78 protein-coding genes, 12 pseudogenes and 1 riboswitch are annotated in these 87,673 nt (G+C 34.3%); of the genes and pseudogenes, 31 read left to right on the top strand and 59 right to left on the bottom strand.

The genetic code is table 11. From position 1 onward, the window contains the following. The first annotated feature begins 342 nt into the window (after positions 1-342). Both AC1M36_RS23630 and AC1M36_RS23635 read left to right on the top strand, forming a co-directional pair. Positions 343-642: a DUF2089 family protein gene (locus AC1M36_RS23630; RefSeq protein WP_336454426.1), complete on the top strand. Its 300-nt coding sequence runs from the start codon at positions 343-345 to the stop codon at positions 640-642. After that, positions 642-929 (top strand): hypothetical protein, encoded by a 288-nt coding sequence (locus AC1M36_RS23635; RefSeq protein WP_336454425.1) that lies wholly within the window; start codon positions 642-644, stop codon positions 927-929. Before AC1M36_RS23630 ends, AC1M36_RS23635 begins: the two co-directional genes overlap by 1 nt. A gap of 453 nt (positions 930-1,382) precedes the next feature. Here the strand turns inward: AC1M36_RS23635 and AC1M36_RS23640 are convergent, their stop codons facing one another. Further along, a complete protein-coding gene (locus AC1M36_RS23640; protein WP_336454424.1) occupies positions 1,383-1,757 on the bottom strand; it encodes a MerR family transcriptional regulator in 375 nt (124 codons plus the stop codon). Between the two features lie 158 nt (positions 1,758-1,915). Between AC1M36_RS23640 and AC1M36_RS23645 the strand changes: the two genes are divergently transcribed. The 4 genes and pseudogenes from AC1M36_RS23645 (at position 1,916) to AC1M36_RS23660 (ending at position 4,204) form a co-directional block, all read left to right on the top strand. Next, positions 1,916-2,302: a carboxymuconolactone decarboxylase family protein gene (locus AC1M36_RS23645; RefSeq protein ID WP_336454423.1), complete on the top strand. Its 387-nt coding sequence runs from the start codon at positions 1,916-1,918 to the stop codon at positions 2,300-2,302. 158 nt (positions 2,303-2,460) lie between these two features. Beyond that, a pseudogene (locus tag AC1M36_RS23650) lies at positions 2,461-3,117 on the top strand (IS4 family transposase); the annotation flags it as partial. Then, positions 3,110-3,484, top strand: coding sequence for a hypothetical protein (locus tag AC1M36_RS23655; protein ID WP_336454422.1), 375 nt, complete (start codon positions 3,110-3,112; stop codon positions 3,482-3,484). The pseudogene AC1M36_RS23650 and the gene AC1M36_RS23655, both read left to right, overlap by 8 nt. Positions 3,485-3,517: 33 nt before the next feature. After that, positions 3,518-4,204: an IS6 family transposase gene (locus AC1M36_RS23660; protein ID WP_336454421.1), complete on the top strand. Its 687-nt coding sequence runs from the start codon at positions 3,518-3,520 to the stop codon at positions 4,202-4,204. A gap of 57 nt (positions 4,205-4,261) precedes the next feature. Here the strand turns inward: AC1M36_RS23660 and AC1M36_RS23665 are convergent, their stop codons facing one another. Then, positions 4,262-4,861, bottom strand: a complete 600-nt coding sequence (locus AC1M36_RS23665) for an undecaprenyl-diphosphatase (RefSeq protein ID WP_336454420.1) — start codon at positions 4,859-4,861, stop codon at positions 4,262-4,264. Positions 4,862-5,216: 355 nt separating this feature from the next. Here AC1M36_RS23665 and AC1M36_RS23670 point away from each other — a divergent pair. Continuing rightward, positions 5,217-5,788, top strand: a pseudogene (locus tag AC1M36_RS23670) (IS6 family transposase). A gap of 155 nt (positions 5,789-5,943) precedes the next feature. On the opposite strand, the gene AC1M36_RS23675 reads toward AC1M36_RS23670, so the two are convergent. The 31 genes and pseudogenes from AC1M36_RS23675 to AC1M36_RS23825 form a co-directional block, all read right to left on the bottom strand. Next, entirely contained in the window at positions 5,944-7,197 is a 1,254-nt protein-coding gene (locus AC1M36_RS23675; RefSeq protein WP_336454419.1) for a flavin monoamine oxidase family protein, read from the bottom strand. Between the two features lie 138 nt (positions 7,198-7,335). Further along, positions 7,336-8,580, bottom strand: a complete 1,245-nt coding sequence (locus AC1M36_RS23680; protein WP_479846244.1) for an ATP-grasp domain-containing protein — start codon at positions 8,578-8,580, stop codon at positions 7,336-7,338. Positions 8,581-8,652: 72 nt separating this feature from the next. Continuing rightward, entirely contained in the window at positions 8,653-9,429 is a 777-nt protein-coding gene (locus AC1M36_RS23685; protein WP_479846245.1) for a dimethylarginine dimethylaminohydrolase family protein, read from the bottom strand. Next, complete coding sequence (locus AC1M36_RS23690) at positions 9,396-9,590, bottom strand: hypothetical protein (protein WP_336454416.1); 195 nt, start codon at positions 9,588-9,590, stop codon at positions 9,396-9,398. Before AC1M36_RS23690 ends, AC1M36_RS23685 begins: the two co-directional genes overlap by 34 nt. Before the next feature lie 157 nt (positions 9,591-9,747). Further along, the gene (locus AC1M36_RS23695) at positions 9,748-10,434 is read right to left on the bottom strand and encodes an IS6 family transposase (protein WP_479846246.1); all 687 of its coding nucleotides are present in this window, start codon (positions 10,432-10,434) and stop codon (positions 9,748-9,750) included. Between the two features lie 207 nt (positions 10,435-10,641). Beyond that, complete coding sequence (locus tag AC1M36_RS23700; protein ID WP_336454414.1) at positions 10,642-11,973, bottom strand: erythromycin esterase family protein; 1,332 nt, start codon at positions 11,971-11,973, stop codon at positions 10,642-10,644. Positions 11,974-12,578: 605 nt separating this feature from the next. Next, entirely contained in the window at positions 12,579-13,736 is a 1,158-nt protein-coding gene (locus tag AC1M36_RS23705) for a serine hydrolase domain-containing protein (RefSeq protein WP_479846247.1), read from the bottom strand. 958 nt (positions 13,737-14,694) lie between these two features. Beyond that, positions 14,695-15,795, bottom strand: a complete 1,101-nt coding sequence (locus AC1M36_RS23710; RefSeq protein ID WP_479846248.1) for a C45 family autoproteolytic acyltransferase/hydolase — start codon at positions 15,793-15,795, stop codon at positions 14,695-14,697. 99 nt (positions 15,796-15,894) lie between these two features. Beyond that, positions 15,895-16,851 carry a MerR family transcriptional regulator gene (locus AC1M36_RS23715; RefSeq protein WP_479846249.1) on the bottom strand — a complete coding sequence of 319 codons (957 nt, stop codon included), beginning with the start codon at positions 16,849-16,851 and terminating at the stop codon, positions 15,895-15,897. 307 nt (positions 16,852-17,158) lie between these two features. Then, complete coding sequence (locus tag AC1M36_RS23720; RefSeq protein ID WP_336454103.1) at positions 17,159-17,437, bottom strand: AbrB/MazE/SpoVT family DNA-binding domain-containing protein; 279 nt, start codon at positions 17,435-17,437, stop codon at positions 17,159-17,161. A 429-nt stretch (positions 17,438-17,866) separates the two neighbouring features. Continuing rightward, entirely contained in the window at positions 17,867-18,529 is a 663-nt protein-coding gene (locus AC1M36_RS23725) for a restriction endonuclease (protein ID WP_479846250.1), read from the bottom strand. Then, positions 18,522-19,514: a DUF3991 domain-containing protein gene (locus AC1M36_RS23730; protein WP_479846251.1), complete on the bottom strand. Its 993-nt coding sequence runs from the start codon at positions 19,512-19,514 to the stop codon at positions 18,522-18,524. The genes AC1M36_RS23725 and AC1M36_RS23730 overlap by 8 nt, the downstream gene beginning before the upstream one ends. 91 nt (positions 19,515-19,605) lie before the next feature. Beyond that, complete coding sequence (locus AC1M36_RS23735; RefSeq protein ID WP_479846252.1) at positions 19,606-22,263, bottom strand: type IA DNA topoisomerase; 2,658 nt, start codon at positions 22,261-22,263, stop codon at positions 19,606-19,608. A gap of 146 nt (positions 22,264-22,409) precedes the next feature. Further along, the gene (locus tag AC1M36_RS23740; RefSeq protein WP_479846253.1) at positions 22,410-22,598 is read right to left on the bottom strand and encodes a hypothetical protein; all 189 of its coding nucleotides are present in this window, start codon (positions 22,596-22,598) and stop codon (positions 22,410-22,412) included. Between the two features lie 141 nt (positions 22,599-22,739). Beyond that, on the bottom strand, positions 22,740-24,641 hold the full coding sequence (locus AC1M36_RS23745) for an ArdC-like ssDNA-binding domain-containing protein (protein ID WP_479846254.1): 1,902 nt from the start codon (positions 24,639-24,641) through the stop codon (positions 22,740-22,742). Next, positions 24,634-24,909, bottom strand: coding sequence for a hypothetical protein (locus AC1M36_RS23750; RefSeq protein ID WP_097850191.1), 276 nt, complete (start codon positions 24,907-24,909; stop codon positions 24,634-24,636). Before AC1M36_RS23750 ends, AC1M36_RS23745 begins: the two co-directional genes overlap by 8 nt. A 42-nt stretch (positions 24,910-24,951) precedes the next feature. Then, positions 24,952-25,389 (bottom strand): hypothetical protein, encoded by a 438-nt coding sequence (locus AC1M36_RS23755; RefSeq protein ID WP_479846255.1) that lies wholly within the window; start codon positions 25,387-25,389, stop codon positions 24,952-24,954. Between the two features lie 3 nt (positions 25,390-25,392). Beyond that, the gene (mobP2, locus tag AC1M36_RS23760; protein ID WP_479846280.1) at positions 25,393-26,583 is read right to left on the bottom strand and encodes a MobP2 family relaxase; all 1,191 of its coding nucleotides are present in this window, start codon (positions 26,581-26,583) and stop codon (positions 25,393-25,395) included. Continuing rightward, complete coding sequence (locus tag AC1M36_RS23765; protein ID WP_479846256.1) at positions 26,576-26,836, bottom strand: hypothetical protein; 261 nt, start codon at positions 26,834-26,836, stop codon at positions 26,576-26,578. The genes mobP2 and AC1M36_RS23765 overlap by 8 nt, the downstream gene beginning before the upstream one ends. Positions 26,837-27,095: 259 nt before the next feature. Next, positions 27,096-27,992, bottom strand: a pseudogene (locus AC1M36_RS23770) (coiled-coil domain-containing protein). 33 nt (positions 27,993-28,025) lie between these two features. After that, positions 28,026-28,604 (bottom strand): MerR family transcriptional regulator, encoded by a 579-nt coding sequence (locus AC1M36_RS23775; RefSeq protein ID WP_479846257.1) that lies wholly within the window; start codon positions 28,602-28,604, stop codon positions 28,026-28,028. A gap of 27 nt (positions 28,605-28,631) precedes the next feature. Beyond that, positions 28,632-29,426: pseudogene (locus AC1M36_RS23780) on the bottom strand (C40 family peptidase); the annotation flags it as partial. A gap of 90 nt (positions 29,427-29,516) precedes the next feature. Beyond that, on the bottom strand, positions 29,517-31,331 hold the full coding sequence (ltrA, locus tag AC1M36_RS23785; RefSeq protein ID WP_479846258.1) for a group II intron reverse transcriptase/maturase: 1,815 nt from the start codon (positions 31,329-31,331) through the stop codon (positions 29,517-29,519). Positions 31,332-31,983: 652 nt separating this feature from the next. Further along, complete coding sequence (locus AC1M36_RS23790) at positions 31,984-32,358, bottom strand: lysozyme family protein (protein ID WP_336454085.1); 375 nt, start codon at positions 32,356-32,358, stop codon at positions 31,984-31,986. A gap of 4 nt (positions 32,359-32,362) precedes the next feature. Beyond that, positions 32,363-32,746: pseudogene (locus tag AC1M36_RS23795) on the bottom strand (VirB4 family type IV secretion system protein); the annotation flags it as partial. A 111-nt stretch (positions 32,747-32,857) separates the two neighbouring features. Next, positions 32,858-34,678 carry a reverse transcriptase/maturase family protein gene (locus AC1M36_RS23800; RefSeq protein ID WP_336454113.1) on the bottom strand — a complete coding sequence of 607 codons (1,821 nt, stop codon included), beginning with the start codon at positions 34,676-34,678 and terminating at the stop codon, positions 32,858-32,860. A 575-nt stretch (positions 34,679-35,253) separates the two neighbouring features. Next, complete coding sequence (locus tag AC1M36_RS23805; protein WP_479846259.1) at positions 35,254-36,831, bottom strand: VirB4 family type IV secretion system protein; 1,578 nt, start codon at positions 36,829-36,831, stop codon at positions 35,254-35,256. Between the two features lie 19 nt (positions 36,832-36,850). Continuing rightward, entirely contained in the window at positions 36,851-37,663 is an 813-nt protein-coding gene (locus AC1M36_RS23810; protein WP_336454084.1) for a hypothetical protein, read from the bottom strand. 14 nt (positions 37,664-37,677) lie between these two features. Then, the gene (locus AC1M36_RS23815) at positions 37,678-37,965 is read right to left on the bottom strand and encodes a DUF5592 family protein (protein ID WP_016133029.1); all 288 of its coding nucleotides are present in this window, start codon (positions 37,963-37,965) and stop codon (positions 37,678-37,680) included. 49 nt (positions 37,966-38,014) lie between these two features. Next, a complete protein-coding gene (locus AC1M36_RS23820; protein WP_336454083.1) occupies positions 38,015-39,787 on the bottom strand; it encodes a DUF8208 domain-containing protein in 1,773 nt (590 codons plus the stop codon). A 538-nt stretch (positions 39,788-40,325) separates the two neighbouring features. Further along, positions 40,326-40,904 carry a DUF3967 domain-containing protein gene (locus tag AC1M36_RS23825; RefSeq protein ID WP_336454082.1) on the bottom strand — a complete coding sequence of 193 codons (579 nt, stop codon included), beginning with the start codon at positions 40,902-40,904 and terminating at the stop codon, positions 40,326-40,328. On the opposite strand from AC1M36_RS23825, the gene AC1M36_RS23830 reads away from it, so the two are divergent. From AC1M36_RS23830 to AC1M36_RS23840, 3 genes are all read left to right on the top strand, one after another. Continuing rightward, a complete protein-coding gene (locus AC1M36_RS23830) occupies positions 40,874-41,089 on the top strand; it encodes a hypothetical protein (protein WP_479846260.1) in 216 nt (71 codons plus the stop codon). The genes AC1M36_RS23825 and AC1M36_RS23830 overlap by 31 nt on opposite strands. Before the next feature lie 199 nt (positions 41,090-41,288). Next, entirely contained in the window at positions 41,289-42,512 is a 1,224-nt protein-coding gene (locus AC1M36_RS23835) for a ParM/StbA family protein (protein ID WP_336454081.1), read from the top strand. A gap of 20 nt (positions 42,513-42,532) precedes the next feature. Beyond that, the gene (locus AC1M36_RS23840) at positions 42,533-42,889 is read left to right on the top strand and encodes a hypothetical protein (RefSeq protein ID WP_479846261.1); all 357 of its coding nucleotides are present in this window, start codon (positions 42,533-42,535) and stop codon (positions 42,887-42,889) included. Between the two features lie 191 nt (positions 42,890-43,080). Here AC1M36_RS23840 and AC1M36_RS23845 read toward each other — a convergent pair whose 3' ends face one another. Continuing rightward, on the bottom strand, positions 43,081-43,659 hold the full coding sequence (locus AC1M36_RS23845) for a dienelactone hydrolase family protein (protein ID WP_479846262.1): 579 nt from the start codon (positions 43,657-43,659) through the stop codon (positions 43,081-43,083). An 898-nt stretch (positions 43,660-44,557) separates the two neighbouring features. Between AC1M36_RS23845 and AC1M36_RS23850 the strand changes: the two genes are divergently transcribed. After that, positions 44,558-45,263 (top strand): IS6 family transposase gene (locus AC1M36_RS23850; protein ID WP_420792381.1). Its coding sequence is split into 2 segments (ribosomal slippage): positions 44,558-45,069 and positions 45,068-45,263, totalling 708 coding nucleotides; the frame shifts between segments, so codons are not numbered across the junction. Positions 45,264-46,243: 980 nt separating this feature from the next. Continuing rightward, complete coding sequence (tnpB, locus tag AC1M36_RS23855; protein ID WP_479846263.1) at positions 46,244-47,371, top strand: IS200/IS605 family element RNA-guided endonuclease TnpB; 1,128 nt, start codon at positions 46,244-46,246, stop codon at positions 47,369-47,371. A gap of 130 nt (positions 47,372-47,501) precedes the next feature. Here the strand turns inward: tnpB and AC1M36_RS23860 are convergent. After that, positions 47,502-48,205, bottom strand: a pseudogene (locus AC1M36_RS23860) (alpha/beta hydrolase). A 971-nt stretch (positions 48,206-49,176) separates the two neighbouring features. Between AC1M36_RS23860 and AC1M36_RS23865 the strand changes: the two are divergent. The 4 genes and pseudogenes from AC1M36_RS23865 (at position 49,177) to AC1M36_RS23880 (ending at position 51,448) form a co-directional block, all read left to right on the top strand. Then, on the top strand, positions 49,177-49,998 hold the full coding sequence (locus AC1M36_RS23865) for a ParA family protein (RefSeq protein WP_241819251.1): 822 nt from the start codon (positions 49,177-49,179) through the stop codon (positions 49,996-49,998). A gap of 1 nt (position 49,999) precedes the next feature. Next, a complete protein-coding gene (locus AC1M36_RS23870; RefSeq protein WP_336454301.1) occupies positions 50,000-50,347 on the top strand; it encodes a hypothetical protein in 348 nt (115 codons plus the stop codon). A gap of 201 nt (positions 50,348-50,548) precedes the next feature. Then, a pseudogene (locus AC1M36_RS23875) lies at positions 50,549-50,776 on the top strand (DUF6241 domain-containing protein); the annotation flags it as partial. Positions 50,777-51,133: 357 nt separating this feature from the next. Next, a pseudogene (locus AC1M36_RS23880) lies at positions 51,134-51,448 on the top strand (hypothetical protein). 112 nt (positions 51,449-51,560) lie between these two features. Here AC1M36_RS23880 and AC1M36_RS23885 read toward each other — a convergent pair. Further along, positions 51,561-53,285, bottom strand: a complete 1,725-nt coding sequence (locus AC1M36_RS23885; protein WP_336454302.1) for a helix-turn-helix domain-containing protein — start codon at positions 53,283-53,285, stop codon at positions 51,561-51,563. 1,381 nt (positions 53,286-54,666) lie between these two features. Between AC1M36_RS23885 and AC1M36_RS23890 the strand changes: the two genes are divergently transcribed. Continuing rightward, positions 54,667-56,367 carry a hypothetical protein gene (locus AC1M36_RS23890; protein ID WP_336454303.1) on the top strand — a complete coding sequence of 567 codons (1,701 nt, stop codon included), beginning with the start codon at positions 54,667-54,669 and terminating at the stop codon, positions 56,365-56,367. Between the two features lie 867 nt (positions 56,368-57,234). Here AC1M36_RS23890 and AC1M36_RS23895 read toward each other — a convergent pair. The 5 genes from AC1M36_RS23895 to AC1M36_RS23915 form a co-directional block, all read right to left on the bottom strand. Next, positions 57,235-58,263 carry an endonuclease/exonuclease/phosphatase family protein gene (locus tag AC1M36_RS23895; protein ID WP_336454304.1) on the bottom strand — a complete coding sequence of 343 codons (1,029 nt, stop codon included), beginning with the start codon at positions 58,261-58,263 and terminating at the stop codon, positions 57,235-57,237. 390 nt (positions 58,264-58,653) lie between these two features. Next, positions 58,654-60,720 (bottom strand): lanthionine synthetase LanC family protein, encoded by a 2,067-nt coding sequence (locus AC1M36_RS23900; protein WP_336454305.1) that lies wholly within the window; start codon positions 60,718-60,720, stop codon positions 58,654-58,656. Between the two features lie 341 nt (positions 60,721-61,061). Beyond that, positions 61,062-62,258, bottom strand: a complete 1,197-nt coding sequence (locus tag AC1M36_RS23905; protein WP_479846264.1) for a hypothetical protein — start codon at positions 62,256-62,258, stop codon at positions 61,062-61,064. Between the two features lie 2 nt (positions 62,259-62,260). Beyond that, positions 62,261-62,728 carry a hypothetical protein gene (locus AC1M36_RS23910; protein WP_336454307.1) on the bottom strand — a complete coding sequence of 156 codons (468 nt, stop codon included), beginning with the start codon at positions 62,726-62,728 and terminating at the stop codon, positions 62,261-62,263. A gap of 240 nt (positions 62,729-62,968) precedes the next feature. Then, positions 62,969-63,454, bottom strand: coding sequence for a hypothetical protein (locus AC1M36_RS23915; RefSeq protein WP_336454308.1), 486 nt, complete (start codon positions 63,452-63,454; stop codon positions 62,969-62,971). Between the two features lie 356 nt (positions 63,455-63,810). Between AC1M36_RS23915 and AC1M36_RS23920 the strand changes: the two are divergent. The 3 genes and pseudogenes from AC1M36_RS23920 to AC1M36_RS23930 form a co-directional block, all read left to right on the top strand. Next, positions 63,811-64,495, top strand: a pseudogene (locus AC1M36_RS23920) (transposase); the annotation flags it as partial. A 126-nt stretch (positions 64,496-64,621) separates the two neighbouring features. Next, entirely contained in the window at positions 64,622-65,119 is a 498-nt protein-coding gene (locus tag AC1M36_RS23925) for a hypothetical protein (RefSeq protein ID WP_336454309.1), read from the top strand. Between the two features lie 134 nt (positions 65,120-65,253). Beyond that, on the top strand, positions 65,254-65,916 hold the full coding sequence (locus AC1M36_RS23930; RefSeq protein WP_479846265.1) for a hypothetical protein: 663 nt from the start codon (positions 65,254-65,256) through the stop codon (positions 65,914-65,916). A 282-nt stretch (positions 65,917-66,198) separates the two neighbouring features. Here the strand turns inward: AC1M36_RS23930 and AC1M36_RS23935 are convergent, their stop codons facing one another. Both AC1M36_RS23935 and AC1M36_RS23940 read right to left on the bottom strand, forming a co-directional pair. Further along, on the bottom strand, positions 66,199-66,357 hold the full coding sequence (locus tag AC1M36_RS23935) for a hypothetical protein (RefSeq protein ID WP_336454311.1): 159 nt from the start codon (positions 66,355-66,357) through the stop codon (positions 66,199-66,201). 121 nt (positions 66,358-66,478) lie between these two features. Further along, positions 66,479-66,853, bottom strand: a complete 375-nt coding sequence (locus tag AC1M36_RS23940; RefSeq protein ID WP_336454312.1) for a hypothetical protein — start codon at positions 66,851-66,853, stop codon at positions 66,479-66,481. A 163-nt stretch (positions 66,854-67,016) separates the two neighbouring features. On the opposite strand from AC1M36_RS23940, the gene AC1M36_RS23945 reads away from it, so the two are divergent. From AC1M36_RS23945 to AC1M36_RS23960, 4 genes are all read left to right on the top strand, one after another. Continuing rightward, entirely contained in the window at positions 67,017-67,313 is a 297-nt protein-coding gene (locus AC1M36_RS23945; RefSeq protein WP_336454313.1) for a hypothetical protein, read from the top strand. Between the two features lies 1 nt (position 67,314). Then, the gene (locus tag AC1M36_RS23950) at positions 67,315-67,500 is read left to right on the top strand and encodes a hypothetical protein (RefSeq protein WP_336454314.1); all 186 of its coding nucleotides are present in this window, start codon (positions 67,315-67,317) and stop codon (positions 67,498-67,500) included. A 100-nt stretch (positions 67,501-67,600) separates the two neighbouring features. After that, positions 67,601-68,782: an FtsK/SpoIIIE domain-containing protein gene (locus tag AC1M36_RS23955; RefSeq protein ID WP_479846266.1), complete on the top strand. Its 1,182-nt coding sequence runs from the start codon at positions 67,601-67,603 to the stop codon at positions 68,780-68,782. Next, the gene (locus tag AC1M36_RS23960; RefSeq protein WP_479846267.1) at positions 68,721-69,335 is read left to right on the top strand and encodes a replication-relaxation family protein; all 615 of its coding nucleotides are present in this window, start codon (positions 68,721-68,723) and stop codon (positions 69,333-69,335) included. The genes AC1M36_RS23955 and AC1M36_RS23960 overlap by 62 nt, the downstream gene beginning before the upstream one ends. Here the strand turns inward: AC1M36_RS23960 and AC1M36_RS23965 are convergent, their stop codons facing one another. The 4 genes and pseudogenes from AC1M36_RS23965 to AC1M36_RS23980 form a co-directional block, all read right to left on the bottom strand. Beyond that, entirely contained in the window at positions 69,336-69,566 is a 231-nt protein-coding gene (locus AC1M36_RS23965; protein ID WP_479846268.1) for a helix-turn-helix transcriptional regulator, read from the bottom strand. Between the two features lie 472 nt (positions 69,567-70,038). Then, a complete protein-coding gene (locus AC1M36_RS23970) occupies positions 70,039-71,043 on the bottom strand; it encodes a DUF4046 domain-containing protein (RefSeq protein ID WP_336454318.1) in 1,005 nt (334 codons plus the stop codon). Positions 71,044-71,153: 110 nt separating this feature from the next. Then, a pseudogene (locus AC1M36_RS23975) lies at positions 71,154-71,448 on the bottom strand (hypothetical protein). 16 nt (positions 71,449-71,464) lie between these two features. After that, positions 71,465-71,677, bottom strand: coding sequence for a hypothetical protein (locus tag AC1M36_RS23980; RefSeq protein ID WP_479846269.1), 213 nt, complete (start codon positions 71,675-71,677; stop codon positions 71,465-71,467). A 605-nt stretch (positions 71,678-72,282) separates the two neighbouring features. Between AC1M36_RS23980 and AC1M36_RS23985 the strand changes: the two genes are divergently transcribed. Next, positions 72,283-73,182: an alpha/beta hydrolase gene (locus AC1M36_RS23985; protein ID WP_479846281.1), complete on the top strand. Its 900-nt coding sequence runs from the start codon at positions 72,283-72,285 to the stop codon at positions 73,180-73,182. A 107-nt stretch (positions 73,183-73,289) separates the two neighbouring features. Next, positions 73,290-73,461 (top strand): annotated as a pseudogene (locus AC1M36_RS23990) (IS6 family transposase); the annotation flags it as partial. A gap of 124 nt (positions 73,462-73,585) precedes the next feature. Here AC1M36_RS23990 and AC1M36_RS23995 read toward each other — a convergent pair. Further along, on the bottom strand, positions 73,586-74,209 hold the full coding sequence (locus tag AC1M36_RS23995; RefSeq protein ID WP_336454618.1) for a hypothetical protein: 624 nt from the start codon (positions 74,207-74,209) through the stop codon (positions 73,586-73,588). A 356-nt stretch (positions 74,210-74,565) separates the two neighbouring features. On the opposite strand from AC1M36_RS23995, the gene AC1M36_RS24000 reads away from it, so the two are divergent. Continuing rightward, positions 74,566-75,252, top strand: a complete 687-nt coding sequence (locus AC1M36_RS24000; protein WP_479846270.1) for an IS6 family transposase — start codon at positions 74,566-74,568, stop codon at positions 75,250-75,252. A 430-nt stretch (positions 75,253-75,682) separates the two neighbouring features. Here the strand turns inward: AC1M36_RS24000 and AC1M36_RS24005 are convergent, their stop codons facing one another. The 3 genes from AC1M36_RS24005 to AC1M36_RS24015 all read right to left on the bottom strand — a co-directional run bounded on the left by AC1M36_RS24005 (position 75,683) and on the right by AC1M36_RS24015 (position 78,254). Beyond that, positions 75,683-76,000 (bottom strand): hypothetical protein, encoded by a 318-nt coding sequence (locus AC1M36_RS24005; RefSeq protein ID WP_479846271.1) that lies wholly within the window; start codon positions 75,998-76,000, stop codon positions 75,683-75,685. A gap of 162 nt (positions 76,001-76,162) precedes the next feature. After that, positions 76,163-77,257, bottom strand: coding sequence for a hypothetical protein (locus AC1M36_RS24010; protein WP_479846272.1), 1,095 nt, complete (start codon positions 77,255-77,257; stop codon positions 76,163-76,165). 163 nt (positions 77,258-77,420) lie between these two features. Further along, entirely contained in the window at positions 77,421-78,254 is an 834-nt protein-coding gene (locus AC1M36_RS24015; protein WP_479846273.1) for a YiiX/YebB-like N1pC/P60 family cysteine hydrolase, read from the bottom strand. 237 nt (positions 78,255-78,491) lie between these two features. Here AC1M36_RS24015 and AC1M36_RS24020 point away from each other — a divergent pair. After that, a pseudogene (locus tag AC1M36_RS24020) lies at positions 78,492-78,724 on the top strand (IS6 family transposase); the annotation flags it as partial. Between the two features lie 35 nt (positions 78,725-78,759). Here the strand turns inward: AC1M36_RS24020 and AC1M36_RS24025 are convergent. From AC1M36_RS24025 to AC1M36_RS24050, 6 genes are all read right to left on the bottom strand, one after another. Then, a complete protein-coding gene (locus tag AC1M36_RS24025) occupies positions 78,760-79,428 on the bottom strand; it encodes a recombinase family protein (protein WP_479846282.1) in 669 nt (222 codons plus the stop codon). 300 nt (positions 79,429-79,728) lie between these two features. Continuing rightward, on the bottom strand, positions 79,729-80,994 hold the full coding sequence (locus AC1M36_RS24030) for an FtsW/RodA/SpoVE family cell cycle protein (protein WP_479846274.1): 1,266 nt from the start codon (positions 80,992-80,994) through the stop codon (positions 79,729-79,731). 7 nt (positions 80,995-81,001) lie between these two features. Further along, a complete protein-coding gene (locus AC1M36_RS24035; RefSeq protein WP_479846275.1) occupies positions 81,002-81,409 on the bottom strand; it encodes a PadR family transcriptional regulator in 408 nt (135 codons plus the stop codon). 4 nt (positions 81,410-81,413) lie between these two features. Then, entirely contained in the window at positions 81,414-81,947 is a 534-nt protein-coding gene (locus tag AC1M36_RS24040) for a sigma-70 family RNA polymerase sigma factor (RefSeq protein ID WP_016113564.1), read from the bottom strand. 496 nt (positions 81,948-82,443) lie between these two features. Then, a complete protein-coding gene (locus AC1M36_RS24045; RefSeq protein ID WP_431613445.1) occupies positions 82,444-83,130 on the bottom strand; it encodes an IS6 family transposase in 687 nt (228 codons plus the stop codon). 289 nt (positions 83,131-83,419) lie between these two features. Beyond that, positions 83,420-84,586 (bottom strand): phosphoribosylaminoimidazolecarboxamide formyltransferase, encoded by a 1,167-nt coding sequence (locus tag AC1M36_RS24050; protein WP_336454625.1) that lies wholly within the window; start codon positions 84,584-84,586, stop codon positions 83,420-83,422. A gap of 51 nt (positions 84,587-84,637) precedes the next feature. Further along, a riboswitch (ZMP/ZTP riboswitch) is annotated at positions 84,638-84,716 on the bottom strand. Between the two features lie 222 nt (positions 84,717-84,938). Between AC1M36_RS24050 and AC1M36_RS24055 the strand changes: the two genes are divergently transcribed. Both AC1M36_RS24055 and AC1M36_RS24060 read left to right on the top strand, forming a co-directional pair. Then, positions 84,939-85,130 (top strand): hypothetical protein, encoded by a 192-nt coding sequence (locus tag AC1M36_RS24055; RefSeq protein WP_336454626.1) that lies wholly within the window; start codon positions 84,939-84,941, stop codon positions 85,128-85,130. 69 nt (positions 85,131-85,199) lie between these two features. Further along, on the top strand, positions 85,200-85,595 hold the full coding sequence (locus tag AC1M36_RS24060; protein WP_479846276.1) for a group-specific protein: 396 nt from the start codon (positions 85,200-85,202) through the stop codon (positions 85,593-85,595). A gap of 164 nt (positions 85,596-85,759) precedes the next feature. Here the strand turns inward: AC1M36_RS24060 and AC1M36_RS24065 are convergent, their stop codons facing one another. Further along, entirely contained in the window at positions 85,760-86,359 is a 600-nt protein-coding gene (locus AC1M36_RS24065) for an HD domain-containing protein (protein ID WP_479846277.1), read from the bottom strand. A gap of 227 nt (positions 86,360-86,586) precedes the next feature. On the opposite strand from AC1M36_RS24065, the gene AC1M36_RS24070 reads away from it, so the two are divergent. After that, positions 86,587-87,177: a TetR/AcrR family transcriptional regulator gene (locus AC1M36_RS24070; RefSeq protein ID WP_479846278.1), complete on the top strand. Its 591-nt coding sequence runs from the start codon at positions 86,587-86,589 to the stop codon at positions 87,175-87,177. A gap of 309 nt (positions 87,178-87,486) precedes the next feature. Here the strand turns inward: AC1M36_RS24070 and AC1M36_RS24075 are convergent. Further along, a partial coding sequence (locus tag AC1M36_RS24075) for a hypothetical protein (protein WP_479846279.1) occupies positions 87,487-87,673 on the bottom strand: 187 nt, incomplete at its 5' end.

Genomic DNA, 87,673 nt, shown 5'->3' on the forward strand with positions numbered 1-87,673 from the left:
TAGTAGCCGACAGCTACTAAAATAATATCTTTCTTGAACTGTTTCCCTTTAAAATATCGCATTTGTGATTCTCCTGGCTTCTTTTTTCTAGAGTGTATCCTCATTTAGAAAACTTTGCAACAGAACCGTGTGAAAACTTAGCTTGATGGCGATGTGACGCTATCCCTAATTTAGCTTGTTTAGAAAGGATAACGTTTTTTGGTATTTGAGGGTATTAAAATCTCCTGAGTTGATGATTATGTATGGTGATCCCTATATGGAAGTACAGGTTTATTAATATTATTTAAAAAAGATTGAATAATATTAATAAATATTTTAATATTATTAATAAGGAGGTGTGTTATGGAAAGAAATGAAATTCCATCTTGGCTTTTGGCATTAGATAAAAACAACGTAGAATTTATAAGGAAATTCATTTTGAACTCTGGTTCTTTAAAGGATATGGCTAAAGAATATGGTGTATCCTATCCAACGGTTCGAACAAAGCTAGATAATTTAATCAAAAAAATTGAACTCCATAGTAAAGAGGATGATGTTGAGTTTGTGAATATGGTAAAGAATCTAGTCATTGATGAACGTATAAGCTTAGATGTAGCAAAAATAATAATTGATAAATATAAAAAAGAAAGAGATGACGTCTAATGAGCAATCTGACTCAACTTATAGTAGCAATTGTAATTTTAGTAGCCCAACATTTTCTTTCGAGAAGAGAACAAGTATATTTTGGAGCAATTTTACCAACATTTTATATTTTGTTTTTGATATATGGAAACATGACAAACTTATTTAAAGATGGTAATGGTAAGGAGTTAATTTTTTTAGGTGTATTTGGGACAGTAATTTTAATGGGAATTTGGGTATCAGGCCGTGTGCATGTTTCAAAGAAAAGAGAGAAAGAAATGGAGAAAATTGAAGTTCAGAATATGTAATGTTTTGTTATAGAATTAACTATCAAGTTTGATCTGACTTTTTCATAACAATGTTAGTCTTATCTAGAAAACAAGAGCCTATTTTTGATTAAAATTTTTTCAAAATGGGCTTTTGTTTTTACTTTGCACTTCTCGGCACGATTGCTTCTTCTACTCCTAATAAACCTATTTTTAGGGGTTCAGCCCATACCCATCAAGCTAGTATTTTGAAACGAAAATTTTATTACTTTCCAGTTATCTATGAGAATTTAGTTCATTTTTTTCGTTTTGGGGTAGTTTATTTTTGTTAGGTTGATGGATGTGGGGTACCGCCACATCGCTATCAAGCTAAGGTTTTGAAATACCCCCTAAATGAAAATTTTCTTTCTCTACAGATAGTTATTCTGAGAAGTCAGCTCATTTTTTCAGTAGATCCTTCCCTAAAATTTTGACATAAATGATAATGTAAAATGGTTATTCCCTATGTTCTTCCATCTTCTTATAGTAATCAATCTTTTCTTCAATTTTCACCAGATTATCCTTCAACTCTTTAATTTCTTTAAGGACTTTGTTTTGATGTATTTCTAACAATTTTCGTCTAGCGCTTATTGTAGGTTCACCTTGACTTCGTAAATCAGAAAAAAGTTTCATATCTGTGACTGACATTCCTGTTACTCTTAAACGGATTAAGAAATTGATCCAAGAAATATCAGCTTCTGAATATTGACGATAACCATTGATATCTCGGCTCACCTCATGAAGTAACCCAATTTTTTCGTAGTAACGTAAAGTGTGCACAGTAAGTCCCGTTATTTTTGAAATTTGTTTAATAGTAAATATCTTTTCCATAAAATTCATTATAACACAAAGAAAAGGGGTTGCTTTAGAGTGCACTCTAAGGTGTAACGTTTAATCAAGAGTTACTTTTTAATCAATTGATACTATGCAACATAGACGTACTAAATGATTAAAAATTTAAATTGATAAATTTTTAGGAGGCAAATGCAATGAGTAATGAACGTTATCAGCGTGGCTGGCAAAAACTAATGGAAGTAGATGGAGAAGGTGGACAACGTGTTATAGATTCACTAAAAGATATTGCTCCTGATCTTGGTAAATATGTTGTTGAATTTGTTTTTGGTGATATCTATCCTCGAGAAGGATTAGACCTTAAACAACGTCAATTGGTTACAATCGCATCACTAATTACACAGGGTGGCTGTGAACCACAACTTAATGTCCACATTAACGCGGCACTTAATGTTGGTCTCTCACCAGATGAGATAGTAGAAGCAATCATGCACTGCATCCCTTACACGGGCTTTCCACGAGTCCTTAATGCAATCTTTGTGGCAAAACAAATTTTTGAAGAACGTAAGCTGAACTTAGGATAAGATACTATTAATGAATAAGCTCAGTCGAATCAATTACCTTATTTTTTATAATAGGGGGCACTATACAATTACTATCAACCTAAGATGAATTTATACCCATAATTCATAGAAAGCGTTATTCTCTTTGTAGAAATATACAGAAAGGATGGCGTTTTTGTATGAATCTTTCGATTCAAAATAAGTTTCATTTGTTTGCTGAAGAGCTACAGCGATATCTATCTCCACATATTCTTCAACAACTCGCACAGGAGACAGGTTTTGTAAAACGTAAAAGTAAGTATGGCGCGCGAGATTTGGCTGCTTTATGTATTTGGATTAGTCAACACGTAGCAAGTAGTTCCCTTACTCGATTATGTAGTCAGCTTTATGCAAATACAGCTACACTTATGAGTCCAGAAGGACTTAATCAACGTTTTAACCGATGTGCTGCTTTATTTCTACAGCTTGTATTTTCCCTTTTAATCAAAAGCAAACTAAACGATTCGTCTCAAATCTCAAACCAATACACCGCTTATTTTCAACGTATACGTATTTTAGATGCTACTATTTTTCAAGTACCCAATCATTTGGCCCCTATTTACCCTGGTTCAGGAGGATGTGCACAAACAGCTGGTATTAAGATTCAGCTAGAGTACGATTTACATAGTGGAAAATTCCTCAATTTTCAAATGGAACCAGGTAAAAACAATGATAAAACCTTTGGTACAGAGTGTTTGGATACCTTACGCCCAGGAGATTTATGTATTCGAGATTTAGGATACTTTTCTCTAAAAGATTTAGATCAGATGGATCAACGGGGAGTATTCTATGTTAACTCATAGTATTACAACTCTTAATCCGAAGAAACATAAAAAAATTTATGGAATTGAATTAAAAAATGAAGCTTTAGATGCTGTAGGTATATATGAGGGACTAGAAAGATATCAAGTGAACTGTCCAGTTACAAAACTAAATGTAGATGAATTAGATGAGATTATTGATTTTGCACATTCTAAAGGAGCATATGTACATCTGATGGAGCTTATTGGTCATGAAGATAACAAAAATTTTTATAAGGAAAATTTCATTTCACTTGAACCTATAAAAGCTAAATTATATGAAAAGTGTTATCAATACTTTTATTCAAGGGTAGACATATGTCATTATTATGGTTCTGTTGCAAAGATTTCTAAACTAAGATAACCTGTAGAAAAAGTGTGAGCAGGAGAATGATATATGGGGTATTTTAAAGGAAAACAGTTTAAAAAGGATATTATTTTGGTAGCCGTCGGCTACTATTGTCGTTTTTCTTTAAGTTATCGTGATGTATCTGAAATCTTGAAAGAGCATGGTGTTTCGGCTCACCCAACAACCATCATGCGATGGGTTCATGAATATGGAAATCTTATCTATCAAATTTGGAAGAAGAAAAATAAAAACGTTCCATTATCTTGGAAACTAGATGAAACCTATATAAAAGTCAAAGGAAAATGGTGTTATTTATATCGTGCAATTGATAAAGACGGGCACACATTGGATATTCAACTTCGTAAAAAACGGGATCATCAGGCTGCCTATGCCTTTATGAAAAGATTGGTCAAAACGTTTAGAGAACCAACGGTTCTCACTACAGACAAAGCACCAGCATTACTTTGCGCATTTAACAAATTAAAAGAACAAGGCTTTTATATAAATACAACTCATTGTACAATCAAGCATTTGAACAATCTCATTGAACAGGACCATAGGCATGTGAAGCGAAGATTTTCCAAATCCGCAGGATTTCAAAATCTTCGCCACGCTTCCCGTACCTTGAAAGGCATCGAAACCATTCATGCTTTATATAAACGAAACCAAAGTCTTGGCTCAGACTCCGGTTTTTCGACATACAATGAATTACAGGAGCTACTAATAATCGCATAAAATGTACAACTTTTTGTTGGCATCACTTAGCCTTAACAAAACTTCGCAACAGAACCCTTAAAAGTCTTTCGATTTGTTTTTGGATGGTAAGACATTTCGCTCCATTTTTTCATAAAGTTTAAGTAATTCTTTGATAAATGTAATTTTAGGTGTTAACCAATACGAAAATAATGCTGAAATACTTCCTAATAAAGCTCCCGTTACGACATCGAAAGGATAATGAACGCCTACCCAGATACGAGAGATAGCTACACAGAATGCAAGCACAAGCCATAACCATCCAACCTTTTTACGAACAAGCCAAAATGAAAAGCAAATTGAAAAAAATAGAATCGTATGGTCACTAGGAAATGAATTATCTACTGCATGATCGACAAGTTTATTAACATCAGGTAATACTGCAAATGGTTGATAATTCAAATGAAATTCCCCTGCGAGTTTTCCAATTATCTTAGCAGTCACAAAAGCAATCATCGCTTGAACAACCATCATTCTATTTTGATTAGATCGAGTAAACCAATACACTACAATAATTAAAGCTAAGAAATACTCCATATATTCTGCCAAAAATATCATGGTTGAGTTTAGAAACGAATATTGTTTACCTAAATCATTGATAGCTCGAAAAGCATCAATATTTAATTGAGAAAAAGACATTTTCAAATCTCTCCTTAAGTGCGTATATTTCTATAATTTTTTGTTGTTTTTCAAACCTTAGGTAGCTTCAAATGTTACATTTATCGGACGAGGAATTAAGAAGCACAATTCAAGCGGCTACAAATAAAAGCGAATCTTTTAATCGGGTACGGCAACGATTACTTCTTTTTGAAGCCACTCGTCAGTTTTAAAGTTTTTGAAGTATTTTACTATACCGAATATGACTTCTGTATAGTTGTTGAATGAAAAATTATTATTTTTCTTTACCGAAAACGTAATAGCCCGTAAGGGGTTCTGTTGCAAAGTTTTCTACATGAAGATACACTCTAGAAAACAAGATCTAGGAGAATCAGACATGAGGTATTTTAAAGGAAAACAATTCAAGAAAGATATTATTTTAGTAGCTGTCGGCTACTACTGCCGTTTTTCTTTAAGTTATCGCGATGTATCTGAAATCCTGAAAGAACGTGGTATTTCAGTTCACCCAACAACCATCATGCGATGGGTTCATGAATATGGCAATCTCATCTATCAAATTTGGAAAGTGAAAAATAAATCTGCACGCTTATCTTGGCATTTGGATGAGACTTATATCAAAGTTAAGGGAGTGAACTTCAACAATTACTAGCTATTTCCTAAACATTGTTCCTCATTTACCAACCTGTTTATGCTTTTTTCAAACTTTGCAACAGAACCCAAAAGAAATATTTAAACAATATCGTGGAACAGGATCATCGTTTTATAAAGAAGCGAGCTCGTTCTATGTTAGGATTGAAATCATTTCGTACAGCCACTTACATACTGAGTGGTATAGAAGCGATGCATATGATTAAAAAGAAGCAGGTTCATCAAGGGGTGAAATCTGTCCAAAATCGAAAAGAATTCATTGATAAGCTGTTCGGTATCGTATCAAAATCCGTAAGTTAGCAGAAAATTCATATCCTACGTTTTTTATAGATTATCTTTGCACCAGAACCTTTTATAACATATAAAGCCCGGCAAACTATATTTTGCCTGAGCTTTATATAAATTTAGTATAAAATTAAATACTATATATTTATAATGAGGATTATTTTTAATATTTATACAACTTTAGAGACCCTTATTGCTGCGTCTACACCAGATAGAAATGCACCATGGCAACTTGATATATATTTGTTATTACAAGCTTCACCAGTAAAGAATAATTTTTGGTCAATTGGAAGACATAAACTTTTTCGGTAATGATGACTTCCTGGCTTCGCCATTGAATATGAACCAAAACTCCACGGATCCTGCCCCCAACTAGTAGTTACTCCTTTGGTGTAATCTTGAAGCACCTTTGTTCCTAAAAGCGATTCTATCTTACTTAAAGCAAACTCAATAGATCGTTCCTTTCTGTCTTCCTCTAGGTAAGATGCTAACTTTCCACCAACCCATACTAAAACCATGCTAGTATTTGAAATGTTGCTTGTAATTCCTATCCTATAATCATCTTCTAATAAAATTGCTTGATCGCTTCCTAAATCGAAGATATCTTTTTCAAACTTTAGAGCAATATGATTACATTTAATCATAGGAAGTTCTTCTATAGCACGAGTCTTCCAAGACGGTAAAGGAGGATCAAAGATAATATTTTCAGATGCTAAAACGCCAGTAGATACAGTTATAATAATTGTCTTTGCTTTAATTGTACCTGAATCTGTTTTTAGAGTAACTCCATGGTCCCCCCATTGGATACGTTTTACAGGAGTATTTAATCTAACAGGAATATTTTGACCATAATGACTAATAACGTTACCATATCCTTGGCGACAAAACCAATCTTGTCCATGACCTGTTGCCTGATAAAAATCAAGGGTAGACAACATGTTAGTCTCTATACCGAATGTCCATAGACCTAACATATTAGCAACATATTTTTCCCATTTGTCTTCTGTACTTAATATGGAACTAACAGATATGTCCTTTCCTACCTTTCCTTTATCTAAAATTAAACGAATTCCATTATTAAATCTATGTTCAAAATCACCAATCTCCTCTGCGGATAAAGGAGTACCTCCAGCTTTTAAAAAATGAAGATGCTCAGACTCTGGATATAATTCAAATTTATTATCTTTAGCATATTCAACCCATGGATTTACTGGTCCGTCATGTAGATAACGACATCCAAGGTCAAATGGAATCCCAAATATTGATGTATCTGTCCAAGCTCGTCCTCCTATTCTGTCCCTCGCTTCTAGAGTAAGAACTGTTTTACCGCAATTTAGAAGAGTCCGAGTTGCTGCTAATCCAGAAGCACCAGCACCGATTACAACTACATCTACATCTGTAGTTGTATGATTAGAATATTTCAAAGTTACCAGTCCTTGCGACGTTTTCCATATATTTAGCATGAAATAAATATCAAACCATAAATACCAAATGTATGTCAACTAGTACTATTTATTCAGTAAACATATACTTTTCGTTTAGTAGCTTTAAAGAATAACTTATTAAACATTAACGTTTGTATAAGATTTAAATACTTTTAAGACATTCTTTATACGCGTATCAACCTCTTGATAACTTTCACCTAAAACTAGTACCATACCTGTTCGCTGTGTGGTATCTACCTTTGTATCAGGAACTGCTTGCCCTGGATTCCAACTGTATTCAACATGATCTACACCAGGTAAGTTCATTAGTACAGAACGATCAGGTAATGACTTTAAATCCGGAGATACAGAAGGTAAATATACCCAACCAGTGCAATGATTAGCCTCTAAACGAGGTACTGTAACTTTTTCACCTAATGATAATTTTATCAATACCTCATACAAATCTATGTTAAACATAGATTTAAACGCAGAGTAAATAAGACCACCGCCAACACGGGCTCCACATTCACTAAATATAAACTCATCATTTTTAGAACAATAGAACATCTCTAAATGGAATACACCATTACTTAGTCCTAGTGCATGTAAAGATTTGGTGATGAATAAACTTATTTTCTTGTAAAGTTCTTTATTTGTATTAGGATGTAATGTAATACTTTGTACAATTCCTCCATCCTTTATACCAATTAACGGAAAAGCATATTTTGAAACTGTAAATAACTGAATTTCACCGTCTGAGATCCAGCCATCAACGTGCCACTCTTCTCCGCTTACAAATCGTTCGATTACTAAACTACGTGGTGATTCAGGGTCATTATGATTCTTATGTCGGTTACCTAAATGGTCTATGAACTCCTGTAACTCTTTTGCATTGTGAGCCACTTGTGTATCAGCAGTTCCTGCTCCAGTTACTGGCTTAACTACTACTGGGTATGGATGATCTTCTGAAATTTTATAATCTTTTACATCATCAATTATCCAAGAATCCGTCACGGGAACAATACCTCGTAGCAAGCTCTTTTGATAATACTTATCTCTAAATGCTACAGCAATTTTTGAATCCATATATGGAGTGGAAAGTGCCTGACTCAGAAGAGCAGCATTAACCACAAAATACTCATCATATGTACATACAGCATCAAATTTAAGCTTCCTAGCTCTAGCTAAGGAGCACAGTATAGTTTCGTCTTTTGAAAGATTCTCCACAAAAATCCTATCTTCATTCTCTTTTAAAGGAGGGAGGTTTTCTATTGGCTCCCAAGGATCAATCAAAGTTGTTACCTCTATACCTAATCTTTGACAAACTTCCACTAACTCCTGACGGTAACCTAGTAACAGAATGGAACGTTGTTCACCCATATAATTCTCCTATCGATATTTAATTTTATGACATTCTAATATGAGATTATTTTTTCCAGTTTAAATGCATTACTAAACAAGAGAGGCATGCCCCAGACTTTTCAAATTCAGACATATGAACCAAAGTCGGATTAAGATTTGCGAGTGAGCTATTCTTTCAACAGCTTTAACTTTAGATAACTCTCGCTCATATCTTTGGTTATCTTTAGAAAGAGAATCAATAATTGAGTCATTATATAGTTTATTACCTAACACAACGCTATTTAACGCTCCAGTTTTTGCATCAACTTGTGCTACAGGTATAATCTCAGCAAATTTTTCAATTTCTTTGATTGTTTTATTGTCTACAAGATCCACACATACAGCCACCTTTTCTTCTGTTAATGGGAGTACACATCCATCTAGGTGGTAGCACAACGGATCATTCATCTCAAAAGGAATGACATGTGCGTCAAAGGTTTCCTCAAACCATTGTAAGAATTTACGGGATGTTCTCATACCATGAGCACCTACGTAAACATTGTCGCGTATATGCTTAAAGTCTGCTTCTCCCTCAAAGAAATAAGGTGCTCTAACTACTCGGTAGCCAAGTTGTGAAAGGAAATTAGCTCCTACAATATCTTCACCACGACGTGGTGTAGATTTAAAGTTTGATAAAACTACAGTGTTTGGGACATGGGCTGGGACTAGACCTAAATTTGCAACATAAACAAGATCTTGTAAACCAGGGTAAGGTGGAAGCTGAAAGACTAATGCGTCTTCACTTAATTTATGAACAAAACCATGAAACTCTTCTACAGCACGCGGAAGGTTTACTAATCGCCTTCTGGGCTCATTCTCTCCATCCAAGCATTATTCGGAATCTCTGCTGAGAGGCCAAATGGTGGTGATAGTAGCAAAGCAGGACGGTTCATTTCATGAATTGAAAGCCAAGGTGAAGATCCCTCGCTTTCTTCCAAAGTTGATGGAGTAAACTCTAATAGGTCTAACGTTTTCATAATTGTAGTCAATCCAATCACTCACTTTATTTTTAAATTTGTAAATAAATGTATTTCTCAGAAAATTATAAAACTATAAATTCGAAAGGTCAAACATTTTTTGAAGATGAACGGTTCTGTTGCAAAGTTTGAAAAAAGCATAAACAGGTTGGTAAATGAGGAACAATGTTTAGGAAATAGCTAGTAATTGTTGAAGTTCATTGTACGTTGAAAAGGCGGAGTCTCTTTGAAGACTTCGCCTTTGTTTATATAGGGCATGAATGGTCTCGATACCTTTTATCGTACGTGAAGCATGACGAAGATTTTGAAATCCTGCGGATTTGACAAAACGTCTCTTTACATGCCTATGATCCTGTTCAATAAGATTGTTTAAATGTTTGATTGTACGATGGATTGTAGTTTGATAAAATCCTTGTTTTCTTAATTTGTTAAATGCGCAAAGTAATGCCGGCGCTTTGTCTGTAGTGAGAACCGTTGGTTCTCCAAAATATTTTACTAATCTTTTCATGAAGGCATAGGCAGCCTGATGATCCCATTTTTTACGAAGTTGAATATCCAATGTGTGTCCATCTTTATCAATTGCACGATAGAGATAACGCCATTCTCCCTTAACTTTGATATAAGTCTCATCCAAATGCCAAGATAAGCGTGCAGATTTATTTTTCACTTTCCAAATTTGATAGATGAGATTGCCATATTCATGAACCCATCGCATGATGGTTGTTGGGTGAACTGAAATACCACGTTCTTTCAGGATTTCAGATACATCGCGATAACTTAAAGAAAAACGGCAGTAGTAGCCGACAGCTACTAAAATAATATCTTTCTTGAATTGTTTTCCTTTAAAATACCTCATGTCTGATTCTCCTAGATCTTGTTTTCTAGAGTGTATCTTCATGTAGAAAACTTTGCAACAGAACCTGTGCTTCTATCCCACATCGTCCCTAATTTGAAAACATTTATTTCATTTAATAATCCTTTAATGAAAATAACCTAACTGACATTTTCAAATAACTCTATTGACACTTAACACTACACTTCATTAAGGCACATTATTCTAAATTTATTGATGTAGTTGAGATGGACTCACTTTTTGAATTTGAACAAGTATATCAAACGCTTTACCTAATGATATATCAACAGTTTTTGGGATATCAGGCCCTTCGATAGTTATTCCAGCGAAAATTGGATGTTGTTCGTTTAACCAAGTTTTTGTCACGCCGTTTGCCTTACGTAAATCAATAAAAAATTGATCTTTTTTGACTTGTCCAAAGATGTAGTTATAACTGTTTGGATCATCCGATTTTAATATTCCATATGGGCCAAATTCACCATCGCTATTCTTGACATTATATTGTCCTTCATAAACTGACGTTCCAATAGATACGTACCGTTTTCCATAATATTCTGCTAAATGCTGCCCAGCTACTTTAGGGTATATAAAAGGAAGCATATTTGTTTTCGAAACGTGTCCATTATGTCCCCATACAATGGTTTTTCCTAAATGTTCTTCAGTCCACTTCGCATTTTCATACATTGCAATATCATGTTTCAAATAAAAATCCGATGGTTTATCAGGAGGTGACGCTAACATTGTAGTAAACTGTTCAATAATACGAGCATTTTGTTTTATCCATGCGAACTCTTTAGATTTCCCATTTAAATAACTTTTATTTTCCTCTAATAAAGCACTAATTTGTTTAGCATCTGAAATATACTTTTCTTTTTCTTCTTTCGTAAGGCTTTCAAAAGTATCCATATCCTTTGTTACAGGAATAAGACCTTTTATCTTCTCTTCTACTCTAGGTACAAGATCTGAATTGTTTCTTTTTATATATTCTATTATATTATTATATACATTCTCGTTTACTGATTGAATGTCCATCCCAATGATACGCACTTTAGATTTATGTTTTGGATTAGCGTTATATTGTTGAATCCAACTAAGTAGATCTAACATTTCTTTTGTGTTAAATACAGGTGATAGATGTTGGCTTGGGTTTCCCTTACCAGTAAGAACATATCGATCAAGCTCCAAAGCTCTGTCCCATCCCTCTTCTAAAACTAAGTTGATAAATCCCTTTTCAGATACTAAATAATTAACAATGCGTTGTTTCATTGTAAAAACTTCATGAGCCCCATGCGTAGCTTCACCTAAACCTACAATTGAAGCTGAACCTACCATATTCTTAAGTGGTTTTAAATCATTAAAAGATGCAGTTGGATTAGTTGTTTTTAAAGGCTTTGCATGCATTTCTAACCATTCCGCTATTTGATTTGTATTGTAGGGAGCTGTAACAGAAACTCCTGTTTTCGAGTCTGCATAAGTACTTCCTACAAAATTAGTCAGTATTATAGCAGAAACACCAAGTGCAATAATCATTTTCTTTTTCATAAAACCCTCCTGAAATACTTACTTGTTAGTTTTTTGACATGCTCTAAGGACCCCAATTTAAACTATTAATTCTCTTATTACTGTTAAGATACATTTATTCTAGTTCCTAAAAATAACTTATTTCTTAATAGGTTCTTAAGAAATTCTTAATTCATTCATACCAATATAAAACCAAATAACCTTCAATCCAAAAATAAAGGGAGCAGGTTATTTGGTTATTCATTCCGTAAGCTTAATGCTCAAGTTAGTCATTTTTCAAACGGTTAAACTAGATTAGAAAGGATAACGTTTTTTGGTACTTGATTACGAGTATTAAAATCTCTTAAGTTGATAGCGATGGGTGCTCCCCCACACTCATCAATTAAAGAAAAAAAAGAAAAAAATGAACTGACATCCCCAAGTGACTACCTGTAGAGAAACAAAATTTCGTTTAGGGGATACTCCAAAACCCTAGTCTGATGGCGACGTGGCGGGACCTCATGCCTATCAACTTAAGAACTTGCTTTATTCTAAAAAAAATTTTTAGAGTAAGTTGTTTTTGAACCAGAAAGGCATATTTTTAACTATAAAAACTATGACAAAATTTATCCGGTTTTCCTTTTTACCTACTTGCTAAATTCAGCAAGTAAAATATTTTTAAATGGATCAGGACTATCAGCTTTAAGACTGTTCAAATTGACGGCCAATGTATGCTTGCCTCCAAGTGTGCCACCAGCAAAAGTGGTAAACCCTAGAACTTTACCCTGGTGTCCCCATATCGAGACACCGTTTGGAAGCTTAGTTTCATAGATCCCAAGACCATATCCGGTTCCTTCTCTATCTGTAGGAACTGTAGTAAGCATTTGTTTTAGTTGCTGTTCCTTCAGTAATTTGCCACTGAGTAAGTAAGAGAAGAATTTGTTTAAATCGTCAGCATTAGAAATCATATCTCCATCCGAGCTACCTGGGTTAATATAAGTAACGTCTTTTAGCTCACTTGCTCCGTCTAGTTGGAAATAGCCACGGGCATGCTTGGTGCCTGGAATCACACTTGAATTGCCAGGTAGGAATGTATTTGACAAATCAAGCGGTTCAATAATCCGATTTTCAACCTCTTCCGCATAGCTGTTTCCAGTTACTTTTTCAATAAGGATCCCCAGTACTACGTATCCTGTGTTTGAATAAGACCAGCCCTTTCCTGGGGCAAAGTCTGGGGGAAGAGAAACCCCCATCTTTACGAATTCTTCAGCCGTATACGATTTTTTTGTATCCATCATATCAAAGTCTTTTGACCTTGTGTATTCAGCGATACCACTTGTATGATTCAATATCTGCCGGATAGTAATCTGGTTACCATCATATCCGTTTCCTTGAATGACACCAGGCAACCATTTTTCAATGGAGTCGTCTAGATTCAAACGGTTCTCTCCAGATAATTGAAGTAGAACTGTTGCAATGAACGTCTTCGTTACACTACCAATGCGAAAGCGAAAATCTGTTTTCATTGGTTTCTTGGTGCTCAGGTCCGCTAACCCAGCGGCATAACTCCATGTTTTTCCACCCCGAGAAGTTTTAGCAAGTATCCCAGGATATCCAAGTTGCAATGTATCCCGCATTGCCTCTTTGACGGAATTACGTTCTCTTTGAGTGCTTGTTTGTAACGAACTAGATACATTTTGAATGGACTCCGCTTTTACAATTGAGGTTGGTGTTGTGTATAACAAGGAACCTCCTGTTATTAAAAGGACTAAACCTCTAAATGTAATTTGAAATTGCTTTTTCATAATGGTATTCTACTCCTCTATTCACATTATTGTATAGATGGTTATTTGCTGTCTCATACTAACCATACAGCTTACCTCTTAGCCAAAGACAAAAGGATAACTTTGAATTTGCAATCATCTGTGTACCAATTATTTCTACAAACAACTTTCTGACCTAATAAATGATTAATCCCTCTTTTTCAGATGAATGTTAACCTCTGTAATTTCTTCTTTTCTTCCATAGAGTTTTGTTAATGAATTTGTTTTTATATAAATATATAGTATCTATTCCTCCTCTCGTTCTTCTCTACATTTTGATCATACACAATGAAAATCTCTTTTTTCTTACTCCTTCCTTACAAATTCCTTACGTTCAAAACCACTTCTATAATTCGGTGGTTTTTATTTTAAGAAAACTCAGTTCTATTAACTTGATAGGCATAGGGTCTCGCCACATCGCTATCAAGCTAAGCTCATACAACGTCAATTATGGTAGAGGTTATTTCTTTTTTCTAAAGGCTACGTGTAGGGAATTTAAAGATTTGCATACGAAATAAACCCTAATGGGTTTCATTTTTTTGATTTAAGCCGCTTGATTATCAGACATGGTACAATTGTAAACGACACCTTCAGACCAATTATTTTTTTCATGGGGGCATAAAATTTTTTTGAACTTTTTAGTGTTAAATGGCAATAAAGTTGTTTAATCTTAATAATCTAAATACATAAAACACCGTTCGGAAATAGAACGGTGTTTTAAAATAATTATTTAATTTTTTTCATTGAATATTATTTTTCTCAAAACAAACAACAATAAAGTCATTTAAGAAGTAAGTGTTCTTCCGCAATTGCGCCCTTTTCTTGAATAAGTACATACTTGTATTAGCTAGTACTTAACTTAGGGCATATCGAACTAAAACTGCCTTTAGCAACAAGATACAGCACTTCACTTTAAACACTATCTATAATTTTATATTTATTATCTTAATATTCTCCAAAAATCTGGTCCATAGTTCTTATTCCTAAATTCAACAGGAACTCGTGTTTTTGAAAAATTATGACCAACGTTTATTTTATATAATTTATTCTGTAAAGGAGAACCAAAAGAAAATTCAAGTTGGCAATCAGTAAGATTAAATAAAATTGAATGAACCGTTCCAAAGTTTTCTTTGTAATTATGAATGGATACCCCTTTTGGAAACTCAGTTGAAAGAAGTTCTTTCATTTCATAAGCAGTTCTTTTACCTTTGTCACTAAATTTATTCTCTAAAATATTATATCGTAGTTGAGATTGTTCTAGCTTGCCTGGTTCAAGATTTTCAATTTCAGGAAATAGCCCATGATTTGTGGCAATTAAATAGTGTAGTTCTGCTTTTTTAACTACTTTAACTCCTTCATATGTTCCAACTAAAGCCGCCTGACCATTTGCATCCGCTAAAAGTAAATTCATATTTGTTCCTACAGGCATGTTTTTCACAGCATAGACGGCTTCTTCAATATTTTTACACGTCTCTAGTATAGTTCTAACAACCACCATAAACTGCAACCCAGTGACTACGGGTTCTCTCATACCTGGATATTTACCTATTGGCATGCCACACGAAGCAAACGCTACACATAGACCTTTTTCATTTAATCCTTCACTTCGACCAAATGTAGAAACAGAAAAGCCCGTATGTGTGTATCTTCCATCTACTTTAGTTGTACAAAGGCGCATGTCCGAAATATCAGGGGAGAGGTCGTAGTTTCGTATTAAATATGTTTTACCATCGGCCGTTTTCTTTGGCAAAATTGCACCTAGACTACACCCTCCAGGTATTAACCAGGCATCGTTATAAAACTTTAATTGGTTTGGTTTATAACCAAATCCTTCCGCAAAACCCTCCAATTCCTCATTTAATCCTGGGCAAAACTCCTCGATTTGAGATCTCATTTCTAGATATGCTTTGTCAGAATCAGATTGTTCCCTAAAAAAAATTTCCTTAGCGTGTGCACTCTCATAGTATTCTAATGCTTGTTGTTTTCCAATTGCATACGAACTTCCTTTAAGATAAGTAAATTTCCCTGTATGTGTATTCATTTCAAGCTCCCCATTCTGCATTTAATAGCAGGACCTATATACCTTGCTATAAACAGAATAAACTCTCCAGTAACTGGAGAGTTAACCTCAATTCTTTATTCAATTATTCTGCGTTGTTACCTTTACAAACACTTTTGTCAAAAAATCATTTGGATGTATCTCATTGTTCGGTTTAATATTTATTGGATTCACCACTTTGGATGGGATGAGTCCCTTTATGTACTGTTCCATATACATTCCTTCAACATGAAGTGATTGTTCTGCCACCCATGCCTTTAAACGATTGTAACCATGGTGAAGTTCTGAATAAGGTCCTTTTACATCGACACATGCATACAATCCACCAGTCAATATCGTAAGGTACTCCTCGTTTTTATCGACTTTTACGGGTAAAAGTAATTCAACATCTGCTTTCTTTTGTCTCCAGTCTTTTTGATGAAAAATAGCTAGTAGCTCCCCATCCATACTAAACTGATATGCATATATCCTTTCAAACAACATTTTAACGAGTGTGTCCATTTCAACCATGTTTATTGTTTTGCGAATAGACACAACCTGTATATCTTTTCGCTCCTCTATGTAACAACTTGACAGAATTGGCTCAGGAATGAATGCTTTATCATTCTTTATGAACTTCTTTATTAGCTGGATGTTGTTAATTTGCTTGATAATTTGTTCTTGTTCATACTTTAACTCTTCTGTTTTTTTCTTTAATCTTACATCCAGATCTTTCATATCTTTACTCTTTAAAACCTGTTCAATTTCGTTTAACGAAAACTGGCAGTCTTTAAGCACGAGGATAGTCTTTAGCTCTTTCATCTTATCGTAGTCATAGTAACGATAGCTCGTCTCAGGATCCACATAAGAAGGTTCGAGTAAACCAATGTCACTATAGTAACGAATTGTTTTCACAGGTACATCGCACAGATTTGAAAATCTTCCGATGGTATACATAGCAAAGCCTCTTTTCCAACCGACATTTATTTCTAAAAAACCCGCTCCAATAAAACCTATTATAAACCAAAAATAAATCAATCTGACAATTCGACTTTCCACTTGAGATTCTTCTTGATTTTCGATGAAATAGGATTTCAATGGAATAACATGACTGACTTTTTTAACAACTTTATTATGTTTTAAACGATTTTATTGTAAATTAAACAACTTTATTGTACGTCAACATTTAGGTGTATTTTTCCAAACTCCTATTACTGTCAAAACGAGAATATAGACATATATTAGTCCATTGACTTCAGAAGAGGGCAAGAATCCCTTGGTGAAAATTTTTATTTTGTTTGTTAATAATTATGGTACGTGAAATTATTTGTATGCATCTTGAAAAAGCTCCTCTGAAAGGAGCCAATTATTTTACAAGATTCTTCTGTAATTCCTCTATTATAAGCTCTGCACCTGTCGGGCTTAGCGTAATCTTTCCGTCTGCTAAAGCAATATTTTTATCAGATACTTCACCTGTTATTGCACAAGCACCATTAGCTTCATATTTTTTCAAGATAATCTTTTCATCTTCTACATAAATCTCTAATGGTGCCTTATCTTCAATTTCCAGCGTGCGTCTTAACTCCATTGGTATAACGATACGTCCTAAATTATCTAATTTTCGAGTTACTCCTGTTGATTTCATGAAATCTCTCCCTAATATATTCTATAGCTCTATATTTCTCATACCCTATGCCATTTTTTTATTGTAACAGGATTTCTCCGTACATGAAAAACATTATGATCCAAAAACTTACGACCAGAAACAAGATGTTTTTACATTTTTGCTTAAAGGAAATAAACCTATCTTCCATTCACATGCCCCTTTCTTTTTAAAATTTATCCACCTAACAAATAACGACTAGCCTTTTCTATTTCCTCCTAAAATCATCAAATCACTTTTAAAGCCTTTAATAGGCACTATAATGCATTTCATTCCATTCAAGACATATTACTTTATCAAACTAACAAAAACACTATACAATCAAATCTGAAAGGTCGTTTTTTATAAAGAGGATCTATTTTTGATAATAAATTCCTAAAATTAGAAATTGAGCTGGATTTTCATCACAGCTTAATTATGAATGGGTTCTGTATGTGTACATTTCGGATATTGGGAACATCCAAAAAACTTATTTCCCGTATGATTTGAATTTCGAGCAACTAATTGATGTTTACAGACCGGACATTTTCGTTCTGCCGGATTTACATCTTGATATACATCTTCAGCCGAATGTTCTGGATTGACTTTATTTATCAATTTTTGAAGTCCCACACGATCTATTAATTTTACATGACACATTTCCGCTAATTCTTTCGCTTGTTTTGTATATACGCTGTTCGTAACAACCCACGCTTCCTGAGCCTTGTAATAAGCTTGTGCTGCATAAATCTCCTGTACAGCACGAATGCCAACTCGATTTTTCATGCCATATCGTTTGGCTTGGATGACAATGCGATTTTTTCCTTTCAATACAAGATCCGCTCCAAAATCATTGGATTGTTTTGTGACTTCTGGACGATATCCAAGTTCTCGAAAGAGAGCTTTTAAATACACTTCAAACTGGTGACCATCCATTCTATCTATATAGTGAATACCTGACTTTGCCATTCGCTTCAGTACTCTTCGCTCCTGGATCTTCCGATACACAAATTTACAAATATGAAATAGAACATAAAGGATAAAACCACAAATCAAAATGTGTAGTATGTCGGGCATAGCTGGTAAATTAGACACTTCGTTCCACCTCTCTGACTGGATTCAATTTCTTTGGCTGTTTTGGTTGAACTGATTCTTTTGATTGCAGATTTTGTTGGGAAACCTGTTTTTTTCGGACATCGTTCCAATCTTTCTCATGTGTCGGGATTTCTTCTTTTAGATCTACTAAACACTTCATCGTTTGAATAAACTCTTTCCCACCTTTATCATTATCAACCGCCATGATGACCTCTTTGATATCATGTCCTTCCTTTTTTGCATCAATTAAAGATTGAGTGACGGTTTTTGGTTTTAATCCATGCATAGATACGAGGCGAGCATTTTGTATTTGATTTTGCTTGATACTCCAATGCGATAACATATCAATGGGATCCTCATAAAAATAGATCTTATCCGGTTTTCCTACATCAACTGTAAAACCTGTATGAATCCTTTCGTAATTCGGGACAATTTGTTTAAAACTCCCTCGTTTATTCTCCATTTTGACAGTACCTTGGCGATTCATTCCGATTATCTTTCCCTTACCACCTTCTTCTCTCCATTTGAACACGACATTATTTCGTTTATCCTGGGCAATGAGATCCTTTTTAATCAGCCAATTTACCAGACGAGGATCTATTTTCCTTTCGCCAATTAAGTACTCTTTGATTTCTGTTTGCTTCTTTACTTCTAGGTTCTTGGGATAAATAAAAGGCTGCTGTCCTTTTTTACGTTCTTCTTCCGCTTTTGAACGATCAAACTCTTTATAATCGCCCTTATTGATATCCATTACAGCTTGTGGAAATGTCATTTCATAGTACATCATCGCAAAGCTAATTGCTCCATACCCCTTTTCACCTCGGCTATTCCAGGCATACTGATTCCCTTTAATAATAAGACTGTCATGTTCTGTATGACGATAATAGTTCCCTTCTTTCTTAAACTTTTCTCCCTTGGCTTCCAGATACGAAATCAAGTCTACATTTCTTGCCTTCATTGAATCCTCCGTACTGACATGTGCCATTACGGAATCCCCCCTTTATTCTATAAAATGAAATAAAAAAGAGGACTATTCCGTTTATAGTCCTCTTTTCACACAAGTATTCCGTTCATGGTTATTTACCAAATAAGAATTTAAGTCGCTTTTCTTGTACACTGTACGATAAACGAGCATCAAATTTTTTACCGCTTTTGTTTGATACAAACCCTTTGATCTGATCTGTCACATTCTTTTCTAACAGTTTTTTCACATGGTTACTGCTTAAATTTTTACCGGAAAATGTACCAAAAATAATAAAATCACATCCCTTTTTGTAATGCTCACAAAGATAGTTACTCTTGCCTATAAGCACCCTTCCCTTACATAGTGGGCATTTGCCTATCGTGCGATCTTCTGTTGTTGGGAATCGAAATTTAAGAGCAAAATTCTCATCCATGATAATAGCTACCGTAAATTCTCCTTTTTCTCCTTGAAATCCATTTATAAAGTCTGTTGTTTTATATTGAAGCAGCTTCTTCATTTGCGTACCAGGAATGGCTTTTCCTTTTATTTTTGCTGGTAACATGAAATCACAGCCATTTTTATGCTCTGTGCATCCATAGAATGTATTACGATGAAGCATTTCACCTTTCTTACACTTTGGACATTTTCCAAATGACAGTTCCTCTTGTGTTGGGAACTGGAATTTAATTTGGCCTTCATGAAGTACCAGGTAGGCGGTAAACTCTTTCTCATTTGATTTAAAGCCCTTTATGAGATCCGTTTTCTTAGTTTCAAACAGCTTCTTTACTTGTGCTTCTGGAATCACTTTTCCCTTAATCGTCTTCGGTAAAGAGACCTCACATTCTGGATAATTACTGCACCCGTAAAAATTACCTTTATGAAGAATCATCCCTTTTCTACAAGAACACTTACATACCTCAATTTGTTGATTCCAAGTACTTATAATGTCATCTGATACTTTCTCATCCATTGCTCCTAATTGCTCAACTGCACCTTTTACAAACGTATTTGTTTTCTCTACAAACTCATCATAATTCATCTCTTTCTTTTCAATCATGTAGATCATCCCTTCCATTTCAGCCGTATAAGCTGGATTTTTAATTTCCTCCACCGGAAAAGCATCTATAAACGCACGACCAATATTAGTTGTTCGAATTTGACTGTTTGTAATAGAGATATAGCTTCGCTCTAAAAGCTTTGGAATAAAGGTTTCTTCTGTTGCAACCGTTCCAATCCGTTTCCCTTTCATGAGTTCTTTCAAATGTTCATCGTCTAGTTTCCGTCCAGCTGTTTCCATAAAGGTTAAAATGGAACTTTCCGTATGAAATGCTGGCTTTTTTGTCCTGGACTCAACCAAATCATAATGAACGATTCTGAAAGAATCTCCTTCTTGTAAAACTGGGATCTGAAACGCCTCAACTGATCCCTCTTCTATATCCTCTTGGAAAACACTTAGAAACCCTTTCTCTTGTAGGATCTTCTCTTTTGTGCTGTAAATATTCCCCTCTTGGTCTGTAAAATGTGCCTCTCGTACTAGGTAGATTGCTGGCTTCATAAAATTCCCGATAAATCTTTTTACAATCATGTCATATAGTTGATTTTCCAATGGATTTCGGTCGGTCCCGACATAGCATTTTGTTGTTGGGATAATGGCAAAATGACTACTTACAAGCTCATCATTAAAAGTCGTATGCCTTTGCGTTATAGAAGGGGAATCTATTTGTTGCATCAAACATACGTAGGAGCTATTTTCTAACGCACCCATGACTTCTTTTACTCGTTCTACCTGTTCTGTAGGTAAATGCCGAGAAGATGAACGAGGATACGTAATAAAGCCTTCTTCATACAGCGTTTGAATATGCTTTTTCGCTGTTTCTGCATTCACTTTTAGCTTGGCATGAGCATCCTTGTAGATATCTGTTAGGTTATATAACAATTTTGGTTTCTTCTTTCTTGTGCTCTCTTTAAATTCCGTTACAACAAGACTTGTATCTTTCAAACCCTCTCCAAGCTTCTGTAAAGGAGATGGATCTATCAATTGATCTTCCGTTTTCATCACTGGTGATAAACCATTTTCCGTTAACAATTTCAGATTATAGTAGGTTTGTTCTTTATAATTTTGAATGGCAAGTTCCCTTTGAAGGATCTCATTTAAAATACACATTTGAACTCGACCAGAAGCCAACAAGAATTGATTTCTTGCAAATTTTGAAGTACATCCTCTGGTAATATTAATACCGAGAATATAGTCTAAGTACTGCCTTGCTTTGGCTGCTTGTGCCAATCCCTCATAATCTATTCCTGGTTCTAATCGATTCAACGCTCCCTCTAATTCTGTGGCTTCATAAGAAGAAATAAAAAGGCGTGATTCTCGTTTCTTCACGCCTGCATATTCATATATTTCTCTATAAATTAATTCACCCTCACGATCCGCATCACAGGCGTTCACCACATGATCTACATCGGAACGGTTTAATAACTTCACTAGAGTTTGAATTTGTTCAACGCTATCTGATTTCACTTTGTATTCCGGCTCCAAAATAATAGGCAAGTGCTCAAATTGAAACTCCTTGTACCTTTCATCCATCTCTTCAGGATGCTTCAACTCCAATAAGTGACCACGACACCAGCTAATAATGTAATTTTCATTTTCATAGTAGCCATAATACGGCTTGCTTCCAGGGTGTTTTTTCGAATTTCTAAATCTAGATGACTTTAATAATTCAACCGCTACCTTCGGTTTTTCCGCAATAAATAATGTTTTTCCCATAATTGAAACCCCCTATTAATCTGCAAATTCATTTTTACGCTTCCATCTCTTGATTCTTAGCTTTTTAACAATTCGAATACCGAATAACACCAAAAGATTTAAAAAGACCGACACCAGGAACATACAGCCTGCAAATAGCCATACATTCATGACATGACCTTCCATTCTAAATCTCTTTGTAGGAACACATACAATTGTTTTTGTTCTGACAACATGTCACGTATAGCTTGAATTTCATTTTTCGCTAAAGGAATAAAAATAAGCTCCTTTGCCCCATCCTTTTCAGCCCATACGCCTTTATAATCAATGTCCACGATTTCTACAATATTCCCCATCTTCTTTCGCCCCTTTCTCTCTATAAACAGGAAAGAGGGCATCATACATTGCCCTCTTTCGCAATTTTGCTCATAAAAAAACACTTTTCGCTTCCTCAATTGAGTAACAAAAAATGATTGCTTGTGATCCTATATAATTGTTTATCGTTCCATTTCCATTGCTTCTTTTTTCTTACTTGGCTTCTTTGTAGGCTTTTGCTGCACCACATAACCTACCGATACAGGTTCTGGCTCCTTCTCCTTTTCTTTAAGGTTTTGCTTTTCGTTCAACGGCTGATATTTCTTATCCAAATCCATTTCACTTGAAGTAGTGGATTGATTGAATGTAATTCCTTCTTTCCCTAATTTCTCATCTACTTGGCTTTCTAATTTGGTTACATGTTCTTGGCTTACCAGCTCATTATCGATAGAGACATATTTCGTTGTATAATACCGTTCTTCAGCCTTTACACGAGTGACAATGCTATCAATATCATCTGGTGTTTCTTCATATTGTGACCGTCTGTACGCTTCATATTTCCGACTTAAATCTTTATCTAATGTAGATGGTTCCTTCTCTTCTGAAGACTGCACTTGCTTATCTAGAGAAGCGATAGGTGTATATCCTTCCTTCTTCATTTCTTTATACAATACCATCTCTTTTTCACTATACGATGGGCTGTTTTGTTTTTCGTCTTTTTCCAGCCATGCACCATATCGGACATCCTTTACAAGTTCATTTAAATCCAACCCGGCATTTGCTTCATGAATGACAAAAGATGTATTTCCCTTGTTTTGAAATATAGATTGTTGTACTTGTTCATAGAATCCCTGCTTCAATAATTCATGTACATGGTATCTTTCTTCTCTACCTTCACAATTTGTTAGATTAAAGCGAAGATCATCATGATTTCGTTTGTCTTGATTTACAATGGGCAATGAATAAATATCTTTTGTTTCATTATCCATTACATGTAATCTGGCAACTTCGAGATAATTTAAATTCCCCAAAGCCTCTAAAGTAATGAGGGGGTTTTTTGTTTCTACGTTTCTGTCCAAAGAGTTATTTTCTTTTTCATTTACCATACTTTCCACCTCTTTTTCTTGTATTTGTTCCTTTTCTTTCTCCAACGTATTTTCTATTGTTTCAATAAACTCAATGGAGGTTTCATGCACCTCTTTTAGCAACTGGGTTTTATCTTTCATCTCTTTTCCTTGTGTCCAATTAGCCAGGTAACCGAGGGAATATTCGCTTGTTTCAATTCCGAAATAGGAAGAAACCGTATAAGCCGTCATCTCTGCTTGAAACTCTTTTTCTGGTGCCGTGTAGTTCATATGTGTTTCTGCTGTGTGAAGTTTTGCATGCGCTAATTCATGGAGAAGTGTTTTGACATTCTGTAATTCACTGTTTCTTGGATTCAAGGCAACCTCTTTTGTTAAGGTGTAACTCACCCCTTTTGCAACCCCAAATTCTTCTTTTGGCTCAATAATTTTCACACCGTTTTTATCCGCAATAGCTTGCATTCCTCTGTACAAACTCTTATAATCTTCTACGCTTCCTTCTAACCATCGATTCGGAAAAATGCGAGGTAGATCTTCCGCTTTTGCGTTCGTCTGGGAGACATCAAATACATGCCCGATTGAAAAATATAAACGACCCGGTTTCACTTCTAAACTTTTAGATTCAATTTGTTTCTTCTCTTCTTCACTTGCCTTAGTAACAGCTTTCCAGGTGCCTTCCTTATCTTTGAATTTTGCTGTTGTCCGGTTCGGAACGAGGATCTGAATCCCTTTCTCACCCTTTTGAACAGAGAAGCCTTTTTCTTTCCAAAAAGAAAAGGAACCAACGGCTCTGGCTCCTTCAAACTGACTCTGTATTAGTGAAATATTAGATGGTGAATAGTGATAAAACTTCCCCATAAACGACAAATATTCTTTTAAATCTTCTGGTGAACGAAAATACCCTTCTATGCTTTTTTCCATCTTTTTTGTTAAAGCTTGCACTGCTGCTTTCTTTTCTTCTGGTGATTTCGTTTGATACTTTTTCTTATAACTTTTACTCATGATCTTCTTCTACTCCTTCACTTGCTCCTTGTAACTCCTCCATATCTTCTTCATTCCATCTTTCGTTTGTATCGAAGAACAGTTCATGTGTTTTTACATTGACCGGAACCAACATATTTTCTTGATTCATGACATGCACCGCAAGTTCTTTTTCTTGCTCCCTTGTAATCGGAATGGTTAACTCTTCATCCTTTACAAGTAAGATTAATTCTCCTTCTCCAATTGCCTTAATAACACCTAATGCGATATCTTCACGAAATAATAACATCTAACCAGCCTCCTATTTTTTTATAAAAAAGAACAATGTAGTTTAAGTTACATTGTTCTTTTTCGCTTCATGATCTAAACGTTTTTGTCTTAAATGATTGATTCGTTTCTCTACTACTTCTTTTGCTGTTTTTACACCATCCATCTCATCTACTTCTGTAGAAATGATATTTTGTATGCCTTGATGAAAAAACAATCCATTCATTAATTCAATTAATATTTGTGTATTCCTATCCGCACTATTTGCTCCGAGACGAATTTTGGTTAACTCACTTTTTAATATGTCATGAAGATGTTTAGAAACAACTTCAGTCACATAATTTAACGACCATTCTGTACTTTTTGCTGCTTGGTGTTCCATGCAAATTTTTGATATAGCATCGCCTGGATGTGTAATATTATGTTCTTCCATATACTCTTGAATATAATGATGAACATTTTCACTTAATGATAATTTCATTCTTATTTTTTCATTCGCCATAATTTAGCACCTCTCATTTTCATATGCATTTTCTCTTTGCATTCGTTCATAATACTTTTGGTTCTTCCAACTTTCATATTCACTTTTAAAAGCACGTTCCATTTTCTTCATAGAGTATTGAATGGAAACACTTTGTTTAAATTTCTGATACGGCTTTGATTTTTTCATATGTTGAATTCGTTTTTGTTCTTTATCATATGCCTTCATTTCTTGTAAAAAAGCGTTCCCCATTCTTTTGTAAAGGTCATTGATTTTATTTGTTTTATAGTTTTCATATAACTTCTTATCTTGCTTTCCTTCTCCATATGCTTTCTTAAAAACTTGCACTTCCTTATCTAATTTTTGAAGGAACTGTTCATAATCCTTTTTATGATGTTGCTGAATATATCTTCTACTTAATTCATCTATTTGAGGCTTTAATGGCTGAATCGTATTGTATCCATATTGCCACTGTCTTTTATCCTGTGGTAACTGTTTATAGATTTGAAGAAACAGTGGTTTTAAATGACCATTTCGCCAATTAAAAGTAGAATCTTCTTTTTTACCAGCTACCATATTGTTTCGAATTAAGTCATTGATTTGCTTCTGTTCTCGTTTCCGATCTAATAGGTTATTTACGACTTTTCCTTTCATCGCATCCAATGTTTTTGGTTTTCTTTTGCCCCTTTCTCTTGTTGGAAAAGGTTCAACTGTTGCGACATGAATATGGATATTATCCGTGTTGAAATGTATGGCTGCCGACCAGATAGAGCTTTTTTCTATCCCCTCCCGTTTTTGCATTTCCTTCATCGCAAGCCGTGTGACATCCATTAACTTTTTTTCATCCAAGGTTTTGGTTTTCGCATCATATATGCCTTGTTCTTCGAGCCAAGGATTATGAAAAGAGATCACATCTTGCCACATAATGCTTCCATTTTCATGAGCGGTTTTGAACATTTCCTTTAAGGATTTTTTTTCACTTTCTGTTAATCGGCTTGAGTATTCCGTAAAAAGAGATGAAGTCTTTTCTGGATTCCCCATGTATTCTTGATACAGTTCAAACATTTTTTGATTGAGCTTCACTTCGCTTTTTGCTTCTTCCCGATCAACGTATTCAATATAGTTTTGAAAGGCATCGGAATTTGGTAAAACAAATTTTGTTTTTAACACAACACCAGGCGTTACTGAAGATGAAACAGGAGCCGCATTAGTCATTTTCATCATCCCGCATCATCATTTGTATAAACGCATTCATTCTTTGCATCTCGTTATAACAATCATTCATCACATGAATGTTTTTTTGAATAAGATTTTCTAACTCCATTTCTCTTTTATTTTGTTGCTGAAAAAATGCAATCATTTCAATTTGCCCTTTTAAAAACTTCTGCCTTGATAATCCTTTTCTCTTTGCCATTTCATCTATTTTCTTTACGGCACTTGGATCTACTTCTCTAATTCTTATTTCCACTTTTCCCTCTCCTTTCTGCAAATTCGGATAGAGAACAAAAAATAGTGAGAAGAGCATAAGGGGTTTTTGTTCCCACCGAGGGTGTGAAGCTAGGCGGAGCCTAGCAAAACGATGGGAACAAGGAAAGTCGTTGAATGTCCCGTTAATGTCCCCTTGTTTCTTGTTAATGTCTCCATCACGTCCCGTTATTTTTTCGAAATGTCCCTACCGTGTCCCCTTATTTTTCTCCCATGTCTCCATCATGTCCCTAAGACTTTTTTCAGTTTTTATGAATTTCTTGTACCTTTTGCTCCAATTTTTTGATCTTATCTTGTGCATTTTTTTGTTCCGTTTTAAAAAGCTCTATATTCTTTTCAGACTCTTTTATTTTCGATTCTAAAGCTGAAATCTTAGATTGTGTTTCCATCTTTTCCGCTTCCGTTTGATACTTCATTTCCTCTTTTAGTTCTTTCACTTTTTGATCTACTTGTTTCACATTTTCTTCTTCTAACTTGATTGCTTTTCCGTAATTTGCGATCTTTTCTTTCCAATCTTTTTTATCTCTTTCTATAAAATCTTTCTCATATTCTCGCTTATCTTTTGCCAATAATTCATCATTTGCTTTTGTTTTTCTTTAGTCAGTAAAAATGGTGTATGCTAGTTTGCTAGGCGTATCTTTATCTGTCTGTTCCTCTTCATATTCTGAAGGATCTTTTGTAAATTTCCGTATGTCCATTTTTTCTTTTTCACCGTTTTTATTGTAAATATCTAACGCTACAGCTCCCCAATTTGGAGATAATTTTTGTACTTCAACTACATAGTGTCCATTCTCTTCATACAACACTTTGACAGGTAATTTTGCACCTGGATTTGATTTCTCTTGCGCTTGAAATGTATAGCCGGTTTCTTCATAATTTTCTAATCGAAACCGAATTTCCATGAAATTTTTATGTGGATTGTACTCCCGTTTTTCCACTACTAACTTCCCCATACCCGGTAGTTTAATAACTTTATCTGTTGCTGTATGAAATAACTTTTCATCATTCGGCATATAGAATTTAGATGTTAAAAAGGCAAAAAAACCGAGAAATAAAAAGCTGATAATTGCCATATACACCCATGACTTATTCCTTCTTAAATTGATTCTTTCACTCCTCTTATGAATTGCACCTAACATATTTTCACCTCACCATTTTTCGTTATTTTTTCGTTATAAAACTTTCATATTGAGTTCTTCTACATTGGTCACTTGCCACGTTTCTTTTTCTTTTTTCATAATAATTCGCAACACATTATTTACTTTTTCTTCACGATTTTGTGAGGAATCTGTTGTCACATTTATAAATTCCGCCAACACATGCACCTCTTTTTGATCTGGTTCATTTGCTTGTAAGTAGAACTTCATTTCAGTGGGTTTTGTTTTATACGTATCTCCTAATTCGTATTTGTCTGTAGGATAAAATTGTTGTAAAAGCTCTTCACTCATGATGGATTTTGCTTTTTCTTTTCGCTCACTATAGCCTTCCTTTTCTCGGTGAAAGGATAATTGAATAAACGATTCCGCTGTCGATAAATACTCCCTTCTTTGTTGTTCTTGTGCCGAAGGAAGCACCTTATCTAATCGTTTTTTTAAATCTTCATTCTGTTTTGTTAACAATTCATTGGAAAGTTTGAGCTGTTTTTCTTTCCCATCACTCATTGATTTTTTACTCAAGTAGATATTAAAAACTGTCACGCCAACAACGATAATGGCAAGAACAATAAACAACACTTTTCTTTTATCTTTCATACTAAAAGTCTCCTATTCTTCCGATTTTTAGAATCGTCTTACATGACCAGAAAATACTCGTTGCCAATACACATCAGTTAAATCTTCAATGGAAACTCCTTTATTCGTTTGGGAACCAATAAAGTGATCTTTATCAACTACAATCCCGACATGACCATCATGTTTGTACGTATCAAAGAAAATGACATCACCCGGCTTCATATCATTGGGAGAAACTTTTGTACCAATTTTATTTAACGTTTCGGTACTTACGTAACCTAAAGTACCTAGATCCATCCCGACTTGTTTAAACGCCCAATGCACAAAACTACTACAATCAAATATCCCTCTATCAATCTCAGATTGTGTTCGTCCTCCACCAAAAACATACGTGCTTCTTCCAATCCATTGGCGACCAACATCCGCAACTTTTGAGCCACTTGAACCTCCACTTCCTGAGGCACCAGCCACTACAGAACCCGGCTGATAGTACTTTAGTACTGCATCTGTGTAGAGCGCGTCGCCATAACATGCCTGGAATGGTACCATCTCTGGTCTTACACATCGGTACATCCCGGTATGCTTCACTTTTTGATATTGTTGTTGCGAAAATTTAATCGCTAGTTCCTTGGTAAACTTACCTCCATTTGCGGCAATAAAATCAAAAAATCCTGTCCCAAAATTGTAAGCTTGAAGTGCGGTTTTAATGCGATCCATATCACCTGATCCCGTTACCCCAGCTCGTTCAATAGCGTGTTTAAATTCCTGTACACCAGCCCAAATCGAATAATCTGGATCGGTAATACAGTTCGGTTTTTTACAATATTTCGTATTGTAAGCACCCTATTGCGATAGGTAAGTCTTTGAAGTTATCTCCAACTTTTCCCCCGCACCACACCGTACGTGAGACTTTCACCTCATACGGCGTTCCATCTAATTTATTACATGTTTGATTTCTCCTAAATTACAAGCTCTTCGATATTGGTTTATTCTTTTGAGCTGTTCATCAGTCAAAAGTAGTCCTTTTAAATATTTCTCAATCGTTTTTCTTTCAATCGCATGGATTAACCTATGAATATCATTTCGGATAATTCTCAGGTTTTTATATTCATCTGTTCCTCCTAATTCTAATGGAACATAATGATGGCATTGCACTTCACTTGCCATTAAAAATTCTTTTAATATCTCACATTTCCCCATTACCATAGAGTATCTTGATATACGATTATCAAAATATTCTAGGCTTCTATCCATGATATCTACAGTAAGCAATTTAGTTATCTCACTCAATACACCTCTATCTAGTTCTTTATGATTGGCAATACGCCTACCTTCTTTAGAATAAGGAGTTTGGCTTTGGGTGTAATTCCAAATAGTTGCCGTTTGGATATCTGATAATGGGTATAGGTAGATTCCACAAACATTGAATGTTCGATAATTATTTTTGAAGAATTTCTTGTATATTGGTGGTGCATTAATAGGTAATCCATACTTCCCGATATTTTTTAAACGATTGAAAATATTTAAGGATACATTGAATGCGAGTTTTTTCATATCAATGTTTATATGTGTTGCATATCTAAAGTAGTTACGCAGACCTAGAACATAAGAATTATACAATTGTACATTTTTCCGAGTTGTTGATCGCTGAATGGCTTTAATTCGCCTTCTTATTTCAGATTTTATTTGTTTCTTCTTTTTCTCTGAAATTCTGGAATTACAGACCCATTTGTTCCTTTTAGGGACGACATATAATGAATACCCAAGAAATTCAGATTTATTTTTTCTAAGGTTGATGATTCTTGATTTTTCTTTTGAAATATCAAGTTTTAATCGGTCTCTTAGGTACAATTTTGTAGCGATAAACCATTTTTGCGCTGTTCGGAAATCTTTTGCCATGATTTTAAAATCATCAGCATAACGCACAATGTATCCTTGCTTTAACTTTGTTCTTTTCAGCGCACGACTTCGATTGGCAGGCTCTGTGTATTCATAGTCAGATTGAAAATGATGCCATTGTCGTGCTATCCATTGGTCTAAGTCATTCAAAACCACGTTTGATAGTAGCGGCGAGAGTATTCCTCCTTGTGGTGTGCCTTTTTGCGGAATTCCTTCGCCTTTTATCGGCGCTTTTAGAATCAAATAAATCAGCTTAAGCACTCTTTTATCTTTAATTCCCATATTCCATAGTTGTTTTAATAACAACGTATGATTCACATTGTCAAAGAACCCTTTGATATCAATGTCGACAGCGTAATGAAAGGTGTTTCGGCTAATTAGATACATCACTCTTGAAATAGCATGTCGTGTACCTCTTAAAGGTCGAAATCCATAGCTATGTTCATAGAACTTTGCTTCACAAATCGGTTCTAATATTTGCCGAATCATTTGTTGAATGAGTCGGTCAAACATGGTTGGAATTCCTAAAGGTCTTTTGTCACCATTTGGTTTGGGAATGAATACTCTTTTTACAGCTTTAGGCTTGTATTGATTCAGATGATTACGAACCATATTTAAAAAGGTTGTTTTATCCATTGGCTTGTAATTATCAATTGTAAATGAATCTGTGCCTGCTGTTTTTGAACCTTTATTCGATTTAATGGCTCGATAAGCTAGTAGAATATTAGCTTCTGAAATTATCTTTTCATATAATCCGTGAAATGATTTTCCAGCTTGGCTGTCTTCATATAACTTATCAAACGTTTCTTGCATGTTGTAATATTCCCAATATCTCATTGTTGCGTTCAACTGTGGACACCTCCTTGGTGTTTTGCCCACATTCATACCAGACCGTTGAACTTCATTTTTCTACAAATCAAAACATGTAAAAATTAGACTTGGGGCTATCCCTCCACGACTTGTTATCACCGCTTCATCGGTACTGTGCCCCTACTTTCACAAGAATAAAGGAATTTCGGATTCACCTTATATCCACCTGCCCAGTAGTAGCTGTTTGATTTGGCTGTTTCTTGTTTACCACGTTCCAATATATCTAGCTATCCATGATAACCTTAGGTGTTTACTATGAGCCTGTGAAATTGTAGAATCATTGTTTTCTACTCCGAATTTCAACCCATCAGATATTTACTTTTCGGTATTTCACCATACTGTCGTATGCTATATCTTTCAATATAGTGCAATTTTAGACCCGTACATTCGCAAATTCGTCAGTCCATCTATTTGGACATTCTCACCATAGTTATCTTTTCAGCCATCCGCCCTATCCCAAGCCATATGACTGGAAATAGTCACTTAGGCCGGTTCAGGCGACTTCACCTAGCTTCATACATGACTCATCTACTAATTCCTCATGCATGTAGGAGTATTAATGGAATTGTTTCAGCTCAACATGAAGGCTTTCATTCCAATTCTCGATATATTAGTTGTTATTGCTTTTTAATTAAGCAACACTCTCATTTCGTACTTGCGTACTTATAGAGAAACGTGTCGCACCAGATGATTGCATAGGATCATTGCCACGCCCACCACTCTCTTGCATCATTTGAGCTAACATTAAGGGAACAAAAGCCTCCACTCCAAACTCTTTTGCGTACTTTCTTATTGTTGGTTCCCATTTCAAAACTTCAGGTGAAACATTCATCACTTGCCCTTCACCTGTGTACGTAATCTCACCGCTTTCCGTACCACTATCACTCCCCATTGCGGTTATAAAAATACTCATGACTCCCATTAAAAGAAGTGCAAAAAGACCCACCACAAGTAACCCTAAAGTGATAAGCCATTTTTTCGGTATTAACTTTAAAACAATATGCATGGTATTAAGCACCTCCACCAAATAACATCAATTCTTCGTCCGTTACTTCTACGTGGAAGTGAATATTTTTTACAGCCCCGATACTGAGAATGACATCACCAGTTGGTAAATGTGGAATGGCTGCAATTTCACTTTCACTTAGCTGTCCTGCAAATACTCTTCGTAACATATCTAAGCTGTTGTTATCTTGCTGCATAATAAATTTGTATTGTGTAAGCTCGAATAATACTTTAATTTCATCTACCATTTCTTGTGACGATCCATCCGGTACAAAATCTCGAATACTATGACTCGCATATAAAAGACCTGCGAAATATTTTCGGTCTTCCCGGCTAAACTTAATTAAAAATCGTAGTGCATGAGCACTTTCTTTTTTTGTATTGTAGAGTAAGAACCCGACGCCTTTCCTTCTTCGCAGAAGTAGGTTTTCAAGAACTCCTCTCGGAACCGTACGTACTCCTCTCAGAGTATACGGCTCGCCATTTATCCTAGATTCGCCCTAATCCATTTTGCCAGCGTGAAGTTTAACATGGCAATCTTTACAAAGAACTAATGTTTTTCGTCTCCTAGCTATCATAAATTCTTCCCATTTTTTCTTACCTTTGAGGTCTTTTAATTTCCTCACATGATGAACTTCGCATGGTTCCTCTTTTCCGCAGTACTCGCATTTGTCTGCAAGTAACCTTTCTTCTAGAGAAGTGCGTCCTTTATATTCCATTTCGTTGGGCTTAGAATCTATTTCGTAGTCAAATAATCTTATGCTTTTTAATGTAGGAGTTTTAATTGTTTTAAAACCCTCATTGTAGAAGGGACGAAATTTTGTTCCTTTTTTTGTCTCGTAAGAGACTCCAAAGATTCCCTTTTGGCTAAACTTTCTATAAATCTTGTGACAAGAAGTTTTGTATTTGTTGGCTAGTGTCATGGCACAACTCGTTTTCATAATGTGATATGCACCATCTAGCTTTCTCACATCTACCGCCAATTTATAGTACTCGTAGAATCCTCTTATTTCCGCATTGCAGGTCGCTATAATTTCTAAATTATCATTCCCTATCAAATCCTTGCGATGGGTAGCTTTCCAGTTTCCGTTTTTTTCTACCATGTACTTTTTATTAAATAAAAAGTCTCTCATCTTTTCATGCGGTAGATGTAGCATAGGAATGCCACTAAGACTTCTTCGTGTAATTCCACTTGAAGAAGTGACTTTTTTGTTCCCTCCTACACTAACTTCATATCCTAGAAAAGACATTCGCTTTGATTTCGCATGGGTTATAAGAGTCTTTTCCATTGAAAGTTCCAATTGCAAAGTATTATCTAAAAATCTGGCGATTTTATCTCTAATTTCCTTAGCTTCTTCTTTTGTTCCTATAACTGCAACAACGAAATCATCTGCGTATCGTATATATTGCAATCGTTTAAAGTTTTCATCCATTGGATCCTCTGACGATATTTTTTCTCTTGCCATTGACAGTTCTTTAATTTCTTTTTCAACTTGTTTTATTTCTTCTTCGCTCAATTTTTGTTCCCGTATTTTTTTGTTACGGTTCCAAACCTTATTATTTAGGCTGCTGTATTCGGGATTGTTTCGCCTTCTTTTGCCTTTGTTGAAGCTGAATTTCAATATCTCCATGAAAGAGTCTAATTCGTGGAGATATATGTTGGCTAGTATTGGGCTTACAATCCCTCCTTGAGGTGTTCCACTATAAGTTTTATTGAATACCCAATCCTCCATGTACCCTGCTTTTAAGAATTTCCATATTAGATTGATAAATTTTTCATCCTTTATTGTCCTTCTTAGTAAATTTATCAATGTTTGATGATTGATATTGTCGAAGAAGCCTTTAATATCTCCTTCTATCCACCATTTCACACCTGAGCATTTTCCCTTTACTGCCATCAAAGCAGTATGGCAGCTTCTCTTAGGTCTGAAACCATGTGACGAGTCTAAGAAGCGTACTTCATAGATACTTCCTAAGATTTGTCTCACAACTTCTTGGACTAATTTATCATTAAAAGATGGTATCCCTAACGGTCTTTGCTTACCATCTTTCTTAGGAATATATTTTCTTCTTGCAGGTTTAGGTTTGTAAGATTCCTTTTTGAGCGATTCGATTAACTTTTCAACAAGTTCGAGATTAAAGCCGTCTATAGTCTTGCCGTCAGTACCCTCTGTCATGTTCCCTTCTTTTGCATAGATATTTCCATATGCTTTTAGGAAGAAGTCAGGATTATAGAGATTCTTGTATAAGCCTTCAAATACATAATCCTTGTTTCTGGCTTTTTTACTTAGGACGTCTAAAATCAATTCAGGTCTTCTCATGGCATCCACCATAACCTTCCTTTATTTTTTAGATAGGATAAACTGTTCCCCTTCGCCATGTACTAGACTTTCCCTAGCTCAGACTACTACGAGAACTCCGTTACCATATCGGATATTCAGATACCAGTTGTACCATAGCCTTATTCAGGCTTTCCGACTTAGGTAATCCCCGTTTAGCAACTTACCGATACTTGCGATTGAGTTAGGAACCCCCGTTCGTGCGTTCACTCTATATTGAGCGTGGATTGATATATTGGACGACATGCAGAGCAATAACCAAATACTCTGCACTTTTGTTAGACGCAATCATTAAATACGCTAACCCTATCAACATTACCTCTTAACCATAATAGGTAATGGAACACCATTACTCTCCTTGCACTGGGGTTCAGGCAATCCAGCTTTATTCTTTCTCAATCTTTTCGTCTCGACACTCAGTCGCAGGATGTATGGTTTACCTGACTTGTGCCTTTACACACCATGCTACACTCCCCCTTGGGTTTCCCCTTAGGATAAGGTGGTTGACAATAGAGAGTCGTCTTCTCTAGCCTTATTCAGGCAATCGTATAAGTCCCTTACGGGCGCACTATGATATGATGTGCTTCGTCAATAATAATGAAATAGCGAACAACATCTTCAAAGTCAATTTGTTTTTTATTAAACGCTTTTAATTGAGGTGCGCCATTTGAAATCATTTCATCCCAAAGTAGATTTAATACATTAAATATTTGCGCCTGGAACACTTCTGGTTTAAAGCTTGAAATATTCCGTAAGGAAAAGGATACAACTTGTTCCTTTTTAAAGTCCTCAATGGAAGAATGACCATTAAATAATTGTGCATATGCTTCCACTAAATTTACGATATTTAATTCAATTAATTCCAAGCGATGTTTTCTACTCTCACCTAAGTTTTCATGATGTTTTTTCGATGAAAAGTCTTCATACAATTCATCACGAACGTACTTTAAATAGTCTGTAAATATTGGATACTCCTTTGGTTTTTTTGTTGTAATTTCATTTTTATTTCCCTTTTTCTCATCCCACAAACCCATACGGATATATAATTTTCTAAGTAAGTTTTCATACTCTTTAATCTCATCATCTTTCGCTTCAGGTGCAATAAAACGATAAAAAGTTGTCAATTTAGATAAATGCTGAATGAAACTAACCTCTTCACTTTCAGCCGTCTTATATACTTGAAGTGGGTTAATTTGTCCTTGCGAACCATCTAATGCAATCGTTTTTCCACCTAATTCATTTACTGTATCTGTAAATTCTTCTACCACATCAAAAATGCGAATAAAATGTCCTTTACTTGCATTATCTACTGCTTTCTTTTTTAGTAATGTTGATTTTCCAGCACCAGGCTTTCCGATCATTACCCCGTTGTAACTTTTCCTTTGTTTGTCTTTATGAAAAATATCGAAGATGACGTTCCCTTTTGTTTTAGTTGTTCCATAATACGTACCATATGGATCATGCAAATACGAAAAGTGAAATGGACACCCACCAGCTAAACTGACAGCCGGAATTTCTTTTCCTTTTCTTCGATTTACATAGTTTTTTTGTACATCAAAGCTCGTGACTAATGCATCCCATTCATATTCTTGTTCATTTAAGAAAACAGCCCCTCTAAAGTTGTAGGATTCTAATGTTTCCATGATTTCTTTCACTTGTTTTTCTAATTCATCTATCGTTCTAGAAGATACATAGATACGTAAGTGAATCCGTTTCATAACTTCCCCTTGCTTTAAATCCTTATAGAGAGCTTCCAGCTCTAAAAATTCATTTTGTGCATCAATCCGATCTATATTATCTTTTGCTGTACTATGCCTTACACTCTGTTCACTCATGGATTTATTTATAGATTGAACAACTTCATTTCGGTTATCACTCATTACATCTAGTGTTGTAATAACGTTTGGCATATTCATAATTTGTTCTAACCAAAAGTCATTTACTTCTGTTGGATAGTCATATACATGTATACATGTTCCATATCCATCACCTGTTCGGACAAAACTATCTTTAAAATCCACGCCCCCTTGGGGCTGGATTCTCGCTAATAAATAAGGGTTATACCCTTTTTTCATTTTTAATTCTTTTTGCTTTTCCTCTTTTGATTTTGCTGGTTTCTTTTTGAGTCCAAACATAATGACTTCCCCCTCACTTTTAAATGTTTTTGGTACCCAATTTTGCATTTTGATTAAACAACTTGAACAGAACTTCTAGCTTTTTGTCTTCGTCAATATCTAATAGTTCCGTAGAACGTTTTATATAGCGTTTTGCTGCATCTACACGCTCTTTTACAATTAATTCACTGTCTCCATAAATGAAAAGTAAGGCTTCACGATTGGTTCTTCCCCATTCTAAAAATTTCAGTTCTTTTAACTTTTGAACTAGGATTCTTTCATATAAGGGATTGTCACATTCTCTAATTTTCTTATTGATATATTTTTGTTGTTCCGTTGTTTGGCATGGAAAGTTTAAAAAGACAAGTTTAATCGCATGTTTATATGCTTGATAGAAATAAGCATGAGAAAAAATAACAAATGCTTGTTCTTCGTTATTTTTAGAGTACATATCCTCTCCTTCAACCTGTAAAATCTCTAAGAATTCTTCATTTCTTAGTTCAAAAATGCCATCCTCTGTCATGTCTACAACTTGCATAATTTCCGCAATACTTTTTTTCACTTTTGGTGGTGCCTCTTTCTTTTTTCTAGAGAAAAAGCTTACGAACTTAGCGTTTTTCTTTTGTATGGGTTGCTTTTCTGATACTGTTTTTTTCTTTTGTTTTTGTTTTGCTTTTGACTTCTTTTCCTTTTTTTCTTCTTCCCGAATCACTTTAACAATTTCTTTTGGCTTAGAGAGAGATGACTGCTCTAATTCTCTCTCATTAAAACGAAATGTTTTCTTTTTGATTCTTGGTTCCTCTTTCTTTGTGATTTCTTGTTGTTCTAACTCTTTTTCATTGAAAAGTGCCATATATAACCCCTCCCTTATTGATCCTTATCAATAGCGCAATATACACCTTTTCTTCTTAGTAATGTGATAAGTAGTACTTCATACATTCGCTTCCCAGGGTTTGTACCTGGTCTCCAAATCATGAGAATTGCGATACTCCCCATGAACAGCCAAAAGGGGAGCTGTAAAGAATCATGTACAAAATTCCTTAGAATCATTGTCACAACTAATAATCCAATCAATAAAAAGAAATCTAATAGGTACAACACCTTATTAATCCTTAGTTCCGTGCTAATTTCTTTTGGGATACGATAACTTCTCATTTGTATTTCCTCCCTTTTGAACATAAAAAATAAGCGTATGTTTTTACGCTTATTTTTCACCTTTCTTATTCCTATTTTTGCTTACAATCTCTCTCCAACCCTTTCCTGTATTTTGACCCATTTCATAAAAACGTTTTGTGTTAATGACCGTTTGAGAATTACTAATCTTTTCTTTCATTCCGATTGCTGATTGTTTGACGGACGATGTAGTAGACGAAACACCTTGTTTCACCTTCTCTGTCGTATATTGTCCTAATGTACGTGTCTCATGCTGGATAGGTGCTGGATTACTTTCACTTGCTATTGGTCTGGCACTTTCTTCCGAAGATGTGCTTCCCACGCTTACCATTGATCTTGACGATTCTGTAGGTACTGAACTTCCTCCTGTTGTCACAGTTCTTGGCGATTCTATAGATGTCTCGCTTCTTCCACTTGCTACTGGTCTGTAACTCTCTTCTGATGATGTACTTCCCACGCTCACCGCTGATCTTGATGATTCGATAGGTGCCGGACTCCCTCCCGTTGTTATGGTTCTATAATTTTCTTCTGAAGGTGTACCATCTCCTGCCGTTACGGTTCTTGGCGATTCCATAGATGCCTCGCTTCCTCCACTTGCTACTGGTCTGTAGTTTTCTTCTGATGATGTACGTCCTTCACTACTCACTGTTCTAGCCGATGCCACCGATACCTCGCTATATCCTCCCATCACCGAACTATAACTTTCTACCGAAGATGCACTTCCCTCACTTGTTGCTAATCTTGAAAGTTCTGCTACTGTCGAACTACTTTCACTTGCTATTGGTCTATAACTTTCTACTGAAGATCTACCTTCATTATTTGTTGTAGAACTTGGCGATTCCATTCCTGCCTGGCTACTTCCTCCCTTAATTGTTCCTGCCGTTACTAAGTTACCTTGATCTGTTCCTTGTTTTTCTGTACTTGTCGATAACTGGCTACCATGATTCATTTCCGGCTTTCCTTTTGATGTTGGACTTCCCTCAGTTGCACCAGGTTTTTCTGTTCCTGCTGTTCCCTGGTTTCCTTCAGGTTTTATACCAGCCTCCTTTATTTCATCTTGAAGGCTTGTCATTCCAGGTTCTTGAGTACTTGCTACTTCAGGTTTTGCATTTCCTTCTTGATTCACGCCTTCTTGAGTAGATGCATTTGCACCATTCTTTTTCTCTTCTTCCTTCTTCAATTGATTTTGTTGTTTATTCTCTGAAGGATTCCCTTGCCCTTTCTTTTGTTCCGCTTTCTTCATTTCATTTTGTAAGGACTCATTCTTCCCATCATTGTTATCTTTTTTTAAACCGCTAATAATACCAGCCATACCTCCTACTGTCATAGCTGCTGCATTCGCTGTTTTCACTGCTCCTTGTGCGGTGCCTTTTGCTGCACTTGTAGCCCCCTTGCCAAGCATATTTGCAAGACCTTTCATTGGCTTAGAATTTGCGATACTGCCAAGTCCTTTGCCAAATGCGAAACCACCAGCTAATACGCCCCAACTACTCTTTAATCCAATATCTATTCCAAATAACCGTTCTACCACATTTGGTCCATCTATGACAGCCATACTAAATGAAACTAATGCAAGAACATATGCCACGCCATCTAACTTGTCATTAATAAATACAGTTCCAATCATGTATAGTTTCAGAGAAAGGAATACCATGATGGTAGCAATAAATATATTTAAAATATCAGTTAACACTGCTTTTAATTTTTGTCCGTTCGCAACATCTGCTGGAGCTAAAATGTTCGCTGAAAAATCTAAACAAAGAAAAGAGCGTAAAAATTTTGAAGCAAAAGAAGCCTTAACCAATATGGAACATGCACAAAAATCTAAAAGCAAACTTCCAATTATAGACTGGCTTAATAGCAAGAAAATGGATTCGGTCTTACAAAAAATGGGCGTTCTAAAGTCCTAAAAAACATCTAGAACTTAGCCTTGCTCAAAAAAAAGTTAATTAGCAAGGCTATTTGTCATGTATTCTTATAATCCCCAAGCAACGTACTATTTTTCCCCAAAAAGAAATTCAAAACATCTCTCAGATCTTATAATTATTTCTCTTTTTCTAAAATATTTAGGTGTGAAATTTCCACTTATATAAAACTGAAAATTTCATCATTTACTCATAAATTAACCTTGTAATTTACTAAGGTAAAATCTTAAATCACTTGATACAGTTAGCCTAACACCTCTAAAATAGATTCTAATGTTTATAATGGTTTTATTTTTTAAACAAGATTTAATAAATATAGTATTCTATCCTAAAGGGGAAACATATCAAATTTATAAAAAAAGTAGGGAAGCTTGCAAAAACATACAAGCTTCCCTACCTTTTTACGTATTATTCAAGTTATTTTTTAAATAATTTAGCAAACCATGATTTTTCTTGTTGAGTAGATGCAACTAACTTCTTAGTTTCTTGTATTTCACGAATTACTTCTAATAGCTGTTGATCTCTGTTATTTATTTTCCCATCAATATTCTTTTGTTGTTCATCAACCTTATTCAGTAACATTTGATTAGTTTGTTCTAAATGGTCTATACGCTTTAAAAGTTCCATATTCATAGCTTTTTGTTCTTGAAAATATAGAGAAACCTCTTTCATACTTTCATACATCGTCTGAATAATTGGCTTCGTTATTTCGTCGTCTTCATCACTCTCTTCTACTACAATATAATCAACATTTTGTTTTAACATCTGTTCTATTATTTCCGGTGGCTCTTGTGCATCCTTCATATTAGCAATTAATTTAAACAACTCTAATGCTTCCTGTTCATATCTCAGTGTTCGCCCCTTCGTCCCAGCGACAGTTGGTAAATATGGTTTAAATTGATCCCGCCAGGCCTGAAGAGTTGTCCGTGGCTTCCCAAGCATTCTTGCTATATCTGCAAGGGAATATGTCTTCTTATACGGTTCTTCCCTATCCATTCCATCGTCCTCCCTCATCGTTATTTGTTATTATCGATGTCCGACATGTTGTCATTGCATTGTTATTGATTATCATGTATGTCGGTCATGTTGTCATTACATTGTTATTGATCATCATTTATGTCGGTCATGTTGTTGCTTTACTGTTATTCATCATCATTTATGTCCGACATGTCGGCGTCTAACTGTTATGTGTCTTATTCGTTTGAAAGAAGGTATTTCCTTGTTTATTTTGAATTTTTTAAGTATATGGGTTCATTAAATAATAAGTACGATTCAAGTCGTACTTATTATTTAAAATGTTTTTATTTTTGATGAAATGTGCTAAAGCATGATCAAAAGTAGCACTTAAGTCGTACCTAATGTATAAAGGAGGAATTATAAATGAAAATTGGAAGAAAAGTAGCGGATTTCGGAAATAGTTTTAATAATTTCATGGTTGATGGTTATTATATTGAACTTGCAACGAATGTAGTTAAAATTTCAAAGAAACAATCTGAGGATTTACTTGTTGATCGTATTTCTAGACCAGAGGATTTACTAGATAGATTACTAATTTCCACTGAAATCGAAGGTGAAGAGTCTTTCTATTTAGTTGGGCAATTAGCTGAAGATAATCAGTTGGCAAACTCGCATGTAAATAAGATGCACGATAAAATTAATAGTCCTATCCCATACGTAAGCTTTTTAGGAGCAATTGCATATTATCATGCCCTTAACGCTGAGCAAGAAGATAATGAAGTTGAAATTGAACACATGAGTATGATGCTTCCAATTTGGCTTTTAAAACGCGAAGAGAAATTTAGCATTGCCCATAAAAAAATGGAAGAAAGATTTATCGGTGAACATAAAGTTAAAGTGTTAACGCCAGGAATGGAGAAAGAACTAACTATTAAAGTCAATTCAGCCAAATGTAGAAATGAATCAGAAGTTGCTAGACATTCTTTAAAATATAAAATGGTTTCAAAAGATCAGAATACAAATGTAATCAGTATTGAAAAGCGATATGAATCTGAGAGGTTTGATGATTATGAAGTAGTTTTAACTGACATTGGCGGCGGTTCTACAGATGCTGTGCGATTAGGTAAAGGACTTACTACACCTAAGCACAGAGATTCTTTCCAAGTTATCGATATTGAGCCATTCTTAGGATACCTAGAACGCTTTAGAAAAGAAAAATTGATTCAATACTTTAAGGATCTAAGAACATTAGAGAAATTTATAGTCAATAATTATAAAGTACAAAAGTACGTACTATCGAATGAAAATACTGGTGAACAATATGATTTTACAAATGAAATTGTAGAGGCATTGAAAGAATATGCAAGGATTTTAGTTGCTAAAATTCTTGATATATTCATCCCAACTAGTACGAATACAGTATTGAAATTCATTTATATCGGAGGCGAAGCACCTGTTTTAGAACCATACATCCGTCTCGCTTTATTGAATCATATGTCTGAAATGGCTGCTAAAAACAATCACTTCTTCTTGAACGATATTATTCAAAATAGCGAAAAAGAGGTATTTGCTCCAACTTCACGTACAATTAATCTAGCTGCATTAGAATTAAAAGTAATTGATGAAATGAAGGGACAATTAGCATAGAATAAAGGGACGTGCTGATAATGGCTAAAAGTAGAAAAATGGCATTACATGCTGATAATATGCCTGAAGATGTATATAGGATTCTTAATGAAAAAGCTAATAGTAGACAATTAACAACATTTGTTGTTGAACTGGTACAAAATAAAAAACGTTATGAGCAACTACTGCAGAAATTAGATACTGTAGAACAGAGATTAAATCTCTTAGATACAGTTGAAAATAAATTGGATCTTCTACTTACTAATGGATTTGTTCCCGCACAGAAACAGGAAGATTTAAAGATGGAAGAGCCTGTACTCCAAGAAGGTAAAATTATTGACGCTAAGGTGGTACTTGGTGGTATTTCTGAAGAAGATAACGAAGAGATTGATTTCTAACTAATAAAAATGTGAAAAGATATTAAAGTTGTTTAATTATATACTTAGAGATGCAAAAACCACCTACAAGTTAATTTAGTAGGTGGTTTTAAAGTTGATAAAAAATACGTTTTATTTGTTGCTGTCGTTCATTTAAATGAATAATAAAGTTGTTTCATTTCGGAAAGCGCATCGTTTAACATAGCCCCCATTTATAATAAATAACGTTCAATAATTTGTTTTGTTATTTCTTCTTGATACTTACTAGAAAAAGGGTCTGCAAAACCATGCTCTGCTTCTACAATTTCAATAAACACATTACTTTTTTGTTCTAACATTTTTTTCAATTCTTTTGGTTCAAAGGACTTTTCTTTATCGCCATACAATAAAACAACTTCAGCTTTTGGTTCAATTTCTATATATTGTCTAATACGAGAACCATAAAAACCAATTACCTTTTGAATTGATGGCTCATCACTACATAGCCAACCAACAGTTGCCCCTATACTAAAACCAACAATCTGAATTTTATTATAAGACTGTTCAACATCACGTATGAGTTTCTTTATTTGTTGAAGTACAGCATCAAATCCAATATTTTGATTAAAATTATGATAGGCTACTTCTTCATTTTCATAAGAATATGGTACATCTTTCCCTAATAGATTTGGTATGTATACATCATAACCATTTTGAAAAAAATAATCTGCATAATATCGAATATGTTGATTGATTCCGTAAATTTCGTGAAGTAAAATCACACATTTTTCAACATTTTGTTTTAACTCCATTAGTAAATTCACACTCCCTTTCTGCCCTTCATTGTACTAATAAAACATCGTAATATTGTAATTTTATTATACATCAAAAAATAAAATACGGAATAAAGTCCCAATTCAATCCCGTCTTTTAAAGAAACTTTATTTGTTTTTAAACGACTTTATTGTAAATGTAACAACTTTATTGTCACTTAACAAAAAAGACCTTTAGGTGGTCTTATCCCTGTCAAGTAGACAGTATTAAAAAGACTAAGCAGCCATTGAGATTAATGCTTGTTATTCCTGGTATGTGTAAAACAAAAGGATACAACGGTGCAATTTTTATAAATAGTTAATCTTTTTTCAAAACGGTACATCTTTTTTTCTATTCGATGCGACTTTATTTCAAATCCACAGCTGATTCTATTGCATGTACCACATATCACCGCTATAAATTTCTTTATAATATAGATATTTCCCTATATCTGATCTTGTTATCAGAAACAGAGGTATAGGAGCATTTTTTGAAAAATTACTAGCGTGATATAAGCTACTGATTCTATTGCATGTACCACATACCACCGCTATAAATTTCTTTACAATATAGAAATTTCCCTATTTCTATAAGTCGATATTTCCCTATATCCTGATCTTGTTATCAGAAACAGAGGTATAGGAGCATTTTTTGAAAAATTATTGGCGTGATATAAGTTGCTGATTCTATTGTATGTACTAAATATCACCGCTATAAATCCCTTTGTAATATAGAAATTTCCCTATTTCTATAGGTGGATATTTCCCTATATTATTAATTTCGTGAACTTAAATATTGATATAGGGGTTCTGGGGCAAAAACTTCAAGATAATTACAATAAATCTATAAAACTTGGATATACTGATACTATTACTCTAGACAGGGTGGGTGATTGGTATAGAAAAAGAAAATTTGTTCAAATGGAAGCATTATCAGCCTAAACTAATCTTATTAACAGTAAGATGGTACCTGCGGTACAACTTAAGTTTTCGTGATTTGGTGGAAATGATGGAGAAACGGGGATTATCCCTGGTTTATACAAGCATTATGCGTTGGGTTCATCAATATGGATCTCAATTAGAAGAGAAAGTACGCCATCATCTTAAATCAACAAATGACTCGTGGAGAGTCGATGAAACTTATATTAAAGTAAAAGGGCAATGGGTGTACTTATATCGTGCAGTCGATTCAGAGGGGAATACCATTGATTTTTATCTAAGTAAATCAAGAGATAAACAAGCAGCCAAGCGCTTTTTCAAGAAAGCCTTAGCTTTTTCGTATGTTTCTAAACCTCGCGTGATAACAGTAGATAAGAACCCAGCCTATCCTGTAGCGATTCAAGAGTTGAAAGAAGAAAAACCTATGCCTGAAGGCATGCAACTAAGGCAAGTTAAATATCTCAATAATAGTGGAACAAGACCACCGGTTTATTAAAAGGCGAGTTCGTTCTATGTTAGGATTAAAATCATTTAAAACAGCAATCTCTATATTGTGTGGTGTTGAAGCCATGCATATGATGAAGAAAGGACAAGTGGTTTTACCGGACAAGTCCGTCCAAAAACAGAAGGAACTTATTCATAAATTGTTTTGCTTAGCTTCATAGGATAGAAATGTAGAGAAAATTGCTATTCTATGCTTCTAACTAACATTTTTGCACCAGAACCGATATAGGGATTCTTTTAGAAAATAACTAGAGTGATATATTTGACACTCCCATCCCTAAAGAAGGGCCTGTCGCACCGTAGTGAGCTTTCTCATTCGGAACATCTGTCAAATGATAATAAATTCGTTTGACAATCTAGATTTTATTCAAAAAATAGCACCCTAAAATTGGATAACATGGATACTGAAATGAACTTTGCTAATGCAAAAGATCTTAAAGATCGTCTCATTTACAATGAAATAGTCCTGATGTCATTACTATAACTTCCTTTATAATATAGAAATATCCCTATTTCTATAAGTGGATATTTCCCTACAGTCCTACTTTTGTTATCAAAAATGGAAGTACAAGGGGCGCTTTTGAAAAATTACTGGAGTAATATAAATTACTAATTCTATTGCATGTACCACATATCACCGCTATAACTTCCTTTATAATATAAGGAAATATCCCTATTTCTATAAGTGGATATTTCCCTATAGTCCTACTTTTGTTATCAAAAATGGAAGTACAGGGAGCGCTTTTGAAAAATTACTTGAGTAATATAAATTACTAATTCTATTGCATATACTAAATATTACCGCTATAACTTCCTTTACATTATAGGGAAATATCCCTATTTCTATAAGTGGATATTTCCCTATAATCCTACTTTTGTTATCAAAAATGGAAATACAGAGAGCGCTTTTGAAAAATTACTTGTAAATCGATAATATAGTTGTTTAATTCTTATTGAACTAAAGCACCTGTTTGTTTAAGTGAATACATTCACATTTATCATTTTCCGACAGAAGACTCCTTCCTCAAAAATGTGAAGGTGTGAAAACACCAATTTTAGGTGGGGGATGAATGTCGGTAGGCGTAAGCCTACTTTTTTTAGTATACTGTAGGTATCCTACGAAAAAAGTGAGGTGCAACCCATGTTAGTAAATACGGCATATAAATTTCGTATCTATCCAAATAAGGTACAAGAAATATTAATTGCTAAAACCATTGGGTGTAGTCGCTTTGTATTTAACCATTTTCTTGCTCTCTGGAATGACACCTATAAAGAGACAGGAAAAGGATTAACCTATCCTTCTTGCTCTGCCGAGCTTACTCAATTAAAAAAGCAACAGGATACACTTTGGTTAAAAGAAGTAGATAGTATTGCTCTTCAATCCACATTAAAAAACCTCGCAGATGCTTTTTCGCGTTTTTTTAAGAAACAAAATGATATTCCACGATTCAAATCTAAAAACAATAAGGTTCAATCCTACACAACAAAGCAAACGAACGGCAATATTGCGATTGTAGGTAACAAAATGAAATTACCGAAACTTGGCCTTATTCGCTTTGCCAAAAGTCGTGAAGTAGAAGGTCGTATTCTACATGCAACGATTCGACGTAACCCAAGTGGTACATACTTTGTATCTATCCTTGTCGAAACAGAGATACAAGAAATGCTTAAAACGGAATCCACTTGTGGAATGGACGTTGGGTTAAAAGATTTTGCTATTCTTTCTGATGGAACAACATATAAGAACCCTAAATTCTTCCGTATATTAGAAGAAAAGTTAGCAAAAGCACAGCATATCCTTTCCAGAAGAACGAAAGGTTCTTCGAACTGGAACAAGCAGCGTGTGAAAGTTGCAAGAATCCATGAACATATTGCCAATGCGAGAGCTGATTACTTACATAAACTCTCTACTGAAATCATCAAAAACCACGATGTCATCGGTATAGAAGACTTACAAGTCAGTAACCTGCTCAAAAATGGAAAGCTTGCAAAAGCAATTAGTGAAGTATCTTGGTCACAATTTCGAACGATGTTGGAATATAAAGCAAAATGGTATGGCAAACAAGTTGTTGTGGTATCTAAAACATTTGCTTCTAGTCAGTTATGTTCCAATTGTGGATACAAGAATAAAAACGTTAAAAATCTAATAATTCGTGAGTGGAATTGCCCTTCTTGTGGCACACATCACGATAGAGATAGGAATGCAGCGATCAACCTGAGAAACGAAGCAATTCGTCTCTTAACCGTAGGAACTACGGGGATAGCCTAATCCATTAGAGTTCGATAGAACTCTGTACTTAGGAATCTCCCACTTCAAACAGTCCGTAAGGACGTTAAGTGGTGAGTAGTTCAAATATTCAGCATTCTTCTCTAACAGGTTCAAGATAAATTGTAATTTGTTAATCGATATGTTTGTGTAACCACTGTTCAAATATCTTTAACTGTTCTTCAGTATGAAAGTAATGTTCACCTGTTTCCATGACTTCTAATTCACAACGATGTTTTTTTGTAAAATAGTTAATAGTTTCAAGTTCGCACAGTTCATCCTTGGCTCCATACATAATATATGTATCTGTATTCCATGTATTAATAGGATGTTCTTTTACATAGCATAAATAATCCCAATATAACTTTTGACCAATAGGTGTCTCTATAGTCATTTCTTTTTGCAAAAGCTCTGGTGTTACATTAAACCATTTCATCATATTTTCGATAATTCGTTCCATATTAACTACTGGTGATAAAAATAATGCCTTTTCTAACACATCATTTTGATAGGCTAAAAGGCTAAAATAAGCTCCCATACTACATGCAAACACGCTTACTTCTTTCCAATGTTCTTTTGCGTAATTCATAATTATAGATAATTCACTAACACAAAACTGTACTTTGCAAGGAGTATTATCATTTTTTCTTTCTCCATGCTCAGGTAAATCAAAGCTTAATACTTGATAACCTTTTTGATTGGCTTCTTCAGCTAATATTTGAATAACTGCATCTTCCTTATTTGACATATTCCATGTACTGCAATAAAAATTTTTTCACTCTTATCTCCCCATAAAACCGTGGGAATATTACTAATTTTAAAATTATCTTTAAGCATATTTCCTCCATAGAATAAGACATATAGGACTTGGCAAAAAACCGCACACACTTTATAATCCTCTACTCAGTTTTAAACAAATCAAACTATTCCTAATTTATCACAAATTAATTATAATACCTCTCTATCTCTATATAACAGAGTCTACTTTGTATTTATAATCTTTCTTTTTTTCCATTTCTTCAGAAGCTACAAGTTCTTATTTTGATTCCTTATTGAGCTAATCTACTCCGTTAGTGGAAGAAGGATTTTTAAACAATTATATTATTTTTTAAATGACTTTATTGTAAATTAAACAACTTTATTATCACTGCACATTACTGGAGTAATATAAATTACTAATTCTATTGCATGTACCACATATCACCGCTATAACTTCCTTTATAATATAGAAATATCCCTATTTCTATAAGTAGATATTTCCCTATAGTCCTACTTTTGTTATCAAAAATGGAAGTACAGGGAGCGCTTTTGAAAAATTACTGATCCTATCGTATGTACCACATATCACTACATAATTTTCTTTATAATATAACAATATCCCTATTTCCATATTCGGATATTTCCCTATATACCTACTTTTACTATCAAAAATATTGAAATAGGTCACCGCCACTAGGTTAAGATCATGCAACGTTAATTATAGAAAAGTTTTTTTATAACGCTCCTAAAACAACTTGTGCATTTTCACCTGAAGATGCCAATTTTCTCGTTCTAGGATATTTGCTTTTCTTAGCTTGATGATGATGTAGGCATGAGATATAAGGGAGGTTTTTCAAAAAATAAATGGAGTGATATAAATGACAGATTCTATTGCATGTACCACATATCACTGCTATAATCTACTATATAACATAGGGAAATATCCCTATTTCTATAAGTAGATATTTCCCTACACCTCTAATTTTTTCACTAAAATACAGAAATGGGCATCTAGGGGAGTTTTTCAAAAAATAAATGGAGTGGTATAAATGGCTATTACAATTACTGTTGGGAATTACAAAGGGGGCGTTGGTAAAACCACTAATGCTGTATTAAACTCTTATGAATTCGCAAAAAAAGGGAAACGAACATTACTCGTTGACCTTGATCCACAGAGTAATGCAACAAAATCTCTAATGTTAACAAAATCTATCCTTAATCCTGATGAAAAAGTAACTTTAAATAAAACATTAATGAAAGGAATTCAAGAGGGGAATTTAGATGGATTAGAAGTTGAAATAATGGAAAATTTATATTTAATTCCTTCTTATGTTGATTTTCAAGATTTCGCAAAATTTCTATATAAATCGTGTTCTTCGGAAACAGAAGAAGATTTCTACTTTAAGGGATTACTTGAGAAAATAAAGCATAAATACGATTACATATTTATCGATGTTCCACCTATGTCAATTGAAGTCACAAAAAATGCAGTTGTAGCTTCTGATTATGTTCTGATAACTCTACAAACACAAGAACGTTCTCTTACAGGTGCAGAAAACTACATTAACCAACTAATAAAATTAAAAGAGCAATATAATCTTGATATTGAAGTTGTAGGAATTCTTCCAGTGCTATTAAAAAATAATGGTAAAGTGGATGAATACATTATGGAAAATGCTCGTGAAATTTTTGGTGAAGAAAACCTATTTAAAAATATCGTTCCACAGATGGAACGTATTAAAAGGTTTGATGTTAACGGTATTACTGAAAATGATAGACATGATTTAAATGTAATAGAACTATACGAAAAAATTAGTGATGAATTATTATCTCGTATCAATATTTTTGAAAGTCTGAAGGTTGGTGTATAACATGGCAAGAACTCCTGGATTATTAGGCAGAAAAAAGAGCAATTTTGACCCAACAGATCCTTATATCCCAAACGAGGATTCAGTTGTAACAAAAAGTGACGAGAATACTCCTACTTTTCCACCTATAAATGAAGAAAAACAAGCGACTCAGCAAGAGAAAAAGAAATTTAAAAACCAACAAGGCAGTATTAAAATTTCTAGTCAATCTAAGGAAGAGCTTGGAGCACTAATGAAACTTACTAATAAGAAATATGCTCACGAAATAATAGATTTACTTATTAATCATTATGTAGAAAATCAATTAACTCCCGAACAGAAAAAGAAATTTAAATTATTAACAGAGATTTAGTAATATAGAAATATCCCTACTTAGAAATAGGGATATTTCTATATTTTTTGTAGTTTAAAGAAATAACATCAACAGAACTTCTTCCACGACTTTCTCTTCCCTCTCGTCGCCGTAATTTCCTCATGTTATTCCTTTATCGCTCATTTTATTTCTTGAATCTCCCACTTCAAACGGCCCGTAAGGACGTTAAGTGGTGAGTAGTTCAAGAACAAAGAAGAACTATTAGCAATCACTGAAAGATGGGTGAATAGAGATTTTAGTAAAATTGTAGAAGAACATAACTATTTCTGGGAACTTCAAGACGGCAAGATAGGTGAAGCTACAGAAATGGATCCGATAGAAGAGCAAACATTCTCTTTAAATAATTTCGGTGATGAAGTAACAGCCGCATTACATAAATCAAGAGATCTTCAGTACGTTGGAGAATAATAAACATCTATAAATTATAGTTAGAAGCTTCCATTTAGGGAGGCTTATTTTTTATGTTTTTTTAGTTTTTGATTTAGAATTTTCATTCTTCCGATAGAAAAACGATAGGGACAAAGAACACATACAAAACGTCTCGCATATCATCGCTGTGCTCTTTTTCAAAAGATATAGAAATATCCCTATTTCTATAAGTAGATATTTCCCTATATCCTTGCTTTTGTTATCAGAAATGAAGGTATAGGAGGAACTTTTGAAAATTTACCGGAATAATATAAATTACTGATTCTATTGTATGTACCACATATCACTACTATATTCTTCTTCACAATATAGAAATATCCCTATTTCCATAAGTGGATATTTCTATATATTCTTGCTTTTGTTGTCACAAATAAAGAAATTACTCCTGCTTCTTCACCTAAAAATGAGCAAAAACAAGTGAATTGACAGGAGAAAAAGAATTTTAAAAATCAACAGGGCAGTATCGAAATTTCTAGTCAATTTATGAAAGAACCCGGGGCACCAATGAAACTCACTAATGGGAAATATGCTCATGAAATAATTGATTTACTTATACATCATTATGTAGAAAATCAATTAACTCCTAAACAGAAAAGGAAATTTAAATTATTAACTGAGATTCAGAAATATAGAAATATCCCTATTTCTTAATAGGGATATTTCTATATTTCTGTAGTGTATTTTAAAACAGGCAAATTCAATAACTACATAAAAAAGAATCCTATTTCTAGGACTCTTTTTTATGTTAATTTTTAGCTTTAGCTTACATTTTATCAATGATCATTTGTCTTTTATACCATTGGTTTAATTTGTCCCTCGCAGTTCCAGAGAGACGCTTTGTTTTTTTATTATAGAATCTTGAAAGAGTGGGCTGTGATATGCCTATCTCTGCTGAGAGCTCTCGCATAGTTATGTTCTTTCTCCGATGCATAAATTCTATTCTATCCCGAATTAACTGTTCATTTCTATTCATATCTAAGGGCTTTTCTTCAGTTTTTACTGGCTGATTATCCCTATGAATTACGTCAATAGTCTGCTTCTTCGCTAAGCTTTCCGTTGAATGAATTACATCAGTAGCCTTCTTCTTTGCTAAGTTTTCCATTGAACGAATTAATTCATTAGGTGGTAGTATTACTATTCCTAACTGTGAATAATATTTTTTAAACCAATTCTTCTTCGTCAATTGTTCCTCATCTAAACTTTTATCATATTCCCAATGGGAAATTACACCTTCTTTTTCTAAATCAATTAAAACATTTTCTAATTGATCACGAATACGATTGGGCTTTTGCTTTTGGTTAATGCCCATTACTGCTAATAACCCTTTATCTCCCCCTATAGAGTATGGCCTTTTTAAGTTAGAAAACATTTGACGAATTCTCCACTGCCATGTCAAATAACGAATTAATCTTTTATGATATTTGTGTCTATAGCTATTATATTCAAGGGCCTTTTTTGATAATAGTGCCGTAGTGCTATTAGATCCATATAGATAACTGGATAAGAAACTGCCCGGTTTAATTCGGCACGATTCTATACCCATGTATTCATTAGTATTTTTATCTCTCCAAAGCACTACAGAATCTAATACAAATAACCTTTTAATTACCTCGCGCTTTACTTCATAATGTTTACCTGTTTCAGCGCGATCATTTAGTACGACTACTTCATTCTCATCATTTAAGTATATAAAAATACTTGCTAGAGCTGCTATACGCTTAGCTACTTTAATCTTATCTTCTACTCTATAATATTCAACACCATTTGCTTTTGCTTTTGAAATACTGCACATTTCTAAAACTTGCTCATATGAAAAATCGATAAATTCATCAGGTGAGCTTGCTTCATTTAGCCATTGAATTGTGATAGTGTCTAATACGTCTGCTGTTAAATCATCCATATTACTCATTACACCATCTACTAATGTGTTCCATCTTGCGGCTTCTTCTATATTCGTTAACCTTAGATCTTCATCTTTATGAGATGAAAGCTGTGCTACCCCATTACTATCTTTCGTTTCAATAGGATATGATTTTAATTTTGTATTTTCATCTTCCTCAAATTGATTCTTCGCTATTCCATCTCTTAACTTATAATAAACAGCCGAATTATTTACTTCCAAATAATTTTTATCCACTATATTCGCATCAGGCTCGACTACTGGTGTATATGTTTTAGTATTATATGTTTCATCATTGCGAAACTCTTGTGCTATAAAGACTTCTATTGTCTCATGAATCTCTAATTTGTAAGTATCAATATTCTTAAATATATCTAAAGATGAAATCCCTTTTCTTTGTTGCTGCTGTACCCACTTTACAAGCATTGAAAATGATGGAGAAAGGTATTCTGAAGTTACAATTTTACTATTATCTGCTTCAACGTCTACATAGTAAGAATTCCATTTATGCCACAATTGCTCGTTCTGTTTATAAAGTGGTTCTGTTATTGACAATGCATCTCTAAACAATTGTAGAACGTCTTCCATATATATTTTGCTCCTAACATACATTTAATAAATATTATCTAAACGTGAAAATATTTAGCTATATGATGTCCCTTTCTAAATAACAAGAAAGATGATCAGAATATTCTATTTGAAATTTTCTACGTTATACCTTTACAGGACTCTAGTATTCACACCTGTGGTCATCCCTTTTAATGATTATACTAGACCAACTCAATTTGTAAAATCAAAATACGACTTAATTCAAGGGTTTATGTAATATCTTAATTTTTTTCATAGCTTTTTCTATTGGTCTTATTTTTTATAAACATGAAAATCTGTAGCTATATCATTACCCATTCACCTGCACAAAATCTTTTGAAAAAGAAGATTAAAGCTTGATATAACAGAATTCCTCTTGTAATTATAATTTGGAATACAAAAATTTATGGATATATGATGTCCTTTTTAAAACTAGAATTTTTAAGTTTCATCCCTTTAGTATCAACCCTTAAAGGCCGTTTTACGAATAATTTCATAGTTAAAAGCATGAAAATTTATAGCTACATGATGTCCCTTTTTTATGAAAAGATGAAAAAGACTTTAGCTATGTGATGTCCTTTTTTATGAAAAGATGAAAAGACTTTAGCTATGTGATGTCCTTTTTTATGAAAAGATGAAAAAGACTTTAGCTATGTGATGTCCCTTTTTTATGAAAAGATGAAAAGACTTTAGCTATATGATGTCCTTTTTAAAATTAAAAATTTTAGGTTTCATCCCTTTAATATCAACGTTTAAAGCCGTTTTACGAATGATTTCGTAGTTAAAAACATGAAAACTTATAGCTATATGATGTCCCTTTCAAATAATGAAAAACCTCTATAAATCCTTTCATATCATACATTCACTACCCTTTTCTTGTATTTTCAACTATTTATATAACATGAAAACCTGTAGCGGTATGATGTCCCTTTTTTTATAAAAAGATGAAAATCCGTTAGCTATATGATGTCCCTTCTAAAATTTGAAATTTTGAGTTCAAACACTTTAATACCAACGTTTAAAGGCTATTCTATGAATAATTTCATATCTAAAAACATGAAAACTTATAGCTATATGATGTCCCTTTCGTATTTATGAAAGAACCTCATAAACATTGATATAACAATGTTTATGAGGTTCTTTCTAATAATTTATCGATTTTCTAGAAAGATGAAAATCTATAGCGGTATGATGTCCATAAAAAAAAATCGATAAATCTCCAAATCCCTTGATACACAAGGGATTTGCGCATATTTCATCTTTTCACTTTTCCTCTTAAAGGGGCACATTTCATCAAATTTCGATTTGCTATAATCATAATTGGTATATTTTATATTGTTTTGGCATATATTTCTTAATTTATGTGTAGGAGGTGAAAAAGATGGGACAATCATTTATTATTCGTAATCAACGTAGTCTAAATGGACAAGATACAAATGCAGTTCTAGTAACATTAAAATCTTGGCAGAAACTTGTTGAAGCTTTTGAAGAAAAATACTATAGCTATAAAGATACCTACCTTGAAGATATTCTGGATCATATGACATATGAAGAACGCATTGCTGATGTAGACGGCTTTGTGGCTCAGGCGAAACCATCTTTTTCACGTCGTACGCTATCTGCTATTTCAGAAACAATTGGACGAAAACATAAATTATATGGCATTACAAATGCAGATTTAGAAGTCTTCTTATATCTACACAAGAAATGTTACACAAATGGGGTTATTCCAAATGTAACAGTACATATGATGTGGGAAGATTACAAGCAATATAAAGAGGAATTTGCTTATATACAGCATTCTCAATTCTATATTGCACTAAAGAAATTAAGTTTACATAACATTATTACAATTGAAAATGAATTAGATGGCCGCTATACCATTAAGCTCACTCATTTTATGAACGAAGAAACTGAAAAGGCAAATTCCTATGTGTATATTAGCCCAGTCGTATTTACCAAAGCTTTCTTTAAGCTTTCAGTTGCGGCTAAGAAACTATTCTTGGACATTGCTATGCAACAGCACAGCGAAACGACTCTTAAACGTTCCTTAGACAAACAGGATGAAAGAGGGAATTTAACTCATTTTGGCGGAATGTACCGCTTTTTACATAAGAAATACCCACATCAAATCCGTGCGGTTATGAAGGAATTAACAACTGCATTACCATGTACAGGGACTCCCCTATTCAAAATTTGCAAGTTACAAAAAGGGGTTAAAAATACAAAAAGATATACGACGTTATATCTATCCTTGCATACAGATTTCTTATGTACAAAAGAAGCTGGAGAAGTACAGTATCGCGATCCATTCACCCCTAAGGTTACGTATGCTCGGAAAGCTCGTTTTATTGAATCTGTGCTACAAGAACTGAATATCGGTGAATTTGCACAAGACATGAATAAATTTATCCATGTACTTAAGTATACTTGTCATCGACAAATTCGAAGTGTCATTCGTAGCTTACGTGACATGATAGATCGTAATGAAGAATATCCGAGTAAGTTAGTGTATACACTGAAAAAATTATTAAATCAAACATCACAATATCAAATTCTTGATACAGCAGCAAAAGAAGGCATTTACCCTCTTATTACACAACATGTTCCAAAAGAACAAAAGGAGCAAGCTGTATTTGATTTTGGATTGCATTTCTCTATGTACTCTCTACGAAACATCAAAAAGTTGTTCCGTAAAACATATGAGTTACTAAAATCCAAATTTGCTGTACCTGTTACAGAGGAATCGTATCACCGCAACTATTTAAAGTATCAAGAAGAAACCTTGTTTAGAAAGTACGCCTATGAACAAGGTACAAATCTAAATGCTTATATGGCTTTAGAAATAGAAATACGTGAACTCCTTAAAGCAAGAGGACATAAAGAACGCTTTATTCCGAGTGATGTTCGCGAATTGTTCATTGAAAAGATAGATCGACTACCTAAAGAAAAGCTTCGCGTTATTGAAGTACCAGATGAATTCAATTTGATTACATTTATGCGTGCATTTGAACAATTGGTACGCGCTGGTATTCATGTAACAACTGCCGAACAAGTACTTGAGGTAATAGAAATAAATTAACGATACTCCGCTCTCTATTTTTGAAAAAAATACAAATAGAGGGCTATTCGTGTTGATTACATTATTTAAAAACCCTTCACTAACTTCTCCTCATAGACACCCTTACTCGATTCTATTCATAATAGAGTCTTTTTTTATACATTCCTATACAAAATTGTACTGCAATTAACTAATTTTCCACACCTATATTTAAATAAACACGTTATATTTATCTAAAATGCATACAAATACCTACAAAAAATCATAAGAAAAACATTAAATTTCGTGGGTATGTAGATAAATAAAACCCGATGTGAATAATATTATGTAATGATTATTGAAATAAAGGGATTTTGGCACTTCACCTATCAAAAATCGTCAATATATATGTGAGTAATGTGAGAAATTCTAATTATGTTGATTAGTTAGCCTATATTGTGAATGTTTTGTGAGTAAATATTTTAAAATTGTGGACATACAGTGGATGAAATGAAAATTTAGCACTTGAATAAATATATTTAACAATGCATCAATTTATTTCATTTTTTATGTAGAAATATATGATTTCATTTATGATTATTTGTAGGTTTTATACCTTACTAATGGCTAATTTTGTGTTGTTAGATTTTGCTGTTTATGATTTTTTACGCTATAGTATGCTTAAATTCCTTGTTATAGTAGGAATAAAATCATATTTACTCTCCCTATATAAGTTTTGTCTTTATATTTTAAATATATATAAGATATATATTTATATAAGATTTTATTAATTAATAAAAAGAGTCACGTGTTATTAACATGTGCACTCTTCAGATAACTATTATTGTCAAAATAGTAGCTATCATAATTTATTTTTCCTTTAAAAATCTCCCCTGGTTAATTTCAAGGCTAAATTTCTTTAAATTTTATGGTTGCAACAACTTGGGCATGATCAGATTGTGTTTTATTTTCAATATCATCACATTTTAAATGTCGGTCAAGTACCTTATATGAGCTTACTCGACCAACGTGTTGTCTGTTTTTTTCATTAAGTGCATTAGATACAAAAATATAGTCTAGTACGTTTCCTAATTTTCCATAATAATGTGTGGGCAATCTTTTTTGTCCACTTTGATTTGGAGCTAAGTCAAAAGCATCATAAAGTTTATGGTTATAGACAATCTGTTGATCGTCATCCAAAATTGGATCATTCTTTATTTTTAGAAGCCTTTCTCTATTAGTTAATGCTTCTATGGGAATAGAGTGTTCATCATCGTTTAAATCACCAAGCAAGATAACTGGAACCTCTTTATGAGTGTGTAAAGTTTCAGATATATCATGATACAAGGCTGCTGCTTCTGCCCCCCGTTGTAGTAATGATATTACATGTCCTCTCGATCTTGCTCGTAAAGTTGCTAATATCTTTTTATCCAATGCATCACCAGGATTAAAATGTACATCTCTAACTGCTGGGTTTTTGGATTTCAAATGCGAAACATAAAAAACAATATCACCAGAACCATCAATATGTATCGTAGCCTTTATTGGAATACGACTGAATTTGAAATCTTCATTAACAGGTATTTCCTCCATAATGGAATCTGGTACTTTAACAGGATTTACTGATATTATTGGATATTTTGAAGCTATCGCAACTACAGGTTTTATAAATATTAATGGATTATCTATATCTGTAACAGGGGTTTCTACTGTTTCAAAATGAATAAACCCTAACTCCTCAACTAAGCTTTTCAAAATAGCTGAGCTAAATACTTCTTGAAAACCAATAACATCGCATTCCATCTTTAATATTTGTTCTTTAATCCATTCTTTCTTCATCAACCATTCAGCATCTGAATAGATGTTATGAGGTTCATACCATTTGAAAGGAGGTTCAACAAATTGGTATAAGTTAAATGTTCCACAGCGAATTTGCATAAACTTTCACCTTCTTTAGTTATGTAATTTGTAATACCCATTGGACGGTTATCAGAGGGTGTATATAGCACTAATCATATTCCGCAATAAAGGGTATGTAGAAATACTGGATTAAGAATTAGTATGAATAGCTCAGTATATTTTCATTCTCTGTGATGAAGTGATGATTTTTCTACTTCAGTTTGGAATCTTGTGTTACCATATTTATATTTACTGCTATCGCTGAACTTTAAAAAGACGTAAGAGTCGAAAGAACGGAATATGGCTGTGAGAGAAAAAGCAAGAGATTTTATCCCTTGCTCAGGCTGAGGAAGGCATGAGAAACAAAAAAATTTGCAAAATGGCCAGATATTTCTGTGTTATGCCAACTCTTCAAGAAAACCTATTTGTTTAAGAATCCTCTCTTAGCGGACGGCACTCTAATTCGAAGAGAGGCATGCAAGCATACTCTGGATTAGACAGATCTGCAATAAGAAGAGCAATGCCTACATCTCCCCAGTAAAGACTATGGCTCCTCAACCAAGGTGATGACATATTAGATATAGCCATCTCACCTATTTTACGTGCTCGATCAAGCCATTTCTTATCCCTGGTATACTTATAAATGTTGAGTAAAGCGTAAGATTGTCCGGCAAGTCCACAACAAAGGTTACTACTATTTCCATCCGCCTCAGTCCATGTGTGCCATGCAGATCTTTCAGCCAATTCAAAAAGCCTAAAGTCGTCATATACCTCGTAAGCTAAAGACCACAAATGTGTATATCCTGCTGTTCCGTGACACCAGCCAGCCCAAACCGTGTTATCACACGGAGAACGTTTCCAACATACACCTTGTCCTTTTGTCTCTGCTAAATCGGCGAGTTGCCACAAACGTTTCTCAACTTCATATGTAGGCGAAATCTCTAATACATGACACCATTGTAAAGTAGCGTAAAGAATACCAGCCCATCCGTGTGCAATGCCCAGCCAAGACAGCTCCTTGCATTCTTGTATTGGAGCATATAACTTGATTTGGGACCAGATTTCTTCTACTATATTCTGACCTAATTCCAAAAGTAATGATCTATCAACCGATCCATCAGAAGGAATTGAGTTAATTAGGTTGGTACACCCAATTAATGTGCTTGACCTCCCTAAAGTTAAGTCAATGTTTTCACAAGTATGCTGGGATGTGGCAACAAAATGTTGAATTTCCTCTGATAATGAAGAAAAATCGCCCATTGCGTTATTTATCAGTCCTTGTACACAGTGTACACCATTAACTGTGTGGTATATTGATATCGGACCGATAGTCTTTTCTGTAAAATCTAATTCTTCGCTGTGGAACGCCGACTTCCGATCACACTCTCTCTTAGCCCGATTGGACCATAAATCGGCAACAGCTAGGAGTGCTGGATCGTTTCGAAGACATGCAATGCGGTAAAACATATAGGCAATTCCTGCTGAGCCAAAATTAACAGAAGAAGTTGGAGCGTAAGGTAATCCCTTAGAGATAAGAGTGCCAAGTGTACCATACTTTTGAAGTATTGCCTGCAATCTTTCTTCTCCTAAAATAGTAGGATTAGAAGGGTTTTTTGAATTATGATTGGTTGAATTCACTTCCATTGAATCAAGTGCTACTCTTAACTGTTGAGCAAATACCGCTACCGAGGGAAAGCGTTCTTCGGGATTCTTACTAAGAGCCCTAGCAAGGGATTCTTCAACCTCGGGCCATGGTTCCATTCCACGATAGGTAAAGGGCAAAGGATTCTCTTCAGAAATCTGTCGAAACATCTCCATTTTTTCAAAGGAAAAATCTAGGTAGTGCCGTCCTGTAATAAGTAAATAAAGTAGTGCTCCTAGAGCATACTGTTCACTCATGATGGTAACGGTTTCTGGATCCTTGCCAAGTAGGTAAGTCTCTGCATACTCTGGTTCAAAATAAAATCCAATGCCAGCACGTTGAGGATCGTCGAAATGTTGTGGCTGTTTGTCCATCCAAGCTAAACCAAAATCAATAATTTTAATTCGACCAACTTCGTCAATTAGTAAGTTTCGAGGATGGACATCCGCATGAATTACACCTTGGGCATGTAGGGATGCATAGGCTTCTAATATCCTGCAGCAAATATCATGTAACTTAACATTTTTTTTACCAGTTGAAGATTTGCGTAATTCCTCAGCAACAATTGTTGCAATCTTTCCTGTGCACCATTCCATTACTAGATATCTTTTTCCCTGATACCGGCCCGTATGTCTGAGCTTTGGATTATAGATTCCATCCAATCTCTCAATGATGGCTGCTTCACGAATTAAGGCTTTGTTTGCCTGTTCATCACTCTTCTTTCGAGCTATCTTTAAAGCACAAAGTGTTCCGTTTTCTTCCTTTACTTGATAGACTTCGGTATCTTCAAGAACCTGTACACACTGTAATACTTCCCACTTAGCTACCCTTGTACCTGTGGTAAGAGTTGGCACAATGCGGCTAGCTTCCTCCGAATGAGCAGGAACTAAGATCCTTGACGCTCGTAGGTTTCGAAGAAGCGGAAAAGTATTGTTTAAGGTCTCTTCTGGGTCCAAACGACGCTTCAAGCTGTAATTTACTACAGCTTCCAAGATGCTATTTGGATTGCGGAATTCTTCTAAAAGGTCGGCAGCATCTGAATCTATAATCTTTACAGATGCACGTGAACGTGGACGACTGATAGCAAAATCATTCTCACTACAATCAGCACGGGAACAAAAATCGGAACCGAATTCTCTTACAGGCAGGATTAGGACATCTTTTGGCAGAATAAAAACATCGGTTGCTCCTATTTTTACCCCCTCCTTTCAAGTTCGTTCCAAATTGTAGGTTTTGGTACCCAAGATTTAATATCAACTCCTTCTAGAGCTAAGCGCTCTAGGGCAAACTGCCACGGTTCGATTTTATGCGAAGATTTCTTAGCCAAGATTAGTGCTACTGCTAGTCGGTCGGTTATCCATCTTCTCCAGCTCGGTCCCTGCCATGGAAGGAAATGTTCCTGTCGAGGAGGATCCATTCCCCAAGAGAGCAAACCGCTTGGATCAATAGTTGCTGTAAAGGGAACACCATGTGCGGATATTCCTTTCAACCGTTTTGCCAACCGTAAAGCGGCCTCACTCATTTCATCATAAGTTGTGAAATAAGCTACCATTTTATCAGGACGAAGGAGTCCATACACGTCGTTACCTATTTTAAAGCTAGGTGCCCGTACCTCTGTGAGGATTTCCAAAGTATCACTAAAAACATCTAATAAATGTTCACAACGAGGGCTTATATAGAGTTTGTAAGAGCTGCGAATAGGCACTGCACCTCTGAAGGACCAAGAAAGCCACTTTTTATTTGATGAAGTATTAATGCTTGCCCAGTGATGGTCCAAAATCGCTCGATTTTTACCTCCAAAATCTATACCAAAGTATTGTATGATTGCCTCTTCCGAAGAATAGAGCTGCTTCCAATGAGTTGTAACCGGTAGATGATTGTAGGAATAAAGACGTGATGATATTTTCAAACAGTCATCAAATTCAAGAGATTGTCCATATTTTAACGCTTCAATGGAAAGCCGACTTATAGCTCCATCTGGTTTAATCATTGGTTGATCTTCATAGATTACCTGGTACGCTTCAGAACCGGAGAGAAATTTTTCATTCGATTCAATCTCTAGAATACGATCTAGAACTAGCATAGCTACTACTTCATTAAATCGGGATCCATACATTATTTGTACATATCTTGGTAGCTTCCCGGCTTTCTGAAAGGTAAAAAAAAGTAAAGCTGTTTCACGACACACAGACTTTATCCCCAAATCCCGGTTAGGTGATTGAAGCACGCCATAAAAATTAGGATCTTTTAATAAATCCGCAAGAGCCTTCTTTGCTTCTTGAGGAAGGTGATCAAAGAGAATTAACTTGTAATCTGGATTAGAACGAAATATAGCATCAGAAAGATCTCGTAAACGGAGAGAATTTCCTGATAACGACTCTATTTTAGCCATTTCTATATGTCACTTGATTTTTCTTTTGTAGCCTTGTACGATCGTAACTCATTAAGAGCTCCCTGTAACTTTTCCTCAAGTACTTCGATGCCCTCGCATGTGTCAGGAAGAATCTTATGTTCAAGATCTGGTGCTTCCACACGAGAAATAGCATATCGGAGAATTTCTCTAATTTCAGTTAGTTCACTGAAGTCAACCTTCTCTTCAGGGAATTTAGTGTCAGGATTGCTACATCCCCCCGGGCAGGATGAAAAGCCTGGGCGGCATTCAGAGATTTGACCTTCCTTTGGCAACACAGTAATCATTAAATCGTTTATTCGAAAAGACATTTGCTTTCCTCCTGTAATCATAGTCGATTCTGAAATCGTCTGATAAATAATAATGTACAAGATAAACAATATAGCAAGAACGAAGAAGCAATTAGTAAAGGCGAATTCTTCCTTCCTTAATCGTTTAATTCTTACTGCCATAATGTCACCCTGATTCTAAGTTCCCCACCATCGAGTAATTTTATTTATTCAGTTTATAAGCAGAGGGAGGGGTAAATGCCTACAGAACCTTGTATTTAGCCACTCGACAATATACGTCATCAAGCTAATAAGCCTGTCTTTCCTTTCTTTTTTCACGGTCGTTTTAAAATTTCTACTATTGAATATTCAATTGTTTTGAACTAAAAGTTCAAGTTTAGGGTGACTCAAATTTAAAGACAATTATGGTGATTTGGACTCCTTTAAGAAGAAATCTTCCAGCTTTTTCTGAAATTCATGTAGCTCAGGCCGAACTATCATCAATGTCGACACACGATAAGCGGCGTACTCAGCATAGATTTTGTCAAGTTTGACTGTTTCTGTCCACATTACAATGAATTGGTAAGCGCTGAGTGCATCAATATCTGCTGCACGACCAGTACTGTCGTTAGTTTGCATGAGAAATCGATTGAGTACGATATCTTGTTTGGTGTCTATATTTGCAATTACAGAGGGATGCCATTTTTTTGCATTCTGTAGAGACCAATGCGTATCGAAACACACTGTAATTGGCCTACCAGATGGTATAGATAAGTGGTATTTACCATCCATATCTGTGTATTTGTGGTCAATATACTGTAGGTTGTCATATACAGACACTTTGATATTATAAATTGGTTGCATATCATAGTCATGGACCTGCCCGGAGATTGAAATCTTTTCATGCATAAAGAAGCTCCTCTAATATATTTTGTACATGAATACTTTTATCTTTTTAGACGAAAAAAATTCATTATTTGATGAAAGGTGCAATCAATCAGTTCAGCGATAGAATTGTAATTTTTATTAATCGCAATTATTGTTTATTTGATTATTAGGATTAAATATATAATTTTTCAAGAGAAATGATAACTGAACTTTAAAAGGGGTACCACCCCACATCCATCAACTTAAGGATTTAGGATATTTTTGAAGTTAAAAGCGCGTTACTATTCTCTTATATTAATGAGAATAGTAACGTGTTTTTTATGAATATGTATCAAATACAAGAGTTTTCTTTATTTGCCGAAGAGTTATATTGATATATGTCCCCTGCTACACTTAATCAATTAGCTATAGAAGCTGGCGAAATGAAACGTAAGTGCCATGGGCACCATTTTTTAAATTTGTGTGTATGGTTAAATCAACAAATTGCTACTACCTCTTTTACTCAACTTTGTAGTCAATTAGAAACTTCAACAGGAATTTTATTAAGTCTTGATGACTTAACCGACGATTTAACTCGGCTTCTGTAGCCTTCTTTCGAACGTATTTACTATACTTCTACAAGCTAAAATTGGAGAATTTTCTGTTGTGAAAATTGAACTAGGAAAACGGAGTGATCAGGTGTATGGTGCGACTCGAACAGGTATGGCACAAAAGAATGAACTATATATTCATGACTTAGGATATTTTCGTTTACAAGACTTTAAGTCTATCCAAGATAAGCAAGAATATTATTTGTCACGTCTTAAGTTACCAACTAAAATGTATAGAAAAGAATTTGAAACAGTGGTATTTAAAACAAAACCCGCTCAATTGAAACCGGTATATATACAAATTCATTTGGAAGACATTATGAAACAATTACAACCTGGTCAAGTGTATGAATTACATAATGTATATGTAGGGAGTAAAGACAAACAATCTACTCGCATTGTGGTTTATAGATGTACGGAGAAGCAAACACAGAAACACTTACATGATCAAACGATTCGTGAAAAGAAAAAATGCAGGATATATCCGAATAATCGGATGTTTTTTTATTAGGGTAAACCAAATTATGTGTATAGAGAAGTGACTAAAGAGACATCCTATTATTGCAAGATATCTATTCAACTCTGAGGAGCGTGTATTATGACAGAGATATTTAATGACTCTCAATATCAAACAGTTTCAGGTCAAGGGCTTCAAGATAGTACGTTTGCAAGTGAAGTGAAATCAATCCCTTCTCCTATGCAAGCTACGGGATCAACTGAGGCCTTAGATCCTAGACAAGAGATACCAACAGAGGGGCGAATTCTGGGTGGCACCATCGTCAACTTCTCCTTTGATCACTTCGGCGGGACCAATAATCTGAAGCCCGGTCGCCCCGAAACACTGAGGGCGCGTGTAAATCGACCGGCGGGGGCAAATTGGACTTTTGTCGGGATAAACAGAATCAACTGCGGCTACATTAACGGGAATTTGGGTAATCCACAGATGGGTTTGCGTGAACGGCCGCTAGGACAAATGCAAGTCGATGTCCGGGCAGAGGGGGACGATATTGTCTGCACAATGCAGCTCACTGATAACAACGGGGACGACCCATGTGTAATGCGTGTCGGAGTCAATGTGCTGTTTTTTCAACCATAGAAGAGGATGAGAATTTTCCAATACGGTCGCAAGGGTTGAAAATCAAAGGAATTGACGGAGTCCCGTACAAGTAGCGAAGTATGTAGTTTCAGAGGGAACGGTAATAAATTGTTATTAGGAAAGGGAGCGACGACATGTCCGATTTTTTTACGATGATCACCAACTTCGGGAATTCACCATATGCCAATGCTCACCTCGAGGTAGGCCTGGACTCACAGGCGGCAAGCGCAGTAGACGTTACCTTCAACGTGTACAGTCAAAAGGGCGCTGAACTCGCTTCGTTCAGCGAACTCAAAAACGCGAACGGTTACGTATCTTCGTCTGCCGACCCGAATAATGACCTGTTCCGGCTGAGCAAGGGGCAGCCCGCACTAGTAAGGGCACGGACGCCATTGGTCGCACAGACCGCCAGCGCCGTGCTGCAACAGAGTGGGCCTCAAAACCGACTCGTGTTTGCCGTACCTCCGGCGGTGAACTCCAGTGGAATACGGGTGGCGCAGGGAACAGTTTTCCCGCTCACAATCGGTTCAATCACCAAAGGTATACTGCTCATCGCCAATGTTTCGGACTCGGACGTTAACGTCGACGTCTTCACTGGAACTGCGGGGACTCCGGGAACAGGAAAGTACAACAATCCGACACTCACGAAATTCTCGATCTGGTCTGTCGACCTGCAAGCATCCGATCAGTTTTCGCACCTCGTCGTCATGTCCTCAGGCGATATCATTGTCCAGCTGGTGCTCGACGACGGTCAAGTCCATGCGGTGACCTGCCTTCCGAACTTTTATGAAAGATAACCCTTCAACACCGTTCGCATTTAGAACGGTTTTTCAGTTTGGGAATCCACGGGGACGGTTCGTTCGTTTACCTAAAAAATCTCTAGACGCACGTTTTTTCTCCTTGTACATTTTTTAGACATAGCTCTGTAATTGCAAATCTCATTGTACATGCTATAATATAGATACAAACTAAGGTATACTTCAGTCAATAAAGCCATACAATAAAAAAGAGAGCAACATGCTACCAACATGTGCTCCTCTTTGGACAACTGCTACCGTCAAGGTGGTGGCTACCATAACTTATTTTTTCTTACGAAATCCACCCTTTTTACGCTTCCGACGGCGAGATGATAGGGTGGATTTCTTTTGTTCTAAAATGTTTTTCTTAAAGAGGTGTGCAATCGTTTCACGAACGATCCCCTTTATAATTTCTTTTAGAAATTCAAAAAGTACTTTCATGGCTTTTCACCCCCTTTCTTTCCAAAATAGAAAGAAGGAGTGATAGCCTCCACCCTAACTTCACAATTATCTTTTCATATTATAGCATAGTAGTTTCGGTTTGAAGACTGTTCATCTCATCTTAATAAGAGTCGAGTATCGTATAATATCTTGTATAGTATCTATAAGAAATACTTTGGGTCTGATTCCCCTTTTCAAAAATTAAAGCATTTTGATATTCTAATTGCTCAACGAATGTCCAACCATCTTTCTCCAGCATTTCTATGAAAGGCTCCATTTTCCCCCGTTTTACTAAATAAAGAGAAACATCTGAATACCGATCTTCGTTTGGTTCTACCTCAATTATTTCCTTATTAAGAAAAATCATTTTTGACAATGCTATGGCTAACGGTATAGGATTTTCCTCCTGAAAAATAACTCTTCTTTTTTCAATAACGAATATAGCTAATAAGGTAAATATTAATAACGGAATGATGAATTTTTTTAATTTTAACAAATAATGTCACCCCTTCCATATTTTTGCTTTTGCAACATAAATTCTTCATATATACATAACTGTCCTTTGTGAGTAGATATTTTATTTTTTGTACAAATTCAATAATATGGATAGCACTCATATGTATTAGTGTACCTAGAATTTTATATGGATGGTGAGACATATGAATCAATATCAAATGCTGTATAGTACACCGTATCTTTATTCCTCTCGAACCCTGAACGAAATGTATAAAAACACCAAAAATGAAGAAAGCATATGCGCTATACAAGAGCATATGCAAAGACACAATGTATATCTAGATTCACAGTACCGTGGCTACTATCATCTAAGTCGTAAAATTGAGGAATACCTAAATGATGACGAGTATCCATTAAGTTGGAATGAATTACTCGATGATTATCAGTTGTACAAAGATAATCAAGGGAACCTGTCTATTAAACTGAAAGGACGGAGTTAATATGACAATCATTGGAGAATTAGGGGTTGTTTATGGTGTTACTGGTATCTCAGTTTTAGGGATTAAATTTTTGAAAAAGAAAGGATTTTACCTTCCAGATTGGTTGCTACGTGCAGGTTTCAAATGCTTGCTTATCGGAAGTGTTTGGTACGTTCTAATGGATATGCTAGATGTGTTTCTACGCTAGTATCACATGTGGTAGTTGAAAAATAAGATAACAGTGCACCTATTAGATGTATTTTTTCCCTTCCATACAAGCTCAACTACCTTAAGGAGGTATGGAGGAAATGTTGTCACTTTTATTAATTCCAGCAACCTTTTTAACTGTAGCATATTTTTATAGAGGTAAAGAGATGAGTGATAAGAAAAAAATTACTACGTTTTTTGAAATTGCAAAGATATGTGTTCAACATAAAGGTGAATTACAATACCCTATTTTTATAAAAGAAATAGAAGATGATATAAGTATGAATTATGTTTACAAGTTACCGCTCGGCGTACCTAGTCAACTTATCAAAAAGTTAGCTGAAGTGTTAGAAGAAGGATTATATAAACCTGTTAAAATATCGTTTCATCAAAGAGAGCTTCATATTCGAGTATTTAAGCAACGAATACCTGAAATGTGGAATTGGTCTAAGGATCTGTTAAAAGAGCACACATGGAGAGTTATGATGGGGAAAGCATTAGATAAACACGTATATCATGATTTCGAGAAAACACCGCATATGTGTGTAAGTGGAATGACTCGTTTTGGGAAAACAGTATTTCTAAAAAATGTAGTGACGAGTTTAATTTTACAACAGCCTGAATATGTAAAGTTTTTTATTATCGACTTGAAAGAAGGACTTGAATTCAGTCCTTATAAGGATCTGTCCCAAGTAGAAGAAGTTTCCAAAAACCCAAAACAAGCATTAGAAATGTTAGTCAGAGTGCGTGAGATGATGGTAAAACGAATTGAAATGATGAAGACATCTTATTTTACGAATATCATAAATACATCCATCAAAGAGCGGCACTTCATTATTATTGATGAAGGAGCAAACCTTTGTCCGACACAAGGCTTACCTAAAAAACAACGTGACTTATTATTTATGTGTCAGGAGATGTTATCTGAAATTGCAAGGATTGGGGGAGGTTTAGGATTCCGACTTATCTTTTGTACCCAGTATCCTACTTCTGATACGCTGCCAAGACAGATTAAACAAAATGCTGATGCTAAATTAGGATTTCGATTACCAACAGCAATTGCTTCACAAGTTGCTTTAGACGAACCAGGTCTTGAGGATCTGCCTTCTCTTCCAGGAAGAGCATTATTTAAGACTGATCGCACAGAAGAAATTCAGGTACCTTATTTAAAGGATAAAGACATGTGGGATTTACTGAAGCAATACAAGGTGGTGAAACAAAATGAGGCATCAAACACTCAAACAGAAAGCAAGACAAATCGAGATTTTATCTACTTTGAGTAAGTTAGATTTTGCAACTAGGAGGCAATTGCAAGCCATTCACTGTCTAGGGAGTATTCGAAATGCAAATCGTGTACTAAAGGATCTGACTCCGTATTGTCATATTACAAAAATAGCTCGTGAGCATGTATATTATTTAAATAAAAAAGGACGTGATTTATTAGGAGTTACAAGAGAAGTAAAGAAAAGTAGTCAATTACAGCACATATTAATGCGAAACGAAAGCTGGATGTGGCTTGGATTTCCAGAATGGAAAACAGAAAGACCTATCGAGTTTTCAATCAATGGTCAAAGGTATCAGATTATTCCTGACGCAACGTATTTTGAAGATAATGTTCCCCATTTCGTTGAAATAGATCGTATGCAACATATGAAAGCAAACGAACACAAAATACAGTTATATGGCCATATAACAGAGATCTATAAAAGACAGAATGCTATTGTTCCAGTGATCATTTTTTTTACATTATCAGACTATCGACAATCAAAATTAGAGCAATATGCTATAAAACAAAATGTGTTTATGAGAACATTTGTGATGAATGATATTTTTTAATTAAAGCCAAAAATCATTGTAATCTACATTTTTATTTGTTAGCTTTTTTAAAGCAACAATAATTTTAAAACCCGTTTTTAAGGATGGAAGAAATGCATTTCCTTTGCATAAGCGACTAATTGTACCTTGACTTACACCGCTCCTTTCTGCTACTTCCTGTTGAGTTAAATTATGCTTATCTATAAATTTACCGAATTTACTCCTAGGTTTTCCTATACCAAACCAACTCATATTCTCACCTCAGGAAATCATTATTTATAAATCTAGCTTGTCCAAATCTATAATTTTTAAAACCTTCAACAAATTGTAATTTTGGAGTAGTGTTCATCATAAAATAAATTAAGAAGTAAAAATGAAAAAACATGTAATAATTTTGAGGAATCTAGCATTCATAGTAATAGCTACAAGTTGCTGATACACTAGCCTAATGGCAACTTGTTGCAAAGGGTATTCCTTTAAAATAAAAAGCCTAAATCCATTGATATACAAAGGATTTAGGCTTTATTTGATTTAGTAAGCAATGAAATGAAGTTTAATAAATTAAGAGTTGATAGCTTGTTGGCTTGTAGAAATATGACAGAATTAATAATTTCACGTACTTTAATGAAAGTATAATATTAAATATTCAAAACCAAAATCATATAGAAGAGCAAAAAAGCTCCAATTCATGCACTATATAGGATGGAAGAATTCTACATTAAACTTATTTCATCGGTTGTAAGAAAACCAACATCTCTTTTGAATACCGATTTGGATATAATGTATTTAGCATTTTATAAGCATTGTTATTCCAAAATTTCACTAAAGGTGTTCTTAAACCCATTTGTTTTAACCAATCATAATTGTAAACTTCTTTCAACTCTTGATCTGATAATTTTTCTTTTTCTTCTATTGTCCAACGCAATGCTTCCAGGGCGTTTTCTTGTGTCCAATATCCATTAGGAGTTTTACTAAATTCCCATGGTTTAAACTTTTCTGGATACAAATCATTTAGCATTGTAAAAGGTTGTGTATGCCAGAATTCTTTTAATGGTGTAGCTAAATTGTGTTTTTTTAACCACTTTATTTCATAGACTTGTTTTAGGTGTTCATCAGTTAACTGTTCCTTTACTTCGATAGTCCATTTTAATAGGTCTAAAGCAGTTTCTTTTGTCCAAAAACCTCTAGGCGTTTTTCTCATTTGCCATGCTTTAAACTTACCAGGATATAAGGCATCCAACATATGAAAGGGGCTTTCATTCCAAAAAACTTTTAAAGGAGTTCCGAGTTTATGATGTCGTAACCAACTTTTATCATATATTGTAATTAACTCCTCATCTGATAATTGCTCTTTTACCTCAATAGTCCATTTTAGCGCTTCTAAGGAATTTTCTGCTGTCCAGTATCCATTAGGCGCCACTCTAAGTTGCCATTCTTTAAAACGATCTGGATATGCATCATGCAAGATGCGATTTAAGTTTCCATTATAGACAATACTAAACATGCCACTCAATTTATATTTAACAATTAAATCTGTAGTCCAGCCATTAATAATCTGTTCAGTGTTCCAATCTAAAACTACTTCAAGTAAATATCTAGTAATACGTTTTGCTAATTCCCTATCTACATCTTCACTCCAAGTGTATTGAGGGAAATTTCTACGTTTACCATCTAATATTTCTTGGTAAATGTCTTCGATTCTAATTGCTGTGTTGGAATTTGTGTTCAATCTTCTCTCCCTTTCTTTTTTTCTGAATTGTATAACTTTAATTTTATCCTAGCGGTAGTCTTTTTTAAATAAGACGTAAAGAAAGTAAATAGTGAAGAGTCCTGTTAATATCAACAGGGTTCTATTTCAATTGTCTCATTACAAATTTTTGCGATATACTTTATAAACTCAATTATTGGATATGCTACCAACGAAGGATGTTGAGTAAATTGTATGCCTTCCCTTTGCATCAGAGTAATAAGTTGTTCTATATTCATTTCTTTTCGTTTAACTTTGTTATAATTTTTGAATACGATATTTTTCCACTGAAAGGAAGAACACTGAAAATAACTTTGACCCTTAATTGTACGATTGAAATTTTTCCAATTTTCCCCTTTGTTGCTTCTTTTTTAGGTAATTGTCCATGAAGTACACACTCTCTTTAATTATCAGTTATGCATAATTTTCTTCCATATTTGCTATAACCAGTTTCTAAAGTTAAAATCCACTCACGTAAATCTTCCCAAGTGAATCCCAGTTCAGATAAAAGGTCAGGGAATAAATCAAAATCATCACGCCAGTCAAACATATTATTGAGGGCATTTTCTATGTGCCCGAATGAATACAAGGGGCCATTTTTCTGGTTCTGTTGCAAAGTTGAAAAATAACCCAAAATAATGAGTATACGATACATGTTCTTGTATATTTTATAATGTTTATTCGGAACAATTGTATTTTCATTCTATATTTTGGGGGCGTTTAAAACTTTGCAACAGACCCCCTAATCGCTCTCCTTGCTGGATGTTGATAGAAGCGTTCCAGTCCTTGTCTGCCAAAAAAATGCACTCACATTAGAGTGAGTGCTCTGAAAAAGGTTGAGACTCCTCCATGGGAGTACAGTCTTTATAAGGAGAGTTTCTAATAGAAACGTATCTTTAATTTATAATGAATACTATAAAATCTAATCAAAAAGTACATGATTTTACAAAAAAATATTAAGTAAGGGTCGCGCCCCATAGCCATCAGCCTAACGAAATTAAATGCCCAAAACAAGAACTTTACTTTTATACAGTTATTTATGAGAATTTAGCTCAAAAAAACAGGTTCTGGTGCAAAAATCATTTGATAGAAAGGGAAAAAGTCAGATTCCTTATGAGAGTAGGGAACCGCCTTGTCTTCGCTACTGATAATGTTACGTTATGTTAACCTCACATGAATAGGATATGCAAAAAGAAACTGCAATTTATATATCTAGTCTTTATGTATGGTAAAATTTTCTACAAAAAGGAGTTGTCATTAATGCTCGAATATGACCGTAACCTCGCTTTAGACTTTCAAGAAGTTTCATCTGTTGTTTATAACAGCCATACAGTTAAAGACATAAATTATTTAAGTCCATGTGGCGGGACAGTTCCTGGTTATTTAGTGGTTCCAAAAACAAGTACTCCTTCACCAGCAGTTATCTTTATGCATCCAGGACAAGGTAATAGAAAAACCTTTTTACCAGAAGCTGAGAAATTAGCTTTAAATGGTGTCTTTTCTCTTTTAATTGATGCACCTTTTGTGCGTGGTACAGCTCCAAAAACCCCTTCCACAGAGCAAGAATTGCATTACATGGTAGAAGCAATGACTGATATTCAAAAATATATTCAAACAATACTCGACATTAGAAGAGGAATAGATTTGCTATCTACTTTTAATAATGTTGATTCAAAACAAATTGCGTATATTGGGCATAGCTTAGGTGCTACTTGGGGAGGTGTCCTTGCGGGAGTTGAAAAACGTATTAAAGCATATATTTTGATGGCAGGTTTCTCAAGTGTATCTATGTGGCATAAAACAAGTGACCACCCTCTAGCAGTATTAATTCGAAATATGTTATCAGAAGAAAAATTCCATTCATTTATTTCAGCACTCGAACCTTTAGATGCTATTCACTACATAGACAAAGCGGTACCAGCATCTTTATTCTTTCAATTTGCTTATAATGACGAATTTGTATCAAGAGATCAAGCGAATAGTTTTTATACAAATGCAAATCTACCTAAAGAAATTATCTGGTACGAGACAGATCATCTCTTTACAGCATGTGATACTGCTTCTGAAGATAGGATCAAATGGCTTTTCAAAAATTTAGGTTTAAAACTAAATAAACAATAATTTTTACTTCCTATACCGAAAATTATGTAAATGAGCTGTCCATATAGGCAGCTTATTATATTTTTTGCTTAGCGTGGTTTTTTTCCGTTTTGCGGTCTGTACCCCTACATGTAAAACGACGTTTTACCAAATCTGCAGGATTTCAAAGTCTTCATTATGCTTCACGTACCTTGAAAGAAATTGAAACCACTCATCCCCTATAAACAAAGGCGAAGTCTTCAAACAGACCCCGCCTTTTCAGTGTATTATGAATTAGAGAAATTATTAGTAGCCGCATAATATTTCCTCATACATGCAGGCTTTTGTTTATCATTTGAAAGGCTTTGCAACAGAATCGGATATGTCCTCTTAAACATTCTACATGTAAAAGAACTTTGCAGTAGAACCTTTTATCTCGTTTACCTCATTTGCGAGAATTGTTACTATAATTCTTAGAAAAAGTTCGGATAAACTCTTTATATATATTTTCATCCTCAAAGTTTAAGGATATCCATGATAAAACATCATCATCGAACTCTTTCCATGCATCAGAAGAGGTGAAATTATGTTTTAACTTACTACCATCTTTTATTGTGAGTATACCAATTCCATACTCTCTGTCACCAATAATAATCCATTCCATAGAAGGTGAAAACCAAACAATCATTGACGAATTATCCATAATAGAATCTGCCGGACTATCTACGGGATACATATCTAATACATCAATATACTGATTACCACTCAAATGAAATGGTAATTTCAACCAATTGTAATATCCGAACTCTTTATAATAGTATTTAACAGGATGAGGATTCAATACTCCCATGACAACAAATGAATCATTTGTCATTTGAGCTATTTTCTTCACTTCGTCCCATCCACCATCTTCCATTAAGAAATCAAATTCTTCAAACATATAATTACCATATCCTTTTTTAAACACTTGATATGGCAAGTTAAATCCTAAATGAAACATCTCATTTAGTTTTTCATTCCAGCCTTCAAATTCTTCCTTGTCTCTTAAAAATAACGCTTCTAAATTCAATGTCTACCCTCCTAATCTAATTTTTAATGTCATTTTTTTCTTTCCTCTTGGAGTATAATCTGCTGATGGTTTTCCTGTTGACTTTGCGTTATTTCTTATTACATATTTTGCACCATTTTTAGTCATTATAGTTACGTTACCATCTTTAGATCTATTTGATTTCCAACCACTCTTGCTGAGATTTTTTTCAAATTGCGAGCGAGTTAGATTGGTCTGTCTGTTTTGAAAACGACTGCTAGACTTCGTAACGTCTTTATAACTGGAAGTTTTTTTACCTATAACACCTTTATAGGTTGTGTTGCAAAGATTTCTAAACTGAGATAACCTGTAGAAAAAGTGTGGCAGGAGAATGATATATGGGGTATTTTAAAGGAAAACAGTTTAAAAAGGATATTATTTTGGTAGCCGTTGGCTACTATTGTCGTTTTTCTTTAAGCTATCGTGATGTATCTGAAATCTTGAAAGAGCGTGGTGTTTCGGTTCACCCAACAACCATCATGCGCTGGGTTCATGAATATGGAAACCTTATCTATCAAATTTGGAAGAAGAAAAATAAAAACGTTCCATTATCTTGGAAACTAGATGAAACCTATATAAAAGTCAAAGGAAAATGGTGTTATTTATATCGTGCAATTGATAAAGACGGGCAAACATTGGATATTCAACTTCGTAAAAAACGAGATCATCAGTCTGCCTATGCTTTTATGAAAAGATTGGTCAAAACGTTTGGAGAACCAGCGGTTCTCACTACAGACAAAGCACCAGCATTACTTTGTGCATTTAACAAATTAAGAGAACAAGGCTTTTATATACATACAACTCATTGTACAATCAAGCATTTGAACAATCTCATTGAACAGGACCATAGGCATGTGAAGCGACGTTTTTCCAAATCCGCAGGATTTCAAAATCTTCGTCACGCTTCCCGTACCTTGAAAGGCATCGAGACCATTCATGCTTTATATAAACGAAACCGAAGTCTTGGCTCAGACTTCGGTTTTTCGACATACAATGAATTACAGGAGCTACTACCAATCGCATAAAATGTACAACTTTTTGTTGGCACCACTTAACCTTAACAAAACTTCGCAACAGAACCAACTGAAGAATCGAAATAACACAATTCGCCAACTCGTTGAGAAAGGGTTAAGTCGCAAATAACAACCACCTTTTTCATTTTGAATAAAAACTTCTAAATACTCTTTAAGTTACTTCTTGTTCCTTTTTCGAATTATGCAACTCCCAATACCTATCGTATTACCTACTTATCCAAAACGTCATACAAACGAATCTGAGAAGTCGTTTGTAATAAAAACGTGATTTTTTCAAATGAATTCCTGTAAATAACAAAAGAGCTGGATTCTGATCACAGCTCACTTATTTATTTGCTCAGTATAAGTACATATAGGGGATATAAAATTTTTCATCTATAATCAAAAAAGAAATTAAAATCATACTTTCAATGCAATAAACTTAACTTTTAGTCTTACTATTGAGTAAAAACAACAACCACCATACTAATAAAAACAAATAACCTATAATTATAAATATGGACCAAATAAAACCTTGTTGCAAGTTATTAATTAAATATTCAAATTCATTTGTTCCTGCTGGTCTTTCAATACTATTTATAAGACTTATTATTGGAACTGTTATAACGAAAATGATTGCTAAAATAGACAAACTTTTCATTTTCTTTCGGATTACACTAAATATTGAAGCTCCTAATGTAATTAATAAAAATAAATAATATATTATCCAAAACCAATTAGGAAGAGTCTCCCAATGCATTCTTTTCACTCCTTGTATTTGTAATATTAAAAACTCTATTCCGGAGTAAATGTAAATAAAGGCCGTTCTTACATGACAAGAACAGCCTTTATTTACAACCATTTCTGTAATCCTTTTAATAATCTCCTTTATGTATAAATTTGGTCAACTTTGCTCCTAATATTATTTAATATTATCTACAAAATATATAGGATCATTGTTTTCTAACTTTAGTGTATTTGTAACCTTAAGTGTTTTAAGATCTCTTATTTTAATAATCGTACGTTTATTTTCATAAGATCTTGTAAAAATCTCGTTAGATTTTTGATCTATATTTAATACACTTTCCCCTTTACTATTATCAATCTCTTCTAAATGAGGAGTATGATTTTTAAAAGAAATTTTCACAAGAGAACTCAATTTTTGTTCTAATTCGCGAATCTCTAAATTTAACAGTATTGTATCTTTATCAATTACTACATTTTTATTATAATTAACTCTTGATATTTTTTGAGAAAACTTAGATAAATCTATAGGATAAGTCTTTATATTTAACTCACTATCAACTTCTATTATATCTCCATTGATCATAAATAAATATAATTTTTGAGCCTGATGAGTATAAGTAAAATAATTTGGGAGTATATCTAAAGTGATCTCTTTTATTAAATTTAAATTTCTATCATACTTTTTTATAACCGTAACTTTTTCTTTACTTTCCATTGATTTATTATCTACTCCAACGACAATTATATTATTATTAATACTTGTAATATCCTGTGCAATATATCCTTGTGATAAATTAACACATTTCTTTTTCTTAATATCACATACATCATTACTATCATCTTTATTTGCAACTGTTATAACATATTCAGATACATCATCTTTATAATATTTCTCTATAAATTTATTTTGACCTGTTTCAATCAATGATATCTTTTTATTTGACGGATTATATTTCATTACTTGAGTTTCATTAGAATATGCTCCACTTGCAAAATAGAACTGATCTTGAAAATGAAACACATCGGAGGGAGAAAAGTGATTATCTGTAATAGTATGCTTCTTAATTATTTTAGCTGAACTATCAACTTCATTTATATAACCCTTTTTCCCAAAAGGATCAATTAGATGAAATAAAAGATAATTTCCACTTCCTTTAGGTGAAAATTGTGTTACATCTGAAAATTCTTTTACACTTTCAGATGTTTTGGATTGACTACAACCAATTAAAAATAAAAGACTAACAAATCCAATCATTATAATTTTTTTCATTTTTTCTCCTTATTAATTAAAAGTAGTATTAGAGTTTTTCCGAAATAATATAATGAATTCCATTAGATAAATTCTTTTATGTACATTTTAAAGAAAAGCGTGTCCAATTTAATTTGGCACGCTTTTCTTATATTTCATACGATTAAACCATCTTCTATTATGCTTAGTATGGATTACTCTTATATTTAACGGTATCCATATCTGATTTGATACTTCCCGGAAGAACAACACCTAGATAAGCATCAAGTGTACCTACATGATACCCTGCACTAAGCCAAGCTTTATAAACTAGTTTTGAGCAATACCATTCAGAAGTATTATTTAAACTAGTTTTCAACTTGTATGGTTCGCCAATTTGGTTTTTTGCATAAGAAACTGCATTTATATATGCTGAATTTGATGCACCTTTAACATAATATTGCCCTTCATCATCTACTGTAGACCAATATTTTGAGGCTGACTGATGAACAACACCTGGACTAGGTAATGCTTCAATAACATAATGTGGTGTTGTACTTAATATGGCTGCATGTCCATGTGGTAAGCCATATGTTTTAGCTTTCATGCTAACTAATATATCACCTTTTCCACTCCAAGTTGCAGCAGCTGCCTGCATTTTGTTAGATGTTTTTTCATTACCAGGTTCATAATCTATTGATCTACTTCCAAAGTTAGTATTACCTTTTTCTGCTTCAAGATCATACATAAGTGCATCAATATCTTCTACAGCAGAAATGATTTTTTCAACTTTTTGAGTTTCCATACCTTTATTTGCATCTAAAACTGAGTTCAATAATTCATAGTTTTCTTTTCTAATTTTTTCTTTTTCTTTTATATCTAGCTCATTATTATTACTTATACTTTTTTTTATTGTGTCAAATTTTTGTAATGCCTGTTCATAATTAAGTCCAACTTTACTTGATTCTTCTGCATGACTTACCCCATACGGCAATGTTAATATAGTTGCAGCAATAACGGTACTTAATAACTTTTTCATAATCCATCCCCTTTTTGTATATTTAGTATTCGATATAATTATACAATAATTAACAAAAATACCAATATAAAGTTATGATTTTTCAGAAAAATTTTCCGACATTTTTTCGAAATTATTTACAGTTTCGGGTATTTAAAGTTCTTTGGATTCTAGTGCAAAGAGGTCGAAGACTCTTGCAAGTAATCTCATAAACTTGGACATGCTGATATTAGCACTTTAAAAAAGAGCGTGATCAGTATGGAAAATCAAAATTTATTTAAGTGGAAGCATTACCAACCAGGTATTATTTTGTTAACAGTCAGATGGTATCTACGGTACAACCTCAGCTTTCGTGACATAGTTAAAATGATGAAAGAGGATTATCAATTGCTCACACAATGAGCATACACTTGGTTCATCAATATAGCTCTGTATTAGATGAGCAAATGAGTTGTCATCTTAAGACAACCCATGATTCTTGGAGAATTGATATACCTATACTGTAAGGATTTGAATTTTTTATAGGTTAATTGCTATTTTGTTTTTCATATTCCTTGATTATTTTATAAAATGTGTTTTTCTTGAGGTTTAACATTTCCATAAACATAACTCCTGTTATCTTCCCATTTTTCCATTTTGAATAAGTTTCTTCTATTGTATATTGTTGCTTTGAAGTTAAATTGGACCAATTTATTCGCGGGCGCCCTAAATGTTTCCCTTGAGATTTTGCTACAGCAATTCCTTCCGCTTGTCGCTGATGAATTTTTTTACGCTCTTGATCTGCAACATAAGACAACAAAGATAAAAATTGATCTTCCATTAATCGTCCCATGTCACCCATCTCACGGAATTTACGGCTATCAAACAGTGTTTCATTTTCTAAAACAACAATATCTGCTTGTAATTCTCTCGTTATATATTTCCACTCTGTAATTACCTCATCATAATTACGCCCCATACGATCTAAGGCATCTATGTAAACAATATCACCTGTACTCAATATTTTTCGTAATAATTGATACTGAGGACGATCAAAATGTCGTCCACTTGCTTTATCGACAAAAATACGTCGAGCTTCCACTCCTCGTTCCATCATCTTATGTAATTGACGCTGTTCATTTTGATCTTTTGTGCTTACACGTATATATCCATAAATATTAGCCACTTTTGATATTCTCCTTACATTTGTTACCACCATTATACCACTTTCGTTTATAAAGGTATTCATTAAAAATAAACGTTTATAAATATATTACACACACCTTTATAAACTTGATATTTCAATGTGTCACTTTAGAAGTTATTTTGCACCTATTTTAAGCGCTATTTTGCACTATATGTAAATATAAAAAAGCCCAATTTCTCAGTTTTAATGCTGAGAAATTGGGCTTTTATCGTTACTTCGGAAAAGCTCCCTATTCTGGAATAAGTTAAATAACCATGTCAATGTAAAGTTTCTTTGTTAAATTAATTTAAAGAAATTTTAGATTCAATTCTAAATGAAACTACTTGATATCAAATTTTTACGTCGATACACACTTAACACGATACCCATTAAAAACGCATTAAACAGAGTTGGCATCAATCCATAGCTAATAAAAGGCAAGGATATAGAAGTAATCGGTAATAAGCCTAGGATCATTCCAACGTTATAAATAAACTGGACTACAAAAAGAGTCATTCCACCAACAAGAAGCAATTTACTGTAACGATCATTTATTTTATAAGATATGACCATTATCCTTGCTACAAAAAGAGAAAGAATTAAGACAAGAATCAACGCAAGCAAATATCCATAATAGTAAGTCAAACTTGCAAACACAAAATCAGTATATGCAGCAGGAATAGACTTTACATTTCCAGATGTACCAAACCAACCTGCTGACGACATCACCTCTTTTAAACGTATATACATAAACCCTGCGCCACCCGCATCTTGTTCCGGATTTAAATACCCTAAAAATCTATTCAAGTGGGGTCCTTTTAATGGGGACAAGAAAAATAAACCACTCATAATAAATAAACAAATTGGTACAACCGTAATGATCAATGTCTTTTTCTTACCTAGATTACTCCACCAAAGCATAATGAATACCATCATGGTATAGATAAAAATTGTTGAAAGAGTTGATACAATTAAGAATAAAGACAAAGAAAATAAATATAAAATCACAAGATGCATAACCTTTAACCTACTGTTATTGAAAAAAGAAGCCCAAGCTAGAAGAAAGAACGGCACTGCCATTAAATATCCAATTGCGATGGGACCAACTTCTATTAACAGTTCTCCAATCATTGAAGCGTTTGGAAAACAGTATAGAACTAAAAGGATAAGTACTCCAATTGTGTAAAACAGCCATCCCAGTCTCTCTAATTTCCGATAATCAATAAGCATCATCCCAAAAGCTGTTACAACACCGAGAATAACAAATATCACCTTATTTATTAGTAAATCATTCGTATGCCCAAAAGCTACAACTGGCAAAAAGCCTAGCCCCATAGCAGTCACTAATAAAATAATAATAAACCAATCGACCTTTGGTTTATGAAGTTTGTTAAGTTCTTGACCAAGTTTAACTGGGCTTCCCATTTGTTCAACAGCCTTGTCTTCAGCAACTTCCTCACTTAACCCTTTCTCTATCCACATATTCTTTGCCTGTTTCAAGTGAAAATCCAGTTCAGTTGCCACAAGGTTCTTCGCTTCTTTTGATTTAATATGATTGGTAACTTCTTTTAAAAAACGCTCCCCTTTTTTATTCAAATTTGTCTCACCCCTGTACTAATTCTTTTAATATAAATCGTGCCTTTGTAGATTTTTTTTCTGCCTTTCGTAGCATCTTTCTTCCCTTATCATTTAATTGATAATATTTAGCTCCTGAATGATCCCAACTTGATTGGATAAAACGATTCTGTTCCAGACGATGTAATAAGGTGTATAAAAAACCTTCATTTCCTTCGAATTTTTGAATCCCTCTCCCACGTAATAGCTGTGCCAATTCGTACCCTGTTTTTTCATTTATGAGAAGTTGCAAAACTGCTAAAAGGATATCTTCTTCATTTTCGTATGATTGATTAATTTTTTCGTGTACCTGCTTTCGATGCAGATCAGAAAAACTCAAATGTTTAAAAGTTGTATTCTCCATTGATTTTCGTAGGCCTTTTAATCGATCTTCCATTTGATTATTCCTCCAATCCTTTCTTCAAGAGTTCCTTGGCTCTTTTCAGTCTTGTTTTTATCGTGTTTTCCTTCACTTCTATTACCATAGCAATATCTTTGATTGGCAATTCTTCATAATAAAAGAGATAAATCACTTCTCGATATTTTATCGGTAAATTCATTACTGCAGAAGCCAGCCTACGGTCCTCTGCATTTTGAATAACAGTTTGTTCAACACTTTCTTTTTGAATCCCAATATACGTAGATTCATCCTCTGTAACGATTACCTTTTTGTTATACCAACTTTTTATATAGTCCTTACAATGATTAATGGCGATTCTCCACAACCATGTTTTTACATTTGATTTCCCTTTGTATGTATGAAGAGATTTATAACATTTAACAAATATATCTTGCGTTAAGTCCTCAGCGACCTCCTTATTATTCACATATGAATAAACAAGCTGTAAGATTTCCTGTCCATACTTGTTCATTATCTCATCTATAAGGTCCTCCTTATCTTCTATTTCAAACGCCTCTGCTGTTAATTCATCCACATCAGTTCCTCCTTTCAATTTATTAGACGACGCACTCCATTGAAAAGTTTTATAAATCCCCCAAAAAATGGCTGCCTATGTCCATACCGTTTTTTTAAACCTATCTTTATTTCAAGCTTAATTTTTCTTTACTAAAAATAAATCTGTTATTTTAACTAAGGCATATCCCTTGTTCTTTTCTAAATAATTATCTACTCTAATTTCTTATTTTACTCCATGAAATTCATTATCCTGCCACCGTTCGTTTAATAAGACTTACTCAATTAAATGGCCCGATTGCTGAACAAAGTTTAAAATGTACACATTTAGTATTTGTTACAAAACTCGTTATTTTCTGGACACATCAATTTCATTCTTAGTTTCGTAGATTTTTCCCTATAAATACGTCCGAAAACTCTGTCCATAAATCTATGTTCAGATAATACCATATGATTGAAGTGGTTCTGTTGCAAAGTTTCCGAAGACATAAAGAGATGGAGAATATTGTGGACCAGTTTTATGAAACTATTAATAATTCATGTAATGCGTTATACGTCGAAAAAACGAAGTTTGGTTGAAGACTTCGTTTTTGTTTGTATATGGCATGAACAGTTTCTATACCTTTAATAGTACGTGAGGCATGGCGAAGACTTTGAAACCCTAAAGAACGGGAGAATCGACGTTTCACATGTCGATGATCTTGCTCAATGATATTATTGAGGTGCTTGATTGTACGATGAAAGGTATTTTTGTAAAGACCTATCTCCTTTAATTTTTTGAATGCGGAAGCTAAAGAAGGGGCCTTATCTGTCGTCAGAATCGTTGGTTCTCCAAAAGTTCGAACAAGTCTTTTCATAAAAGCATATGCTGCTTGTGTGTCCCGTTTTTGACGAAGTTGAATATCAAGTGTTTGTCCCTCTTTATCAATTGCTCGATATAAATAACACCATTGCCCTTTCACCTTGATATAGGTTTCATCCAAACGCCAAGATAACAATGTGTTTTTGTTTTTCTTCTTCCAAATCTGATAAATGAGATTTCCATATTCATGAACCCATCGCATGATGGTTGTGGGATGGACCGATACACCACGTTCTTTCAAAATTTCAGATATATCTCGATAACTTAAAGAAAAACGACAGTAGTAGCCGACGGCTACTAAAATAATATCTTTCCTGAATTGTTTTCCTTTAAAATATCCCATTTATGATTCTCCTCACTCTGTTTTGCAAAAGTTTAGCTTAGTTTTAAAAACTTTGCAACAGAACCATAGGAGGAATAAGAAACTGCATACGCAGCTGAAGAGGATGTTTCACAGAATATCGATAAGTCGGGATTGTTGGTGAGGAGAACTTCTGATAATAGGACGTTATGTTAACTGATTATGTATACGATATACATCAAATCAAAAAGAGGCTGTACAGCCTCTTTTCTACTATTCACTGATTTTATAGCAACAATCAATTCAATAGATTGATTATCCCTTTTTTGATTTAATGATGAAATAAACGAATACCCGAATAAGCCATTACCATCTCATATTCGTTTGCTGCTTGTATAACTTGATCATCACGCAACGAACCACCGGTTTGGACCACATACTTAACACCACTTTGAGCGGCTCGGTCAATGTTATCACGGAATGGCAGAAAAGCATCGGAAGCGTAGGAAACTTCTTTTAAGCCTGTTAACCATTGTTTTTTCTCATCTTTAGTCAATCGCTCAGGTACTACTTGAAAATATTGTTTCCATTGTTGTTCTTCTGCAGGAGTAATATCATCATTTATCCAACCATCAATCGCATTGTTTATCTCAACATGGGATATTCCTTGTCGGAAATTCATTTGGAGTGCAAGTGGATGTTGTCTTAACCACCAATTATCCGCTTTTTCAGCTGCTAATCGGGTACAATGGATTCGTGATTGTTGTCCTGCACCAATTCCAATTGTTTGACCATCTAGTGCAAAACAAACCGAATTTGATTGGGTGTATTTTAGTGTGATCATAGAAACAAGAAGATCCCTTTTAACATTATCAGAAATTATACGCTGTATCGTAGCAATGTTATCAAAAATTCCTTCTGAGATGAGTATATCATTTCTTTCTTGTTCCATTGTGATTCCAAATACTGCCCTTTTTTCAATTGGCTCAGGTACATAGTCGGGGGCAATCTCTAAGATAAGGTACTTTCCTTGTTTTTTCTTTTTTAAAATTGCTAACGCATCTTCATCATATCCTGGTGCAACAATCATATCAGAAACTTCTTTTTTCAGAAGGTTTGCTACAGTTATATCTACTGGGTCACTAAAAGCCGCACAGTCACCAAATGAAGACATTCTGTCAGCTCCTCTTGCTCTTGCGTAGGCAATAGCTAATGGAGACAATTCCAGCCCTTCAACAAAATAAGATTTTGCAAGCCGTTCACTTAGTGGACAATAAACAGCTGCACCAGCTGGACTTACGTGCTTAAACGATGCTGCTGCCGGTTGACCGACACTTTGTCTAAGTTCTCGCACAAGTTGAAACGCATTTAATGCGTCTAAAAAATTAATGTAACTTGCCTCACCATTTAAAATCTTAATGGGCATTTTTTTTGTAGAATATACTTTTGCTTTCTTTTGATGTGGATTCATTCCATACCGTAAATCAATATTATTCATCTACTTAAACTCCTTTCTGAAAATAAAAAAAGTATTTGAACGTAAGTTCAAATACTTTGCCCAGGCGTACGGCAGATGTTTGTGTGCTCCCTCATGGTTCTCCATGTTCACGCCAGTAACACACAATTGATTTATAGGTAAATTGTACATAATAATGATAATTTTTACAACAAGAACTTTATTTGATCTTTATGTACACCATTACTAAAAATTCTGGTTGTACTTTGAATAAAATGTAACTTCCGCTAATGATGCGTTATGTCAACTTTACATGTATAGGATATACATCAAAAAATCTGAACAAGTAAATGTTTTCAAATGGTACAATTAGGAAAAGAGAGGTGAACAAATTATGGCCAAGAAAACAGGGTGGTCTTATATCGTCGGTTTAACATCGCTGGCAAGCATTGCATTACTCTGGGCAAACCTTGCTAATTTAATTCCAAATCAGGTTGTTTCCCTAAGTGTTTCTATTGTTATGATTGTCATTGCAGCAGGAGCCAGTCTGACAGGACTTTACCGACTTAAAAAGAAAAAATATTGAGAACGGATCGTGCCTCTCTCCAAATGGAGAACGGTTTGCTATAAAAAACTTTAGATATGGAGGAAACCAATGAAATTCTATGTGGCATCAAGTTTTCAAAACATAGACAACGTTAGATACGTTAGCGAAAAACTAAAAAGCAAAGGATTCACTCATACATATGATTGGACTCAAAATGAAAGAGCCTCAACGTTTACTGACTTAATAAACATAGGTCAAGCTGAGAAGAATGCTGTAATAGAATCAGATTTTATTGTGGTGCTACTGCCTGCAGGAAAAGGAAGCCACATTGAATTTGGAATTGCTTTAGGTACAGACAAGAAAATATATCTCTATTCGCCCGATGAGGAATTTAACAACTTTGAAACAACGAGTACGTTTTATCATCTACCACAAGTAGAGCATGTTACAGGCAGTATAGATGAACTAATAGATGTTTTGACCCTAAAGGTGTCTGTTATTTGAATCGAAACGCCTTTTACAGCCACAAAGTGACTTCCAATAACGAGAATTATGTCAATGAGCTGTCCATATGGACAGCTTATTGTATTTTTTGCTTAGCGTGGTTTTTTTCCGTTTTGCGGTCTGTACCCCTTCCTAAGCTCCATGACATTCTAATTCTTTATTCTCTAATCTTTAAAAGGAGCATTCATCACCCAATCTGAAAACCCCATACGAAGCATAGAAGAACTTAAATTATTTGGCTGTTGCTGTGTATTTTTTAGATTGGAATCATATTTAATAAGTTCAATCATAGATTTTTTGAAACCTAATCGAGGATAAACCTCAATTATAAAATTAAATGTTTCCTCCGGAATATCTTCTATACATAAACCAACTATATCCATTCCCGCCCCGAAATGAACTAAAGCAATCTCTGGTTGTTTTTCTTTAGCAATTTCCAAGGTGTGTAGAATAATAGCTTCACGTACCACATCAATTTTATCTTGTGAAAAACCATGGGAATGAAGGAATTTTTCTGCATGATCAGCACCTTCATATTCAAATGAATGTTTACAACATACATGCTCTGTAAGACCAACATCATGTAAGATAGAAGCAAGATAAAATAACTCCTGATCATATTTAAATCCATATTTTTTTCCCAATGCATCACCAAAAGCATATGTCCGTAAACAATGATTATAAAGAAATTCTGGAGAAATCTCGTAAACCAATTGGGTAGCTTCTTTTGCTACTTTACTATCTGGAATAATAATGTTATGCATAATTTCCTCCTTAGTTTTAATTGTTTTTCAATAAATTCATGTCGGATATCAATAGCATGATAAGAATGTTACGTGCTAATCAAATACTAACTCTCTCACCCTCTTCTTTTAGAAATTCTACTTTCATCTCAAAAAAGACCGAACGGTCTCTTTTAAGGTAACTTATTATATGTTAATGTACAACTAAAACATGTTACAATTTTTTAACAATAATAATGGAGGATATTATGCAAAAAGGTGAACAAACACGGAGAAACATTGTTTTAAAATCGGCAGAATTGTTTAATCAAAAAGGCTATGCTGGCTGTTCGATGAATGACATTATGGAGGCTACAGGGCTACAAAAAGGGGGGATTTATCGTAATTTTAAAAGTAAAGATGAGATTGCTTTAGAGGCATTTGAATACGCCATTGATACTGTCTCTCAACATTTTTCTGAGGCGATACGCAATGCTAATACAACATTAGAAAAGGTTGGTGCTTTTTTTAATGTATATGAAGATGTAATAAATGATCCACCAATAAAAGGGGGATGTCCTTTGCTGAATACTGCTGTAGACAGTGATGATACGAATCTACTGTTAAGAGAAAAGGCACTTGAAGTTTTCTATACATTTCTCAATATGATTGAAGGGATTATAGTAGAAGGTATTCAGAACGAGGAGTTAAAACCGGATATCGATACAAAGGCGGTAGCTTCCTTTATTATTGCAACCCTAGAAGGAAGTATTATGGCTAGTAAACTAGAAAGGGATAATAAACATGTTACTTATAGTAAGCAACACGTGCTGCGTTATTTGTTTATGCTAAAAATTTAGCTCATTTTTTATTTTGAGAAACAACGGGCTTTTGACTTAATGGCGATGAGATTGTATTCGAAATAGAAAGATAATCTAAGGAGAATACAATCTATGCTACAATCCATTTTTTATATGTATTTCACCTAAATTCCTTAAAAAGCTGATTATCCCTTAGCGTTTAGGAAATCGGCTTTTTCTATGTGAAAAATTGCTTAGCGTACGAAATTCGCATTTTGTTGATGCTACCCCATGCCCATCAAGCTAACATTTTGAGACATCCCCATTACGAGAAATTTACCTTTTTACAGTTATTTATGAGAATTCGACTCATTTTTTCGTTTTGGGGGACAACCAATTTCTTAAGTTGATGGCGATGTGGCGGGACCCCACATCCATCAACTTAAGGTATATGTTTATACAAAGGCGGATCTTTCCATGTAATTTTTCATTATTTTTTATAGACATCCTAAAAGTAGGCATATCAAATAAACCCTGACGGATTACAATTTTTTCA

It is taken from the genome of Bacillus sp. Medicinal_06, from assembly GCF_056711665.1.

Bases quoted from the DNA above. Each gene is read 5' to 3' on its own strand.
- AC1M36_RS23630 (WP_336454426.1), top strand. From the start codon at position 343: ATGGAAAGAAATGAAATTCCATCTTGGCTTTTGGCATTAGATAAAAAC.
- AC1M36_RS23635 (WP_336454425.1), top strand. From the start codon at position 642: ATGAGCAATCTGACTCAACTTATAGTAGCAATTGTAATTTTAGTAGCC.
- AC1M36_RS23640 (WP_336454424.1), bottom strand. From the start codon at position 1,757: ATGGAAAAGATATTTACTATTAAACAAATTTCAAAAATAACGGGACTT.
- AC1M36_RS23645 (WP_336454423.1), top strand. From the start codon at position 1,916: ATGAGTAATGAACGTTATCAGCGTGGCTGGCAAAAACTAATGGAAGTA.
- AC1M36_RS23655 (WP_336454422.1), top strand. From the start codon at position 3,110: ATGTTAACTCATAGTATTACAACTCTTAATCCGAAGAAACATAAAAAA.
- AC1M36_RS23660 (WP_336454421.1), top strand. From the start codon at position 3,518: ATGGGGTATTTTAAAGGAAAACAGTTTAAAAAGGATATTATTTTGGTA.
- AC1M36_RS23665 (WP_336454420.1), bottom strand. From the start codon at position 4,861: ATGTCTTTTTCTCAATTAAATATTGATGCTTTTCGAGCTATCAATGAT.
- AC1M36_RS23680 (WP_479846244.1), bottom strand. From the start codon at position 8,580: ATGGGTGAACAACGTTCCATTCTGTTACTAGGTTACCGTCAGGAGTTA.
- AC1M36_RS23695 (WP_479846246.1), bottom strand. From the start codon at position 10,434: ATGAGGTATTTTAAAGGAAAACAATTCAAGAAAGATATTATTTTAGTA.
- AC1M36_RS23700 (WP_336454414.1), bottom strand. From the start codon at position 11,973: ATGAAAAAGAAAATGATTATTGCACTTGGTGTTTCTGCTATAATACTG.
- AC1M36_RS23705 (WP_479846247.1), bottom strand. From the start codon at position 13,736: ATGAAAAAGCAATTTCAAATTACATTTAGAGGTTTAGTCCTTTTAATA.
- AC1M36_RS23710 (WP_479846248.1), bottom strand. From the start codon at position 15,795: ATGAATACACATACAGGGAAATTTACTTATCTTAAAGGAAGTTCGTAT.
- AC1M36_RS23720 (WP_336454103.1), bottom strand. From the start codon at position 17,437: ATGAAATCAACAGGAGTAACTCGAAAATTAGATAATTTAGGACGTATC.
- AC1M36_RS23730 (WP_479846251.1), bottom strand. From the start codon at position 19,514: ATGGCACATGTCAGTACGGAGGATTCAATGAAGGCAAGAAATGTAGAC.
- AC1M36_RS23735 (WP_479846252.1), bottom strand. From the start codon at position 22,263: ATGGGAAAAACATTATTTATTGCGGAAAAACCGAAGGTAGCGGTTGAA.
- AC1M36_RS23740 (WP_479846253.1), bottom strand. From the start codon at position 22,598: ATGGGGAATATTGTAGAAATCGTGGACATTGATTATAAAGGCGTATGG.
- AC1M36_RS23745 (WP_479846254.1), bottom strand. From the start codon at position 24,641: ATGAGTAAAAGTTATAAGAAAAAGTATCAAACGAAATCACCAGAAGAA.
- AC1M36_RS23750 (WP_097850191.1), bottom strand. From the start codon at position 24,909: ATGTTATTATTTCGTGAAGATATCGCATTAGGTGTTATTAAGGCAATT.
- AC1M36_RS23755 (WP_479846255.1), bottom strand. From the start codon at position 25,389: ATGGCGAATGAAAAAATAAGAATGAAATTATCATTAAGTGAAAATGTT.
- mobP2 (WP_479846280.1), bottom strand. From the start codon at position 26,583: ATGACTAATGCGGCTCCTGTTTCATCTTCAGTAACGCCTGGTGTTGTG.
- AC1M36_RS23775 (WP_479846257.1), bottom strand. From the start codon at position 28,604: ATGAAAGATAAAAGAAAAGTGTTGTTTATTGTTCTTGCCATTATCGTT.
- AC1M36_RS23790 (WP_336454085.1), bottom strand. From the start codon at position 32,358: ATGCATATTGTTTTAAAGTTAATACCGAAAAAATGGCTTATCACTTTA.
- AC1M36_RS23800 (WP_336454113.1), bottom strand. From the start codon at position 34,678: ATGAGAAGACCTGAATTGATTTTAGACGTCCTAAGTAAAAAAGCCAGA.
- AC1M36_RS23805 (WP_479846259.1), bottom strand. From the start codon at position 36,831: ATGTTTGGACTCAAAAAGAAACCAGCAAAATCAAAAGAGGAAAAGCAA.
- AC1M36_RS23810 (WP_336454084.1), bottom strand. From the start codon at position 37,663: ATGGCACTTTTCAATGAAAAAGAGTTAGAACAACAAGAAATCACAAAG.
- AC1M36_RS23815 (WP_016133029.1), bottom strand. From the start codon at position 37,965: ATGAGAAGTTATCGTATCCCAAAAGAAATTAGCACGGAACTAAGGATT.
- AC1M36_RS23830 (WP_479846260.1), top strand. From the start codon at position 40,874: ATGTCTTCTTATACGGTTCTTCCCTATCCATTCCATCGTCCTCCCTCA.
- AC1M36_RS23825 (WP_336454082.1), bottom strand. From the start codon at position 40,904: ATGGATAGGGAAGAACCGTATAAGAAGACATATTCCCTTGCAGATATA.
- AC1M36_RS23835 (WP_336454081.1), top strand. From the start codon at position 41,289: ATGAAAATTGGAAGAAAAGTAGCGGATTTCGGAAATAGTTTTAATAAT.
- AC1M36_RS23840 (WP_479846261.1), top strand. From the start codon at position 42,533: ATGGCTAAAAGTAGAAAAATGGCATTACATGCTGATAATATGCCTGAA.
- AC1M36_RS23845 (WP_479846262.1), bottom strand. From the start codon at position 43,659: ATGGAGTTAAAACAAAATGTTGAAAAATGTGTGATTTTACTTCACGAA.
- tnpB (WP_479846263.1), top strand. From the start codon at position 46,244: ATGTTAGTAAATACGGCATATAAATTTCGTATCTATCCAAATAAGGTA.
- AC1M36_RS23865 (WP_241819251.1), top strand. From the start codon at position 49,177: ATGGCTATTACAATTACTGTTGGGAATTACAAAGGGGGCGTTGGTAAA.
- AC1M36_RS23870 (WP_336454301.1), top strand. From the start codon at position 50,000: ATGGCAAGAACTCCTGGATTATTAGGCAGAAAAAAGAGCAATTTTGAC.
- AC1M36_RS23885 (WP_336454302.1), bottom strand. From the start codon at position 53,285: ATGGAAGACGTTCTACAATTGTTTAGAGATGCATTGTCAATAACAGAA.
- AC1M36_RS23890 (WP_336454303.1), top strand. From the start codon at position 54,667: ATGGGACAATCATTTATTATTCGTAATCAACGTAGTCTAAATGGACAA.
- AC1M36_RS23895 (WP_336454304.1), bottom strand. From the start codon at position 58,263: ATGCAAATTCGCTGTGGAACATTTAACTTATACCAATTTGTTGAACCT.
- AC1M36_RS23905 (WP_479846264.1), bottom strand. From the start codon at position 62,258: ATGGCTAAAATAGAGTCGTTATCAGGAAATTCTCTCCGTTTACGAGAT.
- AC1M36_RS23910 (WP_336454307.1), bottom strand. From the start codon at position 62,728: ATGGCAGTAAGAATTAAACGATTAAGGAAGGAAGAATTCGCCTTTACT.
- AC1M36_RS23915 (WP_336454308.1), bottom strand. From the start codon at position 63,454: ATGCATGAAAAGATTTCAATCTCCGGGCAGGTCCATGACTATGATATG.
- AC1M36_RS23925 (WP_336454309.1), top strand. From the start codon at position 64,622: ATGACAGAGATATTTAATGACTCTCAATATCAAACAGTTTCAGGTCAA.
- AC1M36_RS23930 (WP_479846265.1), top strand. From the start codon at position 65,254: ATGTCCGATTTTTTTACGATGATCACCAACTTCGGGAATTCACCATAT.
- AC1M36_RS23935 (WP_336454311.1), bottom strand. From the start codon at position 66,357: ATGAAAGTACTTTTTGAATTTCTAAAAGAAATTATAAAGGGGATCGTT.
- AC1M36_RS23945 (WP_336454313.1), top strand. From the start codon at position 67,017: ATGAATCAATATCAAATGCTGTATAGTACACCGTATCTTTATTCCTCT.
- AC1M36_RS23950 (WP_336454314.1), top strand. From the start codon at position 67,315: ATGACAATCATTGGAGAATTAGGGGTTGTTTATGGTGTTACTGGTATC.
- AC1M36_RS23955 (WP_479846266.1), top strand. From the start codon at position 67,601: ATGTTGTCACTTTTATTAATTCCAGCAACCTTTTTAACTGTAGCATAT.
- AC1M36_RS23960 (WP_479846267.1), top strand. From the start codon at position 68,721: ATGAGGCATCAAACACTCAAACAGAAAGCAAGACAAATCGAGATTTTA.
- AC1M36_RS23965 (WP_479846268.1), bottom strand. From the start codon at position 69,566: ATGAGTTGGTTTGGTATAGGAAAACCTAGGAGTAAATTCGGTAAATTT.
- AC1M36_RS23985 (WP_479846281.1), top strand. From the start codon at position 72,283: ATGTATGGTAAAATTTTCTACAAAAAGGAGTTGTCATTAATGCTCGAA.
- AC1M36_RS24000 (WP_479846270.1), top strand. From the start codon at position 74,566: ATGGGGTATTTTAAAGGAAAACAGTTTAAAAAGGATATTATTTTGGTA.
- AC1M36_RS24005 (WP_479846271.1), bottom strand. From the start codon at position 76,000: ATGCATTGGGAGACTCTTCCTAATTGGTTTTGGATAATATATTATTTA.
- AC1M36_RS24010 (WP_479846272.1), bottom strand. From the start codon at position 77,257: ATGAAAAAAATTATAATGATTGGATTTGTTAGTCTTTTATTTTTAATT.
- AC1M36_RS24015 (WP_479846273.1), bottom strand. From the start codon at position 78,254: ATGAAAAAGTTATTAAGTACCGTTATTGCTGCAACTATATTAACATTG.
- AC1M36_RS24035 (WP_479846275.1), bottom strand. From the start codon at position 81,409: ATGGAAGATCGATTAAAAGGCCTACGAAAATCAATGGAGAATACAACT.
- AC1M36_RS24045 (WP_431613445.1), bottom strand. From the start codon at position 83,130: ATGGGATATTTTAAAGGAAAACAATTCAGGAAAGATATTATTTTAGTA.
- AC1M36_RS24050 (WP_336454625.1), bottom strand. From the start codon at position 84,586: ATGAATAATATTGATTTACGGTATGGAATGAATCCACATCAAAAGAAA.
- AC1M36_RS24055 (WP_336454626.1), top strand. From the start codon at position 84,939: ATGGCCAAGAAAACAGGGTGGTCTTATATCGTCGGTTTAACATCGCTG.
- AC1M36_RS24060 (WP_479846276.1), top strand. From the start codon at position 85,200: ATGAAATTCTATGTGGCATCAAGTTTTCAAAACATAGACAACGTTAGA.
- AC1M36_RS24065 (WP_479846277.1), bottom strand. From the start codon at position 86,359: ATGCATAACATTATTATTCCAGATAGTAAAGTAGCAAAAGAAGCTACC.
- AC1M36_RS24070 (WP_479846278.1), top strand. From the start codon at position 86,587: ATGCAAAAAGGTGAACAAACACGGAGAAACATTGTTTTAAAATCGGCA.